The sequence below is a fragment of the Psychroflexus sediminis genome (genome assembly GCF_900099815.1).
GTDB lineage: Bacteria > Bacteroidota > Bacteroidia > Flavobacteriales > Flavobacteriaceae > Psychroflexus > Psychroflexus sediminis.
The window spans coordinates 173,014-288,356 of the sequence record NZ_FNCW01000002.1 but is presented as its reverse complement, the minus strand read 5'-3'; the positions used below and the strand labels follow the sequence as shown (position 1 = coordinate 288,356).

The window sequence follows — 115,343 nt, the reverse complement described above, 5'->3', positions numbered from 1 at the left end:
TTATGGTGCGACAAATATTGGCAGCAGACCCACCAAAAGAAATCAAAATGCCAAACTCAGTTTAAAGGATTTAAGAGCCATCCCTTTTGTCGGGTCCTGGGGGCTGATTAGGCAAAACGTGCCGGGATATTACGGTCTGGGGACTGCGCTAGATTCGTATGCAGACCAATTTCATGTCATTGAAGAGCTGTATGAGTATTCAGCCTTTTTCAGATCACTGGTTTTGAACAGCATCATGTCCATGAAAAAATCCTATTTCCCCCTGACTTCCTACATGAAATACGATAATAAATATGGAGAGTTCTGGAAGAATTTACGCCGAGAATATGAGCTTACTAAAAAGCTTGTCTTAAAACTCACAAAGCAAACCGAACTGATGGAAAACGAAGACTTAGCCAGAAAATCCATCAGTATGCGAGAAGATATCGTTTTACCATTGCTCAGCATTCAGCAATATGCTTTACAGAAAATTCAGGAAAACGACCCGAATAAGGAGATTTACGAAAAAATGGTGATTCGGGCTCTGTTTGGAAACATCAATGCAAGCCGAAATTCAGCTTAGACAGGAGTTTAAAGTTCTCATCATTAGAAAAAAACCGATTCAATCCAGCCTCTTCTATGGTTTGTACTACTGCTGTATCAAAAATTTAGAGAGGCTTATATTTGTTGAAAATTTCACATCATGGATTTATCGTATTGGGAACAAAACACATGGTTTAAAGATGTAGATTTCTGCATCGCAGGAAGTGGTATTGTGGGTTTGTCCTGTGCGCTTCAGCTTAAGAAAAAATTTCCAAAAGCTAAAGTTTTAGTCCTTGAAAAAGGAATTTTGCCTCAGGGAGCAAGTACCAAAAATGCGGGATTTGCCTGCTTTGGCAGTGCAAGTGAATTGCTTTCTGATCTGCAAAACCACGACAAAGAAGAGCTTCTGAATTTAGTGCAGAAGCGCGTTGAGGGGCTGGAATTATTGAAATCTACACTGGGTGAAAAACAAATCGATTATCAGCAACACGGGGGATACGAAGTTTTTCTCAAGAAAAATAAAGACAGCTTTGAACAGTGCGAAGCCAATCTAGACATGCTCAACGACATGCTGCGCCCTGTTTTTAAGGCAGATACTTTTCAACTAAAACCCAATGAATTTGCATTTGGAAATTCATTACCAAACCTTATTTTCACTCCTTTTGAAGGACAGATTGATACTGGTAAAATGATGCAGGCACTATTGAGAAAAGCGCAATCTGAAGGTATCTCAGTTTTAAATTCCACGGAGGTCACCTCTTTTTCATCTGATGCTGAGTCGGTACATATCAAACTGAGGGATTTTAGCTTTAAAACCAGGCACCTCTGCATTGCAACCAATGCCTTTGCTTCAGAATTATTAAATCTAAAAGTAACTCCGGCCAGAAGTCAGGTTTTAATTTCTAAACCCATTCCAAACCTACAAATTCAGGGAACCTTTCATTTGGATGAAGGCTTTTATTATTTCAGAAACGTTCACAACCGAATCCTGCTCGGGGGTGGGCGGAATCTGGACAAGGAACGCGAAATGACTTCAGCTATGCAAACCACTTCGCGTATTCAAACGGCTTTGGAAGATTTGCTTAAAAATCTCATCTTACCTGACCAGCATGTTGAAATCGATCAGCGCTGGAGTGGAATTCTGGGCATAGGCGAAAAGAAAAAACCCATTGTAAAACCAGTTTCAGACCGGGTGTTCTGTGCAGTCCGTTTAGGAGGAATGGGCATTGCCATCGGAAGCAGTGTGGGGAAAGACCTGGCGGACCTTATTGAATCATGAACATGGATTTGTCAATCTGAAGGAGCCTGCTCAACGACTGATGAATTTTTGCCATTTCAATAAATCAGGACATATGATTCACGGCCCACGACGCTTAACTACAGACTATGGAATATCGAAAATCGAATACCGCCTTCCCATATCATTCTATTCCATACTGACTAGTGGCCACTTTGTACTTTGTACCGTCGGGATGACAAGGCTCAATGTCATTCAGCCTGCCCGGCTTAGGCGTGGAACGAAATGCATTGGAGTGAAGAATCTTTACCGGTTCAAGGCATCAGGACACAGGATACATGATTCACGACTCTTAAATACAGAATATGGAACACCGAATATCGAATACCGCCTTCCCATTTCATTCTATTCCCTACTGACTACTGGCTACTTTGTGCTTTGAACCGTCGGGATGACAAGGCTCACTGTCATTCTGAACGAAATGCAATGGAGTGAAGAATCTTTATCTTTCGAAAAGCATTAAACTTCTCCTATGGTCGAGATTACTTTAAATCTTATCATTCAAAAATTCCCATTCTGGATTAAAACCATCAATCAATGCTTCTTTTTTGGACCTTCTGTATCCCTTGATTTGTTTTTCTCTCGCTATAGCTTGGCTTACATCTTGAAAATGTTCAAAATAAATCAAGTAGAAGCATTTGTATTTAGTAGTAAAAGCTTTTGACAAGGCTGTTGGGTTTTTATGGAAATAAAGCCTTTGTTGTAAGTCGTTTGTAACACCCGTATAAAGTGCCGTTTTATTTTTATTTGTTAGTATATAAACATAGTAATTGTGTGTTCCAAGTGTTTTCATTTTTTGACTGATGAAAATTTACTCAATTTACTGAAAAATATCCCACACTCCTCTTTTTACTCGAAAGGGAGATCCCTCCTATCGTCGGGATGACAAAGGCTTTCCCGAAGCTTCGGGATCGGTATGGTATAAATCTTTAAAGTTTCGGTTTTTTTCTCAACTGCTTTTTGTCTGAATGCTGTTTCTTTTTTTGAAGACGTTTCAATTTGGAAGCGCGTGAAGGCCTGGTTTTGATTCTTTTTTTGGGTTTATGAAGGGCTTTTGCCAGTAAATCTTCCAGTTTCGCTACCGCCAATTTTTTATTTTGAAGCTGACTTCGTGTTTTAGCAAGGCTTAATTTAAGCTGCCCCTCTGCATTTATTCGGGAAGCTAATTTCTCTTGAATTCGGTTTTTTTGAGTTTCAGAAAAAACAGCTGATGATAAAGGGTACCAGGTGATGATAACTTTGGTCTCTGTTTTATTGACATGTTGCCCCCCAGGGCCGCCACTTAAAGCAAATTGAAATTCAAGTTCGCTGTGAAGCTGTTTTGTATCAAACATCAGCCTGGGGTTGATGTCCGGGTTTTAGCAAATCCATTACCGCTTTCACAGGGTTAAAACTCTCTACTGGAACTTCCACAAAAACCGTGTTCCAAAGAGCCATTCCTCCATTCCAGAGTCCCGGCAGCTCCAGGCCTTTTATGGGTTCTCCTCCTACAAATTTATCAGCGACAAATCCCCTATCTCTGTCTACAAAATTTTTCAAATCGAAGGCTTCTCCTCTATAATTTCTCATACTACAGACAATATCCACCGGGTTGAAATGGGTAGAGGCTTCCATTTTCTCCTTTTGATCCGGATCGGATAAATCAATTTGATTTTTTTCTACAATTTGCAGGGATATGCTGTCATCCTCATTCTTAATCCAAAACGGTCCTCCGCCGGGTTCACCGGTATTCTCTACCATTCCACAAACCCGTATCGGTCTGTTAAGAAAATAAAACACATCCTGTTTGTCTTTTATGTTCAGGTGAACATTCAGGTCTTTTCTTAAAAAAGAAACTGCTTCATCAAGTAACTCCTGATTCTCTGAATCCCTCTCCAGTTTTTTCAATAAGGCAAAGGCTTTTTCCTGAAGTTGAATAAGCAGTCCGGCTAAAACGGATTTATAATCCAGGGATGATGTGATATTTTCTACAGCTGAATTTTGATGAGAAACATTATCGATATTTTTAATAAAAACTATATCTGCTTTTAACTGATTCAAGTTTTCCACCAAAGCCCCATGTCCAGCGGGTCTAAATACAATTTTGCCATCTTTGTCTCTAAATAAATCTCCACTGGCATCTATACATACCGTATCGGTTGAGGGATGTTGAAAAGAAAAATCGACTTGGAAATTCACTTTAGTTTGGTCTTTAATTTTAGACTGGATTTCTTTTAACTTCTCCTGAAACGCATCGAAGTGATCTGTAGAAATTGTAAAATGAAGTTGAGCTTTTTTATCCTTCTCCGCATACTTAAGGGCTTCATAAAAATGCTCTTCAAAAGCGGTTAATTTTTCTTCAGAGTACTTATGGAATGGAACGAGACCTTTTGGCAAATCGGACATACAGAATCCTTCTTTTGCCAGTATTTGACGCGTTAACTTCAGGGCCTTTTCCCCTTTAGGAAGATCCTCAACCTCTATTCCTTTTTGTTTTAAAGCTGATTTTAAATCGTCATAAAAAGCCAGATTCTCGACAGACTCAAAAAAACCTTTGAGCGGTTTAAATCGATCTTGATTCAAAAATTCTTCAAAACTTAAATCGGAAGCTGGATACTCCTCTTGAAATTGATGAAGTAGTCTGAACATTCTTGAGGCAGCTCCACTGGCAGGAACAAATTTTAAAACCTTAAGATTTGAATTTTGATAGATCCGCATCAATTCGGCTTTTTCTTCGCCTTTAAGTTGTATAATCCCGTCTTCTAAAGTAGCTGGTTTCACAATTTCAACTTTGGGAAATCCGGTTTTAAGATGTTCTAAATCCTGCTCAATTTTCTCGGCAGTGAGCTCGTGTTTTTGAATTCGTGAAAGGTCGTTAGGATGAAATTTCATAATGGGTTTATAATGTTTTCAGGATTGATTTCGCTTTTTGTAAACGCTCAGTGAGGTTTCCTTTTAAAACGGTGTAAGATACCCCTCTGCTGATCAAAGTCTCTTCAAATATAGCAAACATTTCTTTTCTCTCATGGGGCTTGTCGCGTAAATCATCGGGAACCCAGGGGGTATCTATACACGTCAGAAAGTAATGCGCGTATTGATGTTGCTTCACACAGTCTTCAAGAATGGGGTCTTCAAAGTTTTTATAATAAGTTTTGGCATAAGTTAAGGTCTGAAGCACATTGGTATCACAAAACAACAGATCTTTCGCTTTTTTTGCCTTTTCATTCTCGAGTTGAATCTGACCTTTGGCAATAGGAATCAGGTCTGACGGCGCACACATCTCTGCAGAATTGTTATATTTTTCCTGCAAATAGGCTCTGGCAAATTCAGGTACCCATTCGGTGTTATAGTGCCTGGCCAGGCTTTCGGCAAGGGTCGATTTCCCGGTAGATTCCGGACCAAAGAGTACTATTTTAGTAAGGTCTCTTTGGGTTTGTTCAAGTTCTTTTTCCATTCTAAAAATCCGTAAACAGCAATGATTGTAAAAAGTAAATACTGAAAGGAAGTAAAGGTAAGGCCTTTGTAGTAATACAGGGGAATAGAAATGAGGTCCCCAACTATCCAGTAAATCCAGTTTTCAAGTCGCTTTTTGGCCATCAGCCACATCCCCACAAAGAAAATGCCTGTGGTCAGTACATCCATATAACTGATCCATCCTTCCCATTTATCGAAAAATTCATAAACCACAGAAACGAAAATGGCGGTTCCGATAAAGATAAAAATCGATTTTATGTTTTCTCGCGGTGTTGCTTTTTGAATGGGAATGAAATGCGATGCATCCACCTTTCTCGTCCAGATATACCAACCGTAAATACTCATGATAAAGTAGTAGGCATTGATCATCATATCCCCTAAAAGACTGTACTGATACAGGATGTAAACAAAGATAAGCGTGCTTACAATCCCCGTGGGAAACACCAGGATATTGTCTTTTTTTGAAAATAAAACACTCAAAAATCCAAAGACAATCGCGATGATTTCTAAAACAATAAAATGCGTTGGGGTGTTTTCATATTCTGAAAACAACCAATCAAAAATGAGGCTCATACTTACTTCTATCCGTTTTTACCAGTTTCATGTGCAGCAAACCACGGTCCATGGCTTCAAAAGCCGTCTGAACTTCTTCCTGCAGAATTTGCATCACCTTCTCGTATTCGCCATACACCTGCGTACTCAACGGATTTTCTATAACTCTAAGTCCGGAGTTACGCAAGGCTTTAATGAAATCGATAATAATGGGTTCGTAATCATCCTGAATAGGCGTAAGCGTCAATTCTACTGAAATTTTCATGGTTTACCTTTTGAATGGCAAGGATACTATTTTTTATTAGAAGAAAAACTTTTCAAAACAAGTAGTAGGCAAAGGTGAGTTGAAATGCACCAAATTAAAAGTTATTGGTATTGGTTGTTTTAATTGAATTACCTCGCCAGGGACTTTGAGTCGGTAACATAAAAAAATTAAGCGTATAGCTTTGTGTCTTTAGGTACAAGCTACACAGTCCAACTTGAAGTGACAGGTGGTCGGTATACCCCTAAATACCATATGGCGTACCTTACGGCACGCTGGATAAGCGATGTATTTGTTTTACCAATAGATAGTCCCTAGCGGGACAAATTTCAAACTAAGCACTCAAAAACTCACAGACTACTTTATATCGAATACAGCTTTCCATTCTATTCCCTACTGACTACCGGCTATTTTCTACTTTGTACTTTCTACTTTCTACTTTGTACTTTCTACTTTCTACCGTCGGGATGACAAGGCCCACTGTCCCGCCTCAGACGTGGAAGGAGCCTTTTTAGCGACTGATGAATCTTTACCCGTTCAAGGAATCAGGACACAAGATGCACGAGCCACGACGCTTACTTACAGACTTTGGAACACCGCTTTCCATTCTATTCCCTACCGCCTACCGACTACTTTCTACTTTGTACTTCCTATGGAAAGATCCCTCCTATCGTCGGGATGACAAGGCCCACTGTCCCGCCTCAGACGTGGAAGGAGCCTTTTTAGCGACTGATGAATCTTTACCTCCTCAAGGAATCAGGACACAAGATGCACGAGCCACGACGCTTACTTACAGACTTTGGAACACCGCTTTCCATTCTATTCCCTACCGCCTACCGACTACTTTCTACTTTGTACTTCCTACGGAAAGATCCCTCCTATCGTCGGGATGACAAGGCCCACTGTCATTCAGAAGGAAATGCAATGGAGTGAAGAATCTTTATCTATCGAAAAGCATTAAACTTCTCCTATAGTCGAGATTACTTTAAATCTTATCATTCAAAAATTCCCATTCTGGATTAAAATCATCAATCAATGCTTCTTTTTTGGACCTTCTGTATCCCTTGATTTGTTTTTCCCTCTCAATAGCTTGACTTACATCTTGAAAATGTTCAAAATAAATCAAGTAGAAGCATTTGTATTTAGTAGTAAAAGCTTTTGACAAGGCTGTTGGGTTTTTATGGAAATAAAGCCTTTGTTGTAAGTTGTTTGTAACACCAGTATATAGCACCGTTTTATTTTTATTGGTTAGGATATAAACATAGTAATTGTGTGTTCCAAGTGTTTTCATTTTTTGACTGATGAAAATTTACTCAATTTACTGAAAAATATCTCATACTCCTCTTTTTACTCGAAAGTGAGATCCCTCCTATCGTCGGGATGACAAGGTTCACTATCATTCTGAAAGAAATGCAATGGTGTGAAGAATCTTTACCCGTTCAAGGCATCAGGACACAAGATGCACGAGCCACGACGCTTAACTACAGACTATGAAACACCCAATACCGCTTTCCATTCTATTCCCTACTGACTACCGACTACTTTGTACTTTGTACTTTGTACTTCCTATGGAAAGATCCCCTGCCTTTGCCAAGGAAACGCAGGCAGGCTCGTCGAAGCAGAAATTAGCTTCTCTGTCGGGATGACAAGGCCCACTGTCCCGCCTCAGGCGTGGAACGAAATGCAATGGTGTGAAGAATCTTTACCCGTTCAAGGAATAAGGACACAAGATGCACGAGCCATGACGCTTACTTAAAGACTTTGGAACACCGAATATCGCTTTTCATTCTATTCCCTACTGACTACCGGCTACCGACTACTTTGTACTTTCTACTTTGTACTTTGTACTTTCTACCGTCGGAATGACAAACAAAAAAGCCTGAAATTCTATAAATTAGAATTTCAGGCTTATACTGTGCTTTAATGTCAAAAATTAGTCTGCCAGGATACTTCTGGAGATGACTATTTTTTGAATTTCTGAAGTTCCTTCATAAATCTGAGTGATTTTAGCATCACGCATCATTCGCTCGACGTGGTATTCTTTGACATAACCATTTCCACCGTGAACCTGCACAGCTTCCACTGTCACATCCATCGCTACCTGCGACGCATAGAGCTTAGCCATAGCCCCAGACAAATCGTAATTATTACCATTGTCCTTGTCCCAGGCCGCTTTCATGACCATATGTCTCGCCGCTTCTATACTGGTATGCATGTCTGCCAGTTTAAATGCAATGGCCTGGTGGTTTTTAATTTCAGTTCCAAAGGCTTTTCTAATTTTGGAATACTCTTTAGCCAATTCATAAGCCCCGGCAGCAATTCCTAAAGCCTGAGCTGCAATACCTATTCTTCCTCCAGCCAAAGTTTTCATGGCAAACTTAAATCCGAAGCCATCTTCGCCAATTCTATTTTCTTTAGGCACTTTTACATCGTTGAAGGTCAGCGAATGCGTATCGCTTCCGCGAATACCCATTTTTTGTTCTTTAGGCCCCACTTCAAAACCTTCCATGCCTTTTTCTACGATAAAGGCATTGATTCCTCGGTGTTTTTTCTGTTTGTCTGTATGTGCAATCACCAAATAAATTTCTGCTGAGCCTCCATTCGTGATCCAGTTTTTGGTACCGTTAAGGATATAATGATCCCCTTTATCGATGGCTGTTGTTTTTTGAGACGTCGCATCACTCCCCGCTTCAGGTTCGCTCAGACAAAAGGCTCCGATTTTCTCGCCCGTCGTCAATTTTGATAAATATTTTTCCTTTTGCTCTTCAGTACCGTAGGTATCAAGCCCCCAGCATACCAATGAGTTATTCACAGAAACCACAACAGAAGCCGAGGCATCTATTTTTGACAATTCTTCCATCGCCAACACATAAGAAACGGTGTCCATTCCTCCGCCTCCATACTCTGGAGAAGCCATCATTCCCATAAATCCAAGCTCACCCATTTTCTTAACCTGTTCTGTGGGAAATTCCTGTTTTTCATCACGCTCAATGACTCCTGGTTTCAATTCATTTATAGCGAAATCTCTCGCTGCCTGGCGAATCATTTCGTGCTCTTCTGTCAACTTAAAATCCATATAATTTCTGTTTCAGTTTTATTAAAAATTTGACACAAATATAAGGTTAACCTAAAGAATTTTCAATCAAAGCTTTCATAAATTAAGATTAATGTAAAATACGTGTAACGAATGTTGCTTCAGAAAAAATGAATAAGCAGCAAAGAATTTGAAGACTTTGAATTAATTTTGAAAGCAGAGAAACGCACTCATGAAAACCTATTCTGTCATCGGCGTCATGTCCGGCACTTCCCTCGATGGAATTGACCTTTTACATTGCAGCTTCCAAAAAAGGGAAAAATTTTCTTTTGAAATTCATTCCGCCAGTACGTATGCCTATTCCTCAATCTGGGTAGAAAAACTAAAACATGCTCACACCTGGCCTTTAGAACAAATCAAGGCCCTGGATGAAGACTACACCCTTTTGTTAGCTGACTTTATCAATCGATTTATCAACGAAAACAACTTATCTGATATTGACTTTATCGCTTCTCATGGACATACCATTTTACACCAGCCCGAAAGGGGATTCACTTACCAGATTGGAAATCTGCCAAAGCTGGCTGGTCTGACCAAACACAAAGTCATCTGCGATTTTAGGGTACAGGATGTAGACCTGGGCGGTCAGGGAGCCCCTTTGGTTCCTGTTGGAGATCGCCTGCTTTTTGGTGAGTATGAGGCCTGTGTAAATTTGGGCGGCTTTGCCAATATCTCTTTTGAAAAAGACAAGCAGCGCATTGCTTATGACATCTGCCCAGTCAATAAAATCTTAAATACTTTTGCTCAGCGCCTGGGAAAAGAATTTGACGAGAGCGGCTCAATAGCCAGGGCTTCAGTCCCCAACCCGGAGCTTCGCTGTGAACTTGAAAAGCTTCAGTATTACCTAAAACCCCCGCCAAAATCTTTAGGTATCGAATGGCTGGAAGCTGAATTTCTTCCTCTATTGAATCTTACAGAATTGAGTTCCGAAGAAATAATAAGCACCTGCACACAACACTTCGCGCATCAAATTGCAAATGCCATTTCCGGTCATCAAAAGGTCCTTTTTACCGGTGGCGGAGTTTTCAACAGGTATTTAATGGAGATGATTTCTGCGGAAAGTGAGTCTGAACTCATCCTTCCTGAAGCTGAAGTGATCAATTACAAAGAAGCGCTGATTTTTGGACTCTTAGGCGTTTTGAAAGAGCGCGGAGAAGTCAATGTTTTGGCTTCGGTTACGGGTGCTTCGCAAGATCATTCTTCCGGTCAGGTTTTCCTGCCTTAATAGATTTTTAAGAATTAATGAAGCTGAAATTAGTAATGCCTCAATGAATCTATATATTTGCCAGAAAATCATCAAAAAAGCGAAGATTTCTTATGAAAGAACTTTTAAAAAAATACGAAGATAAAGCCCCTGAAATAGTGTTTCACTGGAAGGATCCTGAAACGGAAGCCGAAGGCTGGACGGTTATCAACTCACTAAGAGGTGGTGCTGCCGGGGGCGGCACACGCATGCGGGAAGGACTTAATGAGCATGAAGTGCTGTCTTTGGCAAAAACCATGGAAATCAAATTTACAGTGTCTGGACCAGACATTGGCGGAGCGAAATCAGGTATCAACTTTGATCCGAATGATCCCAGAAAACAAGCCGTTCTAGAACGCTGGTATAAGGCGGTTTCTCCATTGCTTAAAAGCTATTACGGGACCGGTGGTGACTTGAATGTAGATGAGATCAACGAGGTCATTCCCATTACAGAAAGCTGCGGGGTCTGGCATCCTCAGGAGGGGGTTTTTAACGGGCATTTTCAACCTACAGAAGCCGATAAAATCAATAGGATTGGACAGCTAAGACATGGCGTTATTAAGGTTATAGAAAACATCGATTATACACCTGATGTGCTGAGAAAATTTACTGTCGCAGACATGTGTACAGGCTATGGCGTTGCAGAATCTGCAAGACATTATTACAACATTTATGGAGGTGATGTTAAAGGGAAAACCGCCATCATTCAGGGTTTTGGAAATGTAGGCTCTGCCGCTGCTTTTTACCTCTCTAAAATGGGCGTTAAAATCATAGGTATCCTGGATCGAGATGGCGGATTGATCAATAAAAACGGTTATAGTTTTGAGGAGATTAAAGAGCTATTTTTAGCCAAACAAGGAAACACCTTAAAAAGTCCGGATTTGATTCCTTTTGACCAGGCCAACGAAGAATTCTGGTCTCTTGGCGCAGAGATTTTCGCCCCCTGCGCTTCTTCTCGACTTATTCAAAAAAATCAAATCGATCGTCTGGTGGAGCATGGTCTGGAAGTAATTTCCTGCGGGGCCAACGTGCCTTTTGCAGACCAGGAAATCTTCTTTGGTCCGATTATGGAATACGCCGACCAGAAGGCCAGTGTAATCCCTGATTTTATTGCCAACTGCGGTATGGCCAGAGTCTTTGCTTACTTTATGGAACGCAAAGTCCTGATGACCGACGAAGCGATTTTTAACGATATTTCCAACACTATCGAAAATGCTATTCAGCGTACCTTTGAAAATAACAATGACAAAAAGCACATCAGCAGTGTGGCTTTAGAAATTGCTTTAAAGCAATTGATTTAGATCAGAAAATACTTCTTTAGTGATGAAATTAATTGCTTACATTAGCGTTGTTTATATCATAAATACACCGTAACTCATGTTGATACCATTTGCTCAAGAAACTCCTGTTGCCGGAGAAGAACTTGTTGAAGAAAAAACCCTATCCATCATCGATTTAATGTTCAGTGGTGGTCCCGGAGGAACCATAATCATATTGATTTTGGCCGTGCTTTTGTTTTTTGCGATTTACATTTATTTCGAACGCATTTTCGCTATAAAAGCAGCTTCCAAAACCGATAAGAATTTTATGAATCAGATTAAAGACAGCGTTACTTCTGGTAATATTGAATCGGCAAAAATCCGTTGTGCACAAGAAAACTCGCCGGTAGCGAGGCTTACCGAGAAGGGGATTTCAAGAATTGGTTCTCCTCTGGAAGACATCAATACCGCCATCGAAAATGCCGGCCGGCTCGAAGTTTACAAACTGGAGAAGAACGTAAGTGTTTTAGCAACCATCGCCGGTGCTGCACCCATGATTGGATTCCTGGGTACCGTTATAGGTATGGTTATTGCTTTTCATGAGCTGGCCACCAGTAGTGGTCAAGCTGAAATGGGATCGCTGGCCGAAGGCATATACACTGCGATGACCACGACGGTTGCTGGTCTTATCGTTGGTATTATTGCTTATATCGGATACAATCACGTGGTCGTAAGAACCGATAAAGTGGTTCACCAGATGGAAACCACCGCTGTAGATTTCTTGGACTTATTGAACGAACCCAGTTAATTATGAACTTACGAGGTAGAAATAAAGTGAGTGCCACTTTCAGCATGTCTTCGATGACAGACATCGTGTTTTTGCTGCTCATCTTTTTTATGTTGACGTCGCCGGTGATCACCCCTGAAGCTTTGGACCTAATTTTACCAAAAGCCAAGGGAAAAACCACTTCTACTCAGCATGTAGCTGTGAGTATTACAGAGGATTTAAAATTCTATATCAATGAAGAAGAAGTCAATTCCAATCGTATAGAAAGGGAACTGGAAGCCAAACTTACTGGCATTGAAGAACCTACTATCATTTTGCGAGCTGCAGAAGGAGTTCCCATTGAAAAAGCTGTGCAAATCATGGATATTGCCAACAGAAATAAGTATAAAATCGTATTAGCTGTCAAACCCAACTAAATCGTGAGCATATTTAAAACCAAACATGAGAAAAAATCCTTTTTCATCACGACAGGACTCTATATCCTGTTTATTTTGCTGATGTTTTTCTTTGGATTAAAATATATGGATCCTCCTGAAGAGCGAGGCATTGCGATAAATTTTGGAACAACAGATGTGGGTTCCGGGGATGTACAGCCGGATGCGCCAGTAAAAACTTCACCTCAACCTATCAGCACGCCTCCGCCGCCACAAGAAGTGGAAGAAACTGCTGCTGAAGATATTCAGGAAGATGTAGTGACACAGGAGACCGAAGAGGCCCCAGTGATTGAGGAGAAAAAAGAAGTTGTAAAAGAAACCATTAAAAAACCTGAAAAGCCAAAGGAAGAAGTAAAAGAGAAAGTGGAGGAAACGCCAACTGAACCTACTCCAGAACCAGAGCCGGAACCTATAAAAGAGCAAAAACCAGAACAATCGGTTACCGATGCTATGGAAAGTCTGATGAACGGCCCCGAAAATGAAGGTCAGACTGAGGGCGGGGAAGGCAACGACATCCCAACAGGAGATAAAGGTGATCCTGAAGGTGACCCCAATGCTAAAAACTACTACGGAACCGGAAAAGGTCTGGATGGGGATGGCAACTACCGCCTTGGAGGAAGAAAAGCCCTCTCTAAAAAGAAATTTGTCCAGGAATGTGACGAGTCCGGCGAAGTGGTCGTGAGAATAGAAGTCAACAGAAGCGGCGACGTAGTGAAAGCAACGCCGGGAGCTAAAGGAACTACCAATTCCAATCCATGCCTGCTAGATCCAGCCAAGCGTGCCGCCCTAGCCACAAAATTCAACAGCGATCCTAAAGCACCCTCTACACAAATCGGTTTTATCACTTACGTTTTTAAATTATCTGAATAGATCATGACCTACACTGAAACGCTGCACTGGATGTTTGAGCAACTTCCTATGTACCAGCGGCAGGGCAAAACCGCCTACAAAAAAGACTTAACCAACACCTTAGCTATAACACAAATGCTGGGAAACCCGGAGCGTCAGTTCAGGAGCATTCATGTGGCCGGCACCAATGGAAAAGGCTCTGTAAGTCATATGCTGTCTTCCGTACTGCAAAGCGCCGGTTATAAAGTCGGTTTATATACCTCTCCTCATCTTAAAGACTTCAGGGAGCGTATCAAAATCAACGGCGAGCCTATTCCTAAGACTGATGTGACTGAATTTATCGCCGGTCACAAGACCTTCCTCGAAACCCAAAACCTGTCTTTTTTCGAAATGACTGTGGGCATGGCATTTAACTATTTCGCCGCTGAAAAGGTAGATATTGCTATTATTGAAGTGGGTATGGGCGGCCGACTCGACTCTACCAATGTCATCACCCCCCTCCTCTCGGTTATCACCAATATAGGTATGGATCACATGGCTTTTTTGGGAGACACTCTGGACAAAATCGCTGGAGAAAAAGCGGGAATTATCAAGAAGAGTGTTCCTGTTGTGATTGGCGAAACCACTCCTGAAACCAAAAGGGTGTTTTTAAAAAAAGCTGAAGCCGAAAGGGCTTCGATTCATTTTGCTGAAGACTGGAACTCTCCTCTACCCGATTGCGATCTGAAAGGAAATTATCAAAAATTCAATTTAAAAACCTGTTTAAAAAGCCTTGAAGTTTTGAATACACTGCAAGGCTGGCAGATCAGTGATGCTAATATCAAAAAAGGTTTAGCTGAAGTTAAATCCAACACTCATCTGAGGGGTCGCTGGGAAATTTTAGGAAGTCAGCCTAAAGTCATTGCAGACACAGCCCATAACAAGGAGGGTCTCACTTTGGTCATTGAGCAGGTACTGCAAGAGAAATTTGAGTGTTTACATATGGTGTTAGGCTTTGTCAATGACAAGGACCTGGACAGCGTTCTTCCTTTGCTCCCTGTAACGGCTAAGTATTACTTTTCAAAACCGAACGTACCTAGGGGAATGGAAGCTACAGACCTGTATTACAAAGCCAAGGCCTATTCTCTTTACGGCAAAGCCTTCACAACGGTTAAAAATGCCTTGAAGGCGGCGCAAAAGGAGGCCAAAGCAGGCGATTTGATTTTTGTAGGAGGAAGTACATTTACAGTAGCAGAAATTTTATAAAAAATAAAACTTTTAGTTTGTGAAATCAAAATAAGGTTTATATTTGCAATCCCAATTTGGGGCGATTAGCTCAGCTGGTTCAGAGCACCTCGTTTACACCGAGGGGGTCGGGGGTTCGAACCCCTCATCGCCCACTAACCCTAGCTAAAGTTAGGGTTTTTTATTTTAGAGCAGGGTCATTAACTCAGTTGGCTCCGATAATTAGAAAATCTTTTGATTTTCTAAAATTTTCGAGAGTTCTCAAAAATAAATCAAAATCATAGATTTTGTTATTTTTGGAATTCAGAGTGTTACGATTAATAGGGTCATTAACTCAGTTGGTTCAGAGTGTTACCTTGACAGGGTAGAAGTCACTGGTTCGAATCCAGTATGACCCACATCAAGCAGAAATCCAGTACCGAAAGGTATTGGATTTTTTATTTGGAGAGACTCTAAAGCTCTGCTTTAAGAGGATAGACAAATAAAAAATTCATGAAACTGCGACAGCAGTTTTGGATTTCTATTTGCAGAAGCGGACTTCATTTCTGGATCAACGACGCAGTTAATCCATACTATTCTCCTTTACATAATTTACTTCTGAATATGGATTGACAAAAAACTGCGACAGCGGTTTTGGATTTCTATTTGCAGGCGTAGATCTATTCTGGATCAACGCTAGATAATCCGAAAAATAAAAACAACAAGCACAGACATATTTCCAAGGACAAGATCAAGCTTGATGGCAAAGGCAGGCGAGACGCTCGCAGCAGCATTAGGGAAAAACAAATCCATAAAAACTGCGACAGCAGTTTTGGATTTCTATTTGCAGAAGCGGACTTCATTTCTGGATCAACGACGCAGTTAATCCATACTATTCTCCTTTACATAATTTACTTCTGAATATGGATTGACAAAAAACGCGACAGCAGTTTTGGATTTCTATTTGCAGAAGCGGACTTCATTTCTGGATCAACGACGCAGTTAATCCATACTATCCTCCTTTACATAATTTACTTCTGAATATGGATTGACAAAAAACGCGACAGCAGTTTTGGATTTCTATTTGCAGAAGCGGACTTCATTTCTGGATCAACGACGCAGTTAATCCATACTATCCTCCTTTACATAATTTACTTCTGAATATGGATTGACAAAAAACGCGACAGCAGTTTTGGATTTCTATTTGCAGAAGCGGACTTCATTTCTGGATCAACGCTAGTTAATGCAGTACATTCATTCAAAATTGATAGCCTATTTTTTATTCCTGTTGCTCCTGATCTATCCAGTTAATTATCCAATCTATTAAAATTGAAATAGAGAAGTACTCACCTTCAAAATCCTAATCACCAAGAAACAAATGGCCGGGGTTAACGCATTGATGTTCATGGTTTATGTACCAAAATTAACAATGAGATAAAACACAAACACTCCAGCATAAGTTTCTATACAGACTACACTATTGAAGTTTGAATGGCATTTACATTTTATTAAAGTCTTGAAATAGCTGCCGAATATCATTATTAAAAAAAATAAAGCAACTTTTTTGTGTTTTTATTAACAATAAATAGAGCCTTAATTTTATTTTAAATGCTATTGATTTTATACAGATATCATTATATACCTGACTTTTAGCATTTTAACATAATGTGGATAACTTTCTGAAAGCCCTTTTTATGTTAAAATAATTATCATATCGAGTCTGTTTTTTTAATTTTATTGTGAAATATCACGCATCATAAAGCTAAAAACACCCATTAGGGCGACAATTAGTGAACGTATTTAAGACTTAATTAATAATAACCTTTTAAAAATAACTGAATTATGAAAAATTTATTGAGAACTTTCAATTTCTTTATGGCTTTTATAGCTATACTATTTATGTATTCCTGTCAGGACGAGGCTGTTCCAGAAGAACCAAGCGGAGTAGAATTTATATTTTCGGGTGATCGAGTAAGCACTGCCAAGGCTGGTGCTGCGGATTTCAAAAAGAACGGCGAATCCTGTGATATGGCTTTTGCATCTTATGCTGTAATTGAAATGGCTGGAACCAGCTACACCATCGATCTTAAGACCTGGGGAGATAATTTCAAAACCGACCTGATAGAACTTCCTCCAGGCACTTATGAAGTCACCAGCAGTCAACTTTACGATGCAGATAACAATCCACTTTACGCTACACCTAAGTCCGGCAGTGAGTTCGGTCAGTTTGTAAATCAGCCATTACCGTTTAATGTGAATGTAGAAAATTACAGAAAAATTGAATACGACCTGGAAGCCTTATGCATCGAAGAATTTACACCACCTCAGTTCGGATTTATTTTCTGGGACATTGCCATTAGAGAAGTTAAGAATTTATGCATATTTGCTAACTACTGCGAGTCTGAAACCGGACATAAAGTCGCTTCTTTGGATGCTTTTATCTATCCAAATGCAAGCGAAACTTCTGAAGAAGATTTGATCTGGAGCGGTTCAGCCGATGGTGATTTTGAAAGTGGAGATGTAAGCAATGAACTTCTTTGCTTAAAATTCCCTTACGATCCAAGTATTCCTAAAGAAGAGCAGTCTTATTACATAGAGTTATTTGTAAATGGTGTGCTTTACGAAGGCACAATGCCTTTGGACAAAATTGACTTAATCAATGAAGAAGACGGCTATCTTCACCTGAACGAAAATTGTGATGAAGATTATGACATCTTCACCAAAGCCGGCTGCGAAACGGCTTTTGCTTTAGGAAACAATACTTTTACTGAGCTTGGATTGACCAATGGTCGATGGGGATGGGCTCATGAGTTTACCGAAGTACAGGATGGCACTTATACCCTGGATATTTGGGCTGGTGCTGGTCAGAATAATACAAGTAACGGAGTTGAGGTAGGTCTTTTAACGGTTGAGGTCTCCGGATCTGATATTACTGTTACTTACGACATGAGTCCAGGATATACCATGAGTGAAACTCATTTATACCTTGGAGATGACATGCCTACCACTGTTGCTCCCGGACAATACGGAAACATTAATAATTTAGAAGCTGCAACAAGTGATTCATTTACTGTTTCTTACAGCGGTGATGGAAACTTTTGGATAATAGCACATGCTGTAGTTTGTGAATAAATAGTGTCAGCGAATTATTAAGCTATAATTAGTGATAATAAAATGCCTCTGAACCTAATGAAGTTCAGAGGCATTTTTTGTATTTACATCGCTTTGCCAGGATAGAAAATGATCCTGGAATGTATAAAATTCCAGGTTTTGGATCTCTATTTGCAGTTGCGGATCATCCTGGATTAACAAAATTAATTCAGCAAATCCATGCAAGGCACGAGTCTGCCGTCCGAATGAACTCTAATCTTGAATGGCCTGGGCAAACAGAAGGTTTTTCGAAAAAAGAAAATTCCTCTTAGTTTATACCTAGAGGAATCTCTCAGACTTAATTTTAACACCTGGAATTAAAGCCTTAGTTTTCCGGTGTTGTTTTCCTGAGTGAACTTCTTGTTGCTTTCAATTTTTCTCGGGTTTCCATAAGCAAGGAATCCAATCGGGAAAGTTTTTCTTCGGCTTTATTTATTCTTTCTCTTCGTTCTTCGATGTCTTTCTTATCGGCTTCGGGCATTTTTTCCTTTTCTTCCAGGGATTCTTTCATTCGCTTCAGGCGCTCTCTTCGATCCTCCAATAGACTGTCGGTTTCAGACAATCTGGATTCGGTCTCTTTTGCTTTGTTTTGTACCATTTGAGCACGATACTGACCAAACTCTCTGCCGGTCATATCTCCCTTGTTTTTACCATAGGCATTTCCAGAATTGCCCTTTGACATCTTGTTAACCCTTTCAGCAGAATCCCGCTTGTCTTCAGGCTGAACTGAATCCATTTCGCGCTCAGCTTCCTCTCGTTTTTCCTGAGCTTCCTCTCTCTTTTCCTGTGCCTTTTCTTTCTTTTCCTGAGCTTCCTCTTTCTTTTCCTGAGCCTTTTCTTTCTTTTCCTGTCCTTTAGACTGGGCAAATGCCTGGCTGGGACTTAAAAATAAAAAAGCGCCGAGTATACTTACTAATATTATATTTTTCATATTCTTTTTTTTAATTCAGTTGTTCTACTGTTTGTTTTACTTCCATGGATATGCTATCCATTCTTTTATTGATTTCCTCAAGTTCGCTTTCCAGTGAATCTATCTTCTGGACAGTGCGTTCCTGTTCCATCTCTTCTTTTGAAGAGGTTTGCTCCTTACAGGATACAACCCCTAAAAAAACAAGCACTAATACTGATAATACTATTTTTTTCATAATTAAATTTTAATGATTCTATCAATATACTATGGTAAGCTGTATTTATCCGCCATTTTAACCTATTAAAACCATAAATGCTATAAATGAGATCACCGAGCCAGAATGAAAACAAGGCAAACCGAGGACTAAAGCCTGCCTGAGGAAAAAGGCAGGCGTAACGTTCATACCGCCAAAAGTATTAACATTTTACAGGCCAGCTCTCAGGACGCGAGCCTACTTCAAGGACAAAGACAGACGAGAAGATACCTGCAGCCGTAATTATTTGTAAAAAAAAGCAGAAGTCCAATATAAATATTGGACTTCTGAGGTTTTAGATACAGTTATGACACCTGTCTAAGCTGTATGTTTTAATTTAAAGTAGTCTGATTAAATCTCTGCTTTGTCTTTGGTATATTCTGATGGAAGCTGCATGGTGCAGAGGCTTTTTTTGTCTTTCTGAACCTCTTCTTTGATGACTTCTCCAAAATAGACGGTGTGATCACCCATATTCATACTTTTAACCACCTTACAGGTGAGGTATCCAAGCGTATCTTCTACGATGGCCTGATCATTCTCTTTTTTAAAAGGCACTCCGTTTATCTTACCATCCTCAATGCTTGATTTCATACCAAATGTTCTCACGTATTCTGTATGGTCTTCTGACAGCAAGTGTAAGGTGAAGTGCTCGCTATAGTCTATCGTTTCATTCAAATCGCTTTTTTGACCGATAGCTACCGATACAATTTCGGGCGAGAAGGAAACCTGGGATACCCAGTTGACCGTTCCTGCGGCTATATAGTCATCTTCGCGTGTTTTAAGATTATCTGCCTTTTTTAAGGCGGTTAGAATGTAATATCCGTACGTGAATTTTTCTGCTAATTTGCTCATAGGTTTTTTATTTTTTAATTAACTAACTGTTTTCGAGACGCTTCGATAAAGGCGAGACTGCAGGTCCGTTAAAACTACCAGAGCCTCAAGTTGAAGCATCTCATGTGTTAACTCTAAATATACTTGATTTTACAGACTCTTTTGTTAAAAAAATGGCAAGATTGGGGACCGGGCTGACTTTAAGCGCCAGAATCTTCCAAAAGACTAGCCTGCCTGAGCACACGAGCCTGCCTAAGCACACGAGCGGGACGCTCGCGGCAGCAGGCAAAGGCAGGCGCGACGCTCGCGGCAGCGGCTTCTTTTCCTTAAAAACCTAATTTATTCCGAAGGAATATCAACATGCTGACCTAAAAACAGAGCGTTAAGAAACAGGCGATTGGTTCCATACCAGGAGCCTCTGAAATTGGGATTATCGGCGAATAAAACAACTCTCCCCCTGCCTACTTTACTCACGATCAAAGAAGCGGAAGGCTTTAAAAACTCATTTAAGTTTTTATCGGTTATAAACCCGTCTATATGGGGGGCATCTGTATATTTTGCCACGGTAGCGTATGGATTTTCACTAGGTGCAATCCAGACTTCACTGTTGCGGTAAACGGGTAATTTCTCGCGGGTATAGCCAAAGGCAAGCGGATGGGTCAGGTCCAGGTCCACCTCAAATATGGCTCCCCCTACAGATTGCTTTCCGATATTTTCCGGAGCCTCCACATAAGGCTTTCTTTCCGTTGTTTGTTCCTCCTGTTCAGCCGCGTCTTCATCTGTGTCTTCTGCTCCTATCAGCTTTTCGTTTACCAATTCGTTTTTTATAGCCCACTCTGACCCCTCTCTTATGGTGATGAGCGTATTTCCTAAACTCACCCAGCTTTTTATTTTCCTGAGATCAGTAGAATCCAGTTGTTTATAGTTTCCTGAAACCATCACCATCGTATTGTAACGCTCCCAGTCGATCTCTTCAAAATTGCGCATGGGAATTTTGGTAATGGGCATATCCACGCGTGTATCCAGGAGGTGCCACACCTCCCCTGCTTCGTAGGAAGAGACGCCATCTTCGATGAGCATAAACGGCCTGGTCTTTTCCAGGGCCCGTATATTACGACTTCCCAGATCCACTCCGGACCTGCTGTAGCCACTCGTAGAAGAGGTGACTTCCACTGCATGTTCCGCGGCAGCCTCTTTTACCAGCGCATACAAGGAATCGCTACTTATTTGCTGGCGGCTGACAGGAATCACCAGGGTCCCATAATCAAATTCCTTTTCTTTCCCTTCTATGTCCAGCGAAAACGGCTTAAACGCCGAAAGTACGTTGACACCGGCTTTCTGAAGTTTCCATAACACAGCCGGTGCATTGTAATCGTTCCAGTCGATAAGATAGGCGTAATCCGATTGCGTGACCTCTATATCTTCACGTGTTAAATCCTCACGAGTAACCTCTTCGCCTGTTTGGGCTGCCTTTTTTAAGGGGGCGTATTCCATATTATAGAAGTTGGCCAGCGACCAGGCCGACGCATCATAAAAAACACTGTCGGTGTATTCTTCATAGGTTTCAAACATGGTTTGCACCATGCGGTACTGCGGCTGTCTGGTGGGTACATAATAGGCAAAATCCGGTGTGAACGATTTCCCGTCTACCTTGACGGACTCCTCCAGTTTATACAGCTTCACACGATGCAACAGGAGTTTGTCGATAAAAGCACGGGTTCTGTTTTTATCATACCGATCTCCGAAGACGTAGGCCTCGATATCACTTTTTTCTGCATTGGAGAGGGCGGATTCGAAAAATCTCTGCTGATAATCATACAGCAGATCCTTATTTTCTACTGCCGCTTTCACGGTAGCCATACTGGATGACAACTGATTTCTGATGGTGAACGCAAAGGTGATTTCTCCGGTAGGTGTTTCCTGCCGGTGGCCTCGCGAACTCGCCTGTTCAAACAAAATCCCCAAACCGCCCTGCAAATCGGGGTAAGAGGAACCGTATCCCGGGTATGTGCCATCAAAAGCTTCTTTGGTAAAGTAGAAGGAGCCAATATTGTCCAGGGCTTCGACATAGTATTCTGCGAACTTATCGTTCAGGGTTGTATAATTCTCTGCCGGCATGATGGGGTCTTTGGATGCATTGGCCTTCATAGGCTCAAAGAAATAGGTGGAACTGGTTCCCATCTCATGAAAATCTGTCACCACATTGGGATACCACTGGTGGTACCAGTTCAGTTTTCCTCTGCTTTCCGGGTTGATGCCTAATAACCAGTCCCGATTGAGATCGAACCAATAGTGGTTGGTACGTCCTCTGGGCCAGCGCTCATTATGTTCTGCATCTGCAGGGTCGGCAACCAGCGGATCGCCCTTGAACATGTTGGCCCACTGCGAATGGCGATCTCTCCCATCGGGATTGATGGTAGGGTCTATCATCATGACTGCCTGACTGATGTAATTTTTGACCTCTTCACTTTCTGATGCCACCAGAATATAGGCGGTAAGCATAGCGGCTTCAGAACTCGACGGCTCATTGCCATGCACATTGTAGCCTAAATTCACAAACACAGGCAGGTCTGATAAATCTTCCGTATTGGAGGGGTCTGCCGCCCGGTTATGTTTTTCCTGAAGTGCCGGCAGCTGAGCCAGATGCTCCGGGGCCGTTACCGTAAGCATCACCAAGGGGCGATGCTCATAGGTTTCTCCATACTGATTGATTTCTGCCCGTTCAGACAATTCTGCCAGTTGGGTGAGGTAGGCTACTATTCTATCGTGACGGGTATGATGTGAGCCTACGGGGTAGCCCAGAAATTTTTCCGGACTTGGGATACCGGGATCAAAAGGACCTCGGTCCTCTAAAAAATAATCCTGAGCCTGCAAGTGACCTATTGCCAGTATTAAAAGAATGGAAAGTATAGATTTCATAAAAAGATATTTTTAGTAGCGTTGAAGCTAATATAGATTATTTTTTAGAGGTAAAGAAATACCAATAATTGCAATAAATGCAAAGTCTGCCTTAGCACACGAGCCTGCCTTAGCACACGAGCGGGACGCTCGCGGCAGCAGGCAAAGGCACAAGGCACGAACGAGACGCTCGCGGCAGCGGGCATCGGCAAATTTTCTTTTGCGTGTGCACAATTCAAAAATCGCCTGGACAGGCGGTTTTTTTGTGTTTTCAGCCACGGGGGTTTTAGGCGACGGGTGCTGTTTCAGGTGTCCCTGTCTAAACCTAATCAGACTGTCTTTTATCAAATTCAGCATGGGAACCGCTCATTTACAGACAGTTATCTTGCTTGTATGGTATTTTGTTTTATATTAGATGGCTTTTTAACCTTGTCCGGCATGAAAACAGTTGTTTTGGAATCCTTGGTGCATAAGACGGCGGCCTGTATAGGGCTTCGGTTTGAATTTGATGCTGAACTGAAAGCTGCCTTAAAAAAACTTCCGCAGTGCAGATGGACGCAGACGCACCGTTGTTTTTATGTTCCGAATACGGCTGCCTCCAAGCGACAATTGATGCGGGTGCTGAGAGCTGCAGGCTGCGAGGTGGATTACAGGGCTATGCAAAACGCCGAAGCTGAACATGCTCCCGAAGCCTTATTGAATGCTGAACATCTAAAGGCTTTAGAGGCTTATAAGGAGTACCTGAAAGGTCAGCGCAAGAGTCCTTCCACGGTGAATACATACTCTGCTTTTGTGGAACTTTTCCTGAAGTTTTTTGATTCCACGGCTTTATCTGACCTGGACAACCGGTCCATAGAGTTGTTTGCGGAGGGGGTTTTGGCCAGGAGAAATTACAGCATCAGTTCGCACCGGCAGGCGATGAATGCCCTGAAGCATTTTTTTACTCTGAACCGCTTTCCGGAGGTGCAGACCGAAGCTATTGCGATGCCGAGAAAAGACCGAAAGCTGCCGGAAGTCCTGTCTACGGAGGAGGTGATTTCCATTTTACAGGCCACGCGCAACTTAAAGCACAGAGCGCTCCTGGGGCTGATTTATTCGTCGGGTCTGCGCATTGGCGAAGTTTTAAAATTGAAGCTTGCCGATGTGGATCTGGACAGGCAGTCGGTTTACGTGCGATCCGGCAAAGGGAGAAAGGACAGGCACACCACGCTGGGACGGAGCATACAGCCGCTGCTGGTAAATTATGTAAGGACTTATAAACCCCAGCAATTTCTGTTTGAGGGTGAAGCAGGCAAGGCGTATTCTGCCTCATCGGTGAGGGCTTTTTTGAAACGCAGTTGTCGTCTGGCTAAACTCAGAAAACGGGTCACGCCGCATACGCTGCGACACAGTTTTGCTACGCACCTGCTGGAAAACGGTGTTGACATTCGCTACATCCAGGAACTGCTGGGCCATTCGCGACCGGAAACGACGATGATTTATACGCATGTAACGGAGCGTAGCATCAGTGCGATTCAAAATCCTCTGGATGTGGCTGTAAGCAGGCATAAGCAATTGCACAGGGACGGTAAAGACCCCGGGGAAGCTCGTAAATCTCTGGAGTAAAGGCTGAGTTTTTACTTTATAAACTCATTCCCCTGCCTTGTTTTTTAAGGTGTAGTATATAAAAGGTCCCCATTAAAATGGTAAAAACATACGTTTATCCCGGCCTTATTTCAGAAAAACGTGTAGTTTTATCAACATATAACGAGTTCTCCCCAATAGCTCTGACTAAATTTCCTACTGAAATTCATTCAGAGTCTTTAATTTTTGGGCGTTGCATTTTACGAAGTTTCGGCTGAAATTTAAGTTGATTTGAGAGCTGATTAGCTAAAAAAATAAACTCACTATGACTTTTAGTCAGCTACTGAATCAATCACACGCTGAATCACTCTTACGCTGACAAACACGCTGAAAACGAATCTCAGGGTCATTGATTTAAACCCATTCATGGTCTGATTAAAACTAGTATAAAAATGTTAATATTTAAATGCAGCGGAAACAATATAGACTCGAAATAAAATACAGCTCTGAAAACATCACATTGGATAATTCACTCAGACGGGAGCTTCTGGGGAGAACAGCGCATATAGTTTATGGCGGATTTAGGACTGAAATTAATGGTTTGTGTTTGTTTTAAGGATAATTTTTAATCTGAAAATAAATCGCTATTTTTCCCGCCACAAAACTATATACGCGAGACGTTGTAGAGCATTATTAAAACTGACAGACGATTGATTGAATTTTTAATTGAATTTAGAAAATATACAGTTTACCTTTTAATATTGTTATTTGTAATAGCAATAATTTCTATCATATTCCTATTTAATAAAAAGCATCAATTAAAAGGTGTTATCGGAATAGTTTGCTTATTTATTACAGCTATTTTTCTTTTGGGGATTAATATGATAATATCAACTTCTCTCAGAACTGATATTGCCGAAAAAGCTAAGAGCGCTCTAGCGAATAAATCGAAAGTATTAGTGAACGGAAAAAAAAGAAACATTGATTCAGAAAAACTATTAACAGATTTGACAGAAATTAATGGTTGGTACTTTACTAATAAATCTGAACCCGAAACTGAATTCCTAATAAGTGTTATTTCGAAAAATGATACCTTAGAATTAATCCTAAAAAGAGATTCAAAAATTGATAAGAAATATTGGACCTATTATCCTAAATACGATTACGAATTAGAACTAGATTTATTAGAAACTGAATCACTAAGTGAACTGGAGCACGAATGATAACGCTCTACAACATTGCATCCTATGAAAAGCAATCGTCCTGATCTTAGTTCAAATTTATAATATTTTTCTTTTAAGCCCTATCTCATTTATCACTAATTTTTAAATCACGTTTTATAAGGTTTGAAGCTTGCTTCAAATCTTATAAAATGTAAAAATAATAACTTGCTCAGCATCCTATGTGTGGTCAATAGATATCTACCGCCACCAGCATCTCTATGAGTGTAAGTTAAAAAAGTCCATTCACTTGCTATGAAAATGTGATCCAGCTGTAATCTAAATAGCTAGTCACCTGCGATGTTTTGTGATATGGACTTTAAGGTTTTCTATGAGCTTTGTTATTGGTTTATAATTTTATTTCTATTCTCTAATTTACGTTTTTTATTGTATCACTCCTATCTCGTAAGGTATTTCTGTTTTTATAACGGCTAAGGTTCTACTCAGTAGCTTCCTGGCTACCTTGATGACTATCTTCTTGGTATCCTTACCCAAATGCTTGCGATAATAATTCTGCATCACAGGGTCTGTTCTTATGGCTTGCCAGGAGGCTTCCACAAAATAAGAACGTATTAATCGGTGTGCTCTTGGGTTCATTCCTAGTGTTTTGTAGTTGGATCCGCTTTGGTGAACCCCTGGTGCAATGCCTACATAACCAGCCAGGTGTTTTAAACTACTGAATCGCCGAAGGTCTCCTAGTTCTGATAATATGCCGCAAGCAACTATACCGCCAATTCCTGGAATACTTCTCAAGAGATAATAATCCTTCTTGTAATGTTTTCTGCAATATGCTCTGAGCTGATTGGAGACTTCTCTCAATTCTTTATCAATAAATCGAAAGCTTCGCATCTTACTCTCCAGGCTTCCTTTACCCGTTGAATAATCAAACTCCAACTCATCTATCCACTGTCTAAACTTATGGCTCCAATGGTCATTATCATGCTCCTCAGGGATATGAACACCATAATACAAGAGCTGCATTTTTATAAGGCTCTTAATCCTTCGATAATCCTTCACCAGATCATTTCGCCTTCTGAAGAGACTACGTAATTCTTCACGCTCTTTATCAGGGACAGGAATACTTTTTAAGCGTCCATCTTTCAGTTCTCGGCTAATAAGCTGGGCATCGATCTTATCGGTCTTGGTAAAGCGTTCCTTGCCCTTACGGTGAATATCTGCTGGATTTACTACCAGTGATTTCCAACCATAACTCTCGAAACTGCGGTGAGCTTTATATCCACAACACCCCGCTTCATAAGCAGTGGTGACTTCATAATCTGAAAAGTGTTTATCAACATACTTATACAATTCCTCAGCATAGGGTTTCATGCTAAAAGACTTGCCCGCAAATAAATCGGTAGCACAATGCACTTTCCAGCTTCGCTTGTGGATGTCAATTCCAATGTATAACTTTAACTCGGCACTAAGTTCAGTTTTCATACTTTATATGTTTTGGTGAACTTTAAAGATACTGGACTTAGTGCTTTTTCATGGATGCTATGTTTTATGGCTAAAAGTCTTACCGAATCGAAAATTTCGGTATGTTTATAAAGGAAAAAGTATAACCGAATAACTTGCGCTTGTTTACCCCGCCACAAGCCATATGCGAGAAACGTTAGGCAACATTTAAAAAATTCTGCAAACATTCATTTTTTTACTTATCTTTGACGTTAGTAACGTAAAACAATAATATGATTGTTTCTTTTCGCTCGAAAGAGACTGAACAAATTTGGAATGGAAATCGAGTAAAGAAAATGCCGATTGAAATTCAAAAAATTGGACGCCGAAAATTGAGAATGTTGAATAATTCGCAAAACATAGCTGATTTAAGAATTCCACCATCGAACCGACTTGAAAAGTTGAGTGGAAATTTAAGTGGTTTTTATAGCATTAGAATTAACAAACAATGGCGAATAATTTTTGAGTGGAGTAGCGGAAATGCGAGCGAAGTAGAAATAGTCGATTATCACTAAAAACAGAGAAAATGGAAAAGTTAGCTAATGTACATCCAGGCGAAATTTTACTTCACGAATTTCTTGAGCCACTCGAAATTTCGGCTTACCGACTTTCTAAAGATTTGAAAATACCTCAAACTCGAATATCTGAAATCGTAAAAGGTCGACGTCGAATAACAGCTGACACGGCATTACGATTGAGTAAATATTTTGGTAATTCGGCTAAATTTTGGCTTGGACTTCAAGACGATTATGACATCGAAGAAGGAATTGAGAATAAAGAAAACGAGCTGAATGAAATAAAGCAGTACGCTGATAAGGACGTTGCCTGATCGAGTAGACGGCTCCGCCAGTAACTGATGGAGTGCGCCTCTCACACCACCGTACGTACGGGTCTCGTATACGGCGGTTTGTAGTCCATCTTTCTAATCGCTCTTTACACCGATTAAAACTATTCCTTACTTTATGATTAGGCTACATATTTTCTAGGGAATCGGTCACCCAATATTGAAAATAAATGCTCCTAATCTAATTTCAAGAAAGATTACATTCAGTCCTTCCCTAATAGTGAGACCTCTGTGCTTCGCACAGCTCGTTGCTTTAGGTACTATGACTTCTGCTGACTTCTCCACTAAGCCAACACGTGACTATGGAGACCTCCCCAGGTAAGAACATCTTCTTTCTCCTGATGCCTGTCGGATCTACTACTTCGGTTTTAATTTCGAAAGAAATGTTTTGGACATCACAATGATGTGCTTGCTCATCCAACCTTGTAGCCTCATATCCGATTCCTGTTCGTCAGTATCAGAATTTGTAGTCCCGCTTCCTTTAGTCCCAACTTCACAATTGGCAACCTTGCGGCTTACTAATAGTTCAAGGCGTTACCCCTACCTATAAGGGACTTGCACCCTCCAGATTAATAATATATCTTCGATATATTAAAAGATGCCCATGCTGGGCACACACACCATATATAAGCTATGGCTTGGTCTGTACTCACTTGGAAAAACCTGTGGATTTCCCGAAGCTGGTTTTTATCTGGAAAGGTTCGTGCCTAGACATGCCACAGCTCATATACATAACGTTGCCCATAATGCTGAAAAAACCGAAAAGTTATCATAATGGTAACTTTTTTAGTTATATTTGCATCAAAGAAATTTGAATTGAAAATATTTTCGAGAGGAACATTACGAGATTTTTGGGAAAAACACGGTGATTGTGAATTGCAACTTAAAGCTTGGTATCGTGAAACCGAGAAATCAAATTGGAAAACGATTAACGAATTAAAATCTGAATACCCAAATGCAAGTATTTTAAAAGATAATCGAATTGTATTCAACATCAAAGGTAATGACTATCGGCTGATTGTAAAATTCAACTTTGAATATCAACTTGCTTGGATTCGATTTATTGGAACGCACGCTGAATACGATAAAATTAACGCAAACGAAATTTAAAATGGAAATAAAACCAATAAGAAACGAAGCTGATTACAAAAATGCTCTTGAGCGTTTGGAAGTGATTTTTGATGCAAAACGTGGAACGAAAGAAGGCGATGAACTCGAAATTTTATCGATTTTGATTGATAATTATGAAAGTGAAAACTTCCCAATCGAAATGCCAGATCCGATATCAGCAATTAATTTCAGAATGGAACAAATGGGTCTGAAACAAAAAGATTTGGTGGAAATGATAGGATTTAAAAGTAGAGTGAGTGAAATAATGAATAAAAAGCGAAAACTGACTTTGGATATGATTCGGAAATTAAACGCTAGCTTAAAAATTCCTACTGAAGTTTTAATTCAGGACTACTAACAATCAACACTACGAAAGCACTATGGGCAACATCGCATCCTATGAAAAGCAATCGTCCTGATCTTAGTTCAAATTTATAATATTTTTCTTTTAGCCTTATCTCATTTATAACTAATTTTTAAATCACGTTTTATAAAGTTTGAAGCTTGCTTCATAGCTTATAAAAATGTAACAATAATAACTTGCTCCGCACCTGCCTGCGTACCTTGGTAGGCAGGTCCTATGTGTGGTCAATAGATATCTACCGCCACCAGCATCTCTATGAGTGTAAGTTAAAAAAGTCCATCCACTTGCTATGAAAATGTGATCCAGCTGTAATCTAAATAGCTAGTCCCCTGCGGTGTTTTGTGATATGGACTTTAAGATTTTCTATGAGCTTTGTTATTGGTTTATAATTTTATCTCTATTCTATAATTTTCATCTTTTATTGTATCACTCCTATCTCGTAAGGTATTTCTGTTTTTATAACGGCTAAAGTTCTACTCAGTAGCTTTCTGGATACCTTGATGACTATCTTCTTGGTATCCTTGCCTAAATGCTTTCTGTAATAAGTTTGCATCACAGGGTCTGTTCTTATGGCTTGCCAAGAGGCTTCTACAAAATAAGACCGTATCAGTCTGTGCGCTCTCGAATTCATGCCCATAATTTTATAACTGGATCCGCTTTGGTGTAGCCCTGGTGCAATGCCCACATAGCCAGCAGGTGTTTTAAACTGTTGAATCGTCGAAGGTCTCCTAGTTCTGACAATATGCCACAGGCTACTATACCACCTATTCCTGGGATGCTTCTTAAAAGATAATAGTCCTTTTTGTAATGTTTTCTGCAATATGCCCTGAGCTGATTAGAGACTTCTCTCAATTCTTTATCTATAAACCGAAAGCTTCGCATCTTACTCTCCAGACTTTCTTTGCCTGTTGAATACTCAAACTTCAGCTCATCTATCCACTCTCTAAATTTATGACTCCAATGGTCGTTATCATGCTCCTCGGGAATGTGTATACCATAGTAAAGCAACTGCATCTTGATAAGACTCTTGATACGCCTGTAGTCCTTAACCAAATCATTTCGCCTTCTAAAGAGACTGCGAAGCTCCTCTCGCTCTTTATCAGGGATAGGAATGCTCTTTAAGCGTCCATCTTTAAGCTCTCGGCTAATAAGTTGGGCATCTATCTTATCGGTCTTGGTAAAACGTTCCTTGCCCTTACGGTGAATATAAGCTGTGGTGACTTCATAGCCTGGAAAGTGTTTAGTGACATACTTATGCAATTCCTCAGGATAGGGTTTTATACTGAAAGTCTTACCTGAAAATAAATCTGTAGCACAATGCACTTTCCAGCTTCGCTTGTGGATGTCAATTCCAATGTATAACTTTAACTCGGCACTAAGTTCAGTTTTCATTCTTTATATGTTTTGGTGAACTTTAAAGATACTGGACTTAGTGCTTTTTCATGGATGCTATAACTTATGGCGGATTTTATGATTAACCGAAAATTATAGTATTTTTAGAAAATTAAAAGTAAAACTAAATAACTTTCGCTTGTTTGCCCGCCACAATTACATATGCGATAAACGTTAGCCTTTATTATAAAAAAGATTCCCGATAGTTCTAAATTAGAGAACTAATTGTATATTTGTAACATAATTTGATGAATGAAACGAATAATTGCGAAAAGTACGCTACGAGAATATTGGGAAATACACGCTGACTCTGAACAGTATTTGAAAACTTGGTACGATACAGCAAAAAGTGCAAAATGGTTTTCTCCAAACGATGTTAAACAAACTTACATTTCCGCAAGTATTCTAAAAAATGGTCGAGTTGTTTTCAATATTAAAGGAAACTTTTATCGACTTATTGTTAAATTTAATTACGAAAAGCAGTGGGCGTTTATCCGTTTTATTGGCACACACGCTGAGTATGACAAAATAAACGCTGACACCATTTAAAAAAAGAATAATGAATTTAAGACCTATTAAAACCGAAAAAGATTACCGAAACGCTCTTGAACGATTGGAAGCGATTTTTGATGCACCTATTGACACTAAAGAAGGTGACGAAGCAGAAATTCTTTCATTGATGATTGAAAATTATGAAAATGAGCATTATCCGATAGAATCTCCAGATCCAATAGAAGCAATTAAAATCAGAATGGAAGAATTGAATCTACGTCAAAAAGATTTGGTAGGTGTAATTGGCGGTAAAAGTCGAGTATCCGAAATTTTAAATCGAAAAAAGAAATTGACTGTTGATATGATAAGAGAGTTAGAAAGATTACTTCAAATTTCTGCTTCAGTCTTAGTCAACAATTATCAACTCACAAAAAAATAACAAAGGGTAACAGCGCACATAGTTTATGGCGGATTTTATGATTAACCGAAAATTATAGTATTTTATTAAAAGCTCAACCGAAAGGCGAGCGGTTTTTATCCCGCCACAAACCATATACGCGAGACGTTGCCCATAATACTAAAAAACCAATGTCGTTTAAATGAATATTGAAAAAGCATATAACATTTGGGCTGACCGATACGATACAAACTCCAATAAAACTAGAGATTTAGACACCAAGTCAACAATCGAAACGCTCAATAAATTTGACTTCTCAAAAATCATAGAATTAGGTTATGGGACAGGGAAAATCACAAATTATCTGTTAAAAAAAGCGGATAAGATTATAGGGATTGACTTTTCGCAAGAAATGCTGAATATAGCTAAAGCAAAAATTCAAAACGAACGTGTGGAATTTCGAAAAGCTGATTTAACAGCGGAATGGAATATTGAGAATGACTTTGCAGATTTAATAACTTGTAATTTAGTTCTTGAACATATCAAAACTTAGATTTAGTTTTCATTCAAGCGAATAAGAAATTAAAGAGTGGTGGGATATTATTCATCAGTGAACTTCACCCCTTCAAACAATATTCAGGAAGCAAAGCCAAATTCGAAACTGAGAATGGAACCCAGGAATTGGAAACTTATGTTCACCACATCTCGGAATATTTGGACGTAGCGACTGAAAACGGATTTAAATTGGTGGAATTAAATGAATGGTTTGACAAAGAAAATAAGGATGCAATTCCGAGACTGATTGGAATTGTATTTAAAAAAAGTAAACTAGGTAAAATCTAGTATAGCCAATGGCCATTAAGGGCAAAATCTAAAGTTTTGGTATATTTAGAAACTCAAAAGATAAACTGAAAAGGTAATCTTATATTTACACGCTAGTTGCCATACTAGAGATCCGTTGCCCACCATTAAAGAACTACTCCGTTATCATAACGCTTTAACTATTTGTCAGTACCCAAAGTTCAACTTCTTCCAGAGAACGCAAATTATGTCCTCTTTTTGTTTTAGTAGAAGCTGTTTTTACAGATTTTTTAAAGCATCTTTCCAATTGGAACCTGTTCCCTGCAGCTAATTCTTTTTTTATTGGATGCTCCGTTGTTAAATTTGCTATTTGAGCTAAGTTGGAGAAAATAACTACCAATTTCCCCTTAGGTAAGAGTCGTTTTTTTGCTGCAATAAAAAAATTAGAAAATAATGTCTTATCATAATAAATAGCATCATCAATACTTCCTAAATCATGACTTTTTGGCAACCAGGGTGGATTAAACACGATCAATTCTGTCTGTTTTTCCCACTTACCAAAAAGGTTTCCCAAATCCAGCTCTATCTTTCGAGAAAGCTTAGTGGTTCCCATGAACTCTTTCAATCCGATAATTGCATTAGGATTAATATCAGTTGCATAAACTTTTTGAAAGCCATGTTGTATCATTTGTAAGGCTAAAACACCACATCCAACACCAACTTCAATAACTGTTTTTTTGGGACCTTTATAGCGTTTCAACCAATTGTCAAAAAGAACTAAATGATCAAAACGGGTTGGAAAGTAAATTCCATAATATGGATGTAACTTGTTTCTTAACACCGGTAAAGAAACTCCATTTTCATACCATTGCCAGGCACTATTCAAGCCTTGTATTTGAGGAAAGGTCAAATAGAAATGGTTGTTTTCCGGATAAATTTTTTTTAACCAGCCGATACTGGGTGATTTCTTTGCGCATAATTTTTGATCGGTAATCTCTATTAAAATCAGATTTGAAAGTTTAAAGTATTCTGAACGATAATCTTGCTGATCCTTAAAAGACTTACCAGGGAGTTTTCGCTTTAGATAGGTATGTAAATGCTTTAGTAAAGCTATTCCATCATTATAAAACTCATTGATTAGTATAAATTCACCTTGTACTAAGTATTCAATCGTGTTTTCAACATTAGCTCCTTGTTTAAATGTTTTTTTGGCTTTATTAATTAAAATAGGCTCTGGCTTATTTACTTCACTACTAGTAATCATAGGTTCGTTTTCATTTTTTATAAGGTAGACAATCCTTTCTCCCAATTACTATTATTTGATAGATAATAATTCAAATAAGTTAGAGCAATAATGTGTGTAGCGCATTGCGGCTGAATTCCTTAGCGGAATTCAAGGCTTATTTGCTATCCCTGTCTACCGCCAGGCAGGTTCTTGCCTACTTCATAATCCCGAAATTTCGGGACCCGCGGATTTTAAGTTTGGTATGTTCCGCCACAGATAAATGCTTAAACACGCAACTATTTATACCTAAACCGCTGTGCTTCATAATCTGACAATCCCAATGAATTAAAAATCATATCTTTAGCGAAACGAAAGACTAGTGATAAAATTCTTTAGAAAAATTCGTCAAAAAACACTGGCTGAGAGCCCGCCTGCCCTGCCTGCCGGCGAGACAGGCAGGGCAGGTAAATTTGGTAAATACCTGCTTTATGCCACAGGTGAAATCATCCTTGTGGTTATCGGAATCTTAATTGCGCTTTCCATCAATACCTGGAATCTGGACCTACAGAATGCCAAACAGGAAAAACAAATCTTAACTCAGCTATTAGAAGAATATAAAAACAATCTGTACCAGCTCAACAGTAAAATATTTATACGGGACGAAATCATAACGTCTTCTGTTAAATTAGTGGATTACAGCAACCTGGACACTGACCTGATTAGCAGCGACAGTCTCAATCGCTACCTGTCCAGAACCATCACACGCCCAACCTTTGACCCGGCATTAGGTGTAAGTAATGACCTCACAAATTCCAGAAGATTATACCTGCTTACCAATCCTGAGTTAAGAGAACAAATATCTGCATTCTCCAGTTCTTTAAGTGAATTACGGGAAGAAGAAACGATAATAGTGAATTGGGTTGAAGAGCGTTTTTATCCCTTTTTAATAAAACACTATCAAATTGGTCGATTGAATGTAGAGTTTCTGGATGATGAAAAATTCAGAGAAAAGGTGACTCAAATCAAGTTTAAGAAACAAAAATCTCTAAAGGAATTATTCGCGCAAAGTGACCCTACCGACTTGTTAAACCATCCTGACTTTGAGGATTTTTTGAGTTTATTGATTGTTAACACGACTTACACGAACGACCAGTCTCTTGGTGTGAAACTTAAAATTGAAAACATAATCGCTCTGATTGAAGAAGAAATCGAAAAATAACGAAAGGCTAACCTTATGCATAGAACATTAGCTTTAAACAGAAACCTGTTAAATTTTGGAATACCCTTAGGTCTTTTAGGGATCCTGATTTTAGTGATGAAATCACCGGTTCTGGCGGCAAATGAGACTTTGGTTATGGCCATTACAGCAGACCTGTTGCTGACTGTTCCGCTGATTTATTTTCTGCTAATTCGAAGGTCTAAAATTCCTAAAACAACAGTGATTCTTGTTCTGATCATCGGACTTTTAATGGGGTCCTTTTTCCTCCCAAAGGAAGATCAGCAATACCTTGAATATTTTAAAACCTGGATACTCCCTTTTCTGGAGTTAGCTGTATTTAGCTATGTCTTTTGCAAGCTTAGAAAAGCAATTATAAAATTTAAGGAAAATGAAAAATCAACATTTGATTTTTTTACAACTTTGAAAGAAACCTGTTACGACATTCTGCCCCAAAAAGCGGTTATGCCCGTAGTTACTGAAATTGCGGTGTTTTACTATGGTTTTATTAACTGGAAAAGACGAGAATTGAAAGCCAATGAATTTTCCTACCACAAAGACAGCGGAACAATTGCCTTGCTGATTGTAACTCTATTCCTGGTAGCAATTGAGACCGCTGCAATTCATATTTTACTTTCAAAATGGAGCGATGTAGCGGCCTGGATTTTGACATTTTTGAGTATGTATTCAGGAATTCAGATTTTCGGGTTCTTAAAATCGATGTTTAAAAGACCCATATCCCTGGAGAAAGACCGACTTCACCTTCGTTATGGAATCATGACGGAAACAACTATCGGCCTACAAGATATTGACAGCCTTGAAGTGTCATCAAAAGATATAGAGCCAGATAAGGAAACCCGAAAATTATCACTTTTTGGTGAACTGGAAAGCCACAACATCATAATCCGCTTGAAAAAAGAAAACGAACTGACCGGGCTTTACGGGATAAAAAGAAAGTATAAAAATTTAGCATTCTACGTAGACGATACAATTGAATTTGAAAATCAAATAAATAAAGCCTTAGCACATCTAATTTATACAAAGAAAGATAAGCTTCGGAATAAAAACCTGAGAACGAATTATGAAATATAAAGCATTCCTATGTATTGCCATACTGCCTGTTTTACTCGTAATCAGCAGCAGTGCCACGGATAAGCGTTTTCCGCAAGCAGGACGTTTCATTATAGAAAAAGACCTGTTAGTGGTACAATTTGACTGTAAAACGGATGTAGATGACCTTCATACTGTCGCCGCTTTTAAGACATTGATGTTCAATCCGGCCTATTCAAAACTAAATTATCATGCAGTCGCCGGCACTTATGGCATGCAGGAGGGCTTGTATGTGCCCCCCAATGCGCTGTTTCAGCTCGCCTTTGGAGAGAACTGGACAAACGCTCATTCTAACTGGAAAGGGGCTGTTGAAACCGTAAAAATCACTGGCCATACAAACCCTATTACAGGGCGGGGACGTATGGATTGCCGATGCGGGACAGTCGGATTTTTCCGCTGAACTTGTACATGCTGTTCAAAAGGACCTGCCTGAAATAGAAACCTCGAAAAGAATACATGTGGTTCAACATGCCGAATGGAATGAAGAGGTAACCACACCTGAAAAGCTGGATTTCGTGAAACGAGTTACGGATTATGTAAAAATACCGGATGGTAATGGGGTCGGAAACGGAACTCCCGGATTTCGTGACCCGGACTTCACCCACTGGGAGCACTACATTACCGATCCGGCCTTGACTGAAATATGGCAGCTCGCCGTGGATTTAGCCAATAAATACAATGGTAAAGAAGGACGCTATACCAATGAGTCTATTTTAGCCGGAGGCCTGGATTTTTCAGATCTTGCTGAAGTCTGCTGGATTCTGGGACTACAGGATCTAAAGGATACAGAACAATTTTTTAAACGCTTTGCCAACTAAAAAACCATATAAGTGATTACTATTAACTCTATTACTCAAACTGTAGCCAGGACCTGCTATATTCCAGAGGGAGTGGGTCAGGAAAGCTTCTTTCAGTGATTTTAGCTACTTTACCAGGAGAAAGCTAACTCACTTTAAAGGTCAAAAGTGTTTAACCAAAAGCCGAGGTGAAAATTTCAAAACCACCCGATATGAACATAGTAATTCTTACAGCAATAGGCATAATTTTCACCTGTAATTCGGTTTTCGGACAAATTACCCAGGAATATGCGGAAGACGTAAAATCGGTAGATGCAATAATAAATGCCTATTATGATGTTGTATCTGGATCTGGCAGTGAGCCCTGGGAGTTTAAAAGAGATAAATATATTCATTCAGAGAATGCCGTTATAACAAGACTGGACGAAAACGGAAAAGCAGAATCACATCCCCTTGAAGCGGAATATATCCCGATAGCATTATCACCCAAAGAGGATTTCTATGAAAAGGAACTTAAAAGAATAGTTAGTAAATATGGAAATATTGCACAAGTTTGGAGTGCCTTTGAAATACGAACTGATCCGAACACTGAATCCCGAATCAGAGGATTAAATAGCATTCAACTCCATTATGAAAATGGAAGATGGTGGATAGATAGCTGGACTTGCGAAATGGAATCTGAAAAAAGCTCTGTAGTGACTGAGTTTTTGACTAAGGAATAAAATGCGTTCGCTAATCATGGCTATAAGTAATTGCTTGCTCTTCTCTGCTTCTGCATCAAATTTCTCCCAAAGCTTCAGGACTAAACAAAGGCTAAGACTTTCACCTGTACCCGATCCCGATCTTAAACAGGCTTCTTCACGAGTTATTTAATAACATATATCTATTTTTATTCGTTTTTTATTCGTTTTGGTGTTAAATATTTAAAATAATCTAAATTTATCGTATTTTTAAAAGTTCGAAAGACAAGCGGTCTTGACTGACTGGCGGGATGGAATTAATTTTGAAAAGTGGTTTTGGAATTCAGGCACATTAACCTGGGGACCAGCAGGTATAAGCCCCGTGATGAATGGCTGGCCTTCTGATTTAAAAAGATAAGTGATGCTATAAACTTTTAAACCTAACCAAAATGAATCTTACAAAAACACTAAGAAACCAAGGCTACGATCTTATTGAAGGTCCCGTTAGAAATCACAAACTCTTACAGCTGTGGTTAAAAAAACCATTTAATGATGTGCAGCTTTATTATTCGCACATCCAGCATGCCTTCACCAGCGAGGCTAAAATGAATGAAGTCGTCAATACAGCTTTGCATGTGACCTCAGCCACCAAAGATGAATACAGTTTCAATATTGGTGTTTCCATGCTGGAAGATATTTTAAACTCAATCGGTCTTGGAGCTTTTGAAATTTCAGCAAAGATAAGCTCCGGAAAAAAAGTAAGCATCAGTTATGATAATTCCATCACCAAGGAGGTACCCATAGGAGAAATTCAAAACTATCTGGCCAGCTCCGATTTTTTACACCCCAATAGAACTCTTCTCCAAAATGCCAATAGAAGAAATATTTTGGTAATTTCCGGTACATTATTAGCAAAAAATCTGGTGGTTGAAATTGAAACCGATTTTGCTATCGAGGCTGATTTGGTGGCGAGCCTAAATCAAGCAGCTGAGGGTAAATTAGATTTTTTAAGGAAGAGTGAAAGTGAATTAAAAATGGTTTCGATTGGGAGTAATTACTTTCCTGTGGCCGTAAAAGCAGATCGGATAGACTTCGATATGGGTCATTTTATCAATACAAATCTGGTGACAGATAACAGACGCTTCTTCTAATAAGCATGAGCCTTATACCTGGTCTGAAGTAAGAGTTGTAGTTGACCTGATGGCTTTGCAGGCATTGAGCACCCAAATCCCGAATCATTTAGGTGTCCTTCAGAACTCATCCTAACCCACTGTAAACATCAAGCTAAAGTGAAACGCTAAGCAATGTATTGCAAAGTATAAAGGATGACAGGGGCCAAAATCAAAAGAAAAATACATAACCTGTTTTAGAGATCGGCTAGTGTATTATGAAATTTTAGAAAAAAACCATGAAGGCGTTATTTTGATGTTAAAACGAATCCAGCCGTCGGGAGGTACGTCTGTAATTAGTAATATTAAGTGAACAATTATTAATTTTAACTAAAAACTAAACTTATGGACTGGATTGAGTTAATTGGAATTTTTGTAACCGCACTTTTTATTGGAGCTTTATTCTTTTACGGCTTCAGCGTCAGAGGACCCTGGGGCTCTTTTTGGGCTTATTTACTTGTCCTGATCGGCGGAATTTGGTTAATTTCCGTAATTTCAGATCCGGTTGGGCCGGTTTACTGGAACATCGCCTGGTTTGATTTCTTATTCGTAGGACTCCTATTTGCCTTAATTCTTTCAGCCGCTACGCCTACCCGAGTGGATAGAAAAAGATATGAAGAGTTTTACAGCAGAACTGAAAGAACTCCTACAGAACCGGCTGAGCCTGCAGTTGCTGTTGGTATCTGGTTCTGGCTCATGTTATTGCTTATCGTCGTTGCCATTGTTTCAGCAAGCATAGCATAAACGAATTCAGGGTTTGACTCCCTTTTTAACCAGGTTGTCCTTTAATACATCCCACACGTTGTCGGCCACAATTTTATAGCCTTCGGCGGTGGGGTGTATGCCATCCTGCTGGTTTAATTCAGGATCTCCGGCAACCCCCTCCAGGAGGAATGGAATAAGATCCACATTGTTTTTTTCGGCAAGGTCTGGGAAAATGTTTCTAAAATCGGTGGTGTAGCTTTCTCCCATATTCGGTGGGATCTGCATTCCGGCGAGGATAATTTTGGTCTCGGGATTTTTCGCCCTTACCGTGTTGATGATATCCTGAAGATTTTCCCGGGTTTCCTCGATAGGTATTCCGCGTAAACCATCGTTAGCTCCCAGCTCCAAAACAAAAACATCCACATCCTGGTTTAAAACCCAGTCGATTCTGTTTTTCCCGCTGGCTGTTGTTTCACCGCTTAGTCCTGCATTCACCACTTCATAATCATAACCCAGAGAGTCAAGCCTATGCTGAATACGTGCCGGAAATGCCTCAGAAAGCTCCAGGCCCATTCCAGCCGTCAAGCTGTTTCCGAAGAAAAGAATCACGTTTTTTTCTTCAACCTCAGCCCGGGTTTCTGTTTCAGGGCTTTCCGCTGATGTTTGCTCTGCTTTCTTATCGGTAGTCTTTCCGCAGGAAAGCAACAGAAATACAAAAAAAATACAGAAATAAGGCCTTAAGGTTCTCATAACACAGGGGTTTATAATCAATTCGTTTCTTTATTTTGCCTTTATTCGATAAAAGACATTAACCAGATTTAAGATGGCAAAGATATTAAACGTTCGCAACCTTGAGAAAAGCTATTCCAGCGGATCCAAACGGCTTAAAGTTTTACAAGATATTCATTTTGAAGTTGAGGAGCAAAAGACTTTTGCCATCGTTGGGCCTTCCGGAAGCGGAAAAACGACTTTACTCGGCCTTTGCGCCGGTTTAGACAGCCCAGATACAGGATCCATCGAGTTGTGCGGAAGCGAACTGAGTGAACTCGGTGAAGATGAAAGAGCCCTGCTTAGAAATAAACATATCGGTTTTGTTTTTCAGGATTTCCAACTCTTACCAACACTCACCGCCTTGGAAAATGTGGCTGTTCCCCTGGAACTTCAGGGGGATAAAAATGCTTCTAAAATAAGCAAAGACCTGCTGGAAAAAGTGGGATTGGGGGATCGCATTCATCATTATCCTTCTCAACTTTCAGGAGGTGAACAACAGCGCGTAGCGGTCGCCCGTGCATTTTCGAATCGTCCCTCCATTCTGTTTGCCGATGAGCCCACAGGGAATCTGGATGCAGAAACCGGTGAAAAAGTAGAAGCCCTGCTTTTCGAGCTTAACAAAGAGGCAGGCACTACGCTTGTCATTGTTACCCATGACATAGAACTGGCCCATAAAACACAGCATATCCTCAGGCTGAAAGGAGGCAGAATTGTTGAAAACCAAGAAAAGCAGGTCTAATGAACAAGCATAAAACCTCAGGACCAGGCTTCAGCTGGCTCTTTAAAATGGCATGGCGTGACGGAAAAGCCAGCGGCAGGAAGCTGATTATTTTCATGGCTTCTATCGTGCTGGGTATCGCAGCCGTGGTTTCCATTCAATCCTTTGGGGAGAATCTAAAAGACACTATTGCTTTAGAATCCAAAGCGCTTATGGGCGCCGATTTTAAAATAGACAGTGACGATCCGCCCAATGAGCGTGTGCTTCAGATCATGGATTCGCTGGGTGGTCCTAAAGCCAAAGAAATCAATTTCGCTTCCATGGCGGCTTTTCCACAACATGAAGCCACCAAACTAATGCAGGTCAGAGGGATTGAAGGCGGTTTCCCGTTTTATGGTGAACTGGAAACTCAGCCGGTTTCCGCGGCCTCTGCTTATCAGAAAGAGGGCGCAGCCCTGGTCGATGCTACGGTCATGCTTCAACTGGGCATACAGCCAGGCGACAGTATAAAAATCGGTAAAGTGAGTTTACCCATTGCCGGCGCGCTAAACGCTGTTCCGGGAAGTACCGCTATTTTTAGTTCTGTAGCCCCTCCGGTGCTCATACCCTATAGATTTATTGAAGAGTCAGGGCTGGTGCAAACCGGAAGCCGGATAGATTACGAATTTTATTTTACGGCAGCACCTTCAGCAGACATGGAAAAACTGGATGAAAAGTTAGATCCCATGCTGGATGCAGAAGAAGCAGATTTAGACACCCACACCTCTACCAGCGACCGACTGGGAAGACGCTATGAGAATTTTGGTAAGTTTCTCAATCTTGTGGCCTTCATTGCTTTATTACTTGGCTGCGTTGGTATTGCAAGTGCTATTCACATTTACATCAAAGAGAAATTACGCGCCGTTGCGGTTTTGAAGTGTCTGGGAGCGAGTAAAAAACAGACGTTTTTAATATACCTCATTCAGGTAGCGATGATGGGGCTGATAGGCGGTCTCGTAGGTACCGTTGCCGGATTGCTGCTACAGCAGGTATTCCCGCTTCTCCTGGAAGGTTTACTGCCCGTTGATGTACAAATCACGTTCTCGTTGCAGGTCATTGTCATGGGTGTTTTACTTGGGATTTTCATGTCGGTCCTGTTTGCTTTATATCCCTTAATCGGGACGCTTTATATTTCTCCATTACAGGCCCTGAGGGTCATAAAGGAGGAGTCTAAAAAATCCAGAAAGGCCGTTATTTTGGTATCTGCCGGTATCTTTTTATTTATCTTTTTATTCTCGCTCTGGCTCCTGGAAGACTGGGTATATTCCTTAGCTTTTGTCGGAGGAATTTTACTCACCTTCGCTATTCTTGCCGGGGTAGCTTACCTGTTCATGCAGGCTATCCGGAAATATTTCCCACAGCAGTGGGGATTTGTTGCCAGGCAAAGCCTGCTGAACCTTTTCAGACCTCAAAATCAGACCCTTACGTTGGTTTTAGCTATTGGAGTAGGAACTTTTTTAATAAGCACGCTTTACTTCAGCAAAGATTTACTGCTGGCACAGGCTTCTATAGAGTCCCAGTCCAGCAGTCCCAATATGATCCTGCTGGATGTGCAAAGCGAGCAGCGCCAGGCCCTGTCTCAAACCATAAAAGCAAAGGATTTACCCGTTTTAAGCGACATCCCCATTGTCACCATGCGGGTGCAAAGTCTGGCAGGAAGATCCGTGCAGGAAATAAGAAAGGATTCGACTTCCCGGGTAAACGGCTGGGTGCTGGATCATGAATTTAGGACTACCTATCGCGACTCCCTTATTGCGTCTGAAAGTATCGAAAGCGGATCCTGGACTGCTGAAGGAGAAAATCTTAACCCGGTTCCCGTTTCCATTAGCACTAATTTTGCTGAAGATGCTAAAGTTGACGTTGGGGATAAACTGGTCTTTAATGTCCAGGGCGTATTGCTGGAGGCCGTGGTAGGCAGTATAAGAAAGGTAGACTGGTCGCGGATGCAACTGAATTTCTCTCTGGTGTTTCCTGAAGGTGTTTTGGAAAAAGCCCCGCAATTCCATGTTCTGACCACCAAACTCCCCGGCAAAGAAAAATCGGCAGAATTGCAGCAGGAACTGGTGAAAAAATATCCTAACGTGTCTATCATTGATTTACAGCAGGTCTTAAATGTCATCGAAATGCTCCTGGGAAGAATTTCGTGGATCATCAATTTTATGGCCTTCTTTAGTATTCTCACCGGAATTATTGTGCTTTTAGGAGCCATAAGAACCAGCAAATACCAGCGTATTCGGGAAAGTGTATTGCTGAGAACGCTGGGAGCCAAAAGCAAACAGATTTTAAATATCACTGCTTTAGAATATATTTATCTTGGTGTTCTCGGAGGTTTATCCGGCGTTTTGCTATCCTTGATCAGCAGCCAGCTGCTGGCCTGGCTGGTATTTGAATCTCCATTTACACCATCTTTAATTCCATTTCTGATTATATTTCCTGGAATTGTTTTGTTAGTTTTAGTTATCGGATTAAGCAATAGCCTGAGTGTGATCAGAAAACCCCCGCTGGAGGTGTTAAGAAAGGAAGTAAGCTAAATGTTGGTCAGGTTCATGTGCATGGAATGAGCAACTTTAGGGTGCTGGTGTCTTAAATTAGAGAGGTATTTATTTCAGTTCTTAAAGGCTTGCAGCTGTGTCAAATTAGTTAATACATTCGGTTTACAGAGAATTTTAAAAACAAATCCCATGAGAAATCCTACAGAGTTTTATAAGGATATTATCCAGTATTTTGAAACGAATTACATTCACCTTGGATTTACACTGCTGTTCCTGATTTCGTGATTTCTGATCGCCAATTTCGTCAAACACAGAGTCCGGCTGCGTCTGGTAAAAAAATCTCCAAATCACGTCACCGCTACCTTTATCTCGCAGATCATCAGCTTTGCCCTCAAGACCGCTGTGCTGCTCATCACGCTTTATATGCTAGGCCTGGATGCCTTTACCAACAAGGTACTGGCAGGAGCAGGACTGCTAACCTTTGTGATCGGTTTTGCATTAAAGGACATCGGCGAAAACTTTTTAGCGGGTATTATCCTGGCCTTTAAAAGTCCGTTCAGATTGAATGATTTGATTGAAGTCGATAAGATTGTTGGTTTTGTAAAAGACATCAACATTCGTGAAACGCTTATCAAAACCCCGGATGGCAGAGATGTCTTTTTACCCAATTCCATTATACTCAAGAACCCTCTATTCAATTATACGATAGATGGATTCCTGAGGTATGAATTCACTGTGGGTATTGCTTATGAAAACAGTCCTAGGAAAGCCTCTGAAATTATTGAGGAAACCCTCAGCAAGTTGGATTCGGTTTTGAAAGGAGACAAAAAACCCAGCATAGCTATTGATGAATTCGCCACCAACACCGTTAACTTAAAAGTTCGGTTTTGGATTAACACCTTCGAATCCACAAAGCGGTCTTACCATATCAACATCAGGTCTAACGTCATGGATAAGGTCATGGGGGCATTATTATCTGCAGGCTTTAGCCTTCCTGCTTCTATTGTGGAATTGAAAAACTACGATCAATCCGATTCCTTAAACCTGAAGCTGGATGGAGATAAAAAGGAATAGATTCAACATCTAATCAGAAAACTCCATTTTCAACTGAGCCTGCTCAATTATGAAATGGAGTTAAATTAATCCAGTAAGCCTATCTGGTTACACTAACAGCGTTTTAATACTTGTCATTCAGTTGGTCTCTGTATTCATTACGTAAAGAACGAACACCCGTCAACCCACCGAATGCAGCGACGATGATACCTAATATTAACGTAATGGAAAGGTATAATGCTGCCTGAGAAGCAGCTTCTGCAGCAGCTTCAGCTTTCTCAGCGAGCTCCTTTTGAGCATTGTTTAAAAAGGCTTTGGCTTCACTTTTTACACCCTTGTAAGTATCCACATAATTGTTTACCGTTTTACGCGCTTCTTGTTCTGAAAGGTCTGAACGGTTCACCAGGATGTTGACGAGTGCTTCCCTGTCAAGTGCTTCCAGCGACTGAGAAAATTCTTCTTCAGCTTTTTCAAAGACTTTATTCACCTCTTCCTCTAGTGCTGCAGGGTTTTTTGCCGCATCTACAGCCTGATTTTCTGCAGTTTCAGCCACGTCTTCGGCCTTAGATTCTAAACGGTCAGGGTCCAGAGCCTTCTTTTCTGTATCTTCCAAAAGTGCATAAAATTCAGCACGAGCTTCCTGCCAGCTGATATCACTTATTTCAAAATCATTCCCGTCATCCTGGGTATGCTCGTTCACCATGACCTCACTGGCCTGTAAGGCTGCAAATGAAATAGCATTACCTACGCCGGAAATCACTTTTCCTACCGCCGTAAATACAAGCAGGCAGGACAGTAAACAGTAAAGTGCCCAGGTTAGAAATCCCTGCATGATACCCCCCTTGTCAGTAAAAGAAACCCCCGCTCTGGAGGCTAGCCTTGCTCCTACAAAAAGAGCTAGAATATTGGACAGTATCCACCAAATAATAGCTCCGGTCCCAACACCACTAAGTGCATTTTGTTCTTCGGCAGGGTCTATAGCTCCAAAACCAATGGCTATACCTATAAGGTTCAGCAGAAGCATGATTGAAAATACGGTGACGAGTCCTCCAAAAATGGCTCGCCAAGAAATGGCTTTTTTAGGCATTTGACCGAATTTCGATATTTTTTTTTCGTCATTTTCCATGATATAAATTTTAGTGAAAACTATGTTATTATAAGATCTGAAAACAGTCAAGACACAACTTTAGGCTTTTTCAATTTCTTTGATCAGTTCTTCTTTGGTTTTGCCTGTTTTTTCCTGCAGACGCCCTAACATTTCCTCAAACTTCCCTTCAGAAAAAGAGAGGTCATCATCGGTGAGCTGACCATACTTTTGCTTAAAATTTCCTTTCGCCTGGTTCCATTTTCCTTCTAATACATCTGTGTTCATTTTGATATTTTTTTAAGATTTGTTATAAAATTACAAAAAAACCAGATTATAAGTCTTAATTATTTATTAAGCCCTTCAATCCTATACTCAATAAAAATTCGAACCTTTATCATTATTTTGAAAAAAAAATCAATTAAGCTCCCCGATCTGATTATTAACAACTCTTAAAAACATAGTGTTTCCTATACTTTAGCGGATACTACCCAGTATTGAGCAGCATTTCAAATTCTGAATCTGAATCAGCATTTGTATTTTAACAGATATTAAATTAACTTACGTTAAATTTAATATGTTTTATGCCTGTTCCTTACACTTTTTTTGGCCTCCTTACACCCTACCATAAGCTAGGCCTCGGAATTCTTTATGCCGCAATAACGATCTATTCCATTTACCTGCTGTTCAAAAATGAAAAACCTTTGCATTGTTTTATATGGATGGTATTCATCCTGTTCATTCCTTTTATAGGCAGTGTACTGTATTTATCAAAATATTTTATCAACAAAAAAACCAAGCAACCCGTTTAAACCCATTCTTATGAAAAAAAATTCGAAACTCTCGTACCTTTTCCTGGCTTTTCTGCTCGTCGGAATATCCTGTCAGGAGGCTTCAGAAAAAGAAGAAGACATCAATCAAAAATTAACCGCCTGGCTGGATGAAAAACACGAAGAATCCCTTCAGACCAGTCCGTTAAGACTCACGGCCCTTGGCCGAAAAGACCGCTATGGAGAACTGGATGACATGAGCATGGAAGCGCTAAAGGAAGAGGCAAAATGGATGCAGGAATCTGTTGATGAGCTTAAGGCAGAGTTTGATTATGACCAGCTCGATCAACAGGGTCAGTTGTCTTATGACTTGTGGATTTATCAAAATGAAGCAAAGCAGAAAGAAGTGAAGTATGCTCCTATGGAATATATTTTTGACCAGATGACATCCATCCATACTCGTCTTCCTAACATGCTTATCAACTTTCATAAAGTTGACAGCCTAGCTGATATGGAAGCATACATCAGTCGGATTGAGAAAATGGATAGAGCTATGAACCAGTTGCTGGATCGCGCAAAATCTCAGGCTAAAAATGACATTCTTCCTCCTCGATTTGCTTTGGAAATCGTTCAAAAACAAAGCGAATCTCTGATAACCGGCCAGCCTTTTGAAGAGAGCGAGGAAATTTCGGCTATTTTCCAAGACATGAAGAAAAAAATAGGCGCTTTACTCGAAGCCGAATTGATTTCAGAAGAAAAGGCAGAAGAACTGGAACAGGCCTCGAAAGAATCTTTATTAAATGCTTTTAAGCCTTCTTACGAAAAACTGATTGCCTGGACTGAAAAAGAATTGCCCAATACTGAAGAAACCCCTACCGGTGTAAGCCGTCATGAAAACGGAACTGAATATTATAACTACAGACTGAATACTTCCACCACAACAGATCTTACTGCTGATGAAATTCATAACATTGGCTTAAAGGAGGTGAAACGCATACAGGAAGAAATGAAGCTCATCAAAGAAGAAGTTGGTTTTGACGGTGACTTACAGGCCTTTTTCAAATTCGTAAATGAAGATGAGCAATTTTATTTCCAAAATACGGACGAAGGACGACAAGCTTACTTAACGGAAGCTACAAAATACATCGATGAAATCACAGAGAAACTCCCCGACTACTTTGGCATTTTACCCAAAGCGGGTTTAGAAGTGAAGCGGGTTGAGCCTTTTAGAGAGCAGGATGGCGCACCCCAGCATTATATGGCCGGAACGCCGGATGGCTCAAGACCCGGCACTTATTATGTGCATCTTTCGGATATGTCTTCCATGCCAAAAACAACTTTGGAAGGCGTGGCTTATCATGAAGGAAATCCCGGACATCATATGCAGATTTCCATAGCTCAGGAATTAGAAGATATCCCAAAATTCAGAACCCAGGGCGGTTACAATGCCTATGTGGAGGGCTGGGCTTTATATTCTGAAAAACTGGCCAAGGAAATGGGGCAGTATGAAAATCCTTACTATGATTTTGGAAGACTGGTCAACGAAATCTGGAGGGCGATCCGATTGGTGGTTGATACAGGACTTCATTCCAAAGGCTGGACAGAAGCAGACGCTATTCAGTATTTCAGCGAAAACTCATCTGTCTCTGAAGGTGCTATCAAAGCGGAGGTTAGACGTTATATGGTTATCCCCGGACAGGCTACAGGCTATAAAATCGGTATGCTGAAAATTGGTGAACTCAGGCAAAGAGCAAAAGAAGAATTGGGTGAAGGTTTTGATATCAAAGCTTTTCACGATCTCGTTCTTGGCAGTGGTGCTTTGCCTTTAAATTATCTGGAAAAGCAGGTTGACTCCTGGATAAAAGACCAAAAGCAGGCACTTTAGAAAGTAAGGTTTAGGATAGATTTATGGAAAAAGTGGGGTTAAATTTTTATTTTGAGAGAAATTAAGAATCATGAACATTCAGGCTTACTTATCTTTTGAAGGAAATTGTAAAGAAGCATTCAATTTTTATCAGTCCATTTTTGGGGGCAGAATCATTAACCGACAAACCTATCAGGATGAAATCCTTAACGTCCCTGAGCATTACAGAGACAAGCTGCAACATGCCGAACTGGTAGGAGATGGTTTTCACATGATGGGAAATGACACTGCTCCAGACGCAACAGTAACAAAAGGCACTAAAATCCAGATGAGTATAGACCTAGATGATAAAGACAAGGGTCAGGAAATTTTTGACGCCTTAGTCAAAGAGGGAAAGCTTCTGGCAACCTACCAGAAAACCAGCTGGGGCGCACATTATGGAAGACTGACCGACAAATACGGTGTCAACTGGATGATTAATGCGAAATAAGCCCGAAGGACTTTAAAAAACAAGAACGCAGCCTCAGGAGCTGCGTTTTTTTTAGGCTTCAGAAACAGGTCTGCGTTTCAGTTTAATCACGGTGACCTCCGGCCAGATTCCCACCCGACCCGGATAGGCCAGGTAACCAAACCCGCGATTCACATTAATAAAACGTTTCGCATTTTCATAAAGCCCGGCCCACTGTTCATAGCGATACTGTACAGGACTCCACTTGAACCAGCCTGGAATTTCAATCCCAAACTGCATTCCATGCGTATGTCCGCTCAAGGTCAGTTGCACATCCTTCTCGTGATTTTTAATCACCTCATCCCAGTGCGAGGGATCGTGACTCATCAGGATTTTAAAATCTTTAGGATCTACACCTTTCGCGGCTTTTTCAAAATCACCCGCTTTTTTAAAACCGCCTTTGCCCCAGTTTTCAACCCCTATCACGTGCAGTTTATGCTCTCCTCTTTTTATTTCTTTGCGCTCATTTCTAAGCAAATCCCAGCCTAAATCAGAATGCACCTTCACTAAATCCTTAAAATTTTCCTGCTTTTTGTCCTCGCTTGCAAACTGATAATAATCCCCATAATCGTGATTCCCAAGTATGGAGTAAACGCCGTCTTTCGCTTTCAATCGAGAAAAAACGGGAATCCAGGGCTTCATTTCTTCAGCCAGATTATTCACCAGGTCTCCGGTGAATAAAACCACATCCGACTCCTGTTCATTCACCAGATCTACCGCATAGTTAATCTCCTCTTCATTATCAAAACTCCCGCTATGTATATCGCTGATCTGCGTTAGCGTATACCCGTCAAATTCCTCGGGCAAATTGTCAAATTCCAGCTCGTAAGACAGAACTTTAAAATTATATTTCCCTTTATACATACCATAGAGCAGCGACAGGAATGGAATGGCGCCAAGCCCCAACGCAAGTGTACTTATGAATTTGCGGCGTGAAGGAAAATTTTCAGCCGAAGACGTAAAAAGTTTATTGTAGATAAAAATAAAAACCCTCAGGATATCTTCACCAAACATCACCACGACAACACTGAGCTTTAATGCTGAAAGGCTTAGAAAAATACCGATCATATAGGCCCGAAAACCGGTCAAAGACCCATGCGTAGTAGGCTGATAAAACGAATATATCAACAGGCCAACGACGACAACCGTGATGGCCACATAGGCCGATAAGCTCCACCAGAATTTAAACAGCGTCCTAAACGCCTGAAACGCATATACTTCCAAAGCCAGTAAAATGGCTATTGAGATGATCCACCGCATTTTTTTTCTGCAAATATAGACCTCGAAAATTAGCGACAAACCGCTTTATATAAAGTTTTAGAAGTATTTATCCTGATTCTGATCCTGCTGGATGACATGTGCAGCAGAACACTAAACTTTTCTCTAAAACTCAGCCTGATGTCTGCCTCCGTGTTCCACTGAAGTAGTCGATGATCACCTCAAGTGTCCGCCCTAGTCGGATATATCGAGAAGTGAATTCGAAATTTTTAAATTATCGAATTCACTAAAGCGTTTTATTATGCACCACAAAGTCACAAAGGACACAAAGAAGAAAATCTCTGTGCACTCCGTGGTAAATAGAGCTGATTAAAATCCATTATACATAAAACTAAAGCAGCTTTAAACTCACCACAAAAACACAGAGGACACAAAAGCTTTCTTTTTGTAGTTCACGACTCCGTGGTAAAATCCATATTTAATCCAAACAAACACCATGTTCAATTTTGGCTAAGCCATAATTTCAACTAAATTTACATTCAACAAATATTGACCTATGGCTTCCAAAAAACGACTTTTTCTTGTAGATGCATACGCAATGATTTTCCGTGGCTATTACGCCCTCATCAAGAATCCCAGAATCAATTCCAAAGGACAGGATACCTCAGCCATCATGGGCTTTATGAATTCCCTTTTTGATGTGATCAAACGGGAAAACCCGGACCATCTGGCCGTGTGTTTCGATAAAGACGGAAGCAAGGAGCGCAAGGAAATGTACGAAGCCTATAAAGCCAATCGCGATGAAACCCCAAAGGTCATCAAAGAATCCATCCCCATCATTCAGGACATCCTTCACGCCATGGAAATCCCGGTTGTAGAAATCTCAGGCATGGAAGCCGATGACATTATAGGCACTCTGGCCAAGCAGGCCGAAGCCGAAGGTTACGAAGTCCATATGGTGACGCCAGACAAGGATTTTGCTCAACTGGTCACCAAAAACATCTACATGCAGCGCCCGGCCAGGATGGGCAATGGCGTTGAAAAATGGGGCATTCCTGAAGTTCAGAAGAAGTTTGGTGTTGAACGCCCCGAGCAGGTCATCGACTTTCTGGGGATGATGGGCGATGCTTCCGATAATATCCCGGGATTGCCGGGTGTTGGAGAAAAAACAGCCAAAAAGTTCCTCCAGCAGTTTGGCTCCATGGAAGCTCTATTGGAAAACACCGACCAGCTGAAAGGCAAAATGAAAGAGAAAGTCGAAGCCAACGCCGAGCTCGGACTGCTGTCCAAAAAGCTGGCTACCATCTTTACCGATTGTGAGGTCACCTTCGATGAAGCCAAATATGAAGTCTCTCCACCTCAGGTGGAAAAGGTCCTGGAGATTTTTAAAGATTTAGAATTTCGAAGATTGACGGAGCAGTTTGTCAAAATGTATAACACAGGTGAAGCTGCCTCTGAAGAAACCTCTTCAAAAAAAGCATCACCAACTGCAGGAGCCGGACAGTTTTCACTTTTCGGCAATGACACCGACGCTGCCAACGTCGATCCGGCTGATTTTGACGGCTACAAAACTTTAGAGAATACAGACCACCACTACCAGTACGTCAAAGGAAAGATGTCTGTAAAACTGTTTATGGACAGGCTCATGAAGCAAACATCGGTATGTTTTGATACGGAAACCACGAGCCTCAAAACTCTGGATGCCGAATTAGTGGGGATTGCGTTTTCCTGGGAAGCCCATAAAGGCTATTATGTCGTCTTTCCGGAAGACCGGGATGAAGCCCAGGAACTCATTGAGGTCCTGAGACCCTTTTTTGAATCCAAAGAAATCGAGAAAATCGGACAGAATCTGAAGTATGACATTAAGGTTCTCGCCAACTACAACTTAAAAGTTAAAGGGCCTTTATTTGATACCATGCTGGCACATTACATCATCAACCCGGACATGCGTCATAATATGAGTGTCCTGGCGGAGACCTATCTCAACTATTCACCACAGCCCATTTCAGAGCTGATTGGCAAGGGGAAAAATCAAAAGTCCATGCGTATGGTAGACCTGGAAGACCAGACGCAGTACGCTGTAGAAGATGCCGATATCACCTTCCAGCTCAAGACCTTTTTTGAAAAGGAACTGAAAGAAGCTTCCAACGAACCCCTGTTCAAAGACATTGAGATCCCTTTACTAAGGGTTCTAGCGGCTATGGAAATTGAAGGTATAAACCTCGATAAGTCAGCATTGGAAAATATTTCAGAAAAGCTCAATGAAGATATCAAGCGCTTAGAACAGTCGGTTTATGAAGCAGCACAGGAAGAATTCAATATCGGTTCTCCCAAGCAGCTAGGAGAAATTCTTTTCGCTAAACTGGAAATTGCAAAAAAACCAAAGAAAACCAAATCCGGTCAGTATTCTACTGCAGAAGATGTTTTATCTCAATTTACTAAAGAGCACAAAATCGTGAGAGAGGTTTTAGAGTGGAGGCAGCTTTCCAAGCTAAAAAGCACCTATGTGGATGCGCTGCCCAAGCAGATTCATCCCAAAACCAAACGCGTACATACCGAATTTATGCAAACCGTTGCCGCTACAGGGCGATTGAGCTCCAACAACCCCAACTTACAGAACATTCCTATCCGGACAGAACGCGGACGTGAAGTGAGAAAAGCCTTTGTGCCGAGAGATGAAAATCACGTCTTACTCGCTGCCGATTATTCTCAGATCGAATTGAGGATCATCGCCGCTTTGAGTCAGGAAGAAAACATGATGGAAGCCTTTAAGAACGGGGAAGATATCCACGCTTCCACAGCTGCTAAAGTCTTTGGGGTCGACATTGAAGACGTGACCAGAGCACAGCGTAGCAATGCTAAAACAGTGAATTTCGGAATCATCTATGGGGTTTCCGCTTTCGGCTTAAGCAATCAAACCGATTTAAACCGAACGGAATCTAAGGAACTGATTGAAACTTACTACAAGACCTATCCGAAACTCAGAGATTATATCAATGAGCAGATCGAATTTGCCAAGGAAAACGGCTACGTCAAAACAGTGATGGGCAGAAGACGCTATCTGAAAGACATCAATGCCAGAAACAATGTGGTTCGCAGCGCGGCAGAGCGAAATGCCGTGAATGCACCGATTCAGGGGAGCGCTGCCGATATCATCAAAGTAGCCATGATCCATATTTATGAAGCCCTGGAGGAAAACAACTTCAAATCGAAAATGCTCCTCCAGGTGCATGATGAACTGATCTTCGACGCCCATAAAGATGAACTCGAAGAACTCAAGGCTCTGGTCAAAGACAAAATGGAGAACGCCTTTAAACTCGATGTCCCATTAGATGTGGATATGGGTACCGGGCAAAACTGGCTGGAGGCGCATTAAAATATCATAGCCCACGATTTAAATCGTGGGCTATGATATTTAACCCACAATATTCACAATCTTACCGGGCACAATAATCACCTTTTTAGGGGTTTTGCCTTCCAGTTGTTTTTGAGTGCGTTCATCGGCCATGACTATTTCTTCGATTTCATCTTTGCTGAGGTCCAGCGATAAATCCATGGTAAAGCGCATCTTTCCGTTGAAGGAAATCGGATAGGTTTTGGAATCTTCCTTGAGGTATTTTTCTTCAAACTTAGGGTAAGCTACTTCTGAAATACCTTCTGAATGACCCAGACCTTCCCACAATTCCTCAGCGATATGTGGCGCATAAGGTGAAATTAAAATGGCGAGCGGCTCAAGAATTTCTCTTGAATTGCACTTCTGCTGAGTCAATTCGTTCACGCAGATCATAAAAGTAGACACCGACGTATTGAAACTAAAGTCTTCGATATCCTGGGTGACTTTTTTGATGGTTTTGTGCAGCGTTTTCAAGGATTCTTTACTTCCAGGTTCATCTGAAATCTGAAAGTCAGACTCCCCTCCTTGGGAGGGGTCGGGGGAGGCTTGGGAATACAACTTCCAGAGCTTTTTCAGAAAGTTATGAACTCCAGAAAGTCCGGCGGTATTCCAGGGCTTCGCCTGTTCTATGGGACCAAGAAACATTTCGTAAAGACGTAAGCTGTCGGCGCCATATTCTTCACAAACATCGTCCGGATTGACCACGTTAAATTTAGATTTCGACATTTTTTCGACTTCGCGAGAAACCGTAAAATCCCCTCCCGACCTCCCCAAAGGGGAGGAGTTGGCATCGTAAAGTTCTCCGTTGCTTAAGATGAATTTAGCTTCGCTAAATTCGGGTTTTATTTTCTTTAAACCTTCAATATCAAGTTGATTCGAGGTGTTGACTACAGAAACATCAACATGAATAGGATCAAAAGACCTTTCCATAATAAGCATATTACTTTGTCCTAAAGAAAAAATCTTCTTTAGAATTGGAGTATATTTAATTATAATTTCAGAATCTATGATATTATTATTTTTATCAAAAATTCCATTTTCTCTTATAAAGATATTTTCAAATTTTGAAAGTTCTTCTTTTATTGACTTAACAAAGTCATAGGTGATATATATATTCTCTCCAATTCTACCTTCTCCACCTGATGCCTTATACCTATAAACAAAAGCGCTTTCCCCCAGAATCATCCCCTGGTTAATCAGCTTTTTAAAAGGTTCGTCTACCGGCAGAACCCCTCTGTCGTTCAGGAATTTGGTCCAGAACCGGGAATATAACAAATGACCGGTAGCATGTTCGCTTCCTCCAATGTATAGGTCAACGTTTTTCCAGTAGTTCAAAGCTTCATCGGAGGCGATATGCTGGTCGCGGTTGTTCTGCTCTTCCATATAGCGGAACAGGTACCAGGAACTCCCGGCCCAGCCGGGCATGGTATTCAATTCGAGAGGAAAAACGCTCTTGTGATCGATTTTATCATTAGAAACCACCTGATTAGTTTCTGTGTCCCAGGCCCATTCGGTAGCTCTCCCCAAAGGTGGCGCACCGTCTTCCGTGGGCAGGTACTTCTCCACTTCCGGAAGTTTCAAAGGCAGGTGTTTTTCAGCTATCATTTTAGGCAGGTCGTTGACGTAATACACCGGAAATGGTTCTCCCCAGTAACGCTGTCTTGAGAACACAGCATCCCGTAATCTGTAGTTGATTTTTTTATCTCCTGCACCAATATCGGCCAGGGCTTCAATCGCCTTAGGAATGGCTTCCAAAACGCCCAAACCATCGAGAAAATCGGAGTTTGCGATTTTGGTGGTATTGGTTTTATCGGTATAGGCTTCTTCAGAAATATCTATGCCTTGAAATACGTTAGGGATGGGAATACCGAAGTGTTTGGCAAAATCATGATCGCGCTGATCACCACAGGGGACCGCCATCACCGCGCCGGTTCCGTAGCTGGCCAGCACATAATCGCCAATCCAGATCGGAATGGGTTTCTGGGTTAAAGGATGCTCAGCAAAAGCACCTGTAAATACTCCCGTTATGCTTTTAACATCTGCCATACGCTCGCGTTCGCTTCGCCTGGCAGCAGCTTTTACATAGGTATCCACTGCTTCTTTTTGTTCCGGGGTCGTGATCTGACTCACCAAATCGTGCTCCGGAGCTAAGGTAATAAAGGACACTCCAAAAATCGTGTCGGGACGCGTGGTGAAAGCCTCAATTAAAAATTTTGAATTTTGAATTTTGAATTTTAATTGTGCTCCAACTGATTTTCCAATCCAGTTTTTCTGAGTTTCTTTTAGACTTTCGCTCCAGTCCAAATCGTCTAATCCTGAAAGCAGACGTTCAGCAAAGGCAGAAATACGCATGCTCCACTGCTTCATTTTCTTTCTCACAACGGTATGTCCTCCGCGTTCGGAGACACCGTTGACGATTTCATCATTGGCCAGCACGGTTCCTAAAGCCGGACACCAGTTTACTTCGGTTTCTGCGAGGTAAGTCAATCTATAGTTAAGCAGGTGCTGTTCTTTTTCATCATCCGAAAAGGCCTTCCAGTCTTCAGCAGAGAATTCTGGTGTATCGCCATCACAAACCGCTTGAACTTCTGAATTTCCTTCACTTTCAAAAATCTGAATCAGGTCCGAAATCGGTTTGGACTTCTGAGCAGCTTCGTCATACCAGCTTTCAAACAACTGGATAAAAATCCATTGTGTCCATTTGTAATACTTGGGATCGCTGGTGCGAACTTCCCGGCTCCAGTCGAAAGAGAAACCGATTTTATCGAGTTGCTCTCTATACCTTTTGATATTGGCTTCGGTAGTTTTGGCAGGGTGCTGACCCGTCTGGATCGCATACTGCTCGGCCGGTAAACCAAAGGAATCGTAGCCCTGTGGATGCAGGACATTATAACCTGAATGTCTTTTATAACGAGCATAGATATCACTGGCAATATAACCCAGAGGATGACCCACATGCAGACCGGCTCCCGATGGATAAGGGAACATATCCAATACGTAAAACGGAGGTTTGGGCTCTCCTGAAAAGTCCTGAGGCTGTTTAGCCTTAAAAGTCTGATGCTTTGCCCAATATTTTTGCCAATCCTGCTCTATTCTTTTAAAATCGTATGCCATAATGAAATGCTTATTTGCAAATGGCAAAACTAATATATATGGGTTTAACTCCTAGCACAAAGTAGAATATTAAAAGTACAAAGTAAGAAGTACTCAGTTAGAAATGTAGAAAGGAAATAGGTCTTAGCAAAATTCTGTATTCTCATGTTCTTTCTTCATTATTCGTGTTGGTCTGCGAATTTTTGAATCTGTGAATTCATGATTAAGACAAAAGAAATACGCTAGTTAAGCCGCAGAATCATTTTGAATTTGAATTCACTATAGAAATACTTCGTTCTGCTTTTAATTTCTATATTTAGTTTCCTAAACTTTGATTAATGAAATTTATAAAGAACCTCCTGAAAGCAGTACTGATCCTTTTTGGCTTACTCATAGTCACCCTCTATATCACAGACACCGATTACCTGATCAAAGCAGTGCGCACAATTTATATGCAGGGACATACCACGGCCTTTTTAGAGGATTACGAGCGCTTTGATAACCAGTTTATCGAGAAAGGAACACCCCAGGCCTGGCCAAAACACAAAGCCTATAATTCGGTTGCTGAAACTAAAACATTGCAGAAAGCGAATAAAGACTGGGGAACCGTAGCTTATGTAATCATTAAAAACGATAGTATTTGGTTTGAAAACTATTATGATGAATATGATGCCAACTCTAAATCGAATTCCTTTTCTATGGCCAAAAGCTATGTGTCCGGATTGCTGGGCAAAGCGATTATGGAAGGCCACATCGAAAGTTTAGAGCAACCGGTTTGCGATTTTTTACCTGCCTTTTGCGAGGGTGATGCCGCAAAAATGACGGTAGGTGATTTATCGAGTATGGCGTCAGGCACCAATTGGGACGAAGCTTACTATTCGCCATTATCCATTACGACGCGAGCTTATTTTGATGATGATTTACGTAAAGTCATCAATGGCCTGGAGATGGAAACCACTCCGGGGCAGGCTTTCAAATACGCCAGTGGAGATACCCAAATGCTGGCTATGCTTATTGAAAAGGCGACTGGCAAAAAAATATACAATTATTTAAGCGAAAGTTTTTGGAAACCTTTGGGAAGCCAGAATTCAGCCTTATGGCAGGTGGATAGCGCTGAGGAAAATATGGTGAAAGCCTACTGCTGTATAGCCAGCAATGCTAAAGATTTTGCGCGTTTTGGAAAGTTATATAAAGACCACGGAAAATGGAATGGACAGCAAATCCTGGACTCTGCTTTTGTTGCAAAATCCTTAAAACCCCGTTTCTCTTCCAGCCCGCAATATGGATATGGCTGGTGGCTTAAAAACCAAAACGACAAAGATTTTTTTATGATGCGCGGACATCTTGGTCAATACGTCATCGTACAGCCCGAGGATGATGTGATTATAGTGCGCCTGGGACATCAAAAATCTCCTGATGCCGGTATTGGGGCTTATACCAGGGATATTTCATTGTACATTGATGAAGCTTATAAAATGATGAATCAGGATCGCTTCCCTACAAGAAATAAAAAAGGCTCGTAATGCACTAGATCACATTATCACTCCCCATAATTCAGTTTAAATGTGTCTGTAAAATCACAGGTTGATACTTAAGATTTAAAATCTATAACCCACATAAAAATCTCCGGTAGCAACAAACTCATCAGGACTATTACTCAATAAATTCCTGCCGATACCTAATTTGATTTGAAACAAAAATCCGCTGGAATTGATCCATTTGGAACCTACAGCCAATCCCGGAGCTACATCAAAAAAAGAGTCATCCTCAAAAACTTCATTAGCTTGTTGACTGAAATAATATTCATCTTGATCTCCAGTGTAAAAATACGTAAATGCCTCTACAAAAAATCCATGCCCTTTAAATTCTGGATTATCACCAAAATAAAATCTATAATATGGAATAATCCCAAATTTTTCAGTCTCGATTGCATCATCAAAATTTAGCATCAGCGAAACCCCAAGGCCAGAAGCAGTGGAATTGATATACTCGTAGCTAAGGTCTAAAAACCCTCCGGCTAAAAGCCTAAAGGCTCCTAATCTCAACTCGTGAACTTTTTCGTAATTATTTTGGGAATTTACATCTATTGCTGAAGACTTTTCATCGTTTTGAGCAAAAGTAAATGTGAAGCAAAGCAATAAAGCAAGAGTGATGAATGGTTTCATAGTTAAGTAGGTAATGAGTTGCGGCTAAAATATATAAAATAAGGTTTCAATCTCTCTTAATATTAGAAATAATGAAATTCATTTAAGTCCACAGCAGCGCACCCGATAAAAGTATAAACCCTGAAATCCACTAAGCTATAAGGAGTGAAGAGTTGAAGTGTATGCCGGGGTGAAGTCACCCATGAAATTAATATGAGCAAGTGACGTTATAATGCTATAGTTTTATATTTTTACCAAAACTTACGGCGTGGCTTCTTCTTTTGAAAAATACCAAAAACGACGATTGATTACTTCCTACTTTTCGGTGGTAATCAGCATTGCTTTGGTTTTGTTTCTGGTTGGATTACTGGCCTTACTGGTGCTAAACACCAAGAAAGTGGCAGACCATTTTAAGGAACAAATCGCCTTATCCATCTACTTTAAAGACACAGCCAAGGAAGTGGAAATCGACCAATTGCAGAAGTCCCTGGCCCTCTCGGAATACACCAAAACCATAGAATTTGTATCCAAAGAAGAGGCAGCTAAAGCCTATAGCAAAGAAATCGGTGAAGATTTTATGGAGTTTCTGGGTTACAATCCCCTCCAAAATTCGGTTGATGTGTATTTCAATGCCGATTATGTGTCTGAAACGAAAATCGCTGAAATTTCAAGAGATCTTGGAGAAAAGGAGTTTGTAGATGAAATCATCTACGACAAACCTTTGATTGCGCTTCTGAACGACAATATAAAACGACTGAGTTTTTGGATTTTGGCGGTAAGCGGATTGCTGACTTTTATCGCTGTCTTACTGATCAATAGCTCGATTAGACTTTCGGTTTACGCTAAGCGATTTACGATAAAAACCATGCAAATGGTCGGGGCGACCAAGCGCTTTATAAGACGCCCATTTATTCTGAAAAGCGTAAAACTCGGCATCATAGGGTCGACTATTTCTTTGATAGGCATGGCTATAGTGCTGTATTATCTCGATAAGAGTTTCCCCGAACTAAAGCTTATAAGTGATGAAATCCTGTTGGCGGGAATTTTTGCGGGTGTTCTTGTACTTGGCATCCTCATTTCGTGGTTAAGCACATTCTTTGCGACTCAGCGCTTCTTAAATTTAAAAACTGACGAATTGTATTACTAATATGGGAGAAAGTAAACGTAAAAAAGAGGAGAAGGCTAAAAATAAATTTATTTTCGAAAGGGAAAATTATAAGTTTATGGTCATAGGTCTGGCTGTAATTGCCCTAGGATTTATCCTCATGGCTGGTGGCGGAAGTGATGATCCCAATGTATATAATCCTGAAATTTTTAGCTGGAGACGAATTCGTCTTGCTCCAACTTTGGTTTTGATTGGCTTTGCTATTGAAGTTTATGCTATTCTATTAAAGCCCAAATCCTCTAAATAATGGATGTTTGGGAGGTGAGTGTCCTTGGTATAATCCAGGGCTTGACAGAATTTCTACCCGTATCCTCTAGTGGACATCTGGAATTGGGGAAAGCGATTTTAGGAGATGACAGCTTGCCGAAAGAATCTTTATTACTCACTGTTATTCTTCATTTTGCAACTGCTTTGAGTACTGTTGTGATTTTTAGAAAAGACATTCTTGAAATTCTCAGAGGTTTGTTTTCTTTTCGATGGAATGCAGAAACCAAATTTTCACTAAAGATCATTATATCTATGATCCCTGCTGCTTTTGTCGGTTATTATTTTGAATCTGAAATGGAACTGCTTTTTGGAGGGAATCTACTTCTGGTCGGCTTTATGCTCATTGTTACTGCGCTTTTACTCTGGCTTTCCGACAGAGCAAAAGCCACTCAAAAACGGGTTTCTTACTCCAATTCTTTCGTTATTGGCGTGGCCCAGGCTATCGCCATAATGCCCGGGATTTCCAGAAGTGGTGCTACTATAGCTACTTCCGTATTGCTTGGAAATGACAAAGCCAAAGCGGCGCGATTTTCATTTTTGATGGTGGTCCCTCTTATCTTAGGAAAAATTGCAAAAGACATCACTGGAGGTGAAATCACCTTGGAAAATGCTGACATACTTATTTACGGAGCAGGCTTTTTGGCGGCATTTGTCTCTGGTTTGTTTGCCTGTACCTGGATGATCTCTATTGTGAAACGCAGCAAACTCAGGTATTTTTCAATTTACTGTTTTGTAGTAGGTGTAAGTGCTATCATATTTACTCAAGTCAATGGATAAACTGAGTCTAGAAGATATAAAAGAAGGACAAGTCTTATTATTTGATAAGCCTTTGCACTGGACCTCTTTCCAGGTCGTAAACAAAGTAAGATGGCTTATCAAACAAAAATTCGGGCTCAAGAAAATAAAAGTAGGCCATGCGGGCACTCTGGATCCTTTAGCGACAGGTCTGGTGATTTTATGTACGGGAAAAGCGACCAAAACCATTGAAACCCTGATGGGGCAAACCAAAGTGTATACCGGTGAATTCACCCTGGGTGCCACAACAGCATCCTATGATATGGAAACTGAAATTGATAAAACATATGACATTTCACATATCACGCAGGAGTTAATCGATCGCAGCTTAACTCAATTTCAGGGAGAGATTATGCAGCGCCCACCTATATTTTCAGCCTTGAAAAAAGAAGGAAAACGCCTGTACGAATTCGCAAGAAAGGGAGAAGAAGTCGATATTCCTCTGCGGAAAGTTCATATCGATAGTTTTGAAATCCTTGAAAACAACTTACCCCAGCTTAAGTTCAAAGTCCAGTGTAGCAAAGGAACTTACATTCGAAGTCTGGCTTATGATTTTGGGAAAGCTTTGGATTCTGGCGCATACCTTTCTGAACTGAGACGAACTCAAATTGGGGATTACCGGGTTGAAGATGCCTTTTCCATTGAAGGTTTTGAGAACTTACTCAAGGCCTAGACCAACTCCTCTTTTAAACAATTTACCAGATCTGCTGCAATGTTTTTGCCCTTATCCTGGTTATACCATTTCTGAAGTGTGATTTTAAATTCATCTCTGAATTTTCCGAATTCCGCTTTTTCTTTCGCTACCATCTCAGCCGCTTCTTTGGGCCGCGGGCCCCAGGTGAATAGTACTTTCTCTTCTTCAGCATCAAACGCAATCAACTTTGGGATTGATTTCCCGCCATTGGTTAAAAATTCATTCATCAATTCTTCATTTTCATCTCTCAGAATGATTCTGAAATCTAGAAGCGGATTCAAATCTGTTATCTTTTTCATGATAGGGAGCACAGGTGCTGCATCGCCACACCAGCCTTCGGTAATGACCAGCCAGATTTGTTTTTGATTCACAGCTTTGATAGTCGTAATTTGATCTGGTGTTAATTCAGAGGTCTTTTCCCAGCGTTTCATTCGGTTAAAACCAAGCTTGGAATAATTCAAATAAGCCTCATTCTGTGTGAATCCCGTAGATTTACCCGCTTTTAATAGCTCTTCGATATGTTTTTTGTATTCTGAATAGCTAAAGGTTTTATCCAAATGCTTTTTTATAATTTCAATAGTGTTCTCTTGAGACATAAACTGTATTTTTACTGATGTATGGAATTTAAATTCAATTATTGTAATGGCAAAAGTAAGGTGTGACTGGTGTAATAAGTCTGAAATCTATGTGAAATATCATGATGAAGAATGGGGAAAGCCAGTTGATGCAGACCGCAAGCTTTTTGAAATGCTGGTTCTTGAAAGTTTTCAGGCAGGGCTCAACTGGTTGACAATTTTAAAAAAAAGAGAAGGTTTCAGAACAGCCTTTGACGACTTTGATTATCATGTTATTGCCGCTTATTCTGATGATAAAATTTCAAAATTGCTTCAGAATGAACACATCATAAGACACCGAGGTAAAATTGAAGCTACTGTCAGCAATGCTGATGCCTTTCTGAAGATTAAAAAGGAGTTTGGTTCGTTTTCAAAATACATCTGGAAGTTTGTGAATGGTATTCCTGTATCGAATTCCTTCTCCAGTCTTGAACAGGTCCCGGCTCAAACTGAATTGAGCCGAAGCATTTCAAAAGATCTGAAAAAGAGAGGCTTTAAATTCCTTGGGCCAACCACGGTGTATGCTTTTATGCAAGCGGTAGGTATAGTAAACGATCATCTAACTTATTGTTTTAAGCATAAAAAAAGCGCCTAATTGCTTAGGCGCTTGTATTTTAAATTAAGATGTGTCTTAGTTACTCACCAATTGAGTATCCAACTTATCCCAGGTACTGACTTGCAGAATTTTGTTGTTATCATAGTCTACTTCTGAAAGAATTCCATCATTCCAGAAAAACCATTTCCCTACTTTATTGCCTTTTTCATAAGTTGCTTTAGCAAGCTTATTTCCTTCTTTATCAAAAGATTTCCACTCGCCGTGTAGCTTATTATTGATCATATAACCTTCCTGGTGTAATTCACCGGTTTCGTAAAATATCGTCACTTTTACTAAATCTCCAACTTTCTCTGTCTTCACCAGGTCATTTTCAGTTTGAGCAAAAAGTGTAAAACTCATTAAAAATACCATTACAAGGGTGCTAAATGCTTTCATATCTCTTTTATTTTGACCCAAATATACACATAATTTACTTTTAAAAAACATTTAGTTAACATTAAATTTACATAGCATCACTCAAGCCCCTTCTACAGGGGGTTTTACTTTGATGAAAATTCCTGAGTTTCGGAGAACATATTATTCAAAAATTTCTTGAGCATAACATCAATAAGACCGCTAACTTCTTATTTTTGCAAATTGTTACACAAATCATTTAACATGTATAGAGATCACAATAACAGCGAGTTAAACATCTCATCTTTGAATAAAAAGGTGACTTTATCTGGCTGGGTTCAAAAAATAAGGGATAAAGGATTTATCATATGGGTAGATTTGAGGGATAGGTATGGCATCACCCAGCTCGTATTTGATTCTGAGCGAACGTCCAAAGAAATTATGGAGCAGGCCCGAGAACTTGGAAGAGAATTTGTGATTCAGGTGGAAGGACAGGTGTTAGAGAGGGAATCTAAAAATAAAAACATTTCTACAGGAGACATTGAAGTCCTGGTAGAAAAACTAAGCGTTCTAAATGAGTCGGAAACTCCTCCGTTTACTATTGAAGATAAGACCGATGGCGGAGAAGATTTGAGAATGAAATACCGCTATTTAGACATCAGGAGAAATCCGGTAAAGAACAAGCTGATTTTCCGAAGTAAAGTTTCAATGGCCGTCAGAAACTATCTTTCTCAACAAGATTTTGTGGAAGTTGAAACACCTTATTTAATAAAATCAACTCCCGAAGGCGCCAGAGATTTTGTGGTTCCAAGTCGAATGAACGCCGGACAATTTTATGCTTTACCACAATCGCCACAAACCTTTAAGCAATTGCTTATGGTTGGGGGCCTGGATAAGTATTTTCAAATTGTAAAGTGCTTTAGAGACGAAGATTTAAGAGCAGACAGGCAGCCTGAATTTACTCAGATAGACTGCGAAATGACTTTCGTGGAACAGGAAGATATTCTCAATACCTTTGAAGGCCTCACCAGGCATCTACTCAAAGAAATCAATGGTATTGATGTGAAGGAATTTCCTCGCATGACCTATGATGAGGCCATGAAAACCTATGGGAATGACAAGCCTGACATCAGGTTTGGGATGAAGTTTGGCGAATTGAATGCAGCAGCACAACATAAGGAGTTTAAGGTGTTTAATGAGGCTGAATTAATCGTAGGTATTGCTGTTCCTGGGGCTGCATCTTATTCGAGGAAAGAAATAGACAAACTTATAGACTGGGTGAAGCGTCCGCAGGTTGGGGCCAAAGGCATGGTTTACGTCAAGTACAATGTAGACGGAAGTTTAAAATCATCTGTGGATAAATTTTATGACGAAGCCGATTTAAAAACCTGGGCAGAACAGACCGATGCTCACCCAGGTGATTTAATTTGCATTTTATCTGGCGATGCCCACACAACTCGCGGACAGTTAAGCGCCTTGCGTATGGAACTGGGAAACCGCCTTGGATTGAGAAAACCTCATGAATTTGCTCCACTTTGGGTTATAGATTTCCCTTTATTGGAATGGGATGAAGAGACACAGCGCTACCATGCCATGCACCATCCGTTCACCTCTCCTAAAGCAGGGCAAATTGAATTATTAGACAAAGATCCGGGTGCCGTAAAGGCCAATGCTTATGATTTGGTTTTGAATGGAAATGAAATTGGCGGAGGTTCTATCAGAATTCACGACCAGAAGACGCAAGCTTTGATGTTTGATTATCTCGGCTTTACAAAGGAAGAAGCCGAAGCCCAGTTTGGGTTTTTGATGAAAGCCTTTACCTTTGGAGCTCCGCCACATGGCGGAATCGCTTTTGGACTGGACAGGCTGGTCGCCATTTTGGGAGGACAAGAAAGCATAAGAGATTTTATAGCCTTTCCAAAAAACAATTCCGGAAGGGATATCATGATAGATGCCCCGGCGCCTATCGACGAGGAACAGCTGAAGGAGCTCGATCTCAAATTAAGACATTAAAACCTAAGACGAAACTTCTGAAAAGCAATTTATGTTTAAAAAATTATGAAGTTAAGATCGTGGAGTTTATTAACTAATGTCCCTGTTTGGTTTGAAAAAAATTTTTCCAAACAACAGCTCCTCATTCTCATAAGTGCTGGTGTAGGATTGCTTTCCGGGCTCGTTGCGGTTCTATTAAAAAACCTTACCTATTTAATTCAGTCATTACTGGGCGGGGGATATATTTCAAATTACCACAATGCTTTCTATTTTATTTTCCCCCTCATAGGGCTTCTTCTTGTTTATTTGTTTTCAAAATTTATTCTGAAAAAAGAGATCGGACAGGGAATTACTACCACCTTATATTCCATCTCCAGAAGAAAGGGCTTTATGAGAAGGTTTCAAAATTACGCCTCGCTCATCACTGCTCCTATTACCCTAGGCTTTGGAGGGTCCGCAGGTCTGGAGGCCCCTACGGTAGTTTCCAGTGCGGCTTTGAGCACCAGTTTTTCAAAATTTCTTAATCTTACCCAAGCGTCCAGAACGCTACTGATCGGCTGCGCCGCCGCAGGTGCTATGTCTTCTATTTTTCAAGCCCCTATTGCAGGAATCATCTTTGCGATTGAGATTTTTAGTCTGGATCTGACCTTAGCATCCATGATTCCATTACTTGTAGCTTCTGTATCCTCTATTTTAACCTCTTACTTTTTCTTTGGGCCGGATATTATCCTTCACACGCAGCTTGGAGAAGCTTTTGAAATAAGTGATGTTCCCTTATATATCGCCCTGGGAATCTTTACAGCTATCGCATCGATTACGTTTACGAAGGTGTATATCTACATCTTCAAAAAGTTTAAAGCTTTCAAAAGTAAATTCAATAAAATCCTTGTTGGAGGTATCATTTTGAGTGGAATTTTATTTCTGGTCCCTCAAATCTACGGTGAAGGTTATTCTACAGTAAACGAGTTATTAGCTGGAAATCACGAACTGGTCACCAAAAATAAATTCCTTCAGGACTGGAGTACAACGTGGATGGTTATCCTCTTTTTATTACTGCTTGTCATTTTCAAAATGATTGCCACCTCAGTGACGATAGCTGCGGGCGGAATTGGAGGTATTTTTGCACCCGTTTTATTTATAGGCAGCATGATTGGACATTGCTATGGACTCGTCATCAATGCCCTGGGCATCACAAAGCTACCCGTATCGGTAAATCAATATACACTGGTGGGAATGGCAGGCCTAATGGCAGGAGTTATGCACGCCCCGCTTACCGCTATTTTCCTTATTGCTGAAATTACCAGCGGTTATAGTCTTTTTGTACCTTTAATGATTACTGCAGCAATATCCTACGTCATTACCAGCCAGTTTCAGCCCAACTCAGTATATACCATGGAACTGGCTGAGCGCGGAGATTTGGTTACTCACAACAAAGACCAGGCTGTACTAACTTTGATGGACATACATCAAGTGATTGAAGATAATTTCCAGGTCCTTACGATTGACATGAATCTTGAACAGATTATCAATGAAGGGGTTATTAAATCGAAGCGAAATATCTTTCCTGTCGTAGATGAAAATAACTTATTTAAAGGTATTATTCTTCTGGACGGCATACGAAGCATCATGTTCGACAAAAGTCTTTACCAGGAAATGACTGTTATCGATTTAATGCAAAATGCACCTGATGTGATAGAACTTAACGAATGTAAAATGAAGGACATTATGAAAAAATTTCAAGAAACCGATGCCTGGAATTTACCAGTCGTAAGAGAAGGCAAGTACGTTGGTTTTATCTCGAAATCAAAGTTACTTACGGCCTACAGACAAAAATTAATTGAAGTCACTGTTTAAATTTATACGATGAGAGCACTTATTAAACTGGTTTTTATACTTATTGCCGCCGGGTTTGCGGTTGGAGTCTATTTCAACCTGTATAAAGATGAACTTATGGGCGAACGTATCATCGGAATAAGTGTACTTGCCAGCGCTTTTGTCTTGATGCCGCTATTTTTGGCGCATCGCTGGAAAGGCAAACGCCTACAAGACTACACACTGACCAAAGAAAATATGGATAGGATGAATAAAAAGAATCATGGTAAAGCCTCTGACAAGGAGGATTCTAAGGATAATAATTCAAATTGAAACCACTAGCTTATTGAAAATGATTTATTTAAGGTAAATTTTTTCAATAAAATGAACGCAGAACATTAATTTTGTTTACTTTTGTTGCAATTATTAATTATTATTTATTATTATGCAAGGTAAAGTAAAATTTTTCAATGAGTCTAAAGGTTATGGATTCATTACAAACGACGAAACAGGAGAAGATATTTTTGTTCACGTTACAGGACTAAACGGAGAAACTCTTAATGAGGGTGACGAAGTTGAGTACACAGAAGAAGAAGGAAGAAAAGGAATGAACGCTACAGACGTACGTTTGATCTAATCATATAACATTTTTTTTTCAAAACCTTAAAATGCCACTCAAACGAGTGGCATTTTTGTTTGAAGACCCCTTACCCCCAAAAGGTAAATACTAAGCCTGCCTTTTGAATTTTTTTTACAGAAATTTGGTGTTTTTAAAATCATTCTTCTCTCCTCTGTAGATTCCGATCGCTATCCAGGAGGCAAACTTTAAAAGCATATTTATCTAAATCCAAAATCTAATACCTCAAAAGCGCCTTCCTTACAAAAAAGACCGCATTGCAAATCCAATCCCGTAATTCATTAAAAACAGACTGCAGGTCACTACACGTTCGCCTCAGGTTTATTCTCAGCAGCCGAAGGGCTCGGGTTGATATTATTCCCGGACATAGTTCTCCTGAGTCAGGTCAAAAAAATCAGGCAAACCCTGAGGCTTGAAAAAAAATACTAGGATGGTAGGCTGTCGTAACTACAGGCATAGATTTAGTAAACAAAAAAACTCCTTTAACTTAATAAAGGAGTACTATTAATGTCTAAGACCGTATTGATTTACTCTACGACTTCAGCGTCTTCAGTATTGTCAATCAAAACCTGACCTCTGTAAAACATTTTACCTTCGTGCCAGTGGGCTCTGTGAAATAAATGCGCTTCGCCAGTGGTTGTATCTGTTGCGATTTGTGGCATTTTGGCCTTAATGTGACCTCTTCTTTTATCTCTTCTTGTCTTGGATATTTTTCTCTTTGGATGTGCCATTGCTCAAGTATGTATTTATTCGTTTAGTAATTCCTTTAATTTATCCCAACGCGGGTCTGTGTCCTCTTCTTTTTTTTCTTCTTCTGAAATTGATTTAGGTTCCAACTCTTGTAATTTTTCAAGAATATCTGATTGGATACTGCCATCTTCAACACCTGGGTGAATCCTTTTGGCTGGTAAACCTAAAATAACTCCTTCATAAATGTACTGCTGAACTTCTACTTCATGCTCTCCATGCTGTAAAATCAGTAATTCTTCATTGTCATCATTAAATGCATCTCCAAACTTGACCACCAAAGACAAGCGATTATCTATGTCCTGGTTGTAAGGTTCCAAAGTCACATCACAATTGACATTGACATGGCCTGTGAAGTAGAACTCCAGTTCGAGCATGTTTGCTTTTTTGGTGAATTCTATATCTACACTAACCTCAGAACTATTAAATTCCTGAAAATCAAAAAGCTCAAAGAACGCATTATCAATCTTATAATCAAATCTGTGCTCTCCTTCTTTCAATCCTACAAAGGGTATGGCGTAAGCCTTAAACTTCCTCATCCAACATCAGTTTTGAGCCTGCAAATATATTAAAAATTCGTAATAATCCCTGCTAAAATTCAATAATGATTTTATAAAGGATTTTTAGTGAGTTTCAGGTACTCTATTCTGTTTCTAAATATGGATATCGACATAAAAATGGCCTGGGTAAATGAGCTGCTTTCTGCGATTCCCTTTCCAGCAATATCAAAGGCTGTCCCATGATCTGGCGAGGTTCTTATCCTGTTGAGACCTGCTGTAAAATTAACTCCTTTACCAAAGGACAAGGTCTTGAAAGGAATCAATCCCTGATCGTGATAGGCCGCAATAATCGCATCGAAGTTTGCATTGTTTTTGGACCCAAAGAAGCTATCTGCAGCATAAGGACCAAAAACAAATTTACCGTTATCTACAAATTTCTTAACTGCTGGTCTGATCACCTCATCATCTTCCTTACCAATTACTCCGCCGTCTCCTGAATGCGGGTTAATGCCCAAAACTGCAATTTTAGGCTCTCTAATCCTGAAGTCTTTCTTAAGCGATTCATGTATGGCGTTCACCTTCTTACTGATAAGTTCCTCATTTATTCTTGATGAGACGTCCTTCACAGGCACGTGATCGGTGAGCAAGCCCACTTTAATGTTATCTGAGACCATAAACATCAGGCTATCCCCTTTTAATTCTCGGGCTAAAAAATCGGTATGCCCAGGGAAATTAAATTCTTCTGACTGAATGCTGTTTTTATGGATTGGCGCAGTAACAAGCGTATCGATATCTTTCTTAATCAGAGCTTCAGTAGCCGCTTTAAGGGATTTTATCGCATAGCCTCCAATGCTTTTATCTTCTTCGCCAAAATTGATCTTCACGTTTTCTTTCCACACATTCACTACATTAATTTTGCCTTCTATGGCATCTTCAGCATTAGAAATACCATGGAATTGCAATTTGATTTTAAAATGGTTTCCAAAAAACGACATTATCTTTGAGTTGGCAAAAATGACAGGAGTGAAAAGCTCTAATACCCGACTATCTTGTAATGATTTTAATATAATTTCCGGCCCAATGCCATTCATATCACCAATACTGATTCCTACCTTAATAGTTGACTTTGTATTCATAAAATTCGTCTATTTTTGTAACAACCAAAGGTAACGAAATAATCTACAATTATGTTTACAGGAATTATTGAAGAAGTGGGAAGCATCTCTAATATTGAGACTTCGGGAGGAAATATAGATTACACGATTAAAGCAAATCTCGCTAAAGAATTAAAGATAGACCAGAGCGTAGCGCACAATGGTGTTTGTTTGACAGTCGTCGATATTCATAATGACACTTACAAGGTAACCGCCATAGATGAAACCTTAAACAAAACCAATCTTAAGGACCTCAAAGAAGGCCACCTCATCAATCTGGAACGAGGGATGAAAATGAATGCACATCTGGATGGGCATATCGTGCAGGGCCATGTGGACCAGGTAGCGACTTGTGAGCGTGCAGAAACCAGGGATGGAAGCTGGGAATTTACGTTTTCCTACGACCCAAAACTCATGAATGTCACTATTGAAAAAGGCTCCATTACCATCAATGGGGTAAGTCTTACGGTAGTCAATTCAAAGCTGAATGAATTTAGCGTTGCCATCATCCCTTATACTTATGAAAACACGACTTTCAAAACTTTGAAAACAGGAGATATCGTCAATCTTGAATTTGATGTGATTGGTAAATATGTGAAGCGGTTAATGGAACTGAAATCTCAGTAGATTAGTCTAATGAAATATCGTTAATCAAGACATTGAAAAGCTCAACTTTAGATTTAAGCAGTTTTTCAAAGACTTTGATCTCTTTCAGCCTGGAGTCTATTAAACTCACCTCCCTGGAATTTATCAGGAAAACAGAGCTCTCGCCAAAGCTGAATTTTCGTTCCTCAGCTCTCAACAGGCTGGCATAATCGGTTACAATAGACTGAAAGGTACTGAGCTGCCGGTTATAAGAAAGGATTTCATTTCGGGAAGCCTGTATTTTATTCTGAAGCTGAAGAGACTCGTAATCCAAATCCAGCCGGGCTTCATTGACTTTAATTTTTGCAAGTTTTAAATTTCCACGCTCTTTTCTCAGAAACAGAGGAAGTTTAAAGAAAAGACCCGCCTTGTAATCGTTGGTGTTGAAGTTTTCAAATTGCCCGACGCGTTCATTGATGAAGTTATACTCCAAATCCAGCTGCGGCTTCAGCATCTCCGCTTTAAGCTGGCGGTCTACTTCCAGTCTGTCGATTTTATAGTCTAAAGCTTTGATTTTTGGATGATCTTCCAGTACAAAATTTTCCAGCTGAAGAAAATTGGTCCCTAAAACGGGGTCTAAAGATCCTTCACTAAGCTCTTCTGGTATGACGAAGGGGTCGAGTTCTAACGGAATATTATCCTCAAACCAAAGAAAGTTAGATAATTGAAGTCGGCTTTTGATCAATTTTAAATTGGATTGTTCCAGACTCAATTTCCTATTTTGAACAATGATCCCGGCTTCCAGAGTATCTATCGTAGGGATATTTCCCGATAAAGCACTTTTTTTGATGCCATCAAACCTGACTTCTGCACGTCCCACAAAATCATCAAAAAGCTTCACTTCACGATTAGCCAAATACCAGTCTAAATAAGCCATTACAGCACTGGATAACAAATGGTTAAGACGAATATCACTCTGTGCCTGACTTAAATCCTGCATGATTTTGGCCTGTCTCAAGTCGGCCATTCTTTGATTGATAAACAAACCCTGACCAATGGGAACAGAAACTCCGGCACTATATAAACCATCATCCGGTACAGTGTTCTCGGCGTTAAGAAATTGTCCCTGATTTTGCTCAAAGCCCGCTTTCACTTCAATACCATACCAGGTTGGTATTTTAAAGGTTGAGTTGAGAACATCGTAATATTCGGTTCCTTTGAACTCTTTATTTTTCCAATCTACCATCACCTGTGGGTCGAAAGCACCTCTTGATTTTAACAATTCGGCCTGGGCTGAAGAGATTTCAAAATTGGCAAGTTTTGCTACAGGATGATATTCTTTCACATAAGCCAGAAACTCATTGAGACTGAGAACATTCTCTTCAACAGCTGCCGGCTGATTTTGAGCAGAGCTAAGTCCACTAAAAAATACACCTAAGACTAAAAGATAGAAGCGAATCATTTTTTAGAATTTTGATTCTTATTTTTATCTGTATTGGACTCTTGAGGCGTATAATAATCTGGCGGAAAGCCATTGATTTTCCTCCAGATTTCATACCACACAGGCACATCCTCAAGCAAAGCCATGGTTCTTGCCCCGGAGCCTGCCCGGATCACATCCGGCCAGGGCTGTTCTTCCGGATCCTCTTTGATAAGGACTCTAAATTTTCCTTTTTGAGGATCCATGGTTCTGGATACGGCAACAATTTCACCACCATAGGTGCCATAAGACAAATTGGGCCAGCCCGAGAAAAAGATGGCAGGCCAGCCGTCAAAAATAAGACGGATAGGTTCACCGGGATGTAATAAGGGTAAATCTATAGGGTCTACATAGGTTTCCACTGCCAGATCAAAATCTATAGGCATAATGCTGACGATCTGAGTGCCTTCTTTGAAGGTTTCCCCGATTCCACTTTGCAGGGCTTTGTTAACAAAGCCTCCCTGCGGTGCAGTGATAAATCGCATTCCGGAACGTACGTTGAAATTAGAAAAATCTGTCTCAAGCTTGGTACGCTGAGCTTCTGTATCGAACTGGCCAGAAAGTGCCGTAAACTTATCGCTTTCCGCTTTCGAAATTTTTTCCTGGTAGCTGGCTTTTATACTCGAAATTTCAATCTGAGCGTTTATAAGTTCGTTTCTACTGGAAAGCAGTTTATTCTTCTGTGAAATCACTTTGGCTAAACTATTTTGAAGCTGTAATTTTTTGGCTTCCAGATCTGTTTTAGCTAATAAACCTTCTTCTTCTAAACTTTCTGTCCGTTCAAATTGGCGTTCAGCAATTACAACCTGGGTTTCTGCAGCTTCTAAATCTATACTGTCACTTTCTATTTTCAGATTCGCCTGAATTAATTTATTGAGAGCCTGCTCCAGTTTTAATTTTCGTTCTTCCTTGAGTGCTTCTATCTGATAATTTAAAGATTTTACTTTCTCTACATAAGACTCTAAAGAAAAGTTCTTGGCTGTAATTTGAGATTGAGCCCTCTCCAACAGCAAGGGGTCAAAGAATTTATCTTTAATTTCGGAAATATGTAAGATGGTATCTCCCTTTTCAACGATCTGGCCTTCTTTAACGTACCATTTTTCTATCCTACCCGCAATGGCAGACTCTATAGACTGAGCTCTCTGGCCAGGGTCTAAAGCCGTGACATAGCCTTTACCCTGGACAATCTGCGTCCACGGCAAAAACAAAATCGCTAAAAGCACAATTCCAAAGATAGTCATGATCTTATTAAAGGTCAAAAAACGATCTTTTTGAAAGGTGTATTGCATTGACTTATACTTAGATAAATCAACCTTTTCATTCAGTTTGAGTTTTGATATATCCAGCATCTTATTCGTTTATTGTCATTTCACCATTATCCATGTAGAAAAAACGGTTACACTTATCTTTCCAAAGTTCATTGGTACTCACCACTACCAAAGCCCAGGTTCTGTCGGGTCCGGAGAGGAAATCGATTATTTTTTTGGTTTCATCCTCCATCAAATCCTGAGTAGGGTCTTTCAGCACGAGCAATTTGGGCTTGGAAGCAATGGCTCTTGCAATCATGATTTTTTTGTTGATGGTATAAGGCAAATGCCTGCCTTCAGAATAGATTATGGTTTGCAAGCCTTGTTCCTGTGATTTCACAAAATTACTTAACTCTAATTTTTTTATTAAAAATTGAACATAATCCATGGATATATCCGGGTTATTCAAGGTTATATTTTCGAGTATTGTACCTTCAAAAGTCTGGTTATTGGGGAAATAATGACCCGCAAAATCTCTAAAATAAGTCAGATCAATATTCTTTAAATTGAAATCATTTATAAAAATATTCCCCTCGATATTATCGATTAAACCTACTAAAACCCTAAGTAAAGTCGATTTGCCGGAGCCTGGTGTTCCCTGAACCAAAATAGAATCGTTAGGATAAATTTTAGTGTTTATATTTTTAAGGACCTTTTCATTTCCCAAACTTAGATTGATATTCTTGTATTCAAAAATAAAATCCTGTTCTTTATTTAAAGGTTTATTGCCTCCCTGGATTTCAATAGGAATATCGGTGACTCTACCCAATTTTTCTAAACCGGCAATAAGCACATAAAGGTCTTCTAAACCCTGAATCAGTTTTTCAACAGAGTTGATCATTAAAACGATAATAATTTCAGCAGCCACAAATTGTCCGATGTTCATCTGCTCGTTTATCACCAACAGCCCCCCAACAATCAATAATGCGGCGGCCACAATGACCTTAAAGGCTATCATTTTGAAAAACTGAAACCTCAACACCCGGAAGTGTTTTTCTCTGGCATTCAAATATTTCAAACTGGTCTCATCATTGCGCTGAGAAGCATACGAAAAACTTTCCGAGACCTTAAAGCCCTCAATACTTCTGGCGACTTCCTGAATCCAGTGTGCCGTTTTATATTTATAGCTGGATTCATGTAAAGATTCCTTTACCCCCTCTTTTAAGGAAAGTTTGAAAATAACATAAAACAAGGCAATCAGTAAAAACCCAAAAAAGACAAAAAACGGATGGTATAAAGACAGCAGGATAAGACCAAACCCGATTTGAATAAAAGCACTGGAAAATTCAATAAGCAACTTGGGCAGTGTCTTTTGAATTGTCATCACGTCAAAAAAGCGATTGGCTAACTCTGGCGGATATTCGTTCTGTAAGGCAGAATATTTCATTTTGGGAAACCGGTAAATAAGCTCAAAAGAGGATCGGGCAAAAATACGCTGTTGTAAATCCTCCCCTATTCTAAGCTGCATATACCTTAAAACGCCTCCAAATGCAACACTAAAAAGCACTACACCGGTGAGTAATATCACGGAAGCATTGAAACTTCCTCCTACAATTATATTTACGATAGCCTGGATACCTAAAGGAAGACCAAGCTCTACAAGACCAGCAAAAACCGCATAAAAGAGAATTTTAAAAACAGACTTTCGCTCCAGACTCAATAAGCGGCCTAACCTTATCCAGGGGGTTTTAGTATCAGTTGCCATAAATTAAGAGGTTAAGGTTTTGGTCAATAAATCTTTGTAAAATTCATATAAGTTATCTTTAGAATGACAATCGGTTAAATTATGAAAATGTTCTGACAAAAAATACTGATTTAACGAGCCTTCCATAATAAGGGATGCCAGACTATTGCTATACATATAACGCGGATTTACTCCTACGATCATCTCAGACAAACGCGAAGCTAAACGTTTATAAATACTAAAGTATCCGGCTTCGTTTTCCTCATCTACTAATTTGTGATGATAGGCTTTTACAAACTCAGAATTAAGGATATGTCTCAATTTCTGACCTTCAATTTCAAACGAAGTACATTTGGTTTGCGGCGTACTGAATAAAGTCTCCACCGCTTTCATCAATTTTTCCATACCATCCGGCATATTGTTGGTTTGTACGACGGTCTGAAACTCCACAATCCCCCAGTACAGTGACGATATATATAAAAGAAGCCTGTGTTTATTTTCAAAGTATCTGTAAATAGAACTTTCAGTAGAGCCAATCGCTTTGGCTAACTTCTTAAAGTTAAACTCTTCGATACCATATAAATCTATAAGGTCAATACTAGATTTTACGATATTGATGCCTAAAGAAGAGCTCTCCGGATCTTTAAGGTAAAGACTGGAATTGATGTCTATCCGCAGACTAGATAGTAGATTATGCATCTTTAAAAATTAAGAACGCAAAGTTAATAGTAATACTATCATTTTAAATAATAACAAAGTCTTAAATCTTAATTTTTTTTATTAAAAAGCGTTAAAATAAATTAGTTTCATTAGAATTAAAACCAAAATAAAATGTGTAATTTGTGCTAGTTTTTTCAGAAAAAATGAAGCTCAGACTAAGACTCTATCCACGACCTAAACGCTTTCAGCATAGAGCAGAAAGATGTTTAAACTGCGAACATTCCCTTGATATCTCAGATCGATACTGTCCGTATTGCGGACAAAAGAATTCGACTAAAGCTTTAAATCTTAAGGAGCTTATCACCGAATTTTTTGCAGGACTGATCTCCTATGACTCTCGCTTCAGAAAATCTGTAACTGCGCTCGCCTGTTCTCCAGGCAAACTCAGTCGGGAATACATTCAGGGCAAACGCATAAAATACGTCAATCCTTTCCGGTTTTTTATCAGCACAGCCATCGTATTCTTTATCATTGTGAGCTGGATGAATCGTGAAGAGCTTAGAGATATTAAAATATTATCTGGAGAAGAGATAGAAGCGAATCCTGAAATCATAAACAGTGATTTGGAATTTGTAAAAAATTTACCTGACTCAAAAATCACAAATTACATCAAAGAGCATCCAAAAACCGATTATTCCGAAGCCATACAAGCCCTGGGAATGGAGGATACCATGATGAACAGAGTGAAGTTCGAATTTATGTTTGGGTATTCTCGAATTATTGAAAATCCCACAGGATTTGTAAACTTTCTACTTCCTAAGTTTCCCTTTTTCCTCTTTTTCTTTATTCCGTTATTCACCCTTTTCAGTACTTTATTTTATATAAGAAGAAAAATTCCTTACAGCCATCATCTTATCTTTAATTATAACCAACAAACCGTCTTTTTAATCCTGCTTTTTTTGGCTCTTACACTTGACTTCATAAGTTTCTGGATTTGGTTACTGGTTTACTTTTTTTACCTGTACAAATCCATGAGAAAATTTTATAAGCAGGGAAGGTTCAAAACCATCTTCAAACAACTTGTGATTATGAATTTATACTGGATAAGTGCTTTGCTGGTCCTGAGCAGTTTAGCGACCTTAAGCATTATCTTCTTTTAAGGCAGACTGTGACATCATATAACACACTTCTCGTCCTATTTCCAAAGCACATTCCAGGTATTTTTCATCCTCTAGTTTGGTGTTGTCAAAGAGTTTAGGGTCTTCGTAAGGCAGTGAAAATCTCTCGGTAGCGCCAGGAATAAAGGGGCAATTTTCATCGGCATGCGAACAGGTCATGAGGGCTAAAAAATCATTTTGCGGGTTTTCAGAAGCCTCATACACTTTAGAAAAACAAATGGTCGATAAATCGTTTCCAAATTTCACATCATATCTAGGGTTTCTTACTTCAGCATCAGCAGTTATTTGAAAACACATCGTCTCTAAAGCTTTGATGGAATTGGGATGTAATGCTGTCACTTCAGTACCTCCTGAAAAAACCCCAATTTTAGAAGACATACCATAAAATTCTGCTGCTGCTGCAGCCCAGACCTGCCCAAAATGACTCCTTCTGGAATTGTGGGTACAGATATAAATCAGTTTGGCAATCCCGTTCTTATCAATTTGAGAATCTACCGCCTCTGCCACAGACTTTAAAATAGTTTTCCGTTCTGCTGAAATTAAATGCTGTTCACTTTCAAATTTTCGACAAATTTTTTCAATTCTAGGAAACATACTCCAGGGTGTTAGATTAGGATTAAATTTTAAAATTAATACCTCCATCTATTGGCCAGTGCTACTAAAGACAACATGATTGGAACTTCAATAAGAATACCGACTACTGTGGCCAAAGATGCTCCGGAATTCAATCCAAAAAGCGAAATAGCCACGGCAACCGCCAGTTCAAAAAAGTTACTCGCTCCAATCATAGCCGATGGAGTACAAATATTGTGTTTTAGTTTCAAATAACGGCCGATAAACCAGGTGATAAAAAAAATAAAATACGTTTGAATAGTAAGCGGCACGGCTATCAATAAAATATCAAATGGATTGTCTAGTATTCTTTGTCCCTGAAAAGCAAAAAGCAAGACCAGGGTAGTAATGAGGGCAATCATGGAGACCGGTTTCAATTTTGCCAAAAAGACCGAGTTAAACCAAGCTAAACCCTTTTTTTTAATTAGATACTTATTGGAAATATAGCCTGCGGCCAGGGGAATCACCACAAAGATAAGCAGGGAATAAATCAGTGTATCGTACGGGATTTCGATATCGGTCACGCCCAAAAGCAGTCTGACTATCGGAATAAAAAGCACAAGCAAAATCAAATCATTTAAAGAAACCTGTACTAATGTGTAGTTGGCATCGCCTTTGGTCAGGTAAGACCACACAAACACCATGGCCGTACAAGGGGCAGCGCCTAAAATAATGGCACCGGCAATATACTGCTGGGCATCTTCCGGATTGAGATAGGCACTGAAGATCTGGTCCAAAAACAACCAGGCAAAAAAGGCCATAGAAAATGGCTTGACAAGCCAGTTGATGACCAGGGTAAGTCCGATGCCTTTGCTGTTTTGAGTCACATGTTTAAGTGATGAAAAATCGATCTGAACCATCATGGGATAAATCATCATCCATACCAGAATAGCCACAGGAATATTCACTTTGGCGACTTCCAGGTCACTCAGAAATGCTATAGAATCTCCTGCTAATCTTCCTATTCCAATCCCTGTAATAATGGCTAACACCACCCAAAGCGTCAGGTACCTTTCGAATTTACCCATAAGTTTTGATTCTCGGTTTTATTAAAAAGTGATCAACAACATCCCGATCCTAGAGCACAGGATGAGCTTTGTTCTTCGGTCTGAGGTTCTGGAATTCCGCATTGGTCTTTGGCCAGGCAATCTGTAAGTGTGCTTGCCAAATGAAATTTCCCCTCTCTAAACTCTAAGCTGTATTTACCGATGGTATTTCCCTGATATTCCACTTCAACTTCCAGACTGTCATCTATAAAGAGTTTCTTTTCTGAAAGCTTGATAATGTTTTTCAGCTTTTTGGGCTGTAACCTGTGGTCGACATCATCGGCATTCCAAAGCTGGAAATTCACCGCCTTTTCATGTCTTAGGGTTCCTCCGCAGTCAATAAAATCTTTGGAAACCTGGCCAACTTCAGTCACGTGAAAATGGGACGGGACTGTACTTCCATCCGGCAACTGGAATTGTAGAGTATCCATTTCAGCTAAATGTTCTTTGACTTGTCTGAGTGTCATGGTTATGAGTTTATGTGTGTTTATTTTCAATTTGATACGTCTTATCTAAAAGATTTAGATGTTCTCAATTTTAACCCGGCCTTACACAGCAGCAGGCCAAAAAAATTAGTGTTTTTTCCAAAAAGTCAAAGGCTAGGCTAAGATCCTGTTCAAACTAACAGCAATCATTAGCGCTGGGATAGCGATCGAAAAGCTCATTAAAAATCCCTTTCAGCGCATACCACTTGTCTTCGTTGATACAATAGCAAACGGAGGTGCCTTCAATATTGCCTTTGATAATTTCAGCGTTCTTCAGTTCTTTCAAATGCTGACTGATCGTCGCTTGAGCCAGACCCAATTCCTCAACCAAATCTCCACAAATACAGGTTTGAGATTTCAACAAATACTCAAGAATTGCCAAACGGGCAGGATGGCCAAAGACTTTGGCTATTTTAGAAAATTCGTTTTGCTTTTCTGTAAACAGATCGGATCGTGTCACTCCCATATCGTATAATTATATATTGCAATATTACGATAAAAGACTGATTTTACAAAGTTTTATTAAAGTATTCAACTTCTTGTCTGCCTACAAGTCTTAAGGGTATAGTTTTACAATTTTTAAATTTTTATTTATGATTAGACGTTTGGTCTGCTTTTTTATTTTTTTATCTATCACTCTTGGAATGGCCCAGGATAAAAAGCAGTATGACATTTTGAGGCAGGAGAAATCTGCTAAAATAGATGGTGACCTGTCAGACAAAGTTTGGGAAGACCTGGATATAGCTACTGATTTTATTCAGTATTCTCCTAACCTCAAACTTCAGGCAACCCCAGACCGCAGGACTGAAGTCAAACTTTACTATAATAATCAGGGTATTTTTCTTTCAGCAAAACTGTATGATGATCCCAATCAAATGATGAGTCAGTTTACAACCCGGGATGATTTTGGACAGGCAGATTATTTTGCTCTCATTTTGAATCCTAATAATGACGCTCAAAACGATACTCAATTTTTTGTGTTTAGTTCAGGAACTCAGGCAGATGCTTTATCCTCGCCAAGTATAGGGAGAGATTTTGGATGGAACGCGGTATGGGAGAGCGCGGTTCAAAAAACCGATTTCGGATGGCAACTGGAGATGAAGATACCCTACAGAACTTTGAGGTTCCCTAAAACTGATATTCAAACCTGGGGTGTTCAGTTTAGAAGACATTTCAGAAGAGAGCGCTCCGATTACGCCTGGAACCCTATAGACAGAACCAAGGGTTATGAAGGACTTTATCACGGTCAGCTGGTCGGTTTAAAAAATTTAGAGCCCCCATTAAGGCTGAATTTATACCCGTTTACCACAGGAATTGTAAATACCGTTGGTGACCAGACTTCAACTGATTTTAAGTTAGGCCTGGATATGAAATATGGCCTTACAGATAACCTGACCCTGGATGCTACGCTTATTCCCGACTTTAGTCAGGCAAGGTTTGATAATGTGGTTTTAAACCTAGGTCCCTTTGAGCAAACTTTTGACGAGCAGCGGCAGTTCTTTACAGAAGGGGTAGATCTTTTCACCAAAGGTGACTTGTTTTTTTCAAGACGTGTAGGAAGCGCACCTTCAGGGAGTGTAGATCTTGATGAAAATGAAATTGCTCAAAACAGACCCGGTGAAGTTGGACTGATTAACGCTATTAAAATGTCTGGCCGTCTCAAAAGTGGACTTGGAGTTGGTGTATTTAACGCTATTACAGAATCTACGAATGTTACGGTTTTAGACACACTTCAAAATGAAACCAGAAGTGTGGAAGTTGAGCCTCTGGCCAATTATAATATTCTTGTAGTAGACCAGCAATTCAACAAAAATTCTTCTGTTAGCTTAATCAATACCAATGTCACACGCTCAGGTGACTTCAGAAATGCAAATGTCACCGGAGCCTTGTTTGACCTTATCAATGATAGTAATTCCTACCAACTCTCCGGAGAGTTCAAAATGAGTCATCTGAACCTGAACCAGGATGAAAAAACAGGCTTTAGTTCAGAACTCACATTTGCTAAAATCAGTGATCAATATCAATTTTCGCTTTCACATGATTATGCTGATAAAAAATACGACATCAATGATTTAGGTCTATTATTCAGGAATAACTTCAATAATTTTACAGCCAGAGCTTCCTACCGGATTTTTGAACCTACTGACAATTTTCAGAGTTACAGTATCAGGTTATTTTCACGTTATAGTCAGTTAGCCTCTCCTCAAACCTATACAGGCCTTACTTTATATTCAGAAGCCGTTGCCACTTCGCTGAAGCTGGATACTTATGGTATTGATTTTCGAATGCAACCCGGTAAACAGTATGATTATTTTGAACCCAGAGTTGACGGACGCTTTTTTATAACAGAAAATCAAACCAGATTTGGAGGCTTTGTTTCTTCCAATTATAACAGAACGTTTGCTATCAACTTGAGGGCAAGAGCTGAAACATTTTTTGAAGAAGGCAGGGATTCTTATTCGTATGAATTTAGAATACGACCAAGAATACGATTCAACGAGTTTTTCTTAATGGAATACAATTTCAACTTTGAAAAACAGATTAATGACCGTGGCTTTGCTACTTTTTATCAAGAGGAACCTATTTTCGGGGAGCGTGACAGGCAAATATTAGTCAACAGTATTTCTGCTAATTACATTTTCAATCCTTTTCATGGTTTGAATCTTCAACTTCGACACTACTGGGATACAGTCCTTTATGATGAGTTCATGTACAACCTAAATTCTAATGGAAGACTTTCTGAAAACAAAACCCTGCCTAAAACGGCTTTGCCTTCAAGTCCTGACATCAACTTTAGCACCTGGAATGTAGACCTCAATTATTCCTGGCAATTTGCTCCAGGAAGCTTCCTGACAGCATTATACAGAAATCAGTTGTTTACAAATACCTCTGAAGCACAGAATAATTTTGAAACCACCTTTACCAATTTGTTTCAACAGGACATTCAGCACACCGTATCCTTAAGACTTCAATACTTTTTTGACGTGAACAGTGTCAAGTCTGTTTTCACTACTGAAAAGAGCTAGGCTTTGAGATAGTCGCTGACTTCTTTTACGGTTTGTCTGGCATAGCGACCAACGCCTATAAGCGTAGCCGAAGCAAAGCCAGTCCACCCGCCATAGCCTACAAGCCAGAGGCCATCGATTTCTTTGGCTTTTGTTTTGTCAGTCGGGATTTTCCCCTTATTATCTATGGAAACCAGGTTTTTTAAAAAGCCTGTAGAATATCCAAAACCTGTACACCAAATAATAACATCGGCTTCCTGGTAAGCGCCATTTTCCCAAATCACCCCGCCCTCAGTGATGGACTGTAACTGCCCTTCAGAATGCAGCACATGCCGTTTTCTCGCCTCTTTTACTGAAGGGACCATGACTATATTTCCTAAATTGAATTTAGAACTATCGTATGTTTCTCCCTTTTTCTCAGCATAATATTTGGCTGAAGCCATGTCGAACAAAACTCTGCCATCCACATCATCCGGTAAAAACTGAGGAGCTTCCTTGGTGCCCCAAAAGGTCTCCGCCACTTTGGAAACCTCAGCCAATATCTGAGCTCCAGAATTACCCTCGCCTACAATGACTACTTTTTTACCTGCGAACTTTCCTGAAGATTGGAAATCTGCAGAGTGTAATTGTTCTCCCTCAAATTTTTCGCGTCCAGCAACATCCGGTATAAACGGATTTTTAAAGGTTCCTGTGGCTGAAATAATTGCTTTAGAGTTAAACGGTCCCTGCGTTGTCTCTAGTGTGAAAATATCTCCTCCTTTGCTTATGGCCCTGACCTTGACTGGTCGTGTGATGGGAAAATCGTACCGATCTTCGTATTGACACAAGTAGTCTATGGTTTCCGCCTTAGTGGGAAATTCTCCTGCTGACTCTGGCATTTGCCACCCCGGCAGTGAACTATGTTCAGGTGGTGAAAAAAGAGTTAGTGTTTCCCAAGTCTGTTTCCATGAACCTCCACAGGAATCCTGATCATCCAGAATAAGATAATCTAATTCTTTTCGCCTTAGAAAAAACGCACAGGCCAAAGCACTTTGGCCTCCTCCTACTATGATTACATCGTAAATTTTATCTGTCATGCCTTAAAAATAATTTTAAATCTTCTTCTGATTTGGTAGTTCACAAAACATTAAAGAAAATGAGTTGTTATTTGTGTTTGACATGTGAAATACTTGCACAACAGTTTCCTGGTAATCTCTAAAAAGACTGAGCTTTAAACCAGTTTAAATTATTTGGCTAAACGCCAAAAGAAACAAGGTGAATGCAGCTCATCTGACTCCATTACCTGGAAGGCAGAAATCAAAAAAAACTAAGCCTTAGCCCTTTTTCTGGCGGGGTTTTTACTGACCATAAAAACGCCCAGAAAGACGAGAATCGAGGCTACTATTTTAAGAAAATTGAGTTGATCTGCTCCAGAAATAATGGCAAAGGCAATGGCTATAACAGGCTGCAGATAGGTGAATACGCCTATGGTGGAAGCCGATAAATGTTTAAGTGCAAATATATTGAGGAGATAGGTCGTAAATGTAGTTCCCAGAACCACAAAACCAATTCGCCAGAGCGCTGAAAAGGGCATATTCACCCAATCAACCGCCTGAAATTCTGCCCAGCCTATGGGTAAATTGATTAGGATAGCCGTTAAAAACAACCACCGCATTAATGTAATGGGATGATAGGTTTTGGTAAGTGGCTTGGCCACAATCAAAAACATACCGTAGGACAGAGCATTGATCAATAGCAGGGTATTGCCTAAAGGAATGTTTGGTGCACCCAGTTTCTGCTGCACTCCAAAAAGAATGAGTGTGAGACCGCCAAACAGTCCTAGAATTGCACCTGAACCTTTTAAAATTGTTATTTTTTCTCTTATCAAAACAGCCGAGAGTATAAATACCAAAATGGGTGTAATGGTAACAATCACGGAGCTATTGATGGGGGTTGACAAGCTAAGTCCTTTGAAGAAAAAAAGCATGTTGATCACCATTCCAAAGACAGCACTTAAGAGGAGTCTGGGCCAGTGTTCAGGCTTTATTTTTTCATTCTTAATAAAAAGGCTTACAAACCAAAACAAAATACCGGCTCCAAGCACGCGAATAACGATAAACCCAAACGGTTGAACATAAACAGGCATCAGGCCTTTGGCCAAAGTATGATTGATTCCAAAAATTGAAGTCGCTACTAAGGCAGCTAAAAGGGCTAAGACGCGTTTACTCATTGAACAGAGACTTCAAGGCATCCACAGTATGCTTGTCGTTACCTATGAAAATTTTATCCTCAATGATGAAGATAGGTCTTTTTAAGAATGTGTAGTGGGATAAGATGTAAGATTTGATTTCTTCTTCAGATAGATTTTCATCTTTCAGGCCCTCTTCTGTATATTTTTTGGCTCTCTTATTGAGCAAAATCTCATAAGATCTGGTGTGTTTGTATAACCACTCAAGATTTTCTTCAGAAATGTGTTGCTTTTTGATATCTTGAAGCACCACATCTTCCGGTAAAGATAATTTTCCAAGGATTCGCTTGCAGGTATCGCAAGTAGAAAGGTAAAATACTTTTTTCATAGGAGGAATTCTCTTGGGGGTTTTAAATATTAGTCACTTATAAATTTAAGAAGGAATCGGAATTACAGGCTTATATTATAAATCACATTTGCAGAGACAAATTTAATACGGAAACACAGCATTTCACAAAGATTTCCATTAATTATAACTTTATTTCTTGTTGATAGCAAAAAGCCTTTCACTAATGCCTCTTATTTTTTCAAAACTTCCGGAAATTCCAATGTCTCTAATCCAAAAGCATAAGGCATAAAGAAGTAAACGGCAAGTGTTATGAAAATGATAGAAATGATATTCATCAAAAATCCTTTTTTTACCATATCTGAGACTTTAAGGTAGTTGGAGCCAAAGACAATCGCATTAGGTGGAGTAGCCACAGGAAGCATAAACGCACAGGAAGCAGATAAGGTAACCGCTATCATAACAAAATAAGGGTGCATATTAAAACTTAAGGCCACAGGAGCTAAAACGGGAAGTAACATCGCTGTAGTAGCAAGATTGGAAGTAACTTCGGTAAGGAAGTTAACCAAGGTTGCTACTGCTAAGATGAATACAATAAGAGATAGACCTTCGAAAAGTGAGATTCGTCCAGCAATCCAAGTGGCGAGTCCGGTTTCTGTGAAGCCTTTGGCTAAAGCCATACCTCCTCCAAAAAGAATAATTATTCCCCAGGGTATTCTTACAGCTTCTTTCCAGGTCAATAGCATTTTACCTTTTCTCTTTTTTGAAGGAATTAAAAACAAAAGTAAAGCAGCACAAACAGCTATAATAGTATCATCAAGTCCAGGAATGATTTTTTCTAAAATTCCTCTAAAAATCCATGCTAAGGCAGCAAAAAGGAAAACCAGACCTACCATTTTCTCTTCATAAGAGAATTTTCCTAACTTCATAATCATCTCTTTGATTTGAGATTTACCTTCAGAAAATTTGGTGCTCTTAAGTTGAAAAGCAATCCCTGTAAGATACTTCCAACAAATAAGAAGTAAAATCATAGAAACTGGAAATGCAAAGACCATCCATTCAAAAAATCCAATTTTAATACCGTAGGTATTTTCCAGGACACCGGCTAAAACCAAGTTTGGCGGTGTACCAATCAGTGTGGCTATTCCTCCAATGGATGCACTATAAGCTATAGAAAGCATCAAGGCTTTGGAGAAATAAGACGTTGATTTATCCTGGATTTGATTTTGCTCATTGATTTGGTTGGTAATGGCAATAGCAATGGGAAGCATCATCACAGTAGTTGCTGTATTGGAAATCCACATCGATAAAAATGCAGTGGCCAGCATAAAACCCAAAATCAAAAAAGAAGCTTTAGATCCAATGGCTTTAATAATGTGAAGAGCAATTCTACGATGTAAATCCCATCGTTCTATGGCAACAGCCAAAACAAAGCCACCCAGGTATAAAAACACATATTTGTGACCGTACTGCGCGGTAGTTTCAGAAATAGATAAGACATTAAATAAAGGGAATACAATTATGGGGATAAGTGCTGTCACGGCAATGGGTACGACTTCAAAAACCCACCAAATCGCCATCCAAATGGTGATACCTAAAAGCATGAAACCACTTTGGCTTAAGCCTTCCGGCGGCACAATGTATTGAAATAAAACAAAAACTAAAGGCCCTAAAATTTTAAAAACAAAGGCTTTAAACTGCTTCAATGAATTGTTTTTTGAAATTAATCGTGTTTCAAAAAAATTATATAGGTTAAATCAAAAAATACTAAATGATCATTTAGCAGTCTTTTCTTCTTCTTTTTTCTTTTTTTGAAAGGATTTATAAACGAAATATAAGACCCCAAAAACCAAAATGTAAGGAAAGGCCATAAGATAAACGATCCCGTCATTGATAGCCTCTGCCTGTCCTGTATCCTGTTCAGATTCCAGAACTGCCCTGCACATAGAGCATTGAGAAGTAGAATCCCAAACTACGAGGAGCATCAGTACTAGTGTTACTATTATTTTTTTCATCTTCATCAGCTTTCAAAGTTAATAATAAGGCAGCATAAACAAATATACCAATACACCGGTGATGGCGACATACATCCAGATAGGAAACGTCCATCTGGCGATTTTTTTGTGTTTACTGTATTCTCCGGTCAATCCCCTATACATGGTAAATAAAACAAGAGGAATGATAATAGCAGAAAGAGCGATATGCGTAATCAGAATAAAAAAGTAGACGTATCTCAGCATTCCCTCACCGCCATAGGGCACAGGTTCGTTGCTAATCTTGGAGATGACATAACTGACCAGAAAGAGCGCCGAAAGCCCAAAAGCAGTAATCATGACGTTTCTGTGAGCGATTTTCTTGCCGTTCCTTATAAAGGCATATCCTAGAAACAAAAGTATGGCTGTCATACCATTGATCAGCGCATGGAAGAAGGGAAAGGAGCCCACTTCCAGACCTAGTAAATCGTATCGTGTCGGGAGATTCATAAGAACAACGACAACGACAGGAACAACGACAGATAAGCCAATGATAATCGGCACTATTGTTCTATCGGATTTTGATAAAGTAGCTTTCATGTGCTGGCTTTTATTTTCTATAGGGTGACATTTAATGATTAAAACAATCCTTACAACATCTGTTCACGGATTATTTGAATCGGTCTGATTTCATTTTAAAAGGATTCCAATATCTTCTATTAACATATCTATCTGCTGGGTTTCATGGCTCTCCCCTGACGTTTCATCTCTTGGCACTGAGCCCTGGTAAAAAATTATCGGATTTCCTGCCTCATCCGTTCTGCTTCGGATATAGCCTTCCTGGTCTATTAAGGCAAAAAAGCCTGAATGTTCAAATCCTCCTTCCGCATTTTCAGATTCCTGAGCATATATATTAAACCCCTGGTTAGCTAAGGTGTAGATTTCATTTTTATCTCCTGTTAAGAAGTTCCAGTGAGGGTGCTTTACCCCCAGTTCTTCGGCGTAATCCTTTAAAACCTCCGGAGTATCATGTTCCGGATTTATAGTGATGGATGCTATGCCAAAATCCATATTGCCATAAAACTCGTCCTGAACTTCAAGTAAGTTTTCGTTCATAACAGGACATATCGTTGGACATGTAGCAAAAAAGAATTCCACAACATAGACTTTGCCTAAATAATCTTCGCTGGAGATCGTATCTTTATTTTGATTTATCAACTCAAATTCAGGCACTTTTTTGCGCTCGCCATCAATTTCGATATAAACCAGGCTTTCTTCAGAATTTCGGGATAATATTTCGCTCACCACCCAAATTCCGAACACTAAAACCACCAGCGATATACCTACGTAAGAATACTTCTTCATCAATTTTTCTGCCTTTGTGCATTATTTTTTTTAAGAGCGAATCTATATTCAGCCAGGATGATTTTTACATCATCGTTCATCTTGTCGCTTACCTCTTTAATATTACTGAGATCATAAGCGTATTTGGTGCCTTCATCCTCATCATCGCTGCGCCCTCTTAAATTCATTTTTTTATCGATGATAAAGGCATAATTAGAAGATAATTTATCATCCAGTTTCAGATCTGAATCCAGGCTGTTGAATAAGTCCTGAATTTTTTCATCTTCGAGTTTCAGAAATAACCATTCGGAGGCATCGGAGGTGCTATTGATTTCATTTTTGAAGGTTTCGATATTTTCTTCAGAATCTAATCCCGTTACCGTGACCACCTGAAAGTCATCGAATTCGTGATAACGGTCATAAATTTTTTCCTTCATATTGAAAGCGTGGACTTTCTTGATGTTGAAATCATTTCCAAAAAAAGTAAGAATCGTAATTTTATTGTCAAAGGTGATCTCTTCGGTTTCAAAGGTCTTCAAAACCGACAGGTCTTCGTTAAGAACAGGGAGTTTCCCAAAAGAATTGATTCCACTAGAAAAAAACAAATAAGCCACCAGCGGGAGTACAAATAAGACCGTAAGAACAATGTACTTTTTCATAATGTAAATATTTGCAAAATTAAAAAAGGCGGTTCTATGAAACCGCCTTTTGAAATATATTTAACCTTTCTTTTTTAGAAATCCCACGTCATGTAGCTGTTCTCATAAATATCATGGATATAATCGCCCTCAATCAATAAGATAGCTATCAGGTAACTGATAAGAAAAACAGCAGTCCAGACAACTACTCGTCTTAAACTTGCCGTTTCATGTTCCATGTGCATGAAAGCCCAGACAATATAGTAGGCTTTAACAATGGTAAGAATAATAAAAATCCAGTTGAGCAGGGTTAAAGAAACCAAGTCATTATAAACCAGGAAGTCTGGTTTGAAAATACCTAAAACAACCTCCACTATGGTTAATACCGACAAGATGATAAAGACTTGCCAGATTCTTTTTTTTGCTCCTGAGTGTTCTCCGTGCGTTGTATCGTGTGCCATTAGATTATAAATTCAAAAGTTTAATAAATTATACGAGATAGAAAAAGGTAAATACAAATACCCAGACCAAATCGACAAAGTGCCAGTAAAGTCCTACTTTTTCTACCATTTCATAACTCCCTCTTTTTTCGTAAGTGCCTACCAGGACGTTAAAAAATACGATGATGAGAATGATGACTCCAGATAAGACGTGAAATCCGTGAAAACCGGTAATGAAAAAGAAAAAGTCGCCAAATAATGGAGCACCATATTCATTTTCTTTCATATTAGCCCCTTCAACAACATTTACACCTGAGGTGTTCAATTTTGTTAAAGAATTTTCCCGGTTTAGTATTTCTTTTTCACCAGGTGAAACAATTTCCATGGTCCTTACTCGGAGGTTGGGGTTTGCAGCAAAACCGGTCTTAACATCTTCGATGGATAAAGGATTATATCCATCTTCACCTCTAAACCATACGCCTTTATTCTCTATGTGTTTTGTTCTGGTAACCGGTGCCGCTGAAGCAAAATCATCCAGAGCGACCCGCTCTCCATCTGCATCTACAAACTGAATAATTCTACCGCTTTTAGTTTGCACGGCTCCATATTCGCCTTGAATAAAGTTTTTCCACTCCCAGGCTTGCGCACTTAAGAAGATAATACCTCCCAAAATGGTTAAGGCCATATAGGTGGTGACTTTATTCTTATTCATCTGATGACCAGCGTCCACAGCAAGAACCATGGTTACGGAAGAAAGAATCAAAATGAAGGTCATCAAAGCCACGTAATACATAGGTGCATCTACCCCATGTAAAAAGGGAAAGTGATTGAACACCTCATCTGCAATAGGCCATTCATTGATATATTTAAATCGGGTAAAACCATAAGCTGCCAAAAAACCTGAGAATGTAAGTGCATCAGAACTGATAAAAAACCACATCATCAATTTTCCATAACTTGCTTTTAGAGGTTGTTCTCCTCCTCCCCAAATTTTTCCTTCGGTACCTGTTTTCGCAACGGTAGTAGCTTCCATAAAAATCAAATATTAATATTGAACAAAAATAGACAATTTTATCATTATCTAAAGAAATATAAAAACAAAAAGAGGTAAAGCCAGAGCCCGTCTACGAAGTGCCAGAAAGCAACACCCAACCGCATTCCCAACATATTCCCTTTCGAGTATTTCTTTTTAAAATGATTATAAATTACGACACAAAGCACGATAAGCCCGGCGAGTACGTGAACCACATGGGCCATAACCAGGACATATATAAAGGACATGGTAATGCTGCTGGCACTTCCGGTAAAATAATAGCCGGCTTCCACGATTTCATTAAAACCGATGAATTGCATAACAACAAAGGAAACGCCCAGAATAAAAGTAGCGACAATCATAGCAGTAGACCTGCTGTAATCGCCTTCAGCAGTAAATTTTTTAGCCAAATGAAAAGTGATGCTACTTATAAAGATCACCAGTGTGCTCCAGATAAAAACTTCTGGCAACTGATAATCGGTGAGCCAGTCCGGACGGTTTTTACTTACGACGTAGGCACTCGTAAGACCTGCAAACATCATCCCCATACTTATGATGCCAAACCACATCATCATCATCCGCGCTCGTTTGTGTTTCTCGTCTAAAGCCATAATCTTATATATTTATCTAAAACGTAAATTATTTGTATTAAAGTGATATAGGACACACTTGCCAGCATAAGCTGCCTAGCATCTTTAGTTTCTCTGTTCTTAAAAAGCTTTATCGCATAATACAACATCACCAGTCCAAGAATGAATATTAAACTTGCAGAAACAATGGAGAGTTTTAGATCTCCTGTAATTCCCAGTACTGGTACTACTGAAACTATAAGTGTCCAAATCGTGTAAAGTATAATTTGAATAGCTGTCCCTTTATCTCTTTTCCCTGTCGGCAACATAAAAAAACCACCCGTTTTATAATCGTCATATAACCACCAGCCTAAAGCCCAGAAATGGGGAAACTGCCAGAAAAACTGAATCATAAATAAGGTGCCTGCTTCTATTCCAAAAGAACCAGTCGCTGCTACCCAACCCAGCATAAAGGGAATAGCTCCAGGAAAAGCCCCCACAAAAACAGAGAGGGGTGTCATCGTTTTAAGAGGGGTATAAACACTGACGTAAAGAAAAATGGAGATAGCCCCAAACATCGCAGTAATCGGGTTAATCACAAAAAGCAGCAATAATCCAACTACAGTGAGTAATGAAGCGATAGCAAAAGCCGTATTCACGCTCATAGATCCCGAAGGAATAGGGCGGTTTTTGGTCCTTTTCATTTTAGCGTCCAGGTCTTTTTCTATAATCTGATTGAACGCATTGGAAGCGCCAACCATGGCATAACCTCCTAAAGCTAGCAGGACTAAATTTCCAAAATGGAATTCGTCTATTCCCAGTAAATACCCAGCTATTGAAGAAAATACAACACTTAGTGCCAGTCTAAATTTTGTAAGTTCTTTGAAGTCTTGTATCCAGGAAAATAAGTGTGTATATACTAAGGAATTGGACAATACTCAAAATTTTTGCGAAGATACGGTTAAAAAGTTTTTTTTAGGAAGCAGACGTTCGTTAATGTTTACTAAGAATTAACTTAGTAATCATAATACCAATTAAAGATATCTGTTCTGAAGCCAAGATTTAACCAGGTGGTCGTTCTGTCAGAGTTGAGCGCTGTGTTTTGGGAAACATCAAGCTTACGATGTATGAGACTAATATAGGCTTTAAGGTTGGTCGTTGGATTCACAATGAAACCGGCTTCAAATTCTCCATAATAGGAATTAGCCCTGTTCCCCTGTCCTATTGTGATGCCTTCATCTGCAATTCTCAGCCTCTCATCACCCAGTAAATCTGTGCCATAAAAAGGATTGTTATCTGCGTTGGTTTCAAAACCGCGCTCTCCGAAAATAAATTTTGCATGACCATAAAACCGATCTTTTTTATAGCGTGTGATGAATAAAAATTCTCTGAAATTCGCACCCCAGAGATGAGCCAAAGGTTGGTTGTCATTCGTATAATGAACAGTTAATGTATTATGAGAGTAGGTGTAAGGTCTAACCTGGTTATATTCCAACTGAAAGAAAAGGTTATTTACATTGAATGCATTCGCATATTTTACACCCATTTGGAATCCAAATTTATTGGTCCAACTCTTATTTCCCGCCCGTACTTCATCTACAGAAAACTCATCGATGATAAGTTGACCATAGCTATTGATGCGATCAGTCCATTTGTATTTATAGCTCAGGCCTATTAAAGATGTGCCGGATCTTGATCCTGTACTGTACTCCACCATATTATAAAATAATACGGGATTTAATAAGTTCCAATCGAATCCCCGATTAGGCTCACTTTCAATCAAAACCGATTCAAATAATCCAATATTTAAACGTTTAGTGACATTATAACTCAAATAATGGGTAGCCATATACTTGGTCAGAAACGCACCGCCTTCAGTGGTTGTATTAGGATTTCTTAGCGATGACCAGATATTTGTGTATTCAAATTTCCAAAAATTTGTTTTCAGTTTAAAATAGGCGTGAGGGCTTGGAGTATCACTCAAAAACAAGGAGCGGTATCCGTCACCGATAAAATTTTTCCCTCGACCAAACTGAATATTCATAAAATCTGCAAGGTCATAAGAAAGATAGCCTTCTACCACGGGATAATCAAAACCATCCCTGTACGGCTCTCCTATACCTCTTCCAGGAATACTAACCTGAGAGGTATTAGCTCTGCCCCTATCAATAGCTAAATCATTGAAATAGCCCGCAAATTTTCCCTGACTTTCATAAATCACGGTATAAACGTTAAATTTCTTACCCAATCCAGCCTGTAGAATACCAGCTCGGGTATTGTTATAGGTAGTTATTTCGCCTTCAAAATCTCTCCCAACCTGCAAGTCTGCCCCAATATCAAAAGTAAACCAGTAATTTTCTCCTTGGATTTGAACTGTATTTTCGTTAAAAAATTTTCTTCCAAACCAAGATTCTTTGTCGTAAAACAGATCCTGATTTCGTTCTTCTAAATTATAATAAGGTTTTATTTCAGTATAACTGTAGGGTTTGGAAGCTGTATGGGCATTTGTACCAATCTTATCCATATGGGGTATAAACCTATTATAAAGTTCGTGAGAGAGCGGAATGTTTAAGCCACTGTTGTATTGTGGATAAGTGAATTTTTTTGTTTGTATGTTTTCGTATTCGCTTTGATAACTTTCTAAGGGTTTTTCCTTTTGAATAGCTTCCTTTTGAAATGAGGATTCTGTTAGGGGTATTTGAAGGGGCATTCTAAACTGCACATAAGTTGGAGCGCCATTATACGTAGCAGGTGAAATTTCCGGCAAAGCCTTAAAAACTCTTTCCAGCTCTTCATTTAAAACCTTGTATTCTGAATTCACATACAGCACTTGAAATTCACCCTCAGTATCTACTTCAAAAATAACTGTAGCTAAACCTGTATAGTTTTCAGAGGAAATGACAGCAGGTTCCTGGTAATTGGAAAGAATAAAGGACTTAAGCTGCTCTTTAAAACAAGTTTCTTTTTCCGACTTGAGCACAGTTTCACAGGCTGGAAAAGTAGGGTAGTTTTCTGTTTTGGAAACAAAGTTTTGTCCTGAAGCCATAAAACCAAATAAAGCCAAAACAAAAGGAAGAAATTTCATAATAAGGAGATTGAAAAACAATACAAATGTGATTTAAAAATAGCAATAAAAAAAATCCCGAATATGATATTCGGGATTTTGATACTATATTTAAAAGAAATTAATCCTGTACTTGAAAAGTAATAGGCAGCGAATAAAGCACGCCAACATTTTGACCCCTCTGTTGTCCAGGTTTCATTTTAGGTAATTTTTTAATCACACGTTCACCTTCAGATTGAAGTCTTGGGTGAGGCGCTCTCGCAGCAACATTCACAATATTGCCTTTTTTATCAATTTTAAATTGAACATAAACTCTATTGATACCGCTTAAGCCCAAATCTGCAGCAAGACCAGTATCAAAATTTTTATTGACAAATTCACTGATTTTCTTACTCATGCATTGCTTACGCTCATCATTGGTGTTCAAGCCTTCACAGCCTGGAAAAATAGGCACACTTTCGATAACAGCGAAAGGGACATCACCTATTTCTTCTTCCACTTCTTCTACCTCTTCCACCTCAACGATTTCGTTTTGGTCGGTTTCCGTAGATTCTATGATCACCTCCTCAACTTCTGCATCATCTTCAACAACCTCAATTACTTCAGGAGCTGGGGGTGGTGGTGGAGGTGGGGGTGGTGGGGTTTTTTGTATTTCTGTAATAGGCACATCTTCTTCTTCAAGCATGTTAAGATCTACAATGCCAGTATCAATGGCTTCTCTATCGTAAGTTTTCCATTCTATCATAGTCAAAGTAATTGCAAGAACAACTACAAGGCCAATCTGAAAAAACAAAAGACTTCTTTTAGTAAGATCTTTTTTTGGGTTCTTTTTTGGTTCCATATTCTTATTTTAAATAGGTTACTAAAGTATAAAAAAAATGAAATCTACTTTCACTTTGAATTTATATTTTCAAAAATTCTTTTCCCGAAGAATTGAAAACACAGATAACTTAAAATTATTCCAATGCTATTGGATAAAATATCATAATAATCAAAGACCCTTATATCGGTCAAAAGTTCTTGAAATATCTCAATAACAATGCCAAATGTAAGAATTCCTAAGGAAATTAAGATATTTGATTTGAAGCCTCTCGATGTAAAAGGCTTCAATGCTATTAACCAAATGGTATTCAACAGAAAATAAGCCGCTAAATGATAGAACTTATCTTCATATTCAACTTTAAGTTTTGGCAGGCTACTTATGTCTGCTAAGGATAGATATCCTATCATAAGCGTACAAAATATAGCAATAGGCAAAAGCATTTTGCTATTCAATATGAGACTTGTAAGTTTCTGCATCCATTAATTCGTCTACCTCGTCCTGATTTGCAATTTTCATTTTGATCATCCATCCTTTCCCGTAAGGCTCTTCGTTTACCATTTCTGGCTCATCTTCGAGCTCTTCGTTAAATTCAAGAACTTCACCTGTAAGTGGCAAATACAGATCAGATACAGTTTTTACAGCTTCTACCGTTCCGAATACCTCATCCTTGTCCAAAGTCTCACCAATGGTTTCGACTTCAACATATACGATATCTCCAAGTTCGCTTTGAGCAAAATCAGTAATACCTATGGTTGCAGTTTCTCCATCGATTTTAATCCATTCGTGATCTTTTGTGTACTTTAAATTATTTGGTACATTCATTTTAAGTTGTTTTTAATTTCCAAAATTATATCTCAAGGTTACTCCTGTCCTAATTGTAGTTTGAGGAAATATCGTCGAGATTGCGTTTTGCGAAAATACATGATCGTAGAAAAATAACGCCGTTAAATTTTTAGTAAATGCATAATCCGTGACAAAATTTATAGACCAAATGTCCTGACCTGAGGTTACACGGTTGCTCAGCACATCAAGACTTCTTATAATTGTTTCGTTTCTTCTCAGAGAAACATCAGCTTTAATATTCAAATCACTACTTAAAACCCGACGGTTACCTTCAAATTGAGTAACTATGGTAAGGTCTTTTACTCTATACCCTATTCCTACAACATACTCATCACCTTGCATTTCGGTCAATAGGTTGTTATTGAAACTCAATGACAAAGCTCTGTCTTTTCTAATTTCAGCAAGGATGCTCAGTGAGTTTTTCATTTCAAAATCCAACTTAACCAAGGGGCTATACTCTTCTATAAGATTCACATTCGAAACAAAAAATTCCGGTCTAAAGTTTCCATCTGCATCTCTGTTGAAATCTCCATAAGGGTCTCTTCTGTTATATTCTAAATTGGACTGGAATTGATTTATCGTATAAGTTGATCTGTACCCGTGCTGTACTGAAAACCGGTTGAAATTTTCCTTAAACCAGGTCAGTCTCATCAAACCGGTATACTGCAGCTTCCATCCCGGAATAGGCAGGTCTCTAAATGGACTTAAATTTTCACTTTCTGCATCGGTTCCGGTATAAGCAGATAAAAAAGAGGGGAGTAATACGGCCTGGCTGGTCCTGCCAAATCCCACTGGAAAACCATTCTCATCAATATTATCAGGGTTATTTAAATCAATACCTGCCTGTTCTGAAAGCCTGAAGGCTATACTTAGCCGGTTTTCTTTAAATTGTTCAAAATTTTCAGAAAAATCACTGGTACTGGTGCTAAAAGAAGTACGCATCATGTTGGCCGAAATACTGAAATTCCCAAAGGTATTTGGAATGATAGAACTATAGGCCATAGTTCCAGGATCTACCTTAAAGTTTTCTGTATACGTCTCAGAATACATTCTATTCGCAATCAAATCTACAGTCAGACCAGGCAAAAGTTTCAATCCCGCTTGGATATCGAGTTGCTGGTTATCGGTACTTGTATACTGTTCATTAAAATCCTGATACATCGTAAGCCAGCCTTTCCTGGCCGCTTCTCTCCTGACGTCATTTTGACTTCCAAACGTAAAACCTGCTGTTGGTTTTAAAGTCCCTCCAAACCCAACATCATTGGTATAGCCCGGCAAAAAGATTCCTTTGGTTTCAGAATAATTTATCTGTACTCTACCCAAAGCTGTTACTAGTCCTATAAGCGTGTTCAAAGCTTTATCTCCTGCGCTAAGCTCACTTACACTTTCTTCAGCAGAACGGCCCTGATTATCATCTTGAGCCTGTCTCACCCCACCTCCTCGTCTTCTGCTTGTATTTCTTTTGATTTCAGCTGAATTTTGAATTCTCTTTTTGGTCAATCCCAAATATGAATATAGAGTTGACATGTTCAAATTTCCATTGATCTGGTGAGTTGCTGAGTTTTGAACAGAATTCCCCAAATCTGGAATTCCATCCAAGTCTCTTAAAATCTCAGACCCTTTTGTCCAGAGGAAATCCCCTGTATATGAATACTGGGTTTGAATAAACTTTAAGAATGGAATTTTACCAAAAGGCAGCGTATAATTGAGTTGAAGCTGCTGGTAATGCCTGTTTGGAATTCCCACATCAAAGAAGTCATCAAAAATACCAATGCTGTTGTCCTGAATATTATTTTCATCGATGTAATTTCTTACAATCCTATTTGTTGAAGCATTAAAATTAAAATTTAAGGCCTTGGTTAGGCTATAATCTATCGCATACTGCCAGTCTAGAAAGTAATTTCTTTGAAACAGTTTCGGAGTCCCTATACTTCCGGGAGGAAGGTTAAATTCTCTGTACCTCAACTCATTGTACTGCCGATTTATATTGGCACCTCCCGTAATGCTATTGGGCAGTAGATTTACATTAAAGTCCTTGAAAATAGCAAAATAAGGGCTTTTAAAGAGGCTTATATTCTCAAATGGTTTTATCTCCAAAGGCCGAAGGTTATAGGCATAGGTCAAGGCTGCATCCACATTTTGATCTAATGACTGTTTGATTTGAAAATCCCTGTAATTAGTTTCATTATAACTTCCAGAAAAAGTGAAATTTTCTACATCATACGGCATAGGTTTCCTTTCCGCATTGGTTCTGTCTTTGCGCAGGCCAATAAGGCTTACGCCTTCTCTAAGGGTATAGGTTTCTGCCTGCTCTTGAAAATCTGCCCTATTCGCCTCATCGGCCGTGTTTTCTAAAAGAGTTTCCAGCTCCAAATCTCCATATACTGGATCAAACTGCGGGGTTATTAATTCTTCACCTCTGCTATAGCTGACAGGGATTTTGACACCCCATTGTTTTGGTAATACTTGCCCCAGGTTCAAACCCGTGACTACATCATACTGTTTAATATTCTCCCTGCTTCTCTGGTTTGGGCCTTGATCAATGGTTCCAAAACCTATTGTAGATCTTCGACCGCTTGCAGATATATTGGCAAAGTCGGCAAAATTGGTGTCCATATTTAGAACTGCTGCCCAGCCTCCTTCATTTTTCAATCCAGAAAGCCTTAGCTCATTAAACCAAACTTCACCAGAAACGTTTCGATTGCTGGAGTTTTTTAGACCAAGCATAATTACTCTCACATTACCAAAGCTTGGATTCCCTATAATTCCAACTTTGACTCCTTCATTGAAACTGCCATCCACTAGATTCATGGATTTATCAAAGTAATTGAGCTCGAGATTACTCAGGTTATCATCTCCAAGTACCCTAGACTTGATCTGCTGAAGGAGATCTAAAGGTAAATTCAAATCATTTTCCAAAGGCCAGACCCCTCTTGGAGAAAAATCTTGCGGATCTGAAACTTTTAAAGGAATTTCGATTTGATAATAGTTATTGGTAAAATCAATGCCCATTCTTATAAAGGCCGTCAGCTCATCATCCTGAAGTTGAGCGCTGGGGGGCGACAGGGATTGCGCATGCAGGTACATTTCCAAACGCTCATATTGTCGCATATCTATTTGATAATTTTTGAAAACGCCCCTAGAATCCTGAGGTTCCAGGCCTTTCACCCTCAAGGCAAGAGACTTTTCATCTTCTCTTATAGCCACATTATTGTTGACTAATTCTTCTCTTAAAACTCCTGGAGGTGTTACATAATTGGATGTATTCTCTTCGCTTACAGCTTCCGAAAAGAATCTTGTATTGCCAACTCTGGGGTTAGATCCATCCGGTAAAATAGGTAGATCATAATCGAAATAATCCCCTCTAACTAGCTCTAGTGTTCCAAATCTCAGGATAGTTTCCTGATCAAAATCTGTCATAAACATCCTCATGAATCTTACAGATCTTAAATCGCTTATTCCTCCTAAAGCAAATTCCTCATTCGTTCTGAGCGGAACTCTAAACTGAATCCATCTCGCCTCAATCTGCTCTCCATTTTGAAGTGTAGCTATGACTTCCTGAACGTCTGTAATATAATCTGTATCTATTCCTGCAATAGAACTTGTATTATTCTCTACACTCATGTTTGGAAAGACAGGAACTTCATATTCGAAGTAACTGTCGATGGTGTTCATGGTGTTATCCAAATTTACATCTTCAACATCCGGAAAAACAGAGTTCCCCCTCCTGTTTTCGGTCACAATCACAGGATTATTCCCTTCGGCACCGTTGAATTGTCTATAGCGATTCAGGATATCCCCTTCTCTATTTAAATAATATTGATAATCATCATTGGAAGGATCTTCAAAATTGGCAAAATCAGGAAACTTCGTCGCTTCATCTTCATTGATCAATCCATCAAAGCCTACATCCTGGTTAATTCGTTCCTGTCCTTCTGTATCGAAAGCATAAACCAAAGACTGATTGCTAGGTACTTTTCCGAAATTGGTAGAAAACGTATTTGAACTTCCGCCATCTTCAGGTAATCCGTTTTCAAATTGCTTTCTCCCATCCTTTAAAATATCTTCTGTGATACTTCCAAAATTGAGCACTACTTTCCCCCCGTTATTTCCTGCATTTTCAGGGTAAATAAACGGATCCATGACCCAGAACTCCACATATTCCACATTGGATTGCTCAAAATCCGTGGTTTGCAGTCCTCTCATTATTCCACCATAATTTTGTTCCGGATTGGGAAGTCTTCCATCGTTGCTCGCTGCTGGATTATAGTTATACATTCCTCTTTCACCAGGTCTGAAGACTAGATCTAAGGGGAATAAGGTTTGAATTTGCCCTGGAACAATATCAATATTTGGAAATATTTCATTGATGGGAATACGCCTGGAATAATATTGAGACAGGTCTTCATCTGTCACATCTCCGGGTCTCTGTGTGCTATAAAAAATAGGGTCTATGGTGTACCAATTTAATTTTGCTCTAAAATCATTTACACTTAAGTCGTTGTTAGCATCGAAATTTCCGTCAACATCCTTAGGTCCCCGGTATCCAATTGGAGAACTTGCTAATTTCCAGGCGGTTGGATCTATGATTGAAATAGAGGTTTGGGACCCCTCAAAATCATCTACATAACTCGTAGCTTCACCTTCAAAATTATTGGCCTGGGGTGAGCCTGGCAGTAAGTAAGCAAACTCTCCTCTCAGAGAAAAATTGGACTCTACATCCGTATCAACATTCGGAAGTTTATTGACCAGCCTGGTAAAAAAGGGAACCTGCGTATTATAATTGAAATTAACCCCAAAAATACTGTTGTTTACGGGCTCAGTTCCAAAATCTGCTTTTTGAGTGATTGGTCTTTCGTTCAAATTCAAAAATGTTCCGCCAAACAACAAGTCTTCGCTAAACCTATGCTGTACATCTATTCCTGTAAACCGTTTGGTTTGCCTTCCAAACACGGCATTGTTCTCTGTCGACACCTCAATTGGTATATCAGAAGCCAGTAAAGCCTCATCAAGAATATTGACTCTGCCCAGCTCATAATCTACCGTATAGTCGATTCCCTCTTGTAAGATTCTTCCTCCGGCGGAAACCCTTACAGATCCACGTGGAACATTAAAGGCTCCTATAGGGATTCCCCCTGCATTCGCAGATTTATACCGCCCAGACAGGCGAAATTTATTTTTTTCCGCTCCTTCTTGCTGAGCTTGTGTTTTGGTTGTCCTGTAAAGACTTCTGAAAACGTACTGGGATTGATTATCGTTATAAGTGTCAGGATTTGCATAGTTTTCTGGACCAGAGGCTGGGGTAAGATCTAACTTATTGAAGAGGTATTCCCCAAAGGGTTCTACTTTGGTAAATTTCAAAACCCCATTTTGGGGATCTATGGTGATATTAGGAACAAAATCAAAAAACCCGTCTCCTCCATTAACAGGATCGTTGTTAAAATTCAATCTATCCAAATCAAATACCTGCAAAAGATTGGTCTCCCTGACATCTTCCGGGAGTGGAATAGAACTTTCCGGAGCTTGACTAATAAAATTAACCGGCTGCGGATCAGCGTATAAAATATTAAGACTAAATCCTTCCTGTTCTAGATCTAAGGCCCCCAGATCATAGAAGTTTTTCATCATCAAGTCCCAAACTGGCTCTTCAACGAATGTGACAGGGCTTTTAAGAAGCTTTACAATCAAGTTTTGGTTGAGTGCTATTTGCTCACCTTCTACTTCAGGGTTTACCTGAGTTCCAGTTGCGGCAGGGCCCCCATTACCAAACTCTCCAACTTGAAAAACCCTTCCATCAGTTGTCGTATATTCATAAGCAACCCCGAGAACTTCATCGTTATTTAAACGCTGATTCAAAGAGATATATCCCAATTGCGTATCCAGATAATATTCGTTGGGTTGTAATTCTCTAGCATTTTCCAAAATAGCATAATCCCGTCCCTCGGAAACGTAAGGCTGCGCCGCTCCAAAACCTTGCTGTACAGTAGCAAAATCTCTTATTTGACTGGTTAATGTAGACTGACCTCTTATACCAATACCTCTGGGATTGAATAAGTTGTTGGGGTTATTCGGCCTTTCGTTTGGATTCAAAATAAAATTAGGAACTGGCGATATGATGGGATTGCCTGAATTATCTTTAAGAAGACCCAAATTCTCCGGAGAACTTTCACCGAGATCCTGTATAGCGACAATATTTCTTGAGCTGGAAGTGGTTTGAGAGTTATTGGTTCTGTTGGTTACCCAGACCTGAATTCTGGTAATTTGAATCCTGCTATTGATGAAAGGATAATTATTTAGGGAAGTATTGTATTGATCTCTAAAATAATGTGACAGGAAAAAATGCCTGTTAACATCATAATCCAGAACAAACTTATCGAACTCTCTAACTCTTGCGCCTCCCTGAATGTTCACACTTTGCCGCTCTGAATTTAACTCTGAAAAGACTCCGGTTATGGTCGTTTTTCCAAATTGGAGTTGCGTTTTAACCCCGAATAAACTTTGTGAACCTTGAATAAGCGAGCTATTAGTGGTCATTTGAACATTCCCTACCTCGATTTTTTGAATGATATCATCTTCAGTAGGAGTATATTCCAATTTGATTTGATTCTGAAAATCGAAAGTAGACTGAGTATCATACTCAGCATTGACCTGAAGCCGTGTTCCTACTCTAGCTTGCATGCTCAAGCTTATCTGCTGGTTAAAGTCGAAGGTGAGATTACTTTGATTTCTAGGGGAGAGCGCGGGATTGTCCTGTTTGCTATAAAGTATCCCCATATCCACAGCAACCGAACCCCTTGGGATTACCTCGATTTCATCACTTCCAAAAACAGACTGAAAGAAAGAATTATTCACATAAAAAATCGGAATTAAGTTCTTTTGACTTTCTTCATCGCCCTTTCCAAGAGCTGCATCAGACTTCTCCTTGAAATAAGCCTTCATTTGTTCTTCAAGCACTAAAGCCTCAAATTCTTCAGGAGTAAGAACTATCGGATACTTGATATTCACAGAACCAATTTTTTCGGTATAAATGTATCTATCCAAAACAGCATCATACTCATATTTTGTTATGATACTTGCAGGGTTGGGCATAGTTATTTCCCCAAAGGAAGCTCCTTTTGAAATAGAGTCTTGTTCTTCCTGAGCATAGGCTTTCACTGTTAACAATGAAATAAAAACTAGGAATACGAGTGGACTAAAAGATGGATTAAAAGCTTTTTGAGTAAACTTCAAGAGTTTTATAGGTTTTTTAAGGCCAGTTTGATTATCTCTTCAACGTTTGCATTTGGATTATTATTACAAATTCTAGTAATAATTTTGCCAGATTGTTTTCTGGTATAGCCTAAAGTTTCTAAAGCTGACAAAGCTTCTTCTTTATTGGCATGACTTGGGGACTGCAGAATTTCTGTCAAAGCTTCTGTGCTTTGCATTTTATCTTTGAGATCTAAAATAACCCGTTGAGCAGTTTTTTTACCAATGCCTTTTACGCTTTGGATCGTCTCTGTATCTTCAGTAGAAATCGCTTCGATAACTTGCTCTGAGGTAAGTGATGACAGCATGACGCGTGCGGTACTGGCCCCGATTCCAGAGACGGAAAGGAGCTGCCTAAACACTAAGCGCTCTGCTTTATCTATAAAGCCATAAAGCGTGTGTGAATCTTCTTTAACCTGAAGGTGGGTATAAATCGTGATTAATTCCTCGTCTTTTAAACGCGAAAAGGTATGAAGTGAAATATTCACTTCATACCCTATTCCATTGCAGTCTACAACGATATGTGTTGGGTTTTTTTCTAAAAGTTTCCCTCGAAGCTGAGTAATCATCTTAACTTAATTTTAGGAATCAAATGTAACAAAATTAAGTTAAGAACTTAAAGGCTGAATACGTTTTAAAGCTTCTGCAACCAAAACAATTCTAAACCGATTTTCGCTTGCTTTTTTGCTGGGCATCTACGACTGCAACAGCAGACATATTTACCATTTCATCCACACTTGCGCCAAGTTGAAAGACATGGGCGGGTTTATTGAGTCCCATTAAAATAGGCCCTATAGATCCTGCGCTATTGAGCTCCTTCAATAATTTATAGGTGCTGTTTGCAGAATCCAGGTTTGGGTAAATAAGCGTATTGACTTTTTTTCCATTCAGTTTTGAAAACGGAAATTTATCCATTCTCATTTTTTTATTTAACGCAAAATCCACCTGCAATTCTCCGTCAACTGCAATTTCAGGGAAATTTTTATGCAAATAGTCTACAGCTTCTTTTACTTTTGAAGCATTGGGATTTTTGGAAGACCCAAAATTGGAATAGGAAGCCATGGCAATCACAGGATCTATACCAAACATCTTCACGGTTTTGGCTGTCATCTGTGCTATTTTGGCCAGCAAAGTAGCGTCTGGATTTATATTGATAGATGTATCGCTTATGAAGATTGGACCGCGTTTTGTATTCATCAAATTGGTAGCTGCGACACTGGAAATTCCGCTTTCTTTACCGATCAACTCTAATATAGGCTTTAGGACAGAAGGATAAGCTCTGGAGTATCCGGATAACATCGCATCAGCATCTCCATTTTCTACCATCATCGCCGCAAAGTAATTTCGCTCTCTTATCAGCTTTTTGGCATCGTAAAACGTTACTCCCTTTCGGCCTCTCTTTTTCCATAAAGCCTCTGCGTATTGATACCTTTGTTCCCGTTCTTCATCAGACTTTGGATCGATGATTAGGATATCCTCTCCCTCAAATTCAATCTCATGCATCAATTCTAAAATCACATCTCTTCGCCCAAGGAGAATGGGAGTCGCTATCTTTTCATCATACACCTGCTGAGCAGCTTTAAGAACGTCTAAATGATCGGCCTCTGCATACACAATGCGTTTCGGATTTTGCTTCGCCCGGTTGATGAGAAGTCTGGTGATTTTATCTTCACTTCCCATCCTTTCCAGAAGGTCTTCTTTGTAAGCCTCCCAGTCTTCGATAGGATTTTGTGCCACACCAGACTCCATCGCGGCTTTGGCAACGGCAGGTGGGATTTCGGCAATAAGACGAGGATCGAAAGGCTTTGGAATGATGTAATCCCTTCCAAAGTTGAGCCGGGTTTCTGCGTAAGCAATATTGACCTGCTCAGGAACGGGTTCTTTAGCCAGCCTGGCCAGTGCCTTAACAGCCGCCATTTTCATTTCTTCATTGATCTGAGTTGCTCTTACATCGAGTGCTCCTCTGAAAATATATGGGAAGCCCAGAACATTATTCACCTGGTTGGGATAGTCTGTTCGTCCCGTGGCCATTATCACATCATCCCGGGTTTCCAAGGCTAAATCGTAATCGATCTCCGGATCTGGATTGGCCATTGCAAATACTATAGGATTGGACGCCATTTTGGAAAGCATTTCAGGCTTAAGTACACCGCCTACAGACAGCCCAAGAAATACATCGGCATTCTCTACAGCTTCAGAAAGAGTCTCAACGCTTCTTGAGGTAGCAAATTCAGTTTGCTTTTCAGACAGGTCATCTCTTTCCTTATTGATGATTCCTGTACTGTCAAACATCAGGATGTTCTCTTTTTTCACACCAAGCAAGACATAAAGCTTAGTACAGGCAATGGCTGCAGATCCCGCACCGGAAACCACAACCTGTACCTCATCAATTTTCTTATCTGCAAGTTCAAGAGCATTCAAAAGAGCGGCTGCCGAAATAATCGCCGTTCCATGCTGATCATCATGCATCACAGGAATGGGCAATTCAGCTTTGAGACGCTCTTCGATTTCGAAAGCTTCCGGAGCTTTGATATCTTCCAGGTTTATCCCCCCAAAAGTGGGTGCTATATTTTTGACCGTCTCAATAAATTCATCAATATTTTTAGTATCAACTTCAATATCAAATACATCGATATCTGCAAAGATCTTAAAAAGCAGGGCTTTTCCTTCCATCACCGGTTTGGAGGCTTCCGCCCCAATATCACCAAGACCTAAAACAGCGGTTCCATTGGATATTACCGCAACAAGATTCCCTTTGTTGGTATATTTATAAGCATTTTGCTTATCCTTTTCGATTTCTTTACAGGGTTCTGCAACACCTGGAGAATAAGCGAGTCCTAAATCGCGCTGTGAACTGTGTTTTTTGGTGGGTACAACTTCAATTTTTCCTGGCCTTGGTTTTGCATGATATACTAAGGCTTCTCTTCGTTTTCTTGGTGAACTCATAGTGTTTTTATTACAACTAAAGCAGATTGTACTTTAGCTATTACGTAAAACAAAGGTAAGCCTTAAGAGTTATTTTGAAACAAATCCTTACTGATATTAGGATTGAAAGTTGAATACTAACAGCTTACTGAATAGACTTTGAGCTTAATTACAACATACTTTTCAGAAAAGGTAAAAGCTTAATAGTTTAGTATTCAGGTCTTTAACTGGATTGGATATAGTTGATATTTCTTTTTAAACCTTCAAACTTAGTGCGCTTGACTGCGGATTTTCTAAAGATGTCATTGAAAACATCTTTGGTGATTTCTTCCCAGTCTTTTTTGTCGTGGCTAAGCAAATCTGGATGAGGATTGAATAAGGGTTCGTTGTGGGCTTTGCTAAAACGGTTCCAGGGACATACATCCTGGCAGATGTCACAGCCAAACATCCAGTCTTCAAATTTATCCTCGTAGCCCGTGGGAATTTCGTTTTTCAGTTCTATCGTGAAATAAGAAATACACTTGCTGCCATCTACTTTATAAGGTTCATAAATGGCATCGGTAGGACAGGCGTCTATGCATTTGGTACATGTTCCACAGTGGTCTGTAACAGGTGTATCGGTTTCCAGTTCGATGTCCAAAATCAATTCAGCAATAAAGTAAAACGAACCGGTTTGTTTGGATAATAGATTAGAGTGTTTTCCCACCCAGCCAAGTCCGCTTTTGGCAGCCCAGGCTTTTTCTAAAACAGGGGCAGAATCCACAAAAGCTCGTCCGCCTATTTCACCGATTTCCGCATTGAGGGTATGCATCATTTCCTTCAGTTTGGACTTGATGACGTGGTGATAATCTCTGCCGTAAGCATATTTGCTGATTTTATAGGTATCCTCTCTTTGGGTTTCTGCCGGAAAGTAATTGTACAGCAGGGAAATCACACTTTTGGAACCTTCTACAAGTTTGGTAGGATCCAGACGCTTGTCGAAGTGATTTTCCATATACTGCATCTCCCCGTGAGCATTCTGCTTCAACCAGTGTTCCAGTCGCGGCGCTTCTTCTTCCAGAAATTCTGCCTTGGATATCCCACACGACAAAAACCCCAAGCGTTCCGCTTCAGCTTTGATGAGTTTGCTATAGTTTTCTTTTGGTGTGATAGGTTATCGTTTTGAGAATTTTACATAGGCATTCTTAGGCTTCAGACTTATCAAAGGCTGAATTTCGATTTCAGGTTTCACCTCTTCAATCCTATAGGTTTTTAAAAGTCGGTGAATGGCTAAAGTGATTTCATACATCGCAAAGTTATTCCCAATACACTTGCGCGGCCCTGCTCCAAAGGGAAAATAAAAATCACTTACACTCCTGGACTCGGCGAAACGCTCCGGTTTAAACTCGGTAGGTTTTTCCCAGTTTTCTGCATTTCTATGAATCTGATGGACGGAGAACAGCAAGTTGGTATGCTTAGGAATTTCAAAACCTTTAAAGACATCGGCTTCGATGTTTTGCCGGTCGATAAAATATACCGGCGGAAATAAGCGCATGGACTCTTCAATCACATGCTGTGTATACTGACTTTCCTTTAGGATATCAAAATAAGACGAGCTTCCCAAGCCCCGGATTTCTGACACCAACTTATCCTGAACCTCCTGCTTTTGACCAATCAGCTGGATCGTGAACGACAGCGCATTGGATGTGGTTTCATGTCCTGCTATAAACAGGATGAGAATTTCATCGATGAGTTGCTCTTCGCTCATTTTAGAGCCGTCTTCATACCTTAAAGCCATCAGCATATCCAAAAGGTCTTTTCCTTCCTGGTCAGCGTTTTCCCTCCTTTTGATGATGCCTAATAGCAAATCTCTAGCTTCCTGACTTAAGTTTAGATTACGCCGGAGTTCACCACTTAGTGTAAACCACCACTTTTTATAAGGCTGCCTTAATTCCTTGACCAGCATTTTTTGAGTTTCCTCGGTTATAAACTGTAATCTTGAAATTTCTTCTGAATTTATGGCATCGCTGAATAAGCTTTTCACCACCACTTTAAAGGCCAGATCATTGAACACGGGGAAAATATCTATGGTTTTATCCACTTCAATCCGATGCAGTTCCTTGTCTATAGCCTCTACCATAAAGTCTAAAAGCGTGTACAAGTTCTTTCTATGAAACGCAGGCTGAATCAGTTTCCGCTGAAATTTCCAGTTTTCACCTTCCGCGGTCAGTAATCCATGTCCCACATATTTGGCTAAATCCTTGGTTTGGATTTCTGTTTTTCTAAAGTTTTTTTGGTTGTCCCTCAAGGCATAAATCGCAAATTCCGGATCTCTGGAAAACACCACGGAGTTACCAAGGCCCAAATTCAATCTGAAGGTATCGCCTAGAGCTTCAAAATTTTTGTGATGAAAGGGTAATGGATTTTTTAAAATGCTACCCGCATGTTTAAAAAATTCTATAAAAGGGACTTCCGGAAGCTGTTTAAGACTATACATATCATTTGATTAAAATAAGCCACCCTGTTTGCTTTCTCTAAGCTTTCCAAGATGTTTATAGGCAGTATCGGTTACTTCTCTGCCGCGTGGAGTTCTGTTGATAAAGCCTTTCTGAATCAGAAAAGGCTCGTAAACTTCCTCAATGGTTTCTGCATTTTCACTTACCGCTGTAGATAAGGTTGAGAGCCCTACCGGACCTCCTTTGAATTTTTCTATGATGGTAAGCAGGATTTTATTATCCATATCGTCCAGCCCAAAAGCATCTACATTTAAAGCTTTAAGACTGTATTTGGAAATCTCCATATCGATTTTACCATTCCCTTTTATCTGAGCGAAATCTCTTACTCGTCTCAGCAAAGCATTAGCAATTCTTGGAGTTCCTCGACTTCTGCCTGCAATTTCGATAGCTGCTTCAGTGGTGATGGACACGCCAAGTATAGACGCACTTCTAAGTACAATGTCGCTTAAGAGTTCGGTTGTATAATATTCGAGCCGGCTGGAAATACCAAACCTGGCCCGCATAGGTGCTGTAAGCAAACCTGAGCGCGTTGTGGCGCCCACTAGTGTGAAAGGATTTAGATGGATTTCCACACTTCTGGCATTGGGCCCAGACTCTATCATGATATCAATCTTGAAATCTTCCATAGCAGAGTACAGATACTCTTCAACCACAGAGCTTAACCTATGAATCTCATCGATAAACAGGACGTCTCGCGGCTCCAGGTTGGTCAATAAACCTGCGAGATCCCCAGGCTTATCTATAACAGGACCGGAGGTGATTTTAATACCTGTCTGTAATTCGTTGGCCAGAATATGGGCTAAGGTTGTTTTTCCCAGTCCTGGAGGACCATGGAAAAGGGTATGATCCAGCGCTTCACCACGTAAATTGGCCGCTTTAACAAAAACCTGCAGGTTTTCTAACACATGAGACTGACCTGCAAAATCATCAAAAGAAAGGGGTCTTAAGGCTCTTTCTACTTCCTGATCCTGATTTGAAAGATTATCCCCGCTAGCATCTAAATTTTCATTCATAAAACAAAGATAAATAAAAAAGCCCCCAAGGAGTTTGATTCCTGGAGGCTTCTCAGTGTATAATTATACATTATTCATTTAACTCTTCTTCGTTCTCTTGTAAAGGAACGTTTTGAGGGACAAAATCCTGCCCAGGAATAACATACTCCGTTTCGTCCTTATTCATTTTACTGTAATCGTAAGGCCATCTGTAAACTTTTGGAATTTCACCCGGCCAGTTCCCGTGAATGTGTTTCACAGGCGTAGTCCACTCCAATGTATTCGATTTCCATGGGTTTTGTTCAGCTTTCTTTCCATAGAAAATAGAGTGAATGAAATTATATACAAAGAACAATTGAGCTGAAGCCGTGATAAAGGCAAAGACGGAGATTAAAATATTGGTATCCGCTAAATCATCGAAATATGGAAATTCTGTAAATTTATAGTAACGTCTTGGTAAGCCTGCCATACCTATAAAATGCATCGGGAAAAAGATTCCATAAGCACCAACTGCTGTGATCCAGAAGTGAACATAACCCAGGTTTTTGTTCATCATCCTTCCGAACATTTTTGGAAACCAGTGGTATACACCTGCCAGTAATCCATATAATGCGGATATACCCATCACTAAGTGAAAGTGAGCAATAACAAAATAGGTATCGTGAACGTTGATATCTAAGGTACTATCTCCCAGAATGATTCCCGTTAAACCACCAGTAACGAAGGTTGAAACCAAACCGATAGAAAACAGCATCGCCGGGTTTAGCTGTAAATTACCCTTCCAAAGCGTGGTGATGTAGTTGAAGGCTTTGACACCTGATGGAATTGCAATTAATAAAGTTGTAAATGTAAATACGGAACCTAAGAAAGGATTCATACCGGACACGAACATGTGGTGACCCCAAACGACGGTCGATAAGAAAGCAATGGCTAAAATAGAAGCGATCATAGCTCTGTAACCAAAAATAGGTTTTCTCGAGTTGGTGGCTATTATTTCTGAGGTGATACCCAGTGCTGGAAGCAAAACAATGTAAACTTCCGGGTGACCTAAAAACCAGAATAAGTGTTCGTACAATACTGGCGAACCTCCTTGATAGGATAATACTTCGCCTTGGATGTATATGTCACTTAAAAAGAAAGACGTTCCAAAACTTCTGTCCATCAGCAATAATAAACCCGCCGCTAACAAAACCGGGAAGGAAACCACCCCAATGATAGCTGTAACAAAGAAAGCCCATATGGTAAGCGGAAGTCTAGTCATAGACATGCCCTCTGTCCTCAGGTTAAGCACCGTCACAATATAATTAAGAGAACCTAACAAAGAAGATGCTATAAATATAGTAATGGCTACCAGCCATAAGGTCATACCAAGTCCTGAACCGCCAATAGCCTGTGGCAATGCACTTAAAGGCGGATACACCGTCCAGCCGGCTGAAGCAGGTCCTGCTTCGACGAAAAATGAACTGACAATGACAATGGATGAGATAAAAAACAGCCAGTAAGAAATCATGTTCATAAAACCTGAAGCCATATCTCTTGCACCAATTTGTAAGGGGATAAGCAGGTTACTAAATGTACCGCTAAGTCCGGCGGTTAACACATAAAACACCATGATGGTCCCGTGAATTGTAGAAAGTGCCAAATAGATACTTGGATCCATGACACCGCCTTCACCAAATTTGCCTAACACAAGACTTCATAAATCCAAAAGGATTCATTTGGCCAGGCCAACTGTAGTCTCATCAGCATGGACATAGATATCCCAATAACCCCCATGATGAGTCCGGTTATTAAATATTGCTTAGCGATCATCTTATGATCGGTACTGAAGATGTACTTTTCTATGAAAGTGGGCTCATGATGACCTCCCTCGTGTGCATGATCGTTAGCAAGTGGTTGTGCAGCTACTGACATATATATTCTTATTTATTTTATAATTAATTTTGGGCTGTTAATTCTCCAAACGATTGTTGTTCTTCTATCCACTTCTGATATTCCTCTTCGGTTTCAACAACAATTTTCATCTGCATGTTGTAGTGGGATACACCACAAATTTTGTTACACAACAGATAATATTCAAATTCATATTCTTTTTCGTCAGGACCTAAATTGTCGTTGTTTTCGCGAATTTCGTTGATATTTCTAACTTTTTCAACCATGTATTCGCTATTTCGGATTTCTTTAGAAGTTGTTGTAGGGGTAAAACCAAACTGGGTAATCATACCTGGAACAACATTCATCTGGGATCTGAAAAACGGAAAATAGGCAGAGTGCAGAACATCCTGAGACCTGAACTTGAATAAAACAGGTCTGTCCACAGGTAAGTGAAGCTCTGTGGTGATGATATCATCCTGGGCATAAGGATCGGATTCATTAAGGCCCAGCTGGTTTACACCTTCGATAAATCTTACGTTGGCTTCACCCAGTGTTCTGTCTTCTCCGGAGTATCTTGCTCTCCAGTCGAATTGGTAAGCGTAAATCTCAATCACCAAAGTTTCATCGGTTTCTTCAACGTTCATAATTTTAGACCAGCTAAACAAACCATAAATAATCAAGGCTGCAAGCGTAATAACCGGAATAATCGTCCAGATGAATTCGAGTTTATCATTATCCGCATAGAAAAGCGCTTTCCTTCCTTTTTGTCCACGGTACTTATAGGAAAACCAGTGAATTAAAAACTGGATAATGACCTGAACAAACATGATAAGACCAAGTGAGATAAAGAACAGCTGATCATATTCAGCGGCATGATCAGAAGCTCCTGGTGCGTAAAATTTACTCAGTTCCCAGAAGGAGTAAATCATCAATCCATAGAGGAAAACAATGAACACCAAAAACAATTTACCCTGCTTTTCATTGTCTTTGTTGTTTGCTATTTGTGAGTCATCGCTTTCAACAGGCTGAGATAATTTGAAGATTTTTGAAATCTGCCAAATCGTAATTCCCAATAAAGCGGCGACTAGAATTATAAGTAATGCGATCATCTTCTATCTTTCTTTTAAATATGTTTTAATAGTGATATTGTTTACTTTCTTCCAAGAAAGCACTGTGTTTGACGGTAAGCGGAGCTTTAGCCAGTGCTTTGAACACTGTAAATATAAATATTCCGGAGATAAGCAATATGGAACTAACTTCAGGAATACCGATACTCCAGGATTCTCCAACGGTTCCAGGCATAATCATCACAAAGAAATTGAGGTAATTTCCAACCAAAATAATGATACCCGCAAAAACAACAATCCAGTTGATTCTTTTGAAATCTGAATTGATAAGAATCAGCATAGGTAACGCCCAGTTTAAAATAACAGTTCCAAAGAACAGGACAGGGTAATCCTGAAGCCTGGCGGCATAGTAAGTCACTTCTTCAGGAATGTTGGAATACCATATCAATAGAAATTGTGAAAACCATAAGTAAGCCCAGAAAATAGAGAAACCCATCATGAATTTTGCTAAATCATGAATATGGCTGTTATTCACATACTCTAGGTAGCCTTTACCTTTCAGATAAATGGTTACCAACGCAATTGTGGTTACAGCAGAGACCAAAATGCTAGCCAAAACAAACCAGCCAAACAAGGTACTAAACCAGTGTGTGTCTATGCTCATGATCCAGTCCCAGGACATCATAGATTCAGTGACGATGAAAAAGACCAGAAAACCAGCAGATAACTTGAAGTTACGCTTATGAAGGCTTAAATCGAAACCTTCGTCCATCTTTCTCGAGTTCTTAATAATCAGTTTCGAAAATAAAATCCAGCCGAGGATATAAATGGATGCTCTTATTAAGAAGAAAGGCGTATTGAGGTATGCGGTTTTATTCTGAATAATCTCATCGTGGGCAACAACATCGGGATCCATCCAGACAAAAAGGTGGTTAAGGTGTAAGCTGGAAAGCACCAGCAATAAATAAACCAGGATACCCCCAGGTACTAAATAGGAGGCAATGCCTTCCATGACTCTGAATAAAACGGGGGACCAGCCTGCCTGAGCAGCATTCTGTAAAGCATAGAACACAAAGACACCCAAAGAAATCAGAAAAATGAATAAAGCCGGAACGTAAAGAGCAGCCCAGGGTTTGTTTTGTAACTGATGGTAAACATGCTCCGCATGTTCATCAGCATGAGCATCTTCTGAAGCGTGGTCGTCACCTACCATGGCCACACTTTCACCACCGTGCGATGCACTCTCAGCATGGAGCATTTCCTTGACCTCTTCTACAGAAGATGGAGCATTGATGAAACTGACAACTAAACCAATAGCCCCTATAATGATAAGGATTAAAGAGAATAATTTTATTTTATTTGACATTGTGTACATAATATATCAGCTATGTATTATAATTAGTTTTATTCTGATTCTGTTTCAAATTCCCTTGGATCCTCACCTTCCAGTTCTGCCTTCAGCTTCATGACGTAGTGATCTACCATCCATAATTCTTCATTGTTCATTTGGGAAGCATAAGAGCCCATGGTATTAATACCATACCACATGACGTGATAAACGCTGCCTTCTGTTATGGCTCTACCCTGGTCATCATAACTCGGCACACCAAGAATCTTTTCGCGCTCTACCAAATAACCTTTGCCTTTCCCATTTTCACCGTGACAGATCGCACAGTATATATTGTAAAGCTCTTTTCCTTTGGCTAAGTTTTCTTCAGTATAAGGAAGCGTATTTTCTAGCTCTGCTTTCGCTTTGTTATAGCCTTCAGTATCATCCTCATATTCATACGGCGTAAAACCTCTGGATATAGTCCCGTCAGCTATCAATAAAGCTTCCTGCTCCTGGGGAAAGATTTCATACTCCCCGTAGGTATCGTAAGGAACTGAAACGTACATATTTGGAAAATACTGATAGTTACGCTCTCTTTTATCGGAACAGGAGATAAAAGCCAGGCTAAAAGCTATAAGTACTATGGTAAACAAACTTTTCATAAATTTATTTATTATCTATTAATTTAATTTCAGAGGCTCCGTTTTCATGAAGCACTTCTGCAATCGCTTGCACATTGTTTTCATTAACTGAAATTTCCATCAAAAACTTATCATCGGTGGTTCTTACATCTGGGTTTTCGGCTTTTTTGAAAGGCCATAATTTGCTTCTCATATAAAAGGTTATCACCATAAGGTGTGCGGCAAAGAAAACAGTCATTTCAAACATGATCGGAACGAAAGCCGGCATGTTTTCCAAGTAACTAAAACTTGGTTTACCACCAATGTTTTGAGGCCAGTCCTCTATCATCATAAAATTCATCATCCAGGTCGCCACCGCAAGGCCCACCAATCCATAAAGGAAAGAAGTGATTGCGAGTCGGGTATGTGGCAAGCCCATGGCTTTATCCAGTCCGTGAACGGGAAATGGACAAAATACCTCGTCAATACTATATTTTTTTTCACGCAAAGCTTTAACGGCCTGCATCAATATATCATCGTCTGTAAAAATCGCATGTAAAACTTTTGATGCCATTATGAGTTCGATTTAGAATTAAACTGTGCTGAAAAATCTGGTAAAGGTTCCTGTTCTGGCTCATCATACAACTTCGCATCCTCACCCTTTTCAGCTCTTATCTTTTTATATTTTTCTCCAGAAGATTTTAATATAGACTTCACTTCTGCCTGCGCAATAACAGGGAATGTTCTGGCGTATAATAAGAATAATACAAAAAAGAATCCGATAGTCCCTATAAATATCCCAATATCCACAAATGTTGGAGAGAACATCGTCCATGCCGATGGCATATAATCTCTGTGAAGTGAAGTTACGATAATTACAAAACGCTCAAACCACATTCCGATATTTACGACTATCGAAATAAAGAAAGAAAACATAATACTTCTTCTCAATCTCGGGAACCACATGAACTGTGGGGAGAACACATTACAGGTCATCATCGCCCAGTAAGCCCACCAATAAGGACCGGTAGCCCTGTTTAGGAAGGCATACTGTTCGTATTCAACCCCGGAATACCAGGCCATAAACAATTCGGTAATGTAGGCGACACCCACAATAGATCCCGTAATCATGATCACGATATTCATCAGCTCGATATGCTGAATCGTGATATAATTTTCAAGACTGGATACTTTTCTCATAATGATAAGAAGCGTGTTCACCATGGCAAATCCTGAAAATACAGCCCCTGCAACAAAGTAAGGAGGGAATATCGTGGTATGCCATCCCGGAATGACGGAGGTCGCAAAGTCAAAAGATACGATGGTGTGTACAGAAAGTACAAGTGGAGTTGCTAAACCGGCAAGCACCAGGGAAACTTCCTCAAAACGCTGCCAGTCTTTGGCTCTACCGCTCCATCCAAAAGATAAAATCCCGTAGATGTGCTTCTGAAAGGGTTTGACAGCTCTGTCTCTTATCATTGCAAAATCCGGAAGC

The 115,343-nt window shown here is 39.7% G+C and carries 105 protein-coding genes, 2 tRNA genes and 2 pseudogenes (2 of these 109 only partly in view); 47 read left to right on the top strand and 62 right to left on the bottom strand.

Annotated elements, in window-relative coordinates:
- Together BLP81_RS02795 and BLP81_RS02790 are read left to right on the top strand one after the other, a co-directional pair.
- Positions 1–562, top strand: the final stretch of a protein-coding gene (locus BLP81_RS02795) for a phosphoenolpyruvate carboxylase (RefSeq protein ID WP_093365403.1). Its footprint begins 1,946 nt before the window's first position; 562 of the gene's 2,508 nt are visible here — the last part of the coding sequence; its start codon lies off the left edge, out of view; it ends in the stop codon at positions 560–562.
- 120 nt (positions 563–682) lie between these two features.
- Positions 683–1,801 carry an NAD(P)/FAD-dependent oxidoreductase gene (locus BLP81_RS02790; RefSeq protein WP_093365401.1) on the top strand — a complete coding sequence of 373 codons (1,119 nt, stop codon included), beginning with the start codon at positions 683–685 and terminating at the stop codon, positions 1,799–1,801.
- Positions 1,802–2,306: 505 nt separating this feature from the next.
- Here the strand turns inward: BLP81_RS02790 and BLP81_RS02785 are convergent.
- The 6 genes from BLP81_RS02785 to BLP81_RS02760 all read right to left on the bottom strand — a co-directional run bounded on the left by BLP81_RS02785 (position 2,307) and on the right by BLP81_RS02760 (position 6,089).
- Positions 2,307–2,612 (bottom strand): GIY-YIG nuclease family protein, encoded by a 306-nt coding sequence (locus BLP81_RS02785; RefSeq protein WP_093365399.1) that lies wholly within the window; start codon positions 2,610–2,612, stop codon positions 2,307–2,309.
- 136 nt (positions 2,613–2,748) lie between these two features.
- Complete coding sequence (arfB, locus tag BLP81_RS02780) at positions 2,749–3,153, bottom strand: alternative ribosome rescue aminoacyl-tRNA hydrolase ArfB (RefSeq protein WP_093365396.1); 405 nt, start codon at positions 3,151–3,153, stop codon at positions 2,749–2,751.
- The gene (locus BLP81_RS02775; protein WP_093365393.1) at positions 3,146–4,690 is read right to left on the bottom strand and encodes a DUF4301 family protein; all 1,545 of its coding nucleotides are present in this window, start codon (positions 4,688–4,690) and stop codon (positions 3,146–3,148) included. The genes arfB and BLP81_RS02775 overlap by 8 nt, the downstream gene beginning before the upstream one ends.
- 7 nt (positions 4,691–4,697) lie before the next feature.
- The gene (locus BLP81_RS02770; protein ID WP_093365391.1) at positions 4,698–5,252 is read right to left on the bottom strand and encodes an AAA family ATPase; all 555 of its coding nucleotides are present in this window, start codon (positions 5,250–5,252) and stop codon (positions 4,698–4,700) included.
- Positions 5,207–5,845 (bottom strand): nicotinamide riboside transporter PnuC, encoded by a 639-nt coding sequence (pnuC, locus tag BLP81_RS02765; protein ID WP_093365388.1) that lies wholly within the window; start codon positions 5,843–5,845, stop codon positions 5,207–5,209. Before pnuC ends, BLP81_RS02770 begins: the two co-directional genes overlap by 46 nt.
- On the bottom strand, positions 5,829–6,089 hold the full coding sequence (locus tag BLP81_RS02760) for a thiamine-binding protein (RefSeq protein ID WP_093365386.1): 261 nt from the start codon (positions 6,087–6,089) through the stop codon (positions 5,829–5,831). Before BLP81_RS02760 ends, pnuC begins: the two co-directional genes overlap by 17 nt.
- 554 nt (positions 6,090–6,643) lie before the next feature.
- On the opposite strand from BLP81_RS02760, the gene BLP81_RS13515 reads away from it, so the two are divergent.
- The gene (locus BLP81_RS13515; protein ID WP_143002803.1) at positions 6,644–6,979 is read left to right on the top strand and encodes a hypothetical protein; all 336 of its coding nucleotides are present in this window, start codon (positions 6,644–6,646) and stop codon (positions 6,977–6,979) included.
- A gap of 92 nt (positions 6,980–7,071) precedes the next feature.
- On the opposite strand, the gene BLP81_RS02755 is transcribed toward BLP81_RS13515, so the two are convergent.
- Positions 7,072–7,377 carry a GIY-YIG nuclease family protein gene (locus BLP81_RS02755; RefSeq protein WP_093365384.1) on the bottom strand — a complete coding sequence of 102 codons (306 nt, stop codon included), beginning with the start codon at positions 7,375–7,377 and terminating at the stop codon, positions 7,072–7,074.
- Between the two features lie 642 nt (positions 7,378–8,019).
- Positions 8,020–9,162 carry an acyl-CoA dehydrogenase family protein gene (locus BLP81_RS02750; protein WP_093365382.1) on the bottom strand — a complete coding sequence of 381 codons (1,143 nt, stop codon included), beginning with the start codon at positions 9,160–9,162 and terminating at the stop codon, positions 8,020–8,022.
- A gap of 190 nt (positions 9,163–9,352) precedes the next feature.
- Between BLP81_RS02750 and BLP81_RS02745 the strand changes: the two genes are divergently transcribed.
- From BLP81_RS02745 to BLP81_RS02705, 9 genes are all read left to right on the top strand, one after another.
- The gene (locus BLP81_RS02745) at positions 9,353–10,405 is read left to right on the top strand and encodes an anhydro-N-acetylmuramic acid kinase (RefSeq protein WP_093365380.1); all 1,053 of its coding nucleotides are present in this window, start codon (positions 9,353–9,355) and stop codon (positions 10,403–10,405) included.
- 92 nt (positions 10,406–10,497) lie between these two features.
- Positions 10,498–11,724: a Glu/Leu/Phe/Val dehydrogenase dimerization domain-containing protein gene (locus tag BLP81_RS02740; RefSeq protein ID WP_093365378.1), complete on the top strand. Its 1,227-nt coding sequence runs from the start codon at positions 10,498–10,500 to the stop codon at positions 11,722–11,724.
- A gap of 76 nt (positions 11,725–11,800) precedes the next feature.
- Positions 11,801–12,490, top strand: coding sequence for a MotA/TolQ/ExbB proton channel family protein (locus tag BLP81_RS02735; protein ID WP_093365376.1), 690 nt, complete (start codon positions 11,801–11,803; stop codon positions 12,488–12,490).
- Positions 12,491–12,492: 2 nt separating this feature from the next.
- The gene (locus tag BLP81_RS02730) at positions 12,493–12,885 is read left to right on the top strand and encodes an ExbD/TolR family protein (RefSeq protein ID WP_093365374.1); all 393 of its coding nucleotides are present in this window, start codon (positions 12,493–12,495) and stop codon (positions 12,883–12,885) included.
- A gap of 3 nt (positions 12,886–12,888) precedes the next feature.
- Positions 12,889–13,773, top strand: coding sequence for an energy transducer TonB (locus BLP81_RS02725; protein ID WP_093365372.1), 885 nt, complete (start codon positions 12,889–12,891; stop codon positions 13,771–13,773).
- Positions 13,774–13,776: 3 nt separating this feature from the next.
- Complete coding sequence (locus BLP81_RS02720; RefSeq protein WP_093365370.1) at positions 13,777–14,997, top strand: bifunctional folylpolyglutamate synthase/dihydrofolate synthase; 1,221 nt, start codon at positions 13,777–13,779, stop codon at positions 14,995–14,997.
- A gap of 59 nt (positions 14,998–15,056) precedes the next feature.
- A tRNA-Val gene (locus tag BLP81_RS02715) sits at positions 15,057–15,131 on the top strand.
- Between the two features lie 168 nt (positions 15,132–15,299).
- Positions 15,300–15,374, top strand: a tRNA-Val gene (locus tag BLP81_RS02710).
- 1,423 nt (positions 15,375–16,797) lie between these two features.
- Positions 16,798–18,087, top strand: a complete 1,290-nt coding sequence (locus tag BLP81_RS02705; protein ID WP_176752671.1) for a hypothetical protein — start codon at positions 16,798–16,800, stop codon at positions 18,085–18,087.
- 343 nt (positions 18,088–18,430) lie between these two features.
- On the opposite strand, the gene BLP81_RS02700 is transcribed toward BLP81_RS02705, so the two are convergent.
- The 4 genes from BLP81_RS02700 to BLP81_RS02685 all read right to left on the bottom strand — a co-directional run bounded on the left by BLP81_RS02700 (position 18,431) and on the right by BLP81_RS02685 (position 23,018).
- Positions 18,431–19,036 carry a hypothetical protein gene (locus tag BLP81_RS02700; protein WP_093365368.1) on the bottom strand — a complete coding sequence of 202 codons (606 nt, stop codon included), beginning with the start codon at positions 19,034–19,036 and terminating at the stop codon, positions 18,431–18,433.
- Positions 19,037–19,046: 10 nt separating this feature from the next.
- On the bottom strand, positions 19,047–19,250 hold the full coding sequence (locus BLP81_RS02695; RefSeq protein ID WP_093365366.1) for a hypothetical protein: 204 nt from the start codon (positions 19,248–19,250) through the stop codon (positions 19,047–19,049).
- A 369-nt stretch (positions 19,251–19,619) separates the two neighbouring features.
- The gene (locus BLP81_RS02690) at positions 19,620–20,120 is read right to left on the bottom strand and encodes a flavin reductase family protein (RefSeq protein ID WP_093365364.1); all 501 of its coding nucleotides are present in this window, start codon (positions 20,118–20,120) and stop codon (positions 19,620–19,622) included.
- A 318-nt stretch (positions 20,121–20,438) separates the two neighbouring features.
- Complete coding sequence (locus BLP81_RS02685) at positions 20,439–23,018, bottom strand: M14 family zinc carboxypeptidase (protein WP_093365362.1); 2,580 nt, start codon at positions 23,016–23,018, stop codon at positions 20,439–20,441.
- Positions 23,019–23,435: 417 nt separating this feature from the next.
- Between BLP81_RS02685 and BLP81_RS02680 the strand changes: the two genes are divergently transcribed.
- A complete protein-coding gene (locus tag BLP81_RS02680; RefSeq protein ID WP_093365472.1) occupies positions 23,436–24,602 on the top strand; it encodes a tyrosine-type recombinase/integrase in 1,167 nt (388 codons plus the stop codon).
- Positions 24,603–25,270: 668 nt separating this feature from the next.
- On the top strand, positions 25,271–25,783 hold the full coding sequence (locus BLP81_RS02675; protein WP_143002802.1) for a hypothetical protein: 513 nt from the start codon (positions 25,271–25,273) through the stop codon (positions 25,781–25,783).
- Between the two features lie 381 nt (positions 25,784–26,164).
- Here BLP81_RS02675 and BLP81_RS02670 read toward each other — a convergent pair whose 3' ends face one another.
- Positions 26,165–27,220: an IS110 family RNA-guided transposase gene (locus BLP81_RS02670; protein ID WP_093365356.1), complete on the bottom strand. Its 1,056-nt coding sequence runs from the start codon at positions 27,218–27,220 to the stop codon at positions 26,165–26,167.
- 251 nt (positions 27,221–27,471) lie between these two features.
- Here BLP81_RS02670 and BLP81_RS02660 point away from each other — a divergent pair, with 251 nt between their 5' ends.
- The 4 genes from BLP81_RS02660 to BLP81_RS02645 all read left to right on the top strand — a co-directional run bounded on the left by BLP81_RS02660 (position 27,472) and on the right by BLP81_RS02645 (position 29,550).
- Complete coding sequence (locus BLP81_RS02660) at positions 27,472–27,753, top strand: type II toxin-antitoxin system RelE/ParE family toxin (RefSeq protein WP_093365350.1); 282 nt, start codon at positions 27,472–27,474, stop codon at positions 27,751–27,753.
- 11 nt (positions 27,754–27,764) lie between these two features.
- Positions 27,765–28,067 (top strand): HigA family addiction module antitoxin, encoded by a 303-nt coding sequence (locus tag BLP81_RS02655; RefSeq protein ID WP_093365347.1) that lies wholly within the window; start codon positions 27,765–27,767, stop codon positions 28,065–28,067.
- A 789-nt stretch (positions 28,068–28,856) separates the two neighbouring features.
- On the top strand, positions 28,857–29,192 hold the full coding sequence (locus tag BLP81_RS02650; RefSeq protein ID WP_394330525.1) for a type II toxin-antitoxin system HigB family toxin: 336 nt from the start codon (positions 28,857–28,859) through the stop codon (positions 29,190–29,192).
- Between the two features lies 1 nt (position 29,193).
- The gene (locus tag BLP81_RS02645) at positions 29,194–29,550 is read left to right on the top strand and encodes a helix-turn-helix domain-containing protein (protein ID WP_093365344.1); all 357 of its coding nucleotides are present in this window, start codon (positions 29,194–29,196) and stop codon (positions 29,548–29,550) included.
- A gap of 424 nt (positions 29,551–29,974) precedes the next feature.
- Here BLP81_RS02645 and BLP81_RS02640 read toward each other — a convergent pair.
- A pseudogene (locus BLP81_RS02640) lies at positions 29,975–30,948 on the bottom strand (IS110 family transposase).
- Between the two features lie 252 nt (positions 30,949–31,200).
- Between BLP81_RS02640 and BLP81_RS02635 the strand changes: the two are divergent.
- The 3 genes from BLP81_RS02635 (at position 31,201) to BLP81_RS13740 (ending at position 32,390) form a co-directional block, all read left to right on the top strand.
- Positions 31,201–31,497, top strand: coding sequence for a type II toxin-antitoxin system HigB family toxin (locus tag BLP81_RS02635; RefSeq protein WP_093365341.1), 297 nt, complete (start codon positions 31,201–31,203; stop codon positions 31,495–31,497).
- A 10-nt stretch (positions 31,498–31,507) separates the two neighbouring features.
- Positions 31,508–31,879: a helix-turn-helix domain-containing protein gene (locus BLP81_RS02630; RefSeq protein WP_093365338.1), complete on the top strand. Its 372-nt coding sequence runs from the start codon at positions 31,508–31,510 to the stop codon at positions 31,877–31,879.
- A 160-nt stretch (positions 31,880–32,039) separates the two neighbouring features.
- Positions 32,040–32,390: a class I SAM-dependent DNA methyltransferase gene (locus tag BLP81_RS13740; RefSeq protein ID WP_245686395.1), complete on the top strand. Its 351-nt coding sequence runs from the start codon at positions 32,040–32,042 to the stop codon at positions 32,388–32,390.
- A gap of 444 nt (positions 32,391–32,834) precedes the next feature.
- Here the strand turns inward: BLP81_RS13740 and BLP81_RS02620 are convergent, their stop codons facing one another.
- The gene (locus BLP81_RS02620; protein WP_317039064.1) at positions 32,835–33,947 is read right to left on the bottom strand and encodes a methyltransferase; all 1,113 of its coding nucleotides are present in this window, start codon (positions 33,945–33,947) and stop codon (positions 32,835–32,837) included.
- A gap of 295 nt (positions 33,948–34,242) precedes the next feature.
- Here BLP81_RS02620 and BLP81_RS02615 point away from each other — a divergent pair, with 295 nt between their 5' ends.
- The 7 genes from BLP81_RS02615 (at position 34,243) to BLP81_RS02590 (ending at position 39,579) form a co-directional block, all read left to right on the top strand.
- Positions 34,243–35,082: a DUF6090 family protein gene (locus BLP81_RS02615; RefSeq protein WP_093365336.1), complete on the top strand. Its 840-nt coding sequence runs from the start codon at positions 34,243–34,245 to the stop codon at positions 35,080–35,082.
- Positions 35,083–35,097: 15 nt separating this feature from the next.
- Positions 35,098–36,171, top strand: a complete 1,074-nt coding sequence (locus BLP81_RS02610) for a hypothetical protein (RefSeq protein ID WP_218118866.1) — start codon at positions 35,098–35,100, stop codon at positions 36,169–36,171.
- Positions 36,161–36,589, top strand: a complete 429-nt coding sequence (locus BLP81_RS13720) for a hypothetical protein (RefSeq protein ID WP_218118865.1) — start codon at positions 36,161–36,163, stop codon at positions 36,587–36,589. The genes BLP81_RS02610 and BLP81_RS13720 overlap by 11 nt, the downstream gene beginning before the upstream one ends.
- Before the next feature lie 58 nt (positions 36,590–36,647).
- Entirely contained in the window at positions 36,648–37,007 is a 360-nt protein-coding gene (locus BLP81_RS13715) for a hypothetical protein (RefSeq protein ID WP_218118864.1), read from the top strand.
- A gap of 191 nt (positions 37,008–37,198) precedes the next feature.
- On the top strand, positions 37,199–37,708 hold the full coding sequence (locus BLP81_RS02600; RefSeq protein ID WP_093365464.1) for a hypothetical protein: 510 nt from the start codon (positions 37,199–37,201) through the stop codon (positions 37,706–37,708).
- A gap of 407 nt (positions 37,709–38,115) precedes the next feature.
- Positions 38,116–38,817 (top strand): gasdermin, encoded by a 702-nt coding sequence (locus BLP81_RS02595; protein WP_093365333.1) that lies wholly within the window; start codon positions 38,116–38,118, stop codon positions 38,815–38,817.
- A gap of 363 nt (positions 38,818–39,180) precedes the next feature.
- Positions 39,181–39,579 carry a hypothetical protein gene (locus tag BLP81_RS02590; RefSeq protein ID WP_093365330.1) on the top strand — a complete coding sequence of 133 codons (399 nt, stop codon included), beginning with the start codon at positions 39,181–39,183 and terminating at the stop codon, positions 39,577–39,579.
- Between the two features lie 6 nt (positions 39,580–39,585).
- Here BLP81_RS02590 and BLP81_RS02585 read toward each other — a convergent pair whose 3' ends face one another.
- On the bottom strand, positions 39,586–40,290 hold the full coding sequence (locus tag BLP81_RS02585; RefSeq protein WP_093365328.1) for an arylesterase: 705 nt from the start codon (positions 40,288–40,290) through the stop codon (positions 39,586–39,588).
- A gap of 73 nt (positions 40,291–40,363) precedes the next feature.
- Between BLP81_RS02585 and BLP81_RS02580 the strand changes: the two genes are divergently transcribed.
- The 3 genes from BLP81_RS02580 to BLP81_RS02570 all read left to right on the top strand — a co-directional run bounded on the left by BLP81_RS02580 (position 40,364) and on the right by BLP81_RS02570 (position 44,634).
- The gene (locus BLP81_RS02580; protein ID WP_093365325.1) at positions 40,364–41,050 is read left to right on the top strand and encodes an ABC transporter ATP-binding protein; all 687 of its coding nucleotides are present in this window, start codon (positions 40,364–40,366) and stop codon (positions 41,048–41,050) included.
- Complete coding sequence (locus BLP81_RS02575) at positions 41,050–43,599, top strand: ABC transporter permease (protein WP_176752670.1); 2,550 nt, start codon at positions 41,050–41,052, stop codon at positions 43,597–43,599. Before BLP81_RS02580 ends, BLP81_RS02575 begins: the two co-directional genes overlap by 1 nt.
- 384 nt (positions 43,600–43,983) lie before the next feature.
- Positions 43,984–44,634: a mechanosensitive ion channel family protein gene (locus BLP81_RS02570; protein WP_245686394.1), complete on the top strand. Its 651-nt coding sequence runs from the start codon at positions 43,984–43,986 to the stop codon at positions 44,632–44,634.
- A gap of 103 nt (positions 44,635–44,737) precedes the next feature.
- Here the strand turns inward: BLP81_RS02570 and BLP81_RS02565 are convergent, their stop codons facing one another.
- Both BLP81_RS02565 and BLP81_RS02560 read right to left on the bottom strand, forming a co-directional pair.
- Positions 44,738–45,739, bottom strand: a complete 1,002-nt coding sequence (locus BLP81_RS02565; RefSeq protein ID WP_093365320.1) for a hypothetical protein — start codon at positions 45,737–45,739, stop codon at positions 44,738–44,740.
- Between the two features lie 60 nt (positions 45,740–45,799).
- Complete coding sequence (locus BLP81_RS02560) at positions 45,800–45,985, bottom strand: CsbD family protein (protein WP_093365318.1); 186 nt, start codon at positions 45,983–45,985, stop codon at positions 45,800–45,802.
- 534 nt (positions 45,986–46,519) lie between these two features.
- On the opposite strand from BLP81_RS02560, the gene BLP81_RS02550 reads away from it, so the two are divergent.
- Positions 46,520–48,352, top strand: coding sequence for a DUF885 domain-containing protein (locus BLP81_RS02550; RefSeq protein WP_093365313.1), 1,833 nt, complete (start codon positions 46,520–46,522; stop codon positions 48,350–48,352).
- Positions 48,353–48,422: 70 nt separating this feature from the next.
- Positions 48,423–48,821 (top strand): VOC family protein, encoded by a 399-nt coding sequence (locus BLP81_RS02545; RefSeq protein WP_093365310.1) that lies wholly within the window; start codon positions 48,423–48,425, stop codon positions 48,819–48,821.
- A gap of 51 nt (positions 48,822–48,872) precedes the next feature.
- Here the strand turns inward: BLP81_RS02545 and BLP81_RS02540 are convergent, their stop codons facing one another.
- Entirely contained in the window at positions 48,873–50,099 is a 1,227-nt protein-coding gene (locus BLP81_RS02540; protein ID WP_093365307.1) for a metallophosphoesterase, read from the bottom strand.
- A 514-nt stretch (positions 50,100–50,613) separates the two neighbouring features.
- On the opposite strand from BLP81_RS02540, the gene polA reads away from it, so the two are divergent.
- A complete protein-coding gene (polA, locus tag BLP81_RS02535) occupies positions 50,614–53,433 on the top strand; it encodes a DNA polymerase I (protein ID WP_093365305.1) in 2,820 nt (939 codons plus the stop codon).
- A gap of 39 nt (positions 53,434–53,472) precedes the next feature.
- On the opposite strand, the gene BLP81_RS02530 is transcribed toward polA, so the two are convergent.
- Positions 53,473–56,565: a class I tRNA ligase family protein gene (locus BLP81_RS02530; protein WP_093365302.1), complete on the bottom strand. Its 3,093-nt coding sequence runs from the start codon at positions 56,563–56,565 to the stop codon at positions 53,473–53,475.
- 317 nt (positions 56,566–56,882) lie between these two features.
- On the opposite strand from BLP81_RS02530, the gene BLP81_RS02525 reads away from it, so the two are divergent.
- Positions 56,883–58,067: a serine hydrolase domain-containing protein gene (locus BLP81_RS02525; RefSeq protein WP_093365300.1), complete on the top strand. Its 1,185-nt coding sequence runs from the start codon at positions 56,883–56,885 to the stop codon at positions 58,065–58,067.
- Between the two features lie 75 nt (positions 58,068–58,142).
- On the opposite strand, the gene BLP81_RS02520 is transcribed toward BLP81_RS02525, so the two are convergent.
- Positions 58,143–58,709: a hypothetical protein gene (locus BLP81_RS02520; RefSeq protein WP_093365298.1), complete on the bottom strand. Its 567-nt coding sequence runs from the start codon at positions 58,707–58,709 to the stop codon at positions 58,143–58,145.
- A gap of 247 nt (positions 58,710–58,956) precedes the next feature.
- Between BLP81_RS02520 and BLP81_RS02515 the strand changes: the two genes are divergently transcribed.
- Genes BLP81_RS02515 through truB form a run of 4 tightly spaced genes read left to right on the top strand, consistent with a single transcriptional unit; the run spans position 58,957 to position 61,588 of the window.
- Complete coding sequence (locus BLP81_RS02515) at positions 58,957–59,835, top strand: cell division protein FtsX (RefSeq protein ID WP_093365295.1); 879 nt, start codon at positions 58,957–58,959, stop codon at positions 59,833–59,835.
- A gap of 1 nt (position 59,836) precedes the next feature.
- The gene (locus tag BLP81_RS02510; protein ID WP_093365292.1) at positions 59,837–60,100 is read left to right on the top strand and encodes a DUF3098 domain-containing protein; all 264 of its coding nucleotides are present in this window, start codon (positions 59,837–59,839) and stop codon (positions 60,098–60,100) included.
- Positions 60,100–60,897, top strand: coding sequence for an undecaprenyl-diphosphate phosphatase (locus tag BLP81_RS02505; protein WP_093365289.1), 798 nt, complete (start codon positions 60,100–60,102; stop codon positions 60,895–60,897). Before BLP81_RS02510 ends, BLP81_RS02505 begins: the two co-directional genes overlap by 1 nt.
- The gene (gene truB / locus BLP81_RS02500) at positions 60,890–61,588 is read left to right on the top strand and encodes a tRNA pseudouridine(55) synthase TruB (protein ID WP_093365286.1); all 699 of its coding nucleotides are present in this window, start codon (positions 60,890–60,892) and stop codon (positions 61,586–61,588) included. Before BLP81_RS02505 ends, truB begins: the two co-directional genes overlap by 8 nt.
- Here truB and BLP81_RS02495 read toward each other — a convergent pair.
- The gene (locus tag BLP81_RS02495; RefSeq protein WP_093365283.1) at positions 61,585–62,205 is read right to left on the bottom strand and encodes a thioredoxin family protein; all 621 of its coding nucleotides are present in this window, start codon (positions 62,203–62,205) and stop codon (positions 61,585–61,587) included. The genes truB and BLP81_RS02495 overlap by 4 nt on opposite strands.
- Before the next feature lie 46 nt (positions 62,206–62,251).
- Between BLP81_RS02495 and BLP81_RS02490 the strand changes: the two genes are divergently transcribed.
- Positions 62,252–62,818, top strand: a complete 567-nt coding sequence (locus BLP81_RS02490) for a DNA-3-methyladenine glycosylase I (RefSeq protein ID WP_093365280.1) — start codon at positions 62,252–62,254, stop codon at positions 62,816–62,818.
- A gap of 36 nt (positions 62,819–62,854) precedes the next feature.
- Here the strand turns inward: BLP81_RS02490 and BLP81_RS02485 are convergent, their stop codons facing one another.
- Positions 62,855–63,214 carry a toxin-antitoxin system YwqK family antitoxin gene (locus BLP81_RS02485; protein ID WP_093365460.1) on the bottom strand — a complete coding sequence of 120 codons (360 nt, stop codon included), beginning with the start codon at positions 63,212–63,214 and terminating at the stop codon, positions 62,855–62,857.
- Between the two features lie 222 nt (positions 63,215–63,436).
- Here BLP81_RS02485 and aspS point away from each other — a divergent pair, with 222 nt between their 5' ends.
- From aspS to BLP81_RS02465, 4 genes are all read left to right on the top strand, one after another.
- Entirely contained in the window at positions 63,437–65,185 is a 1,749-nt protein-coding gene (aspS, locus tag BLP81_RS02480; protein ID WP_093365277.1) for an aspartate--tRNA ligase, read from the top strand.
- Positions 65,186–65,230: 45 nt separating this feature from the next.
- Positions 65,231–67,018, top strand: a complete 1,788-nt coding sequence (locus BLP81_RS02475) for a chloride channel protein (protein ID WP_093365274.1) — start codon at positions 65,231–65,233, stop codon at positions 67,016–67,018.
- A 9-nt stretch (positions 67,019–67,027) separates the two neighbouring features.
- Complete coding sequence (locus BLP81_RS02470; protein WP_093365272.1) at positions 67,028–67,309, top strand: hypothetical protein; 282 nt, start codon at positions 67,028–67,030, stop codon at positions 67,307–67,309.
- 112 nt (positions 67,310–67,421) lie between these two features.
- The gene (locus tag BLP81_RS02465; RefSeq protein WP_019037592.1) at positions 67,422–67,613 is read left to right on the top strand and encodes a cold-shock protein; all 192 of its coding nucleotides are present in this window, start codon (positions 67,422–67,424) and stop codon (positions 67,611–67,613) included.
- A 527-nt stretch (positions 67,614–68,140) separates the two neighbouring features.
- Here BLP81_RS02465 and rpmF read toward each other — a convergent pair.
- From rpmF to pdxA, 3 genes are all read right to left on the bottom strand, one after another.
- Positions 68,141–68,344: a 50S ribosomal protein L32 gene (gene rpmF / locus BLP81_RS02460; protein WP_093365270.1), complete on the bottom strand. Its 204-nt coding sequence runs from the start codon at positions 68,342–68,344 to the stop codon at positions 68,141–68,143.
- A gap of 15 nt (positions 68,345–68,359) precedes the next feature.
- Entirely contained in the window at positions 68,360–68,899 is a 540-nt protein-coding gene (locus BLP81_RS02455; protein WP_093365267.1) for a YceD family protein, read from the bottom strand.
- Positions 68,900–68,970: 71 nt separating this feature from the next.
- Entirely contained in the window at positions 68,971–69,996 is a 1,026-nt protein-coding gene (gene pdxA / locus BLP81_RS02450) for a 4-hydroxythreonine-4-phosphate dehydrogenase PdxA (protein ID WP_093365263.1), read from the bottom strand.
- A 51-nt stretch (positions 69,997–70,047) separates the two neighbouring features.
- Here pdxA and BLP81_RS02445 point away from each other — a divergent pair, with 51 nt between their 5' ends.
- Complete coding sequence (locus tag BLP81_RS02445; protein WP_093365260.1) at positions 70,048–70,641, top strand: riboflavin synthase; 594 nt, start codon at positions 70,048–70,050, stop codon at positions 70,639–70,641.
- Between the two features lies 1 nt (position 70,642).
- Here the strand turns inward: BLP81_RS02445 and BLP81_RS02440 are convergent, their stop codons facing one another.
- Genes BLP81_RS02440 through BLP81_RS02425 form a run of 4 tightly spaced genes read right to left on the bottom strand, consistent with a single transcriptional unit; the run spans position 70,643 to position 75,769 of the window.
- Entirely contained in the window at positions 70,643–72,061 is a 1,419-nt protein-coding gene (locus BLP81_RS02440) for a TolC family protein (RefSeq protein ID WP_093365258.1), read from the bottom strand.
- Positions 72,058–73,428: an HlyD family secretion protein gene (locus BLP81_RS02435; protein ID WP_093365256.1), complete on the bottom strand. Its 1,371-nt coding sequence runs from the start codon at positions 73,426–73,428 to the stop codon at positions 72,058–72,060. Before BLP81_RS02435 ends, BLP81_RS02440 begins: the two co-directional genes overlap by 4 nt.
- A 1-nt stretch (position 73,429) precedes the next feature.
- The gene (locus BLP81_RS02430) at positions 73,430–75,091 is read right to left on the bottom strand and encodes a peptidase domain-containing ABC transporter (RefSeq protein WP_093365252.1); all 1,662 of its coding nucleotides are present in this window, start codon (positions 75,089–75,091) and stop codon (positions 73,430–73,432) included.
- Between the two features lie 3 nt (positions 75,092–75,094).
- Positions 75,095–75,769 (bottom strand): TetR/AcrR family transcriptional regulator, encoded by a 675-nt coding sequence (locus BLP81_RS02425; RefSeq protein ID WP_093365250.1) that lies wholly within the window; start codon positions 75,767–75,769, stop codon positions 75,095–75,097.
- 164 nt (positions 75,770–75,933) lie between these two features.
- Between BLP81_RS02425 and BLP81_RS02420 the strand changes: the two genes are divergently transcribed.
- Positions 75,934–76,890: a DUF3667 domain-containing protein gene (locus BLP81_RS02420; RefSeq protein WP_093365248.1), complete on the top strand. Its 957-nt coding sequence runs from the start codon at positions 75,934–75,936 to the stop codon at positions 76,888–76,890.
- Here BLP81_RS02420 and BLP81_RS02415 read toward each other — a convergent pair.
- The 4 genes from BLP81_RS02415 to BLP81_RS02400 all read right to left on the bottom strand — a co-directional run bounded on the left by BLP81_RS02415 (position 76,870) and on the right by BLP81_RS02400 (position 79,517).
- Positions 76,870–77,502: an arsenate-mycothiol transferase ArsC gene (locus tag BLP81_RS02415; protein ID WP_093365458.1), complete on the bottom strand. Its 633-nt coding sequence runs from the start codon at positions 77,500–77,502 to the stop codon at positions 76,870–76,872. The two genes, BLP81_RS02420 and BLP81_RS02415, sit on opposite strands and share 21 nt — an antisense overlap.
- Positions 77,503–77,537: 35 nt before the next feature.
- Positions 77,538–78,548, bottom strand: coding sequence for an ACR3 family arsenite efflux transporter (gene arsB / locus BLP81_RS02410; protein ID WP_093365246.1), 1,011 nt, complete (start codon positions 78,546–78,548; stop codon positions 77,538–77,540).
- Positions 78,549–78,580: 32 nt separating this feature from the next.
- On the bottom strand, positions 78,581–79,033 hold the full coding sequence (locus BLP81_RS02405) for a DUF6428 family protein (protein WP_093365456.1): 453 nt from the start codon (positions 79,031–79,033) through the stop codon (positions 78,581–78,583).
- 154 nt (positions 79,034–79,187) lie between these two features.
- Complete coding sequence (locus BLP81_RS02400) at positions 79,188–79,517, bottom strand: ArsR/SmtB family transcription factor (RefSeq protein WP_093365244.1); 330 nt, start codon at positions 79,515–79,517, stop codon at positions 79,188–79,190.
- A gap of 127 nt (positions 79,518–79,644) precedes the next feature.
- Here BLP81_RS02400 and BLP81_RS02395 point away from each other — a divergent pair, with 127 nt between their 5' ends.
- Positions 79,645–82,077 (top strand): DUF5916 domain-containing protein, encoded by a 2,433-nt coding sequence (locus tag BLP81_RS02395; RefSeq protein WP_093365242.1) that lies wholly within the window; start codon positions 79,645–79,647, stop codon positions 82,075–82,077.
- Here the strand turns inward: BLP81_RS02395 and BLP81_RS02390 are convergent.
- From BLP81_RS02390 to nrfD, 28 genes and pseudogenes are all read right to left on the bottom strand, one after another.
- A complete protein-coding gene (locus BLP81_RS02390) occupies positions 82,074–83,132 on the bottom strand; it encodes an ArsO family NAD(P)H-dependent flavin-containing monooxygenase (RefSeq protein ID WP_093365240.1) in 1,059 nt (352 codons plus the stop codon). The two genes, BLP81_RS02395 and BLP81_RS02390, sit on opposite strands and share 4 nt — an antisense overlap.
- Positions 83,133–83,362: 230 nt before the next feature.
- Positions 83,363–84,265, bottom strand: a complete 903-nt coding sequence (locus BLP81_RS02385; protein ID WP_093365238.1) for a DMT family transporter — start codon at positions 84,263–84,265, stop codon at positions 83,363–83,365.
- Positions 84,258–84,611 carry an arsenate reductase family protein gene (locus BLP81_RS02380; protein ID WP_093365236.1) on the bottom strand — a complete coding sequence of 118 codons (354 nt, stop codon included), beginning with the start codon at positions 84,609–84,611 and terminating at the stop codon, positions 84,258–84,260. The genes BLP81_RS02385 and BLP81_RS02380 overlap by 8 nt, the downstream gene beginning before the upstream one ends.
- Positions 84,612–84,802: 191 nt before the next feature.
- Positions 84,803–86,275, bottom strand: a complete 1,473-nt coding sequence (locus BLP81_RS02375; protein WP_093365233.1) for an SLC13 family permease — start codon at positions 86,273–86,275, stop codon at positions 84,803–84,805.
- 69 nt (positions 86,276–86,344) lie between these two features.
- Positions 86,345–86,590: a hypothetical protein gene (locus BLP81_RS02370; RefSeq protein WP_093365230.1), complete on the bottom strand. Its 246-nt coding sequence runs from the start codon at positions 86,588–86,590 to the stop codon at positions 86,345–86,347.
- A 12-nt stretch (positions 86,591–86,602) separates the two neighbouring features.
- Entirely contained in the window at positions 86,603–87,142 is a 540-nt protein-coding gene (locus BLP81_RS02365) for a DUF420 domain-containing protein (RefSeq protein WP_093365226.1), read from the bottom strand.
- A 90-nt stretch (positions 87,143–87,232) separates the two neighbouring features.
- On the bottom strand, positions 87,233–87,907 hold the full coding sequence (locus tag BLP81_RS02360; protein WP_093365223.1) for an SCO family protein: 675 nt from the start codon (positions 87,905–87,907) through the stop codon (positions 87,233–87,235).
- Positions 87,907–88,545, bottom strand: a complete 639-nt coding sequence (locus BLP81_RS02355) for a hypothetical protein (protein ID WP_093365220.1) — start codon at positions 88,543–88,545, stop codon at positions 87,907–87,909. The genes BLP81_RS02360 and BLP81_RS02355 overlap by 1 nt, the downstream gene beginning before the upstream one ends.
- Positions 88,546–88,619: 74 nt before the next feature.
- Positions 88,620–88,985 (bottom strand): cytochrome C oxidase subunit IV family protein, encoded by a 366-nt coding sequence (locus BLP81_RS02350; protein WP_093365218.1) that lies wholly within the window; start codon positions 88,983–88,985, stop codon positions 88,620–88,622.
- A 28-nt stretch (positions 88,986–89,013) separates the two neighbouring features.
- Positions 89,014–89,997 carry a cytochrome c oxidase subunit 3 gene (locus BLP81_RS02345; RefSeq protein WP_093365215.1) on the bottom strand — a complete coding sequence of 328 codons (984 nt, stop codon included), beginning with the start codon at positions 89,995–89,997 and terminating at the stop codon, positions 89,014–89,016.
- Between the two features lie 44 nt (positions 89,998–90,041).
- Positions 90,042–90,608, bottom strand: a complete 567-nt coding sequence (locus BLP81_RS02340) for a cytochrome c oxidase subunit 3 (protein WP_093365211.1) — start codon at positions 90,606–90,608, stop codon at positions 90,042–90,044.
- Entirely contained in the window at positions 90,599–91,501 is a 903-nt protein-coding gene (cyoE, locus tag BLP81_RS02335; RefSeq protein WP_093365208.1) for a heme o synthase, read from the bottom strand. The genes BLP81_RS02340 and cyoE overlap by 10 nt, the downstream gene beginning before the upstream one ends.
- An 80-nt stretch (positions 91,502–91,581) precedes the next feature.
- A complete protein-coding gene (locus tag BLP81_RS02330; protein WP_093365205.1) occupies positions 91,582–93,651 on the bottom strand; it encodes a gliding motility protein RemB in 2,070 nt (689 codons plus the stop codon).
- Positions 93,652–93,751: 100 nt separating this feature from the next.
- Positions 93,752–94,471 (bottom strand): energy transducer TonB, encoded by a 720-nt coding sequence (locus tag BLP81_RS02325; protein ID WP_093365203.1) that lies wholly within the window; start codon positions 94,469–94,471, stop codon positions 93,752–93,754.
- A gap of 50 nt (positions 94,472–94,521) precedes the next feature.
- Positions 94,522–94,929, bottom strand: coding sequence for a VanZ family protein (locus tag BLP81_RS02320; protein WP_176752668.1), 408 nt, complete (start codon positions 94,927–94,929; stop codon positions 94,522–94,524).
- Positions 94,898–95,275 carry a glycine cleavage system protein GcvH gene (gene gcvH / locus BLP81_RS02315; RefSeq protein WP_093365199.1) on the bottom strand — a complete coding sequence of 126 codons (378 nt, stop codon included), beginning with the start codon at positions 95,273–95,275 and terminating at the stop codon, positions 94,898–94,900. The genes BLP81_RS02320 and gcvH overlap by 32 nt, the downstream gene beginning before the upstream one ends.
- 12 nt (positions 95,276–95,287) lie before the next feature.
- On the bottom strand, positions 95,288–102,466 hold the full coding sequence (gene sov / locus BLP81_RS02310) for a T9SS outer membrane translocon Sov/SprA (RefSeq protein ID WP_449421129.1): 7,179 nt from the start codon (positions 102,464–102,466) through the stop codon (positions 95,288–95,290).
- A gap of 65 nt (positions 102,467–102,531) precedes the next feature.
- Entirely contained in the window at positions 102,532–103,113 is a 582-nt protein-coding gene (gene ruvA / locus BLP81_RS02305; RefSeq protein ID WP_093365195.1) for a Holliday junction branch migration protein RuvA, read from the bottom strand.
- A 91-nt stretch (positions 103,114–103,204) separates the two neighbouring features.
- Complete coding sequence (locus tag BLP81_RS02300) at positions 103,205–105,490, bottom strand: NADP-dependent malic enzyme (protein ID WP_093365193.1); 2,286 nt, start codon at positions 105,488–105,490, stop codon at positions 103,205–103,207.
- A 202-nt stretch (positions 105,491–105,692) separates the two neighbouring features.
- Positions 105,693–106,619, bottom strand: a complete 927-nt coding sequence (queG, locus tag BLP81_RS02295) for a tRNA epoxyqueuosine(34) reductase QueG (protein ID WP_093365191.1) — start codon at positions 106,617–106,619, stop codon at positions 105,693–105,695.
- A gap of 3 nt (positions 106,620–106,622) precedes the next feature.
- Complete coding sequence (locus BLP81_RS02290) at positions 106,623–107,945, bottom strand: cytochrome P450 (RefSeq protein WP_093365189.1); 1,323 nt, start codon at positions 107,943–107,945, stop codon at positions 106,623–106,625.
- Positions 107,946–107,954: 9 nt separating this feature from the next.
- Positions 107,955–108,977, bottom strand: coding sequence for a Holliday junction branch migration DNA helicase RuvB (gene ruvB, locus BLP81_RS02285; RefSeq protein ID WP_093365187.1), 1,023 nt, complete (start codon positions 108,975–108,977; stop codon positions 107,955–107,957).
- A 70-nt stretch (positions 108,978–109,047) separates the two neighbouring features.
- A pseudogene (locus BLP81_RS02280) lies at positions 109,048–110,870 on the bottom strand (cytochrome c oxidase subunit I).
- 23 nt (positions 110,871–110,893) lie between these two features.
- Positions 110,894–111,940 carry a cytochrome c oxidase subunit II gene (locus BLP81_RS02275; RefSeq protein WP_093365185.1) on the bottom strand — a complete coding sequence of 349 codons (1,047 nt, stop codon included), beginning with the start codon at positions 111,938–111,940 and terminating at the stop codon, positions 110,894–110,896.
- Positions 111,941–111,965: 25 nt separating this feature from the next.
- On the bottom strand, positions 111,966–113,273 hold the full coding sequence (locus BLP81_RS02270; RefSeq protein WP_093365183.1) for a quinol:cytochrome C oxidoreductase: 1,308 nt from the start codon (positions 113,271–113,273) through the stop codon (positions 111,966–111,968).
- 29 nt (positions 113,274–113,302) lie between these two features.
- Positions 113,303–113,890: a c-type cytochrome gene (locus BLP81_RS02265; RefSeq protein WP_093365180.1), complete on the bottom strand. Its 588-nt coding sequence runs from the start codon at positions 113,888–113,890 to the stop codon at positions 113,303–113,305.
- Between the two features lie 4 nt (positions 113,891–113,894).
- Positions 113,895–114,422, bottom strand: a complete 528-nt coding sequence (locus BLP81_RS02260) for a DUF3341 domain-containing protein (RefSeq protein ID WP_093365177.1) — start codon at positions 114,420–114,422, stop codon at positions 113,895–113,897.
- Positions 114,422–115,343, bottom strand: the 3' portion of a protein-coding gene (gene nrfD, locus BLP81_RS02255; RefSeq protein WP_093365174.1) for an NrfD/PsrC family molybdoenzyme membrane anchor subunit. Its footprint extends 545 nt past the window's final position; only the last 922 of its 1,467 coding nucleotides appear in the window; its start codon lies off the right edge, out of view; its stop codon occupies positions 114,422–114,424. The genes BLP81_RS02260 and nrfD overlap by 1 nt, the downstream gene beginning before the upstream one ends.

Excerpts from the sequence above, each read along its gene's own strand:
- BLP81_RS02720 (WP_093365370.1), top strand. The coding sequence starts at position 13,777 with ATGACCTACACTGAAACGCTGCACTGGATGTTTGAGCAACTTCCTATG.
- BLP81_RS02330 (WP_093365205.1), bottom strand. The coding sequence starts at position 93,651 with ATGAAATTTCTTCCTTTTGTTTTGGCTTTATTTGGTTTTATGGCTTCA.
- BLP81_RS02485 (WP_093365460.1), bottom strand. The coding sequence starts at position 63,214 with ATGAAAGCATTTAGCACCCTTGTAATGGTATTTTTAATGAGTTTTACA.
- BLP81_RS02740 (WP_093365378.1), top strand. The coding sequence starts at position 10,498 with ATGAAAGAACTTTTAAAAAAATACGAAGATAAAGCCCCTGAAATAGTG.
- BLP81_RS02380 (WP_093365236.1), bottom strand. The coding sequence starts at position 84,611 with ATGAAAAAAGTATTTTACCTTTCTACTTGCGATACCTGCAAGCGAATC.
- BLP81_RS02505 (WP_093365289.1), top strand. The coding sequence starts at position 60,100 with ATGGATGTTTGGGAGGTGAGTGTCCTTGGTATAATCCAGGGCTTGACA.
- BLP81_RS02300 (WP_093365193.1), bottom strand. The coding sequence starts at position 105,490 with ATGAGTTCACCAAGAAAACGAAGAGAAGCCTTAGTATATCATGCAAAA.
- BLP81_RS02470 (WP_093365272.1), top strand. The coding sequence starts at position 67,028 with ATGAGAGCACTTATTAAACTGGTTTTTATACTTATTGCCGCCGGGTTT.
- BLP81_RS02395 (WP_093365242.1), top strand. The coding sequence starts at position 79,645 with ATGATTAGACGTTTGGTCTGCTTTTTTATTTTTTTATCTATCACTCTT.
- BLP81_RS02490 (WP_093365280.1), top strand. The coding sequence starts at position 62,252 with ATGGCAAAAGTAAGGTGTGACTGGTGTAATAAGTCTGAAATCTATGTG.
- BLP81_RS02455 (WP_093365267.1), bottom strand. The coding sequence starts at position 68,899 with ATGAGGAAGTTTAAGGCTTACGCCATACCCTTTGTAGGATTGAAAGAA.
- BLP81_RS02670 (WP_093365356.1), bottom strand. The coding sequence starts at position 27,220 with ATGAAAACTGAACTTAGTGCCGAGTTAAAGTTATACATTGGAATTGAC.
- BLP81_RS13720 (WP_218118865.1), top strand. The coding sequence starts at position 36,161 with ATGAAATATAAAGCATTCCTATGTATTGCCATACTGCCTGTTTTACTC.
- BLP81_RS02700 (WP_093365368.1), bottom strand. The coding sequence starts at position 19,036 with ATGAAAAATATAATATTAGTAAGTATACTCGGCGCTTTTTTATTTTTA.
- BLP81_RS02530 (WP_093365302.1), bottom strand. The coding sequence starts at position 56,565 with ATGGCATACGATTTTAAAAGAATAGAGCAGGATTGGCAAAAATATTGG.
- BLP81_RS02685 (WP_093365362.1), bottom strand. The coding sequence starts at position 23,018 with ATGAAATCTATACTTTCCATTCTTTTAATACTGGCAATAGGTCACTTG.
- BLP81_RS02705 (WP_176752671.1), top strand. The coding sequence starts at position 16,798 with ATGAAAAATTTATTGAGAACTTTCAATTTCTTTATGGCTTTTATAGCT.
- BLP81_RS02635 (WP_093365341.1), top strand. The coding sequence starts at position 31,201 with ATGAAACGAATAATTGCGAAAAGTACGCTACGAGAATATTGGGAAATA.
- BLP81_RS02730 (WP_093365374.1), top strand. The coding sequence starts at position 12,493 with ATGAACTTACGAGGTAGAAATAAAGTGAGTGCCACTTTCAGCATGTCT.
- arsB (WP_093365246.1), bottom strand. The coding sequence starts at position 78,548 with ATGGGTAAATTCGAAAGGTACCTGACGCTTTGGGTGGTGTTAGCCATT.
- BLP81_RS02690 (WP_093365364.1), bottom strand. The coding sequence starts at position 20,120 with ATGAGCAAATTAGCAGAAAAATTCACGTACGGATATTACATTCTAACC.
- BLP81_RS02630 (WP_093365338.1), top strand. The coding sequence starts at position 31,508 with ATGAATTTAAGACCTATTAAAACCGAAAAAGATTACCGAAACGCTCTT.
- aspS (WP_093365277.1), top strand. The coding sequence starts at position 63,437 with ATGTATAGAGATCACAATAACAGCGAGTTAAACATCTCATCTTTGAAT.
- BLP81_RS02550 (WP_093365313.1), top strand. The coding sequence starts at position 46,520 with ATGAAAAAAAATTCGAAACTCTCGTACCTTTTCCTGGCTTTTCTGCTC.
- BLP81_RS02265 (WP_093365180.1), bottom strand. The coding sequence starts at position 113,890 with ATGAAAAGTTTGTTTACCATAGTACTTATAGCTTTTAGCCTGGCTTTT.
- BLP81_RS02325 (WP_093365203.1), bottom strand. The coding sequence starts at position 94,471 with ATGGAACCAAAAAAGAACCCAAAAAAAGATCTTACTAAAAGAAGTCTT.
- BLP81_RS02565 (WP_093365320.1), bottom strand. The coding sequence starts at position 45,739 with ATGGAAAATGACGAAAAAAAAATATCGAAATTCGGTCAAATGCCTAAA.
- BLP81_RS02290 (WP_093365189.1), bottom strand. The coding sequence starts at position 107,945 with ATGTATAGTCTTAAACAGCTTCCGGAAGTCCCTTTTATAGAATTTTTT.
- BLP81_RS02510 (WP_093365292.1), top strand. The coding sequence starts at position 59,837 with ATGGGAGAAAGTAAACGTAAAAAAGAGGAGAAGGCTAAAAATAAATTT.
- BLP81_RS02755 (WP_093365384.1), bottom strand. The coding sequence starts at position 7,377 with ATGAAAACACTTGGAACACACAATTACTATGTTTATATCCTAACCAAT.
- truB (WP_093365286.1), top strand. The coding sequence starts at position 60,890 with ATGGATAAACTGAGTCTAGAAGATATAAAAGAAGGACAAGTCTTATTA.
- BLP81_RS02360 (WP_093365223.1), bottom strand. The coding sequence starts at position 87,907 with ATGAAGAAGTATTCTTACGTAGGTATATCGCTGGTGGTTTTAGTGTTC.
- pdxA (WP_093365263.1), bottom strand. The coding sequence starts at position 69,996 with ATGAATACAAAGTCAACTATTAAGGTAGGAATCAGTATTGGTGATATG.
- BLP81_RS02385 (WP_093365238.1), bottom strand. The coding sequence starts at position 84,265 with ATGAGTAAACGCGTCTTAGCCCTTTTAGCTGCCTTAGTAGCGACTTCA.
- BLP81_RS02435 (WP_093365256.1), bottom strand. The coding sequence starts at position 73,428 with ATGCTGGATATATCAAAACTCAAACTGAATGAAAAGGTTGATTTATCT.
- BLP81_RS02415 (WP_093365458.1), bottom strand. The coding sequence starts at position 77,502 with ATGTTTCCTAGAATTGAAAAAATTTGTCGAAAATTTGAAAGTGAACAG.
- BLP81_RS02260 (WP_093365177.1), bottom strand. The coding sequence starts at position 114,422 with ATGGCATCAAAAGTTTTACATGCGATTTTTACAGACGATGATATATTG.
- BLP81_RS02650 (WP_394330525.1), top strand. The coding sequence starts at position 28,857 with ATGGTAACTTTTTTAGTTATATTTGCATCAAAGAAATTTGAATTGAAA.
- BLP81_RS02610 (WP_218118866.1), top strand. The coding sequence starts at position 35,098 with ATGCATAGAACATTAGCTTTAAACAGAAACCTGTTAAATTTTGGAATA.
- BLP81_RS02465 (WP_019037592.1), top strand. The coding sequence starts at position 67,422 with ATGCAAGGTAAAGTAAAATTTTTCAATGAGTCTAAAGGTTATGGATTC.
- BLP81_RS02785 (WP_093365399.1), bottom strand. The coding sequence starts at position 2,612 with ATGAAAACACTTGGAACACACAATTACTATGTTTATATACTAACAAAT.
- BLP81_RS02370 (WP_093365230.1), bottom strand. The coding sequence starts at position 86,590 with ATGAAGATGAAAAAAATAATAGTAACACTAGTACTGATGCTCCTCGTA.
- BLP81_RS02770 (WP_093365391.1), bottom strand. The coding sequence starts at position 5,252 with ATGGAAAAAGAACTTGAACAAACCCAAAGAGACCTTACTAAAATAGTA.
- BLP81_RS02405 (WP_093365456.1), bottom strand. The coding sequence starts at position 79,033 with ATGACACTCAGACAAGTCAAAGAACATTTAGCTGAAATGGATACTCTA.
- BLP81_RS02570 (WP_245686394.1), top strand. The coding sequence starts at position 43,984 with ATGCTAGGCCTGGATGCCTTTACCAACAAGGTACTGGCAGGAGCAGGA.
- BLP81_RS02275 (WP_093365185.1), bottom strand. The coding sequence starts at position 111,940 with ATGATCGCATTACTTATAATTCTAGTCGCCGCTTTATTGGGAATTACG.
- BLP81_RS02345 (WP_093365215.1), bottom strand. The coding sequence starts at position 89,997 with ATGGAAGCTACTACCGTTGCGAAAACAGGTACCGAAGGAAAAATTTGG.
- BLP81_RS02440 (WP_093365258.1), bottom strand. The coding sequence starts at position 72,061 with ATGATTCGCTTCTATCTTTTAGTCTTAGGTGTATTTTTTAGTGGACTT.
- BLP81_RS02355 (WP_093365220.1), bottom strand. The coding sequence starts at position 88,545 with ATGAAAAAGTACATTGTTCTTACGGTCTTATTTGTACTCCCGCTGGTG.
- BLP81_RS02525 (WP_093365300.1), top strand. The coding sequence starts at position 56,883 with ATGAAATTTATAAAGAACCTCCTGAAAGCAGTACTGATCCTTTTTGGC.
- BLP81_RS02760 (WP_093365386.1), bottom strand. The coding sequence starts at position 6,089 with ATGAAAATTTCAGTAGAATTGACGCTTACGCCTATTCAGGATGATTAC.
- arfB (WP_093365396.1), bottom strand. The coding sequence starts at position 3,153 with ATGTTTGATACAAAACAGCTTCACAGCGAACTTGAATTTCAATTTGCT.
- BLP81_RS02420 (WP_093365248.1), top strand. The coding sequence starts at position 75,934 with ATGAAGCTCAGACTAAGACTCTATCCACGACCTAAACGCTTTCAGCAT.
- BLP81_RS02270 (WP_093365183.1), bottom strand. The coding sequence starts at position 113,273 with ATGTACACAATGTCAAATAAAATAAAATTATTCTCTTTAATCCTTATC.
- BLP81_RS02540 (WP_093365307.1), bottom strand. The coding sequence starts at position 50,099 with ATGCGGTGGATCATCTCAATAGCCATTTTACTGGCTTTGGAAGTATAT.
- BLP81_RS02340 (WP_093365211.1), bottom strand. The coding sequence starts at position 90,608 with ATGGCTTTAGACGAGAAACACAAACGAGCGCGGATGATGATGATGTGG.
- BLP81_RS02600 (WP_093365464.1), top strand. The coding sequence starts at position 37,199 with ATGAACATAGTAATTCTTACAGCAATAGGCATAATTTTCACCTGTAAT.
- BLP81_RS02655 (WP_093365347.1), top strand. The coding sequence starts at position 27,765 with ATGGAAAAGTTAGCTAATGTACATCCAGGCGAAATTTTACTTCACGAA.
- BLP81_RS02390 (WP_093365240.1), bottom strand. The coding sequence starts at position 83,132 with ATGACAGATAAAATTTACGATGTAATCATAGTAGGAGGAGGCCAAAGT.
- BLP81_RS02750 (WP_093365382.1), bottom strand. The coding sequence starts at position 9,162 with ATGGATTTTAAGTTGACAGAAGAGCACGAAATGATTCGCCAGGCAGCG.
- BLP81_RS02680 (WP_093365472.1), top strand. The coding sequence starts at position 23,436 with ATGAAAACAGTTGTTTTGGAATCCTTGGTGCATAAGACGGCGGCCTGT.
- BLP81_RS02400 (WP_093365244.1), bottom strand. The coding sequence starts at position 79,517 with ATGGGAGTGACACGATCCGATCTGTTTACAGAAAAGCAAAACGAATTT.
- BLP81_RS02775 (WP_093365393.1), bottom strand. The coding sequence starts at position 4,690 with ATGAAATTTCATCCTAACGACCTTTCACGAATTCAAAAACACGAGCTC.
- BLP81_RS13515 (WP_143002803.1), top strand. The coding sequence starts at position 6,644 with ATGCACGAGCCACGACGCTTACTTACAGACTTTGGAACACCGCTTTCC.
- BLP81_RS02585 (WP_093365328.1), bottom strand. The coding sequence starts at position 40,290 with ATGAGAACCTTAAGGCCTTATTTCTGTATTTTTTTTGTATTTCTGTTG.
- BLP81_RS02495 (WP_093365283.1), bottom strand. The coding sequence starts at position 62,205 with ATGTCTCAAGAGAACACTATTGAAATTATAAAAAAGCATTTGGATAAA.
- BLP81_RS02365 (WP_093365226.1), bottom strand. The coding sequence starts at position 87,142 with ATGAAAGCTACTTTATCAAAATCCGATAGAACAATAGTGCCGATTATC.
- BLP81_RS13740 (WP_245686395.1), top strand. The coding sequence starts at position 32,040 with ATGAATATTGAAAAAGCATATAACATTTGGGCTGACCGATACGATACA.
- BLP81_RS02425 (WP_093365250.1), bottom strand. The coding sequence starts at position 75,769 with ATGCATAATCTACTATCTAGTCTGCGGATAGACATCAATTCCAGTCTT.
- BLP81_RS02320 (WP_176752668.1), bottom strand. The coding sequence starts at position 94,929 with ATGCAGAAACTTACAAGTCTCATATTGAATAGCAAAATGCTTTTGCCT.
- rpmF (WP_093365270.1), bottom strand. The coding sequence starts at position 68,344 with ATGGCACATCCAAAGAGAAAAATATCCAAGACAAGAAGAGATAAAAGA.
- BLP81_RS02695 (WP_093365366.1), bottom strand. The coding sequence starts at position 19,250 with ATGAAAAAAATAGTATTATCAGTATTAGTGCTTGTTTTTTTAGGGGTT.
- BLP81_RS02590 (WP_093365330.1), top strand. The coding sequence starts at position 39,181 with ATGGACTGGATTGAGTTAATTGGAATTTTTGTAACCGCACTTTTTATT.
- BLP81_RS02645 (WP_093365344.1), top strand. The coding sequence starts at position 29,194 with ATGGAAATAAAACCAATAAGAAACGAAGCTGATTACAAAAATGCTCTT.
- BLP81_RS02790 (WP_093365401.1), top strand. The coding sequence starts at position 683 with ATGGATTTATCGTATTGGGAACAAAACACATGGTTTAAAGATGTAGAT.
- BLP81_RS02575 (WP_176752670.1), top strand. The coding sequence starts at position 41,050 with ATGAACAAGCATAAAACCTCAGGACCAGGCTTCAGCTGGCTCTTTAAA.
- BLP81_RS02475 (WP_093365274.1), top strand. The coding sequence starts at position 65,231 with ATGAAGTTAAGATCGTGGAGTTTATTAACTAATGTCCCTGTTTGGTTT.
- BLP81_RS02560 (WP_093365318.1), bottom strand. The coding sequence starts at position 45,985 with ATGAACACAGATGTATTAGAAGGAAAATGGAACCAGGCGAAAGGAAAT.
- BLP81_RS02430 (WP_093365252.1), bottom strand. The coding sequence starts at position 75,091 with ATGGCAACTGATACTAAAACCCCCTGGATAAGGTTAGGCCGCTTATTG.
- polA (WP_093365305.1), top strand. The coding sequence starts at position 50,614 with ATGGCTTCCAAAAAACGACTTTTTCTTGTAGATGCATACGCAATGATT.
- BLP81_RS02595 (WP_093365333.1), top strand. The coding sequence starts at position 38,116 with ATGAATCTTACAAAAACACTAAGAAACCAAGGCTACGATCTTATTGAA.
- BLP81_RS02660 (WP_093365350.1), top strand. The coding sequence starts at position 27,472 with ATGATTGTTTCTTTTCGCTCGAAAGAGACTGAACAAATTTGGAATGGA.
- pnuC (WP_093365388.1), bottom strand. The coding sequence starts at position 5,845 with ATGAGCCTCATTTTTGATTGGTTGTTTTCAGAATATGAAAACACCCCA.
- BLP81_RS02445 (WP_093365260.1), top strand. The coding sequence starts at position 70,048 with ATGTTTACAGGAATTATTGAAGAAGTGGGAAGCATCTCTAATATTGAG.
- BLP81_RS02745 (WP_093365380.1), top strand. The coding sequence starts at position 9,353 with ATGAAAACCTATTCTGTCATCGGCGTCATGTCCGGCACTTCCCTCGAT.
- BLP81_RS02520 (WP_093365298.1), bottom strand. The coding sequence starts at position 58,709 with ATGAAACCATTCATCACTCTTGCTTTATTGCTTTGCTTCACATTTACT.
- gcvH (WP_093365199.1), bottom strand. The coding sequence starts at position 95,275 with ATGAATGTACCAAATAATTTAAAGTACACAAAAGATCACGAATGGATT.
- BLP81_RS02350 (WP_093365218.1), bottom strand. The coding sequence starts at position 88,985 with ATGGCACACGATACAACGCACGGAGAACACTCAGGAGCAAAAAAAAGA.
- ruvB (WP_093365187.1), bottom strand. The coding sequence starts at position 108,977 with ATGAATGAAAATTTAGATGCTAGCGGGGATAATCTTTCAAATCAGGAT.
- BLP81_RS02545 (WP_093365310.1), top strand. The coding sequence starts at position 48,423 with ATGAACATTCAGGCTTACTTATCTTTTGAAGGAAATTGTAAAGAAGCA.
- ruvA (WP_093365195.1), bottom strand. The coding sequence starts at position 103,113 with ATGATTACTCAGCTTCGAGGGAAACTTTTAGAAAAAAACCCAACACAT.
- BLP81_RS02735 (WP_093365376.1), top strand. The coding sequence starts at position 11,801 with ATGTTGATACCATTTGCTCAAGAAACTCCTGTTGCCGGAGAAGAACTT.
- BLP81_RS02580 (WP_093365325.1), top strand. The coding sequence starts at position 40,364 with ATGGCAAAGATATTAAACGTTCGCAACCTTGAGAAAAGCTATTCCAGC.